The 90622-nt window shown below is 59.5% G+C and carries 84 protein-coding genes and 1 tRNA gene; 44 read left to right on the plus strand and 41 right to left on the minus strand.

Annotated elements, in window-relative coordinates; genetic code table 11:
• Window positions 1-260 precede the first annotated feature (260 nt).
• Window positions 261-1907, plus strand: coding sequence for a malate dehydrogenase (quinone) (gene mqo / locus GNF76_RS23670; protein ID WP_155585504.1), 1647 nt, complete (start codon window positions 261-263; stop codon window positions 1905-1907).
• Between the two features lie 84 nt (window positions 1908-1991).
• Here the strand turns inward: mqo and GNF76_RS23675 are convergent, their stop codons facing one another.
• On the minus strand, window positions 1992-2654 hold the full coding sequence (locus tag GNF76_RS23675) for an NADPH-dependent F420 reductase (protein WP_155585505.1): 663 nt from the start codon (window positions 2652-2654) through the stop codon (window positions 1992-1994).
• A gap of 100 nt (window positions 2655-2754) precedes the next feature.
• On the opposite strand from GNF76_RS23675, the gene GNF76_RS23680 reads away from it, so the two are divergent.
• Complete coding sequence (locus GNF76_RS23680) at window positions 2755-3651, plus strand: LysR family transcriptional regulator (protein ID WP_155585506.1); 897 nt, start codon at window positions 2755-2757, stop codon at window positions 3649-3651.
• Here the strand turns inward: GNF76_RS23680 and GNF76_RS23685 are convergent.
• Window positions 3648-4496, minus strand: coding sequence for a LysR family transcriptional regulator (locus GNF76_RS23685; RefSeq protein WP_155585507.1), 849 nt, complete (start codon window positions 4494-4496; stop codon window positions 3648-3650). The genes GNF76_RS23680 and GNF76_RS23685 overlap by 4 nt on opposite strands.
• 124 nt (window positions 4497-4620) lie before the next feature.
• Here GNF76_RS23685 and GNF76_RS23690 point away from each other — a divergent pair, with 124 nt between their 5' ends.
• The 4 genes from GNF76_RS23690 to GNF76_RS23705 all read left to right on the plus strand — a co-directional run bounded on the left by GNF76_RS23690 (window position 4621) and on the right by GNF76_RS23705 (window position 8016).
• A complete protein-coding gene (locus GNF76_RS23690) occupies window positions 4621-5616 on the plus strand; it encodes a hypothetical protein (RefSeq protein ID WP_155585508.1) in 996 nt (331 codons plus the stop codon).
• A gap of 6 nt (window positions 5617-5622) precedes the next feature.
• On the plus strand, window positions 5623-6612 hold the full coding sequence (locus tag GNF76_RS23695) for a 2OG-Fe(II) oxygenase (protein ID WP_246211972.1): 990 nt from the start codon (window positions 5623-5625) through the stop codon (window positions 6610-6612).
• Window positions 6599-7516, plus strand: a complete 918-nt coding sequence (locus tag GNF76_RS23700; protein ID WP_155585509.1) for a DMT family transporter — start codon at window positions 6599-6601, stop codon at window positions 7514-7516. Before GNF76_RS23695 ends, GNF76_RS23700 begins: the two co-directional genes overlap by 14 nt.
• 170 nt (window positions 7517-7686) lie before the next feature.
• Entirely contained in the window at window positions 7687-8016 is a 330-nt protein-coding gene (locus GNF76_RS23705; protein ID WP_155585510.1) for a YXWGXW repeat-containing protein, read from the plus strand.
• A gap of 5 nt (window positions 8017-8021) precedes the next feature.
• On the opposite strand, the gene GNF76_RS23710 is transcribed toward GNF76_RS23705, so the two are convergent.
• Together GNF76_RS23710 and GNF76_RS23715 are read right to left on the minus strand one after the other, a co-directional pair.
• Window positions 8022-8417: a type II toxin-antitoxin system VapC family toxin gene (locus tag GNF76_RS23710; RefSeq protein WP_155585511.1), complete on the minus strand. Its 396-nt coding sequence runs from the start codon at window positions 8415-8417 to the stop codon at window positions 8022-8024.
• Entirely contained in the window at window positions 8414-8671 is a 258-nt protein-coding gene (locus GNF76_RS23715) for an AbrB/MazE/SpoVT family DNA-binding domain-containing protein (protein ID WP_155585583.1), read from the minus strand. Before GNF76_RS23715 ends, GNF76_RS23710 begins: the two co-directional genes overlap by 4 nt.
• Window positions 8672-8827: 156 nt before the next feature.
• Here GNF76_RS23715 and GNF76_RS23720 point away from each other — a divergent pair, with 156 nt between their 5' ends.
• Window positions 8828-9220, plus strand: coding sequence for a RidA family protein (locus GNF76_RS23720; RefSeq protein ID WP_155585512.1), 393 nt, complete (start codon window positions 8828-8830; stop codon window positions 9218-9220).
• 1 nt (window position 9221) lies between these two features.
• Here GNF76_RS23720 and GNF76_RS23725 read toward each other — a convergent pair whose 3' ends face one another.
• The 4 genes from GNF76_RS23725 to GNF76_RS23740 form a co-directional block, all read right to left on the minus strand.
• Complete coding sequence (locus tag GNF76_RS23725; RefSeq protein ID WP_155585513.1) at window positions 9222-10634, minus strand: pyridoxal phosphate-dependent decarboxylase family protein; 1413 nt, start codon at window positions 10632-10634, stop codon at window positions 9222-9224.
• Window positions 10635-10738: 104 nt separating this feature from the next.
• Window positions 10739-11668 (minus strand): LysR family transcriptional regulator, encoded by a 930-nt coding sequence (locus GNF76_RS23730; protein ID WP_155585514.1) that lies wholly within the window; start codon window positions 11666-11668, stop codon window positions 10739-10741.
• A gap of 11 nt (window positions 11669-11679) precedes the next feature.
• Complete coding sequence (gene ppnN, locus GNF76_RS23735) at window positions 11680-13053, minus strand: nucleotide 5'-monophosphate nucleosidase PpnN (protein WP_155585515.1); 1374 nt, start codon at window positions 13051-13053, stop codon at window positions 11680-11682.
• A gap of 186 nt (window positions 13054-13239) precedes the next feature.
• Window positions 13240-14061 (minus strand): aspartyl/asparaginyl beta-hydroxylase domain-containing protein, encoded by an 822-nt coding sequence (locus tag GNF76_RS23740; RefSeq protein WP_155585516.1) that lies wholly within the window; start codon window positions 14059-14061, stop codon window positions 13240-13242.
• Between the two features lie 330 nt (window positions 14062-14391).
• Between GNF76_RS23740 and fabV the strand changes: the two genes are divergently transcribed.
• On the plus strand, window positions 14392-15585 hold the full coding sequence (fabV, locus tag GNF76_RS23745) for an enoyl-ACP reductase FabV (RefSeq protein WP_155585517.1): 1194 nt from the start codon (window positions 14392-14394) through the stop codon (window positions 15583-15585).
• 356 nt (window positions 15586-15941) lie between these two features.
• Window positions 15942-16565 carry an HAD family hydrolase gene (locus tag GNF76_RS23750; protein ID WP_155585518.1) on the plus strand — a complete coding sequence of 208 codons (624 nt, stop codon included), beginning with the start codon at window positions 15942-15944 and terminating at the stop codon, window positions 16563-16565.
• Here GNF76_RS23750 and GNF76_RS23755 read toward each other — a convergent pair.
• Complete coding sequence (locus GNF76_RS23755; protein ID WP_155585519.1) at window positions 16562-17467, minus strand: LysR family transcriptional regulator; 906 nt, start codon at window positions 17465-17467, stop codon at window positions 16562-16564. The genes GNF76_RS23750 and GNF76_RS23755 overlap by 4 nt on opposite strands.
• A 102-nt stretch (window positions 17468-17569) precedes the next feature.
• On the opposite strand from GNF76_RS23755, the gene GNF76_RS23760 reads away from it, so the two are divergent.
• The gene (locus tag GNF76_RS23760) at window positions 17570-18736 is read left to right on the plus strand and encodes an aspartate aminotransferase family protein (RefSeq protein ID WP_155585520.1); all 1167 of its coding nucleotides are present in this window, start codon (window positions 17570-17572) and stop codon (window positions 18734-18736) included.
• A gap of 92 nt (window positions 18737-18828) precedes the next feature.
• Here the strand turns inward: GNF76_RS23760 and punR are convergent, their stop codons facing one another.
• On the minus strand, window positions 18829-19737 hold the full coding sequence (gene punR / locus GNF76_RS23765) for a DNA-binding transcriptional activator PunR (protein ID WP_155585521.1): 909 nt from the start codon (window positions 19735-19737) through the stop codon (window positions 18829-18831).
• 121 nt (window positions 19738-19858) lie between these two features.
• Between punR and punC the strand changes: the two genes are divergently transcribed.
• Both punC and GNF76_RS23775 read left to right on the plus strand, forming a co-directional pair.
• Window positions 19859-21043, plus strand: coding sequence for a purine nucleoside transporter PunC (punC, locus tag GNF76_RS23770; RefSeq protein WP_155585522.1), 1185 nt, complete (start codon window positions 19859-19861; stop codon window positions 21041-21043).
• A gap of 325 nt (window positions 21044-21368) precedes the next feature.
• Complete coding sequence (locus tag GNF76_RS23775; RefSeq protein ID WP_155585523.1) at window positions 21369-22880, plus strand: nucleobase:cation symporter-2 family protein; 1512 nt, start codon at window positions 21369-21371, stop codon at window positions 22878-22880.
• Window positions 22881-22952: 72 nt separating this feature from the next.
• On the opposite strand, the gene GNF76_RS23780 is transcribed toward GNF76_RS23775, so the two are convergent.
• From GNF76_RS23780 to GNF76_RS23795, 4 genes are all read right to left on the minus strand, one after another.
• Window positions 22953-23690: an alpha/beta fold hydrolase gene (locus tag GNF76_RS23780; protein WP_155585584.1), complete on the minus strand. Its 738-nt coding sequence runs from the start codon at window positions 23688-23690 to the stop codon at window positions 22953-22955.
• A 139-nt stretch (window positions 23691-23829) separates the two neighbouring features.
• Entirely contained in the window at window positions 23830-25104 is a 1275-nt protein-coding gene (locus GNF76_RS23785; RefSeq protein WP_155585524.1) for an MFS transporter, read from the minus strand.
• Window positions 25105-25288: 184 nt separating this feature from the next.
• Window positions 25289-26443, minus strand: coding sequence for an acyl-CoA dehydrogenase family protein (locus GNF76_RS23790; RefSeq protein ID WP_155585525.1), 1155 nt, complete (start codon window positions 26441-26443; stop codon window positions 25289-25291).
• Window positions 26444-26512: 69 nt separating this feature from the next.
• Window positions 26513-27370: an IclR family transcriptional regulator gene (locus GNF76_RS23795; RefSeq protein ID WP_155585526.1), complete on the minus strand. Its 858-nt coding sequence runs from the start codon at window positions 27368-27370 to the stop codon at window positions 26513-26515.
• Between the two features lie 262 nt (window positions 27371-27632).
• Here GNF76_RS23795 and GNF76_RS23800 point away from each other — a divergent pair, with 262 nt between their 5' ends.
• Genes GNF76_RS23800 through GNF76_RS23810 form a run of 3 tightly spaced genes read left to right on the plus strand, consistent with a single transcriptional unit; the run spans window position 27633 to window position 31210 of the window.
• Window positions 27633-28418, plus strand: coding sequence for an enoyl-CoA hydratase (locus GNF76_RS23800; protein ID WP_178123527.1), 786 nt, complete (start codon window positions 27633-27635; stop codon window positions 28416-28418).
• A gap of 2 nt (window positions 28419-28420) precedes the next feature.
• Window positions 28421-29950 carry a 3-hydroxyacyl-CoA dehydrogenase gene (locus GNF76_RS23805; protein ID WP_155585527.1) on the plus strand — a complete coding sequence of 510 codons (1530 nt, stop codon included), beginning with the start codon at window positions 28421-28423 and terminating at the stop codon, window positions 29948-29950.
• A 27-nt stretch (window positions 29951-29977) separates the two neighbouring features.
• Window positions 29978-31210 (plus strand): CaiB/BaiF CoA transferase family protein, encoded by a 1233-nt coding sequence (locus GNF76_RS23810; protein ID WP_155585528.1) that lies wholly within the window; start codon window positions 29978-29980, stop codon window positions 31208-31210.
• Here the strand turns inward: GNF76_RS23810 and GNF76_RS23815 are convergent, their stop codons facing one another.
• From GNF76_RS23815 to GNF76_RS23830, 4 genes are read right to left on the minus strand one after another with little or no spacing between them, the layout of a single operon-like run.
• Window positions 31211-32713, minus strand: coding sequence for an MFS transporter (locus tag GNF76_RS23815; protein WP_155585529.1), 1503 nt, complete (start codon window positions 32711-32713; stop codon window positions 31211-31213).
• 20 nt (window positions 32714-32733) lie between these two features.
• Window positions 32734-33360, minus strand: coding sequence for a DJ-1/PfpI family protein (locus GNF76_RS23820; RefSeq protein ID WP_155585530.1), 627 nt, complete (start codon window positions 33358-33360; stop codon window positions 32734-32736).
• 42 nt (window positions 33361-33402) lie between these two features.
• Window positions 33403-34023 (minus strand): FMN-dependent NADH-azoreductase, encoded by a 621-nt coding sequence (locus GNF76_RS23825; RefSeq protein WP_155585531.1) that lies wholly within the window; start codon window positions 34021-34023, stop codon window positions 33403-33405.
• The gene (locus GNF76_RS23830) at window positions 34020-34466 is read right to left on the minus strand and encodes a GNAT family N-acetyltransferase (protein ID WP_155585532.1); all 447 of its coding nucleotides are present in this window, start codon (window positions 34464-34466) and stop codon (window positions 34020-34022) included. The genes GNF76_RS23825 and GNF76_RS23830 overlap by 4 nt, the downstream gene beginning before the upstream one ends.
• Before the next feature lie 87 nt (window positions 34467-34553).
• Here GNF76_RS23830 and pdxR point away from each other — a divergent pair, with 87 nt between their 5' ends.
• Entirely contained in the window at window positions 34554-35954 is a 1401-nt protein-coding gene (gene pdxR / locus GNF76_RS23835) for a MocR-like pyridoxine biosynthesis transcription factor PdxR (protein WP_155585533.1), read from the plus strand.
• Between the two features lie 97 nt (window positions 35955-36051).
• Window positions 36052-36127, plus strand: a tRNA-Asn gene (locus tag GNF76_RS23840).
• Window positions 36128-36215: 88 nt separating this feature from the next.
• On the opposite strand, the gene GNF76_RS23845 is transcribed toward GNF76_RS23840, so the two are convergent.
• From GNF76_RS23845 to GNF76_RS23885, 9 genes are all read right to left on the minus strand, one after another.
• Window positions 36216-36542 (minus strand): hypothetical protein, encoded by a 327-nt coding sequence (locus GNF76_RS23845; protein WP_155585534.1) that lies wholly within the window; start codon window positions 36540-36542, stop codon window positions 36216-36218.
• A gap of 121 nt (window positions 36543-36663) precedes the next feature.
• The gene (locus tag GNF76_RS23850) at window positions 36664-36933 is read right to left on the minus strand and encodes a hypothetical protein (protein ID WP_155585535.1); all 270 of its coding nucleotides are present in this window, start codon (window positions 36931-36933) and stop codon (window positions 36664-36666) included.
• Window positions 36930-37277 (minus strand): hypothetical protein, encoded by a 348-nt coding sequence (locus GNF76_RS23855; RefSeq protein WP_155585536.1) that lies wholly within the window; start codon window positions 37275-37277, stop codon window positions 36930-36932. Before GNF76_RS23855 ends, GNF76_RS23850 begins: the two co-directional genes overlap by 4 nt.
• Window positions 37274-37588 (minus strand): DUF3077 domain-containing protein, encoded by a 315-nt coding sequence (locus GNF76_RS23860; protein WP_155585537.1) that lies wholly within the window; start codon window positions 37586-37588, stop codon window positions 37274-37276. Before GNF76_RS23860 ends, GNF76_RS23855 begins: the two co-directional genes overlap by 4 nt.
• Before the next feature lie 533 nt (window positions 37589-38121).
• A complete protein-coding gene (locus tag GNF76_RS23865; RefSeq protein WP_155585538.1) occupies window positions 38122-40323 on the minus strand; it encodes an OsmC domain/YcaO domain-containing protein in 2202 nt (733 codons plus the stop codon).
• Window positions 40324-40509: 186 nt separating this feature from the next.
• Window positions 40510-40833, minus strand: a complete 324-nt coding sequence (locus GNF76_RS23870) for an isochorismate lyase (RefSeq protein ID WP_155585539.1) — start codon at window positions 40831-40833, stop codon at window positions 40510-40512.
• Window positions 40834-40846: 13 nt separating this feature from the next.
• Complete coding sequence (locus tag GNF76_RS23875) at window positions 40847-42061, minus strand: histidine decarboxylase (RefSeq protein ID WP_155585540.1); 1215 nt, start codon at window positions 42059-42061, stop codon at window positions 40847-40849.
• 39 nt (window positions 42062-42100) lie between these two features.
• The gene (locus tag GNF76_RS23880) at window positions 42101-43936 is read right to left on the minus strand and encodes a (2,3-dihydroxybenzoyl)adenylate synthase (RefSeq protein WP_155585541.1); all 1836 of its coding nucleotides are present in this window, start codon (window positions 43934-43936) and stop codon (window positions 42101-42103) included.
• Window positions 43937-43962: 26 nt separating this feature from the next.
• A complete protein-coding gene (locus GNF76_RS23885) occupies window positions 43963-45138 on the minus strand; it encodes an isochorismate synthase (RefSeq protein WP_178123529.1) in 1176 nt (391 codons plus the stop codon).
• Window positions 45139-45271: 133 nt separating this feature from the next.
• On the opposite strand from GNF76_RS23885, the gene GNF76_RS23890 reads away from it, so the two are divergent.
• Window positions 45272-49609, plus strand: a complete 4338-nt coding sequence (locus GNF76_RS23890; RefSeq protein WP_246211974.1) for an amino acid adenylation domain-containing protein — start codon at window positions 45272-45274, stop codon at window positions 49607-49609.
• Window positions 49610-49702: 93 nt separating this feature from the next.
• On the plus strand, window positions 49703-51019 hold the full coding sequence (gene basC, locus GNF76_RS23895) for a putative histamine N-monooxygenase (RefSeq protein ID WP_281354940.1): 1317 nt from the start codon (window positions 49703-49705) through the stop codon (window positions 51017-51019).
• A gap of 49 nt (window positions 51020-51068) precedes the next feature.
• Here basC and GNF76_RS23900 read toward each other — a convergent pair whose 3' ends face one another.
• Entirely contained in the window at window positions 51069-53234 is a 2166-nt protein-coding gene (locus GNF76_RS23900; protein WP_155585545.1) for a condensation domain-containing protein, read from the minus strand.
• Window positions 53235-53463: 229 nt separating this feature from the next.
• Here GNF76_RS23900 and GNF76_RS23905 point away from each other — a divergent pair, with 229 nt between their 5' ends.
• The 11 genes from GNF76_RS23905 to GNF76_RS23955 all read left to right on the plus strand — a co-directional run bounded on the left by GNF76_RS23905 (window position 53464) and on the right by GNF76_RS23955 (window position 68919).
• The gene (locus tag GNF76_RS23905) at window positions 53464-53982 is read left to right on the plus strand and encodes a sigma-70 family RNA polymerase sigma factor (protein WP_169355516.1); all 519 of its coding nucleotides are present in this window, start codon (window positions 53464-53466) and stop codon (window positions 53980-53982) included.
• Window positions 53983-54126: 144 nt separating this feature from the next.
• Entirely contained in the window at window positions 54127-55920 is a 1794-nt protein-coding gene (locus tag GNF76_RS23910) for an ABC transporter ATP-binding protein (RefSeq protein WP_155585546.1), read from the plus strand.
• On the plus strand, window positions 55914-57683 hold the full coding sequence (locus GNF76_RS23915) for an ABC transporter ATP-binding protein (RefSeq protein ID WP_155585547.1): 1770 nt from the start codon (window positions 55914-55916) through the stop codon (window positions 57681-57683). Before GNF76_RS23910 ends, GNF76_RS23915 begins: the two co-directional genes overlap by 7 nt.
• On the plus strand, window positions 57680-58624 hold the full coding sequence (locus tag GNF76_RS23920) for an ABC transporter permease (protein ID WP_155585548.1): 945 nt from the start codon (window positions 57680-57682) through the stop codon (window positions 58622-58624). Before GNF76_RS23915 ends, GNF76_RS23920 begins: the two co-directional genes overlap by 4 nt.
• Window positions 58621-59571: an iron chelate uptake ABC transporter family permease subunit gene (locus GNF76_RS23925; protein ID WP_155585549.1), complete on the plus strand. Its 951-nt coding sequence runs from the start codon at window positions 58621-58623 to the stop codon at window positions 59569-59571. Before GNF76_RS23920 ends, GNF76_RS23925 begins: the two co-directional genes overlap by 4 nt.
• Complete coding sequence (locus tag GNF76_RS23930; RefSeq protein ID WP_155585550.1) at window positions 59568-60350, plus strand: iron ABC transporter ATP-binding protein; 783 nt, start codon at window positions 59568-59570, stop codon at window positions 60348-60350. The genes GNF76_RS23925 and GNF76_RS23930 overlap by 4 nt, the downstream gene beginning before the upstream one ends.
• Complete coding sequence (locus tag GNF76_RS23935) at window positions 60347-61330, plus strand: siderophore ABC transporter substrate-binding protein (RefSeq protein WP_155585551.1); 984 nt, start codon at window positions 60347-60349, stop codon at window positions 61328-61330. Before GNF76_RS23930 ends, GNF76_RS23935 begins: the two co-directional genes overlap by 4 nt.
• 164 nt (window positions 61331-61494) lie before the next feature.
• Window positions 61495-63747 (plus strand): TonB-dependent receptor, encoded by a 2253-nt coding sequence (locus tag GNF76_RS23940; RefSeq protein ID WP_155585552.1) that lies wholly within the window; start codon window positions 61495-61497, stop codon window positions 63745-63747.
• A gap of 429 nt (window positions 63748-64176) precedes the next feature.
• A complete protein-coding gene (locus tag GNF76_RS23945) occupies window positions 64177-65169 on the plus strand; it encodes a DUF2157 domain-containing protein (protein ID WP_155585553.1) in 993 nt (330 codons plus the stop codon).
• Window positions 65166-66194 (plus strand): DUF2157 domain-containing protein, encoded by a 1029-nt coding sequence (locus GNF76_RS23950; RefSeq protein WP_155585554.1) that lies wholly within the window; start codon window positions 65166-65168, stop codon window positions 66192-66194. The genes GNF76_RS23945 and GNF76_RS23950 overlap by 4 nt, the downstream gene beginning before the upstream one ends.
• A 169-nt stretch (window positions 66195-66363) precedes the next feature.
• Window positions 66364-68919, plus strand: a complete 2556-nt coding sequence (locus GNF76_RS23955; RefSeq protein WP_155585555.1) for a bifunctional diguanylate cyclase/phosphodiesterase — start codon at window positions 66364-66366, stop codon at window positions 68917-68919.
• On the opposite strand, the gene mug is transcribed toward GNF76_RS23955, so the two are convergent.
• Complete coding sequence (mug, locus tag GNF76_RS23960) at window positions 68916-69425, minus strand: G/U mismatch-specific DNA glycosylase (protein ID WP_155585556.1); 510 nt, start codon at window positions 69423-69425, stop codon at window positions 68916-68918. The genes GNF76_RS23955 and mug overlap by 4 nt on opposite strands.
• A gap of 19 nt (window positions 69426-69444) precedes the next feature.
• Window positions 69445-70302, minus strand: coding sequence for a LysR substrate-binding domain-containing protein (locus GNF76_RS23965; RefSeq protein WP_155585557.1), 858 nt, complete (start codon window positions 70300-70302; stop codon window positions 69445-69447).
• A 134-nt stretch (window positions 70303-70436) separates the two neighbouring features.
• On the opposite strand from GNF76_RS23965, the gene GNF76_RS23970 reads away from it, so the two are divergent.
• Genes GNF76_RS23970 through yghU form a run of 5 tightly spaced genes read left to right on the plus strand, consistent with a single transcriptional unit; the run spans window position 70437 to window position 75537 of the window.
• On the plus strand, window positions 70437-71489 hold the full coding sequence (locus tag GNF76_RS23970) for an agmatine deiminase family protein (RefSeq protein WP_155585558.1): 1053 nt from the start codon (window positions 70437-70439) through the stop codon (window positions 71487-71489).
• Between the two features lie 4 nt (window positions 71490-71493).
• Window positions 71494-72402: an N-carbamoylputrescine amidase gene (gene aguB / locus GNF76_RS23975; protein ID WP_155585559.1), complete on the plus strand. Its 909-nt coding sequence runs from the start codon at window positions 71494-71496 to the stop codon at window positions 72400-72402.
• A gap of 1 nt (window position 72403) precedes the next feature.
• Window positions 72404-73495, plus strand: coding sequence for an extracellular solute-binding protein (locus GNF76_RS23980; protein ID WP_155585560.1), 1092 nt, complete (start codon window positions 72404-72406; stop codon window positions 73493-73495).
• A 26-nt stretch (window positions 73496-73521) separates the two neighbouring features.
• The gene (locus GNF76_RS23985; protein WP_155585561.1) at window positions 73522-74640 is read left to right on the plus strand and encodes an agmatine deiminase family protein; all 1119 of its coding nucleotides are present in this window, start codon (window positions 73522-73524) and stop codon (window positions 74638-74640) included.
• A 45-nt stretch (window positions 74641-74685) separates the two neighbouring features.
• Window positions 74686-75537 carry a glutathione-dependent disulfide-bond oxidoreductase gene (yghU, locus tag GNF76_RS23990; RefSeq protein ID WP_155585562.1) on the plus strand — a complete coding sequence of 284 codons (852 nt, stop codon included), beginning with the start codon at window positions 74686-74688 and terminating at the stop codon, window positions 75535-75537.
• Window positions 75538-75559: 22 nt separating this feature from the next.
• Here the strand turns inward: yghU and GNF76_RS23995 are convergent, their stop codons facing one another.
• Together GNF76_RS23995 and GNF76_RS24000 are read right to left on the minus strand one after the other, a co-directional pair.
• Window positions 75560-75997 (minus strand): N-acetyltransferase, encoded by a 438-nt coding sequence (locus tag GNF76_RS23995; RefSeq protein WP_155585563.1) that lies wholly within the window; start codon window positions 75995-75997, stop codon window positions 75560-75562.
• A 24-nt stretch (window positions 75998-76021) separates the two neighbouring features.
• Entirely contained in the window at window positions 76022-76684 is a 663-nt protein-coding gene (locus tag GNF76_RS24000) for an ArsR/SmtB family transcription factor (protein ID WP_155585564.1), read from the minus strand.
• Between the two features lie 114 nt (window positions 76685-76798).
• Here GNF76_RS24000 and GNF76_RS24005 point away from each other — a divergent pair, with 114 nt between their 5' ends.
• Both GNF76_RS24005 and GNF76_RS24010 read left to right on the plus strand, forming a co-directional pair.
• A complete protein-coding gene (locus GNF76_RS24005; RefSeq protein ID WP_155585565.1) occupies window positions 76799-77290 on the plus strand; it encodes a DUF2938 domain-containing protein in 492 nt (163 codons plus the stop codon).
• Between the two features lie 61 nt (window positions 77291-77351).
• Window positions 77352-78275 (plus strand): LysR family transcriptional regulator, encoded by a 924-nt coding sequence (locus GNF76_RS24010; protein WP_155585566.1) that lies wholly within the window; start codon window positions 77352-77354, stop codon window positions 78273-78275.
• On the opposite strand, the gene GNF76_RS24015 is transcribed toward GNF76_RS24010, so the two are convergent.
• The gene (locus GNF76_RS24015; RefSeq protein WP_155585567.1) at window positions 78178-78876 is read right to left on the minus strand and encodes a TetR/AcrR family transcriptional regulator; all 699 of its coding nucleotides are present in this window, start codon (window positions 78874-78876) and stop codon (window positions 78178-78180) included. The genes GNF76_RS24010 and GNF76_RS24015 overlap by 98 nt on opposite strands.
• Window positions 78877-79014: 138 nt before the next feature.
• Here GNF76_RS24015 and GNF76_RS24020 point away from each other — a divergent pair, with 138 nt between their 5' ends.
• Window positions 79015-80235, plus strand: a complete 1221-nt coding sequence (locus GNF76_RS24020) for an MFS transporter (protein WP_178123531.1) — start codon at window positions 79015-79017, stop codon at window positions 80233-80235.
• 304 nt (window positions 80236-80539) lie between these two features.
• Window positions 80540-81241, plus strand: a complete 702-nt coding sequence (locus tag GNF76_RS24025) for a tRNA (adenine(22)-N(1))-methyltransferase (RefSeq protein ID WP_281354941.1) — start codon at window positions 80540-80542, stop codon at window positions 81239-81241.
• A gap of 68 nt (window positions 81242-81309) precedes the next feature.
• Here GNF76_RS24025 and GNF76_RS24030 read toward each other — a convergent pair whose 3' ends face one another.
• A complete protein-coding gene (locus GNF76_RS24030; RefSeq protein ID WP_178123532.1) occupies window positions 81310-81489 on the minus strand; it encodes a DUF1289 domain-containing protein in 180 nt (59 codons plus the stop codon).
• A gap of 4 nt (window positions 81490-81493) precedes the next feature.
• A complete protein-coding gene (locus GNF76_RS24035) occupies window positions 81494-81865 on the minus strand; it encodes a hypothetical protein (protein ID WP_155585570.1) in 372 nt (123 codons plus the stop codon).
• A gap of 132 nt (window positions 81866-81997) precedes the next feature.
• On the opposite strand from GNF76_RS24035, the gene GNF76_RS24040 reads away from it, so the two are divergent.
• A complete protein-coding gene (locus GNF76_RS24040) occupies window positions 81998-82444 on the plus strand; it encodes a hypothetical protein (protein WP_155585571.1) in 447 nt (148 codons plus the stop codon).
• A 71-nt stretch (window positions 82445-82515) separates the two neighbouring features.
• Here the strand turns inward: GNF76_RS24040 and GNF76_RS24045 are convergent, their stop codons facing one another.
• From GNF76_RS24045 to GNF76_RS24065, 4 genes are all read right to left on the minus strand, one after another.
• Complete coding sequence (locus GNF76_RS24045) at window positions 82516-83724, minus strand: MFS transporter (protein ID WP_155585572.1); 1209 nt, start codon at window positions 83722-83724, stop codon at window positions 82516-82518.
• Between the two features lie 5 nt (window positions 83725-83729).
• On the minus strand, window positions 83730-84059 hold the full coding sequence (locus GNF76_RS24050; RefSeq protein WP_155585573.1) for a hypothetical protein: 330 nt from the start codon (window positions 84057-84059) through the stop codon (window positions 83730-83732).
• Window positions 84060-84122: 63 nt separating this feature from the next.
• Window positions 84123-84656, minus strand: coding sequence for a GNAT family N-acetyltransferase (locus GNF76_RS24055; protein WP_155585574.1), 534 nt, complete (start codon window positions 84654-84656; stop codon window positions 84123-84125).
• A 159-nt stretch (window positions 84657-84815) separates the two neighbouring features.
• Entirely contained in the window at window positions 84816-85268 is a 453-nt protein-coding gene (locus GNF76_RS24065) for a MarR family winged helix-turn-helix transcriptional regulator (RefSeq protein ID WP_155585575.1), read from the minus strand.
• Window positions 85269-85646: 378 nt separating this feature from the next.
• Here GNF76_RS24065 and GNF76_RS24070 point away from each other — a divergent pair, with 378 nt between their 5' ends.
• Window positions 85647-86399, plus strand: a complete 753-nt coding sequence (locus GNF76_RS24070; RefSeq protein WP_155585576.1) for an SEL1-like repeat protein — start codon at window positions 85647-85649, stop codon at window positions 86397-86399.
• A gap of 133 nt (window positions 86400-86532) precedes the next feature.
• On the opposite strand, the gene GNF76_RS24075 is transcribed toward GNF76_RS24070, so the two are convergent.
• Window positions 86533-86985, minus strand: a complete 453-nt coding sequence (locus GNF76_RS24075) for a thiol-disulfide oxidoreductase DCC family protein (protein ID WP_155585577.1) — start codon at window positions 86983-86985, stop codon at window positions 86533-86535.
• 34 nt (window positions 86986-87019) lie between these two features.
• Window positions 87020-88366, minus strand: coding sequence for an MFS transporter (locus GNF76_RS24080; RefSeq protein ID WP_155585578.1), 1347 nt, complete (start codon window positions 88364-88366; stop codon window positions 87020-87022).
• Window positions 88367-88900: 534 nt separating this feature from the next.
• On the opposite strand from GNF76_RS24080, the gene GNF76_RS24085 reads away from it, so the two are divergent.
• From GNF76_RS24085 to GNF76_RS24095, 3 genes are all read left to right on the plus strand, one after another.
• Window positions 88901-89089 carry a hypothetical protein gene (locus GNF76_RS24085; protein WP_155585579.1) on the plus strand — a complete coding sequence of 63 codons (189 nt, stop codon included), beginning with the start codon at window positions 88901-88903 and terminating at the stop codon, window positions 89087-89089.
• Complete coding sequence (locus tag GNF76_RS24090; RefSeq protein WP_155585580.1) at window positions 89089-90003, plus strand: hypothetical protein; 915 nt, start codon at window positions 89089-89091, stop codon at window positions 90001-90003. Before GNF76_RS24085 ends, GNF76_RS24090 begins: the two co-directional genes overlap by 1 nt.
• A gap of 81 nt (window positions 90004-90084) precedes the next feature.
• The gene (locus tag GNF76_RS24095; protein WP_155585581.1) at window positions 90085-90495 is read left to right on the plus strand and encodes an ASCH domain-containing protein; all 411 of its coding nucleotides are present in this window, start codon (window positions 90085-90087) and stop codon (window positions 90493-90495) included.
• Window positions 90496-90622: the final 127 nt, after the last annotated feature.

Genomic DNA, 90622 nt, shown 5'->3' on the forward strand with positions numbered 1-90622 from the left:
GCCATCTTGGTCTAACCTTTCTCTCGTGCGTGCATTCGAACACGCGCGGCCGGATGATGTCGCCGAGGTAGCTGAAACCAATAATGATAAGAAGTCAGCGCAGAAAGACATAAAACTGAGGTCGATGCATCGGCCTTGTGTGCCCGTTCCGGGGTTCTTGTGAGTGTGGAAAACCGTGTGGCGCTGCCTGGCGTAACGGAGGGTTTCCGCATGAAGAGAGGGCCGTGGGGCGGATGGCGTTTTATCATAGGTGCTACTTGATGTTTAAAAAAATGAACACGGCCCTGCTGGGGCTGGCTTTGTCGATGGGGATCACGTCCGTTCAGGCGGAAGAGGCAAAGAAAGTCGATGTGCTGCTGATTGGCGGCGGCATCATGAGTGCGACCCTGGGTGTTTGGCTTAATGAGCTGCAACCGGATTGGTCGATGGAGATGGTCGAGCGCCTTGATGGCGTGGCCGAAGAAAGCTCCAACGGCTGGAACAACGCCGGTACCGGTCACTCGGCCCTGGCTGAGCTGAACTACACCCCGGAAGACAAGAACGGCAACGTTGAGATCCCCAAAGCGGTCGAGATCAACGAAGCGTTCCAGATCTCCCGTCAGTTCTGGTCCTGGCAGGTTCAGCAGGGCGTTCTGAAGAACCCGCGTTCGTTCATCAACTCCACGCCGCACATGAGCTTTGTGTGGGGCGATGACAACATCAAGTTCCTGAAGAAGCGTTATGAAGCACTGCAGGCGAGCCCGCTGTTCGCCGGCATGCAGTACTCCGAAGACCCGGCGCAGATCGCGAAGTGGGTTCCGCTGATGATGGAAGGGCGTGACCCGAACCAGAAAATCGCGGCCACCTGGACCCCGATTGGCACTGACGTGAACTTCGGCGAAATCACCCGCCAGTTCGTTGCTCACCTGCAAACCACGCCGAAGTTTGATCTGAAACTGTCGAGCGAAGTGCAGGACATCACCAAGAACGCCGACGGTTCGTGGCGTGTCAGCTACAAGAACCTGAAAGACGGCACCACCACCGATACCGACGCCAAGTTCGTGTTCATCGGCGCAGGCGGCGGTGCACTGCACCTGCTGCAGAAGTCGGGTATTCCGGAAGCGCGTGAATACGCCGGTTTCCCTGTTGGCGGTTCGTTCCTCGTCACCGAGAACCCAACCGTGGCCGAGCAGCATCTGGCCAAGGCTTACGGTAAAGCTTCCGTTGGCGCTCCACCGATGTCGGTTCCGCACCTGGACACCCGTGTGCTGGATGGCAAGCGCGTGATCCTGTTTGGCCCATTCGCGACCTTCTCCACCAAGTTCCTGAAAGAAGGCTCGTACCTGGACCTGCTGACCAGCACCACCACCCACAACATCTGGCCTATGACCAAAGTCGGTATCCGCGAATACCCACTGGTCGAGTACCTCGCCGGCCAACTGATGCAGTCCGATGACGACCGCTTCAAGGCGCTGCAAGAGTACTTCCCGAACGCCAAGAAAGAAGACTGGCGCCTGTGGCAAGCCGGTCAGCGCGTGCAGATCATCAAGCGTGACGAAGAGCAGGGCGGCGTCCTGAAACTCGGTACCGAAGTGGTCACTTCCGCTGACAACACCATCGCCGGCCTGTTGGGTGCATCGCCAGGCGCGTCCACTGCTGCGCCGATCATGCTGACCGTGCTGCAGAAAGTGTTCAAGGATCAGGTTGCAACCCCTGCCTGGCAGGAAAAGTTGCATCAAATTGTGCCGAGCTACGGCACCAAGCTGAACGACAGTCCTGAGGCTGTTGCTAAAGAATGGGCCTACACCGCCAACGTTCTGCAGCTGACGCCTCCGCCAGCCATTCCGCAACTGACTGCTCCGAAAGCCACCGAGGCTGCCAAGCCTGCGGCTGAGCCGAGCAAGCCAGCGGCTGATATTGCGCTGTAAGCTGTGGGTGAGGTCCTGAGTCAGGACCACGCCAACATGAAAAGCCCGCTGAACCGGTAACGGTCAGCGGGCTTTTTCATGGCTTCAGTTATGTCGCCACTCCTCGAATACTTCCACTTGGCGTTCAGCCTGGGCCAGCGCGGCCTTCAAGCCGGCTTTATCCAGTGGGATGCAGTAAGCCGGCTTGGCCCGCTCGAATCGCCAACTCTCGTCCAGCCCTCCAGCATCCACGGCATCGAAGCCGATTTCGTCCAGCAATCTGATCACCTGCGCTTTCGCGGCGTGATCATCTGCCGCTACAGGCAGCGCACGACGGTCCGGTGAGCCTTGGGCGCGGGCGTCTTTTGTCAGGTCTGGAGCGAGGATCGCGTTGAACACCTTTACCACGTTTGCGCCAGGCAGATGCTCGGCCAGCAGGCGGCTGGTGGTGGTTTCAAAGCGATCCAGCTCGGGAATGTGTCCATCCCGGTCCGGGTAGTAGTTGTTGGCGTCCATCACCGTTTTACCCTCCAGCCACTGCGCGGGCACGCTGCGGTAATGCGCCAATGGGATTGCTACCAGCACCAGCTCGCCAAATTTCGCGGCATCCTCAGCGGTGCCCACTTTGACGCCACGGATGCCACTCGACACGCTGAACAGGGTGTGTGGGCCACGTGAGTTGCTCAACATCACTTCATGTCCGGCCGCGAGGGCCAATTGCGCCACGGCGCGCCCGATAAAGCCTGCTCCAAGAATGCCAATCCGCATGTCCCAACTCCTCTGTTGGATGGTGTGGGGTTATGATGATTGGCAACCAATAGGCGATAAACAGTGGTTTTTCGTTGGCTGTTGTTACTGGGAGTAGCGAATGATGGACCGCCTTTCGAGCATGAATGCCTTTGTAATGGCTGCCGAGTTGGGCTCCTACGCACGGGCGGCTGAACGTTTGAATATGTCGGCGCAGATGGTCGCCAAACATGTGGCCGCCCTAGAGCATCGTTTGGGGGCACGGTTGCTCAATCGCACCACCCGCCGGCAAAGCCTGACGGAGCTGGGCAGCGCGTACTACGAGCGCTGCAAACATATCCTGACGGAAGCCGAGGCAGCGGACTCACTCGCGCAGATCATGAACGACACGCCTCGCGGCAAATTGAAAGTCACTGCCCCGGTGACTTTTGGTTCCTACAGCCTGATGCCTCTGGTGACGGCGTTTCTGCGAGACAACCCGGACGTGGAAATCGACCTGCACCTGACCGACCGTTTTGTCGACATGGTGGAGGAGGGTTATGAGGTGGCGTTTCGCATTGGTCCTCTGGCAACCACCAGCCTGACTGCCAGGCCGCTGGCGCCTTACCGTCTGGTGGTCTGCGCCTCACCGGCCTATCTGGCGGAGCGCGGCACACCCCGCACTCCGGCAGACCTGGAACACCACGAATGCCTGGGGTACGCCTACTGGTCGCGTCCGGCGGATCGCGAATGGTCGTTCTACCAAGGCTCAACCTTGCATAAGGTGCAGGTTGCCAGCCGTTTGCAGGTCAACGAAAGCAAAGCCTTGATGTCCGCCGCACTGGATGGGTTTGGCATTGTGCTGGGCCCGGAAGACTTTCTTCGGCCAGTATTGAAAAACGGTGAGTTGGTGCAATTACTGCCGGACTTTGAGGCACCGAGCCGACAGATGCATCTGCTCTACACCGCGAATCGCCAGCGCACTGCCAAGCTGCGGCGGTTTGTCGAGGCGGTGATTGGGCGGTTTGGTGCGACTTAAACACTGAAGCCTTTTTTGACTTGCTCATGCAGATGCAGCGCCAAATGATTGCCGCTATCAGAGAGCAAGTAGATTTGGTGCAGAGGCAGCTCGGGCAATTGCGCACCTGGAATGTGCTGGGTCAATCCGGTTGTTATCCGACTCTCCTCAATCATGCCTACCGCCAACCCGCACATGATGGCCGCCTCCACAGCAGTCGAGCTGGCGCTCTCAAGCAGGATTCGATAGTAAACCCCGTGTTCTTTCAGCGTCTGAATGGCTGATGCTCGATACGGGCACCCCGTCAGTTGTACGGCGATTGGCAGCGGCGCCTGCTCGGGGGCCTTGAAGCGCTCTGAGGCTATCCACACGGGCTGTATTGAGCCCAGACGTTCGCCTTGTTCCAGCGGGTGTGCGCTGACGATCATTGCCAGGTCGATCTGCTCTCGGCTGAACATTGTGAACAGTTCGCCACTCGACCGGGCTTCAACTTCCAGTTCAAGCAGCGGATTGTCGGCAATCAGCATTGGCAGGAAATCGCGCATAAAGGCCGGGGCATAGGAGTCGGGAAGGCCGAGGCGAATTTTTCCCTGCATGCGTTGCGGGGTGAGAGAGGCAAGCAGGCGATCGTGGCTTTTGAGAAAGTCTGTGGTTTCGCTCAGCAATTTCTTGCCGTACATCGTCAGTTCCACACCTTGGTTGTTACGACTGAACAAGCGCTGGCCTACCAGGCTTTCCAGCTTGTGGATCTGTGTGGTCACGGTCGAAGCACTGCGATGCACATGGTTCGCCGCCTCGTTGAAGCGTCGAAAGCGGGCGACGGCATGAAAGGTTCGCAACAGGTCGATATTCAGTTGTTTGCTCATAGTTCCTCTTTTGAGGATTAGTGGTGCAGATTATTCAAATATACAAAATCATGCTCTCGACATAGCCTCTGGGTCAAACAGGAGCGCGCACCTGCACATCGAATAATAAAAAGTTGGAGCGTATATGGAGATTAATGATCTGGTTGTGGCGTCCTTGAAAAATGACCACGGCCTTGTCGGTCGTATCTGGACGATTGAAAACGCGGAAAAGTATTCAACATTGTCTGAGCACCTATCAGATATCAACCAACACGTCAGTGAAGAAATATTTGCCCTGATGACGTCGTTAAACACGGAAGGGGTGACCAATGTTGACCTGTGCGCCTCATCGTGTGGCAGAGGCTCTTTGGGGGAACTGCTGTGGTCTGTTGCCAGCGACCTGGCCGACCTCTTGGGGCAGGACAGTTTGCATTACGTCGAGTTGGGCCCCGAGCCGGTAAAAACGTCTGTTCTCATGGGTTACCTGCTTGAGAGTGGCGTAGAACAGCGGTATTACACGGCGGTTGATATCAATCGTGCGTCTCATACGGTCATGCGCAATGCAGTCGAGCCACTGCTGGAGACGCCTCAGGGATTTTGTTATCTCGCCACTGATTTCCGAGACCTGCGCAGGCACCATCTCGAGCGCGGGCAGGATGCGACCCTGATCACGATGCTGGGGTTTCAGGAAGGCAATGAGTTGCCCGACACCATTGGGGAGATTATTCGCCAGGTGGGTGGCACACGAACGTATGTCTTATCGGAAATGCAATTGTCCACGGGAGACGGTGATGGCCACATTCATCGTTTCTATGGCCACGATTGCATGAGCCGGTTTTCCGACTTGATTGGTTTGAAACTGGGGTTGAAGAAGACAGACAGTCACCAGGTGTTCGTATCCGAGATTGAGCACAACGACGATCGATTCCGTGTTGCGGCTACGTTGTTGCCCGTCAGCGATGGTCATGACGAAGGGTATCTGTTGACCAATGTCTGCCTGAAGTACACCCGTGAGCAATTTGTTCGTGTGCGACAGGAGTACGGCGGATACCGGGTTATTGGTGAATATTGCAGTGGTGATGGCAGCGTTATGTACCAGTTGTCGGAGTACTGCCTGGATCACAGTAGCGCTAACGGATAGAGGGTGATGGCTATGCGTCGAGAACGAGAGCTTCCGGTATTTGCCCAAGGCGTCGCACGGCTGAAACTGGCATTGCAGGCATCACTTTCTCCAGCGTCTACTCGGTGGAAGCATCCAGGGGCGCTGCTGGATACCTTGCAGCATTGGAGCGACGGCTATTTGCAGGACGGTCCGTCTGCATCCGGTTACCGCCGAAGCCTGTCCGAGTTCGGCTACACAGCCTCACCGTTAGAGGTTGCGACATCCGAGCAATTGACGGCTTTGGCGCAGGTGTCGGGGTTGTTTAGCGATCAGGGTGTCATGCAATTGCGCCGGGCCTGTTATCAGTTGGAGGCGGGTTCTACGGGGAGTGACTGGATTATTTCCAATCGCACCCGGAGTGCCACCGAGTCCTCGACGCTGATTCGAGAGATGATGGGCAGTCGCGCTTTTCTATTGGCAGTGTCCAGAATTGCTGGCGTTCCTCTGGTGCCCCATCCTTTTACGCGAGCGCGTTCGCAGGTCAATTATTTCTATCCGCCTCAGACACTCGATGCCAAGGCTCAACTCGGTATGTGGCATACCGATGGAACAAGTTTTGTATTGAATATTTTGCTCTCTGATCCCAGTGAGTACGAGGGCGGGGAGTTCGTCTACTTTGATGGACCGATCGATAGATTTGATGTTGGTGATTTGAGGGCGCGCGCGCGTACCAGCTCGGTCAGCGCCTGTGGCGATGCGGTCTACATCTACGGCAGCAGAGTGTTTCATGGTGTTCGGCCTCTCACCGCTGGACGTCGAATGTCACTGGTGCTGTCGTTCCACTGCCCGTATAGCACGGTGGATGTGAATAAGTTCTGGCATCTCGCTTCCGATGACGGTGTGTTGACCACTATAAGGCCGTGGTTCCAATTTAAGCGCGATTTGACAGTGCCTGCCCAGGAGCAGTATCGCCGACTGGGGATTGAGCCCATTACTTTTGCTGAACTGGCGAGTGGTCACAATGACAGTCCTTAAAGTCTCGACGGTGGGGATGTTGAAGTTATTACTGTTGCAGGTAGTCTTTGTCCTGTCCTGGAGTTCCGGTTTTATCGGCGCCAAACTGGGGGCTCAGAGCGCCGGGGCATTCAACTTGTTGTTCTGGCGGTTTTTACTGGTGTCGTTATGTTTGGCGCTGTTTTTGAACGTCAGACTGCTGAGGATTTCCTGGAGGCAAATTCGCCATCACGCCGTGATCGGTTTTCTGTCGCAATTTCTGTATCTGAGTTGTGTCTATGTGGCGATACAGAACGGTTTGCCACCGGGGATTGCCGCGATCATTGCGGCATTGCAGCCATTGATGACCGCAGCGTTGTCATCGAGCCGTGTGGCTGAGCGCAGTGGAGGTTGGCAGTGGCTGGGGTTGATGATCGGGTTTTGCGGGGTGTCGATTGTGATCTCGGGGCAGTACAGCAATAGCGGTGCCGAAGTCGGGTTGGTCATGTATTTATTGCCTCTTGTTTCTGCACTAGGACTGACACTGGCGACGTTGTATGAGCGCCGGTCAGCCCAGGCGCAGCGCGGTGACCTGAGTCAGTCACTGTTTATCCAGTCGTTGTTTACCTTGGTCGGCTTTACCGTGGCGGTGCTGTACACCGATACATTGAGCGTTCCCCGCGAACCTGAGGTATTGATTTCCATCGTTTGGCTAACGATATTTTCCACCTTTATTGCTTACCTGAGCCTATGGATGTTGCTGCGGGTGATGACGGCGACTCACGTGGCGGCGTTGGTGTATCTGGAGCCTCCTGTGACGCTGGTATGGGCGGCCCTCATGTTCGGTGATGTGATTTATGCGTCGACGTATGTGGGGATTGCGGTGGTGGTCGCGGGGTTGCTGCTGGTGCGCTTGAAACGGCCGGTCGTTGTGTGTTCATCCTGAAAAAGACTGGTTTGGTCAGTTTTTCTTTACACACAGCCTGCAGGCAGATTCAGCAAGCAGACAGATTGCACCTGTTAAAAAGTCCCTATGGCCAAGCAGGAGCGCGGCTGGAACAAGGGGGGCATTTTTTACCGGTGTAAACGTTGGGCGGTGACGCCCGAGGGTTCTGTATGTTGCTACGTTATGCAGCGTTGGCGGCCATTGTGGTCGCGGCTTCCGGGTGCGTCGAGGAGCGGGTCGTGCATGACCGGCGTCCGGTGCAGCGTGAGTATTTCGAAGTGGTAGCACCACAACCGCCACCGGCGCAGGTGGTGGAGATCGAGCCTGAAGCTCGACCGGGTTATTTGTGGTCGCGAGGTTACTGGCGTTGGGAAGGCGGGCGTTATGTCCCGGTGCACGGCCACTGGGAACAGGTCAGGGCTGGTTATCGTTATGTGCACCCGCATTGGGAGCCGCGTAACGACGGGTATCACTGGCAGGTGGGTGGTTGGGTTCGCTGACCGTTTCAGGCTAACTGCCGCATACCGGCGGCCTTGGCGGCGTTGACGTCAAAGGTCGCCGTGTATTCACATCCCGCCGCATGGGCGCAGCGTTCAATCAGGCAGTCGGCGAAGTCGGCCTTGGTGGCCGTGAATCGTCGCAGTGCTTGCCAGATGACTTCGGCATGCTCGATGGTCAGCTCCCGGGTACGCAGCAGCGTCTCCAGTACGGTTACCACTTCACCCTTGGCCGACTGGTAGCAGGTTTGTAAAACCCAAACCAGTTCCACGACTGAGACCAGGCTGACAAAGCCAGGAGAGGCGGCTGTCAGAGACTCGATCAATTTTGACGCTTTTGCCGACTGCACGGGATCATCCTGGGTGACATAACGCACCAGCACGTTCGTATCCAGGCCGATCATCCGGCTTTTGCTCCCTGTGTGGCGATGGCCTGATTCATGTCTTCGATGCTGACCACTTTGGCGGGCTTACGGATCAATCCCTTCAGATCCTGAACGCTGTGGCTCGCGGCAATGATGGCAAATTTGCCATCTTCCATTTCGACAAACTCGACCCGGTCCCCAGTGTCCAGCCCAAGGGCGGCCCTGACCTGAACAGGGATAGTGATCTGGCCTTTTGATGTCAGTGTGGCGGTCGCCATATTTATAATCTCCATCGTGATATTCCTTACCTTAGGGTAAGGATTAATGGAGGACAAGATCCATTGGTCCATAGGTTGCTCGGCTGGTGTCGGTTGATCGGAACTGATAAAAACATAGTCCGAACTCGCCCTGTCGACACGCCCGAAACGGGCTTCAAAGAGATACAACATATGACCGACCGCGAACTGATCATCCCTGATCCCATGCAGCTTATCGTTGAACGCGCCGGGTACGTTCCGGCGGTCAAAGTCGGCAAAACCCTGTACTGCGCAGGACAAGTCGGCCGCACGGCGACGCTTGAGGTGATCGAGGATCCCGAGGAACAATTCATCGCCGCCTGGGAAGACCTGCGGCGTGTACTGAAGGAGGGCGGTTGTACCTTCGAGGACGTCGTGGACATGACCACCTATCACGTGAACATGAGCCAGCACATGGCGGTTTTCCGTGAAGTGAAAAACCGCCTGTTCCCTCGTGGGATCTCTGCCTGGACTGCCATTGGTGTCGCGGAATTGGCCATTCCAGGTTTGCTGGCAGAGATCAAATGCGTGGCGGTTCAGCGCTGAATCAGGCCGCGACGACCTGCTGCAAATGCGCCCACAGCGCGGCCACATGCTCGCGCTCAGTGGTCAGCGCACCGATGGACACCCGCACCATCCAGCGACCCTGCAACGTCGCTGGCGTGACATAGACCACCCCTGACTGATTGAGCCGATTGACCCAGGCCTGGGTGTAGGCATCCAGTTCTTCGCCCGCCAAACCCGCCGGTTCGTGCCGAATGCACAAGGTTTGCAGATTGACCGGCGCGAGGACTTTCCAGTCGCCCGCTTGCTCGATCTGTTCCTTGAGCCATTGGGCATTCGCCAGGTCGCGGCGCAGGCGTTGTTGCAAGCCTTCCACGCCTTCGCTGCGCAGCAAGAACCACAGTTTCAAGGCGCGGAACCGACGACCGAGGGGAATGCCCCAGTCCCGCAGGTTTTTCACCTCGGAATCGACGCTGGTCTGCAAGTAGCTGGGGTTGGTGCTCATCACCCGGATCAGGTGCTGCGAATCCTTGACGAAATACAGCGAGCAATCAAAGGCCACCCCCAGCCATTTGTGGGCGTTGACCACGATGGAGTCGGCCTGCTCGATGCCGGCCCACATCCAGCGGCACTCCGGCAGGATCATCGCCGAGCCGGCCATGGCGGAGTCGACGTGCAGCCACAGGTTGAACCGGCGAGCGATCGCACCAACGGGCGTCAGTGGGTCCACGGCGGTGGTTGTGGTGGTGCCGACTGTCGCGGCGATGGCGCAGGGCACCAAGCCTGCGGCGAGGTCCTGTTCGATGGCGGCCTGAAGGGCGATGGGGTCCATGGCCAGGCTGTCGTCGCAGGTGATGTGACGGATATTGTCCTTACCGAATCCTGCCAGTAGCGCGGCTTTATCGACGGAACTGTGGGCGTATTCCGACACGTAGATCACCAGTGGCTTGCCTTGGGCTTGCAGGCCACCGCTCGCCAGGCCGTACTCGGTGGTACGTTCGCGAGCGCAGATCAACGCGACGAGCGTGCTGGTGGACGCAGTGTCCTGGATCACGCCGCTCCAGTTATCAGAGAGACCGACCATTTTTCGTACCCAGTCGACGGTCTTTTCTTCCAGCTCGCTGAGGGCCGGGCTCGATTGCCAGGACAGGCCGAGTACGCCGAGGCCGGTGCTGAGGAAGTCGCCGAGGATCGAGGGCAGCGAGGCGTTGCTCGGAAAGTAGCCGTAGAAATTGGGGTGCTGCCAGTGGGAAAGTCCCGGCATGATCAGTCGGTCGACGTCGCCCAGCACGTCGGCAAAGGCTTCGCCGGTCTGGGGCGCCTGATCGGGCAGGGCCTTGAGCAGGTCGCCGGGCTGCACACGTGCCATCACCGGTTGTTGGGCCACGTTGGCGTGGTAGTCGGCAATGCGGTCGATCAGTTGGTGGCCGTGACGGCGGAATTCTTCGGGACTCATGGGCGGCCTCGTTCAGGTAGATGAGGCCGTATGGTAGGCGCGAGTGCCGCAGGTCTTATAGCCGCGAAACCGCATAGCTACCATGCAGGTTGCGCATGCCTGACTCAGGCATCGGCAGGGATGCCGTAGCTCGACAGCTTCCAGATCTCGTGCACGGTATCGCGGAACCACTTGTGCTCGGCGGCGTTGTGGGTACGCTCATGCCAGATTGTCCAGTAGTGGTGACGATGGTTGATGAAGTCCAGCGGTTGCCAGGTCATCGGGTAAAAACGCGACAGGTTCACGGCAATATGTTCGGGGATGGTCAGCAACGCCGGACGACGGCTGGCAACTTCCATGGCTGCGGAAAAGAACGGCACGTTCAGCAGGATATTTCGCTGTAGGCCGAGGGCTTTCAGTTCGCGTTCGACGAAGCCGTCCTTGTCGCCTCCGCCGGTGATGCGGATATGGTCGGCGGCGGCGTAGGCCTGTGCGGTAAGCGGCATACCGGCCAGCGGATGATTGTTGGCCATCATGCACACGGGGCGATCATTACCGAGGGTGCGGCCATGTACTTCGGCGGGTTCTACATCGAGCATGGTGGTCACCAGGTCGATTTCGCCGTTGGCCAATTGCTTGTAGTCGTTAGGTTTCCAGGCCAGATAGTCCACCGCTACGTGAGGCGCAACGCTAGCCAGATGCTCCATCAGCGCCGGAAGCATGTACTCCGCGACGTAGTCCGATGACGCGATGCGAAAGCGCTGACGGCACTCCACCGGGTCGAAACGCGTGGGCGTGATCAAGGCGTCGAGGTCCGCGATCAGCTTATTCAACGGCTCGATCAGGTTTTGCGCCCGCGGGGTGTAGACGTATTCACGGCCATTGCGCACCAGCAGCGGGTCGCCAAAGGCATCCCGCAATTGGCGCAACTGACGGCTGATCAATGATTGGCTGGCATTGAGCTTGACAGCCGCGTGGCTGATGTTGCGGGTTTGCAGCACGGTGTGCAGAACCCGCAACAGGTGGATGCTCAGTGAAGAAAATGAAGACGACATGCGGCTACAAGTCACTGGACAACGCGATAACACGGCACATACGCCGCACCACCGGGCAACTTCATCCGGTGCTGCTCCACAAACGCCTTCAACAGCTCATCCAGTGGTTTCATGATCGTCGGGTCGCCGTGAATCTCGTACGGCCCATTCTGCTCGATCAGTCGAATGCCCTTGTCCTTGACGTTACCCGCCACGATCCCGGAGAACGCCCGGCGCAGGTTGGCCGCCAGTTCATGGGGCGGCAGGTTGTGGTTCAGTTGCAGGCTGGCCATGTTCTCGTGGGTCGGGTCGAACGGGCGCTGGAAGCCTTCGTCGATTTTCAGCAGCCAGTTGAAGTGGAACGCGTCGTTGCGTTCGCGGCGGAACTGCTTGACCGCCTTCAGGCCAACAGTCATTTGCCGTGCCACTTCCGCCGGATCATCAATGATGATCTGGTAATGGGCCTGGGCCGCGTCGCCCAGGGTCGCACCCACAAAAGCGTGCAGTTGTTGCAGGTAAGCCGCTGCTTGTTTCGGCCCGGTGAGGATCACCGGGAACGGCACATCGCGGTTGTCCGGGTGCATCAGGATACCCAGCAGGTACAGGAACTCTTCGGCCGTGCCGGCACCGCCGGGGAAGATGATGATGCCGTGGCCGACGCGGACGAAGGCTTCCAGGCGTTTTTCGATGTCCGGCAGGATCACCAGTTCATTGACGATCGGGTTCGGCGCTTCAGCGGCGATGATGCCTGGTTCGGTCAGGCCCAGGTAGCGGCCGCCGGTGATGCGTTGCTTGGCGTGGGAAATGGTCGCGCCCTTCATCGGGCCTTTCATCACGCCGGGGCCGCAGCCGGTGCACACGTCCAGGCTACGCAGGCCCAGCTCATGCCCGACTTTCTTGGTGTATTTGTATTCTTCGGTATTGATCGAGTGCCCGCCCCAGCACACCACAATCTTCGGCTCGACACCGGGGCGCAGGGTGCGGGCGTTACGCAGCAGGTGGAACACGTAGTCGGTGATGCCCTGAGAAGTGCTCAGGTCGATGCGCTGGCTGTCCAGCTCGTTCTCGGTGTAGACGATGTCGCGCAGGGCACTGAAGAGCATTTCCCGGGTGCTGGCGATCATTTCGCCATCGACGAAGGCATCGGCTGGGGCATTCAGCAGTTCCAGGCGTACGCCGCGATCCTGCTGGTGGATGCGCACCTCGAAGTCTTTGTAGGCGTCGAGGATGGTCTTGGCGTTGTCGATATGAGCGCCGGTGTTGAGGATGGCCAGGGCGCACTGGCGGAACAGGGTGTAGGTGCTGCCGGAACCGGCTTCACTCAGCTGCTGGACTTCACGTTGGGACAGCGTTTCAAGGCTGCCTTTGGGGCTGACGGACGCATTGATGACGGGTCTTTGGGGCATTCTGATTCCCTGAAAGCGCAGCCAGCAGGGCCGTTTACGGCCACTGGCATGAGGATAATGAGCGCCGAGCTCGGTTGCGTGTGACAGGCATTATCGAAGGCGTTGGGGCCTGAGGCAAACTCTGTCTGGCAATCCGCGATGCCCGGCGCCTTCATCATGCCGCATAAAGGTGCGCCGTAAAGCCTTTTACTGAATCAGCTTCCAGTTCTTGTAGAAGACCCGACGCAGGGTATAGACCACTGCGGCAAAGCCCGCGATCAGGCCGTTGAGGGCAAACGGTATCGGCGACGGGCGGACGATATCGATGAACAGGCAATAGCGCTTGGCGTCATTCTTGTTGAAGGAGGCGTGCATCAGCGTGTCATCGAAAATGAACAACGGGTCATCGTGCCAGTAGTGCTTGTGCTTGCCCACCTGAATGTAGACGCCCTCGTGATGCGGGGCCGGTGCCATGTTGTAGAGCACGCGGAACATCAGGCGCAGGGGGCCGAAGTGAAACGAGGTGGAACGGTTTTCATTGAATACCGAGACGCCAATGGTTTTGACGTAGGGCAGTTTTTCCTTGAGCTGCGGGATGTTCAGTGTGGTTTCGATAGGGCGCCCGTACCACTGGAAAAACAGCATGCCGCGCTTCTTCTCGGCCATGCGCGTGTCCAGGTACTGGATGATCTCATCCTTGTGGGCCATGGCATCGTCGATCACCTTTTGCAGGTCCTCACGCCAGGCGGGCGGCAGGTCGTGCATTTTGTAGAGGTGGCGATTGCGGCTGCTCAGCAGGTCGAAAAACGTGTTGAACGGTGCCAGTATCCAGGTGTTGCGCCCGTTACCCACGAAGTATTTCTTGATGGTTTTGCCGTCATACAGGCCGTTACGCAAGAAATCGTAGAGACCACAGGTCACCACCAGCGCCAAAAACACCAAGGTGGTTTTCGGGAAGCAATAAATAATCAGCAACACGGCAAGCACCCAGGCTGCCGAGATTATTTTTTTGCGGAAACTTGCACTCATGAAACTCAGCTCCAACGGGACGGATTTCTACAGTGCCGACGGAGGGGAGACAGTCGTGCAACATGTTGAAATAATCCGTACATCATAAGACGTTATTTCACTGATGGCCTTTTAAAATATTGCGAAATTGTGAAGCCCCTGCACAGTTCTTTACGCCTGGCCCTTTATTTCGTGGGTTACAGGGTTTTTTGGCCCTGGCGGATTGGATTTTGTGAACAGAAGAATTGCGACTATCGTGACGCATCGGTTTTCCGGACGTCTATGAACCGTACGATTGACGCTGTAATGGCCACCATTGGCCTTCGGCACCTTGGAAGAGGCAGAAATTTTATGATCATCAAACCGCGAGTTCGTGGGTTTATCTGTGTAACGGCCCATCCTGTTGGCTGTGAAGCGAACGTCAAGCAGCAGATTGACTACGTGACTAAGCACGGTGCCATCGAAGGCGGCCCGAAAAAGGTGCTGGTACTGGGCGCCTCCACCGGTTACGGCCTGGCCGCGCGGATCAGTGCCGCGTTTGGCTGTGGCGCCGACACCCTGGGCGTGTTTTTTGAGAAAGAAGGCGAAGAAGGCAAGCTCAGTTCTGCCGGCTGGTACAACAGCGCCGCTTTCGAGAAATTTGCCGTAGAGAAAGGCCTGTACGCCAAGAGCATCAATGGCGACGCGTTCTCTGACGAGATCAAGCGCCTGACCATCGAAACCATCAAGAAAGACCTGGGCAAGATCGACCTGGTGGTCTACAGCCTGGCCGCGCCGCGCCGTACCGACCCGCAAGGCGTGGTGCATAACTCCACCCTGAAGCCGATCGGCAAGTCCGTGACCCTGCGCGGCATCAACACCGATAAAGGCGTTGTGGTCGACACCACCCTGGAACCTGCGACCCAGGAAGAAATCGACGGCACCGTGAAAGTCATGGGCGGCGAAGACTGGCAGCTGTGGATCGACGCCCTGCGTGAAGCCGATGTATTGGCCGAAGGTGCCAAGACCACCGCGTTCACCTACCTGGGTGAAAAGCTGACCCAGGACATCTACTGGAACGGCTCCATTGGCGAGGCCAAGAAGGACCTGGACAAGAAAGTCCTGACCTTGCGCGAGAACCTGGCGGCACTCAAGGGCGATGCCCGGGTTTCGGTGCTCAAGGCGGTGGTGACCCAGGCCAGCTCGGCGATCCCGATCATGCCGCTGTACCTGTCGCTGCTGTTCAAAGTCATGAAAGAGCAGGGCACCCACGAAGGTTGCATCGAGCAGGTCTACGGCCTGTTCAAGGACAGCCTGTACGGCAGCGAGCCGAAGCTCGACGCTGATGGCCGCCTGCGTGCCGATCTCAAGGAGCTGGAGCCGAAGGTCCAGGACGCTGTGGCAGCACTGTGGAATCAGGTCGATGACCTCAACGTCAACGAGATCAGCGACTTTGCCGGCTACAAGGCTGAGTTCCTGCGTCTGTTCGGGTTTGAAATCGAAGGCGTGGACTACGACGCTGACGTCAACCCAACCGTGAAGATCAAAGGCCTGGTTCAGGCTTAAGGATTGCGGATAAGAAAGCGGCCTTCAGGGGTAATGCCAGTCAGTTAAGCGAACGCGGTGCTCAAGCCAGAGAAGAACGAATGTGGGAGCTGGCTTGCCTGCGATTGGATCAACTCGATATACCTGAAGTATCAAGGTGTCTGCATCGCAGGCAAGCCAGCTCCCACACTGAATCTGCTTCGGTTGCTGGATCTCCACTCCTTAACTGATCGGCATTACCTTCAGGGGCCGTTTTTTTTGCCTGGTATAAACACAATCAACGTTTCAGAGGCGTCCTACACATCCTTGCTTTCGCCCTTGCTCAAGGGGTATGTCAGACTGCGACAGTTATCAACTTACGCTAACGGAGGATCTTCATGACGATTCGTGCAGTAGTTTTTGATTTTGGCGGGGTCTTGTTTGACTGGAGCCCGCACCATTTGTACCGTCAACTGATTGCCGATGACCACGAGCGGCAGTGGTTTCTGGACAATGTCTGTACCCAGGCCTGGAACACGGAACAAGACGCCGGGCGCACCCTGGCTGAAGCGACCCGCACGCTGATTGCTGAACATCCGCAACATGAGTCCCTGATCCAGGCGTACTACGACCGCTGGCACGAGATGTTACGTGGCTCGCTGCCCGAAGGCGTGGCAATACTGGAAGCCCTGCATGAGGCGAAAATGCCGCTGTTCGGGCTGACCAACTGGTCGGCCGAAACCTTTCCCTATGCCCGCAAGCACTATCCCTTCCTGCAGTATTTTCGCGACATTGTGGTGTCCGGCGAGGTGAAACTGATCAAACCAGATGCAGCGATCTACTGCGCCAGTCTTGAGCAGGTCCGTGCCCATCTGCCCGACATCCAGCCCTCTGAAGTGGTGTTTATCGATGATGTGGCCGGTAATGCGGACGCAGCCATTGCCCTTGGTTGGCAGGGCATTCACCACGTGTCCGCTGAGCGAACCCGCGAGCGCCTGGGCGAATTGGGCGTGAGCTTCTAGAGCGCCCATTGTTCCATCGCGAAGTCGACAAAGGCCCGCAGCTTGGGCAGGCGATAGCGGTCCTGGGCATACAACAGGTGCATCGGCCGATAGGGAGGCTGGTAGCCCGGCAGCAACGCCACCAGTTTTCCTGCGCGCAGGTCAGACTCGACCAAGGCATCGGGCAGCATAACGATGCCCATTCCCTCTGCGGCCGCACGGTGCAAGGCCTGGGAGCTGTTGACGGTCATCGGGCCGGACACGGTGACTTCGACTTCTCCCTCGGCCCCCCGCAGGCGCCAGTGCTTGCCGGCGTTGCGCCAGTCGTCGTTGGAGGGGTAGGCGAATGCCAGGCAGTCATGTTGTTGCAGGTCTGTCGGTACTTGCGGCGTGCCGCGCCGCGCCAGGTAGTCCGGTGAGGCACACAGGGTCACGGTGTAGTTTTGCAACGGTCGGGCGATCAGGCTCGATGGGTGCAATTCACCCAGCCGGATCGCCACATCGAAGCCGCTGTCGATCAGGTCCATCGACTGATTGCTCAACACCACATACAGCTGGATCTGCGGATAGCGTCGGGAAAATGTACTCAGCGCCGGTGCCAGGCGCTCGGCACCAAACGCGGGCGGAGCGGTGATCCGCAACAGGCCCTTGGGGGCTTCGCTGTGGACTTGCTCGGCCAGCTGCTCGGAACCGGCCACCAGCCCCAGTACTTCCAGGCAACGCTGGTAATAAATGCCGCCAAACTCGGTCAGGCTCTGTTTGCGGGTGGTGCGCTTGAGCAGGCTGACGCCCAGCCGCTGCTCCAGGGCGCGCAGGTGATTGCCGACCATGGTGGTAGACATCCCGCAAGACTGCGCCGCTGCCGTCATGCTGCCGGATTCCACGACTTTTACGTACACGGTCATTGCCTGGAACAGATCCATTATCAAGCCCTGATTTAAAGTCATTGCAGTTTTGCGCAGTTTATCCAGCTTGAGTGGCTAACGATACTGCAGGCTCACGAACATGCTCCGGAGCCTGACGCCATGACCGCCGCCTGCCTGATGACCACTTATCAACCCTCACCCTTGAGCTTCGTCCGTGGCTTGGGCACACGCTTGTGGGATCAGCAGGGCCGCGAATACCTCGATGCCGTGGCTGGGGTGGCGGTGACCAATGTTGGTCACTCCCATCCGCGACTGGTAACGGCGATCAGCGAGCAGGCAGGATTGCTGCTACACACCTCCAACCTCTACAGCATCGACTGGCAGCAACGGCTGGCGCAGCGACTGGTGCAGTTATCGGGCCTGGATCAGGTGTTTTTCAACAACTCCGGCGCCGAAGCCAATGAGACGGCACTGAAACTGGCGCGCTTGCATGGCTGGAAAAAGGGCATCGAAGAGCCGCTGGTGGTGGTGATGGAAAACGCCTTTCACGGTCGCACCCTGGGCACGATGTCTGCCAGTGATGGGCCGTCGGTGCGGCTGGGTTTCCAGCGGTTGCCGGGGGACTTCATCAAGGTCGGCTTTGGTGACCTGAAGGCGTTGGAGGCGGTGACCCAGGCGTTCGGCGCGCGGATTGTCGCGGTGTTGCTGGAGCCGATCCAGGGTGAAAGCGGCGTACAACCCGCACCACCAGGTTACCTGAAGGCCTTGCGCGAGCATTGCAGCCGGCAAGGCTGGCTGCTGATGCTCGATGAGATCCAGACCGGAATTGGCCGCACCGGCCGCTGGTTTGCCTTCCAGCATGAAGGGATCGTGCCGGACGTCATGACCCTGGCCAAAGGCCTGGGCAACGGCATCCCGATTGGCGCATGCCTGGCCCGAGCCTCGGTGGCCAAGCTGTTTACACCGGGAAGTCACGGCAGCACCTTTGGCGGTAACCCGCTGGCTTGTCGGGTGGGTTGCACGGTGCTGGACATTATTGAGGAGCAAGGGTTGTTGGAGAATGCGGCGCAACAAGGCGAGTGCTTGCTGGCGCGTTTGCGGGTGGAGTTGAGCGAGCATCCCCAAGTACTGGCGATAAGGGGGCAAGGCTTGATGATCGGGATCGAGTTGGCCACGCCTTACCGGGATCTGGCGCAGCGTGCGGCGCAGGAACATGGGCTGCTGATCAACGTCACGCGGGGCAAGATCATTCGTTTGCTGCCGCCATTGACGATTGATGCCAAGGAGGTGGAAATGATCGTTCGGGCCATCTCCCGGTTGCTGTAGCCGCTGCCGAGGAACGAGGTTGCGATGGGGTGCGAAGCGCCCCCGAGAGCGGTCTTGCGGACACGCATCGCAGCCTCATGCCTCGGCAGCGGCTACACCCCATTCAGCCACTCCTGATTCATCGTCTCGGTGTCCCCCAGGTAGTCCAGCAACCACGTCATGGCCGGGGACAGTTTGTTCTGCGCCCAGGCCACGCACGACGGGCTGGCGGGGAAGGGCCGGGACAGTTGCAGGGCGACCAGTTCACCGCGCTCAATCCATGGCAATACCAGATGCGCCGGCGCCATGCCGACGCACAGGCCGTCCCGCAGGCAATCGATGGCGGACGCCCAATGCGGCACGACCAGACGGCGCTGGTTGTCCAGGGTCCAGGTGTCGCGCTTGGGCAGGTTGCGCGAGGTGTCGGTCATGCACAGGGACGCGAAGGGCCGCAGTTGATCGTCGCTGAGCAAACCTTGTTGTGCGGCCAGTGGATGGCGGGCGCTGACCACGCACAGCCAACTCAGCAACCCCATGTCGCGGAAGGTGAAGTGGCTGGCCACAGGCACCGCGCTGGTAGCGCCGATCACGATGTCGGTGCGGTCGTCCGCCAGGGCATCCCACACACCGTTGTACACCTCGTACTCCAGCAGTAGTTCCACTTCTGGAAACTGGCGATAGAAATCCAGCACCAGTTGCCGGCAACGCTGCTGTTTGACGATGGAGTCCACCGCCACCTTCAACTGGCCGCTCCAGCCATTGGCCACCTGTTGGCACAAGCGACGGGTGCCGAGCATTTTTTTCATCACGGCCCGGGTTTCTTCGACAAACAGCTTGCCGGCCGGCGTCAGTTCCACATCCCGATGGCGGCGGACAAACAGCGGCACCGCCAGCCATTCCTCAATCTGCCGCACGGTGTAGCTGATGGCCGATGGTACGCGATGCAACTCCTGGGCGGCAGCGCTGAAGCTGCCGTGGCGGGCTACGGCGTCGACCACGTCCAGGGAGTATTCAGACCACATATTGTCTGCCTTCAAAAATATTGATGTGAGTGTCCAATTATTATCGCTTCACAGGAAGAATGTCAGCTTCATACTAGGTGCCAGTCAGCAAATAGTTTGATGGCAGGTTTAGTGGGTTTCAATGAAAAATTCTTTTGGTTTCACCTGGTACCTGGCGGGGCTGAGCATGCTCGGTTATCTGGCCATGGACATGTATTTGCCGGCGTTTGGCGCCATGGGCCAGCAGTTGCAGATTTCGGCCGGTGCCGTGGGCATCAGCTTGAGTATTTTCCTCGCCGGTTTTGCCGTGGGGCAGTTGTTATGGGGGCCACTGTCCGACCGCCTGGGTCGCAAGCCGGTGTTGCTTACGGGCTTGAGCCTGTTCGTGCTCGGTTGTCTGGGGATGTTCTGGGTCGAGACCGCGTCACAGCTGTGGGCGCTGCGCTTTATCCAGGCGATTGGCGTGTGTTCCGCTGCCGTCAGTTGGCAAGCGCTGGTGATCGACCGTTATCCGGCGGACAAAGCCCATCGCGTGTTTGCCAGCATCATGCCGCTGATGTCCCTGTCACCGGCGCTGGCGCCGCTGTTGGGTGCGGTGGTGTTGAATCACTGGGGTTGGCAGGCGATTTTCGCCGTATTGTTGGGGGTTTCGCTGTTATTGCTGCTGCCGACGTTGTTTCTTAAATCTGTGCCGAAACGCCTGACAGCCAATGGCGAACAATCCCGTCTCGGCTATGGGCAGTTGCTCAAGTCGCGGGTATTCACCGGCAACGTGATGATCTTTGCTGCGTGCTCGGCCAGTTTCTTCGCCTGGTTGACTGCTTCGCCCTTCATCCTCGGCGATATGGGTTACAGCCCCAATGACATTGGCCTGAGCTACGTACTGCCGACCTTGGCCTTTCTAGTGGGCGGCTACAGTTGCCGCAGTGCCTTGCAGCGCTTCCAAGGCAAGAGCCTGTTGCCGTGGTTGCTGGTGGCGTACTGCATCAGCATGGTGGCGTTGTACCTCGTCGCCACCTTGACCGTGCCGACCCTCACTACCTTGCTGATCCCGTTCTGCTTGATGGCGCTGGTCAATGGCGCCAGCTACCCGATCGTGGTGGCGAATGCGCTGATGCCCTTTGCGGAAAACTCCGGCAAGGCCGCAGCGCTGCAAAACACCCTGCAATTGGGGTTGTGCTTTCTCAGCAGTCTTTTGGTGTCTTCGATGATCGAGCAACCGCTGCCGATTACCGTGAGCGTGATGTTGGCGACTGCGCCGTTGGCCGTGCTGGGTTACTGGCTGGCGCGGCCGAAGGCTGACCGTTCGGCGTTGGTACGCGTCTGAAGTGACAATGAGTTCAAGGTGGGAGCCGGGCTTGCCCGCGATGCAGGCGACTCGGTGCATCTGGTAGACCGAGTCGCCTGCATCGCGGGCAAGCCCGGCTCCCACCTTTGATTGGGTTTCTTCATTAGGTGGGGGGGATGCGCCGGAACATCATTTCCAGGTTTGCAGTCGAGGTCCGTTGGCGTCTTAGCTCATGAAGGCCAGGTCTTTAGTTTTGTAACGCCGATGGAGGGAATCTTGTTCGATAGATTGTATACAACTCTATGGACATCTAGTCTTCGTATTGCATACAGTGGGCGCACAACAAAAACAGAGACCCCTCACCATGACTATCCCGAAGGCGTCACCGCAACGGCCAGAAGACGAGAACCTTGGCGTCACAGCCAATATGGCTTACGGCCTGCAGCATGTGCTCACCATGTACGGCGGCATCGTTGCCGTGCCGCTGATCATTGGCCAGGCGGCCGGGTTGTCGCCGGCGGACATTGGTCTGCTGATCGCCGCGTCGCTGTTTGCCGGTGGCTTGGCAACCCTGTTGCAAACCCTCGGCCTGCCATTCTTTGGCTGCCAATTGCCGTTGGTGCAAGGGGTGTCTTTTTCAGGTGTGGCGACCATGGTGGCGATTGTCGGTAGCGAGGGTGCGGGCGGTATGCCGGCGATCCTCGGGGCGGTGATGGCGGCGTCCTTGATCGGCTTGTTGATCACGCCGGTATTCTCGCGGGTCACCAAGTACTTTCCGCCGATGGTCACCGGCATCGTCATTACCACCATCGGCCTGACCCTGATGCCCGTCGCGGCCCGCTGGGCCATGGGCGGCAACAGCCACGCTGCGGATTTTGGCAGCACGGCCAATATCGGCCTGGCGGCGCTGACCCTGGTGCTGGTGTTGTTGCTGAGCAAGATTGGCAGTGCAACCATCTCGCGGCTGTCGATCCTGCTGGCCATGGTGATCGGTACAGTGATTGCGGTATTCCTCGGCATGGCCGACTTTTCCAGCGTGACCCAAGGACCGATGTTCGGTTTTCCTACGCCGTTCCATTTCGGCATGCCGACCTTTCATGTGGCGGCGATCATCTCCATGTGTATCGTGATCATGGTGACCCTGGTGGAAACCTCGGCGGACATCCTGGCGGTGGGCGAGATCATCGACACCAAGGTTGACTCCAAGCGTCTGGGTAACGGCTTGCGGGCAGACATGCTGTCGAGCCTGTTTGCGCCGATCTTCGGTTCGTTCACCCAAAGTGCCTTCGCCCAGAACGTCGGCCTGGTGGCGGTGACTGGGGTCAAGAGCCGCTTTGTGGTGGCGACGGGCGGCGTGTTTCTGGTGATTCTTGGCCTGTTGCCATTTATGGGGCGGGTGATCGCGGCGGTGCCTACGTCGGTATTGGGCGGTGCCGGGATTGTGCTGTTTGGCACCGTGGCGGCCAGCGGGATTCGCACGCTGTCCAAGGTTGATTACCGCAACAACATGAACCTGATCATCGTTGCCACCTCCATCGGCTTCGGCATGATTCCCATTGCGGCGCCAAACTTCTACGACCACTTCCCCACCTGGTTCGCGACCATTTTCCATTCGGGGATCAGCTCGTCGGCGATCATGGCGATTTTGCTGAACCTGGCGTTCAACCACTTCACGGCCGGCAACTCTGACCAGCAGTCGGTATTTGTGGCGGGTACTGAGCGCAGCCTGTGCTTCCAGGATGTGGCGGCGTTACGCGATGGGGATTACTTCAGCGGCGGCAAGTTGTTCGATGCCGAGGGCAAGGAGATTCCATTGTTGGCGGAGGTGCCGAAGAAGGCCACGGTGGCGGGGCGGGCTGAAACCAGCCACGTGTAATCAAGAGTAGGCAAAAGAACGCCGTCTTCGGCAGCACTTGCAAGTCGCTGCGGGAGGCGGCGTTCTTTTAATTCAGTAGCACGTCTCATCCAGAAACTTCACCACCGTGCCCATGCACGCCTGGCGCTCCTCGATGTGCGGCATGTGGGTGGAATCCTCAAACAGCGCCCAGCGAACATCGGGAATCTCCTCCAGGAACGGCTTGACCACCTGGGCAGTCGCCGGGTCATGGCGTCCGGAGATCACCAGGGTCGGCACCTCGATTTTCGACAGTCGGCCGGCGATGTTCCACTCTTTCAAACGAATGGTTTGCTCCTGCTTGAGCAGGGTTTTCTGCACACCGGGTGGCAACAGTGTGCGCAGGTGCTGATTTTCGTTGATCCAGGTGCGCATGCAGCTTGGGGAGTTGGCGACAATCAGCGAGCGCAGGCCCGCAGGATGCAACAGCGCGTGTTCGCAGCCGAGCACGCTGCCCCGGGATTGTCCGAGAACGGCGTAGTGGTTGCTGATTTGCAGGTGGTCCAGCAGGTTGTCCAGTTCTTCCAGGAACAGGTTGATGGTCCAGAAGGCAGGATCCTTTTCGGGCAGGAGCGTCGAGTGGCCGTTGTCCAGTTGGTCATAGTGAATCACGGCATGGCCGCTCGCGGCCACGTCCTTGAAGGCGTCGAGGTAGTCATGGGCACCGCCCGGTCCGCCGTGGAGGATGACCAGTGGTGCCAGGCCGCTGTCGAGGTTGCCGGTCACCCGGTACCACGTGCGGTAGGCACCAAAGAAGGCAAAGCCTTCGCGGGTTGTTTCGATGAACTCCATTTCGTGCCCTGCCATGAAAAATGATCGGGTACACGATAGTCGCCACGGGAAAATTGCGTAACTAGCAAAACAGCTAGGTTTTGCCCTTTGGTCAACGCCGTGGGAGCGAGTCCGCTCCCACATTTTTATGGGCAATAACTCACTGTTTCTGTGGGTCGAACTGCTTGTCGCGGATAAACAGCGCCGGGATGACCCCACAGATAAAGTACGCGCCGCCCATCACCATGAAGCCCACGCCGATCGAGCCATGAGAGGCCAGGAAACCGATCGCCGCTGGCGCCACCGCCGCGCCAATCCGGCCGATGTTGTAGGCACCGCCCACCGCCGAGCCGCGAAATTTCGCCTCGAAGCTTTCGGTCATGTAGGTCGCGTTAACGCCGTAGGGAATGCCGTACAGGAAGCCGAACACAATCAGCAGCCAGAGGATGTTGTCCGGACTCTGGAACAGCACAATCACCGGCAGGAAGATCGCCGTGCCCAGCGCGCCGACTGCAAATACGGTGCGTCGCCCCAAGCGGTCCGCTGCCCAGCCGGCGAGGATCTTGCCGAAAATCATCGCCGCATAAGTGCCGACCATGTAGCTGGTCATCGACTTGAAGTTCATCCCCAACTCGCCTTCCAGGTAGGACGGCATCCAGTTGTTGACCCCGTAGTAACCGAATTGCAGGAAGCCGGCGGTCAGCGCCCAGAGGATGAACATGCGGCTGGCTTTCGGGTCGCTGAAGATCAGCTTGAACATGCCGTCGGGTTTTTTCGTCGCGACCTGCTTGATGCCTTCGGCCTTTTCCCGGGCGCGTTCGGCCTGGGCCTTGATCCAGGCTTGTGGTTCCGGCACCAGGCGTTGCATCAGCACGGCGAGAATCACCGGGATAATCGCCACGTAGAACAGCCAGCGCCAGCCGTGGTTGGGCAGGATCCAGCCAGCCAGCAGGGTGGCGACGATGTAACCCACCGACCAGCCCGCTTGCAGGGTGCCGAGCACGGTGGTGCGGTAGCGGGTCGGCACGTATTCGGCCATCAGGGTATTGCAGGCCACATACAGCGCGCCCAATCCCAGCGAGGCGAAAAAACGCGTGCTCGCGAACTGCCAATAACTGTGGGTCATGCCCAGGATCGCGGTGCCGACGGAGAACAGCACGATGCTCCAGACCACGGTTTTCACCCGACCGAATCGGTCACAGGCCCAGCCGCCGTAGATCCCGCCAATGGCCATCCCGGCCAGGGTGAAACTGCCCAGGCTGCCGGCCTCGACACTGGTCAGGCCGAACTCGGTTTTCAGGCTGCCGAGGCTGTAGGACAACAGCATCAAGTCCGCGCCATCGATCAGCAGACCGAGGAAGCAGAAGATAAAGACGATGATCCACAGTTTGTTTTTCGCGGGCGACAACGCACCCGCCTGAGCGGCGACTTCCATAGCGATACCTTGTTGTAGTTGTTAGGGCACTGGGTATGGGTGTTGCGGTAAAGCGGCTGAAACACGGTTCAATGTGGGAGTCGGGCTTGCCCGCGATGCAGGCACCTTGGTGTGTCAGTCACACCGCAGTGATGCTATCGCCGGCAAGCCAGCTCCCACATTTGATCGGCTGTGTGCTTGATAGTCAGTGCTGCGCCTCGCGAATCATGTTGCGGGCGATCACCAGTTGCTGGATCTGCGTCGTGCCCTCATACAACCGGAACAACCGCACATCGCGATAAAAACGCTCGATGGCGTACTCGCTGACATACCCGGCGCCGCCATGAATCTGCACGCAACGGTCCGCCACCCGGCCGCACATTTCAGTGGCGAACATCTTCGAGCACGAAGCTTCGGTGCCAATGTTCTGGCCTTCATCACGTTTGCGCGCGGCGTCCAGCACCATGCAGCGGGCGGCATAGATTTCGGCTTTGCTGTCGGCGAGCATGGCCTGGATCAGCTGGAACTCGGCAATTGGCTGGCCGAACTGTTTACGCTCGATGGCGTAGTTCAAGGCATCGTTGAGCATGCGTTCAGCGGCCGCGACGCTGACCGCTGCAATGTGCAGGCGGCCTTTGTCGAGGACCTTCATTGCGGTCTTGAAACCTACGCCTTCGACGCCACCGATCAACTGGTCTGCCGGTACCCGCACGTTGTCGAAAATCACGTCGCTGGTGTGGGCACCTTTCTGGCCCATCTTGTGATCGCGCTTGCCCAGGGACAGCCCCGGTGTGTTGCGCTCGACGATAAACGCACTGATGCCGCCCGAGCCCTTGATGTCCGGGTTGGTGCGGGCCATGACCGTGAAAATCCCGGCGTGGGGCGCGTTGGTGATAAAGCGTTTGGTGCCGTTGATCACGTAGTGATCGCCGTCGCGTATCGCCGAAGTTTTCAGCGAGGCGGCGTCGGAACCGGAGTCCGGCTCGGTCAGGCAGAACGAGCTGAGCAGCTCCCCGCTGGCCAGTTTGGGCAAGTAGTGTTGCTTCTGCGCTTCGGTGCCATCGAGCAGGATGCCAATGGAGCCGATGCCATTGTTGGTGCCGAAATAGGAGCGGAAGGCCGGAGAGGTGCGCCCCAGTTCGAAGGCGACATTGACCTCTTCTTCCATGGTCAGCCCCAGGCCGCCGTAGGCTTCGGGAAGGGTCAGGCCGAACAGGCCCATTTCCTGGAACTGGGTGACAATATCCGCCGGGACGTCATCGGTCTCGGCAAGCTCGTTTTCCCGTGGGATCAGCGCTTCGTTGACGAACTGCCGAAGGGTGTCCAGCAGAAGGTGAAGCGTTTGGGGATCTCGGATCATGTGCATTCCTCGGCGGCCCGTTCGGCGGGCCTGTTGTAGTCAATCTGCCGAGGCCGTGCACCGGTCTGTCTAGCGGGCGGCGGCCTCGATGTTGTTCACCATGTGCTTGAGGCGCGGCCCGATGTCGTCTTCGAGTTTCTCCCGGGAAAGGTGAAAGCTCGGCCCGCCACAGTTGAACGTCAACAGCCCATGTTGTGCATGAAACAGCGGTACGGCGATGGCGTTGACATCGCGGTGCCACTCACCGATCGACATGCAATAGCCGAAGTCGGTGTAGTCCCGGAAGGCGCGTTCCAGCCCCTTGCGGATCCCCGGCCAGTCCTCCAGATGACGCTGGCGGATATGGTCGAGCATGAATTCCCGCTCGTTTTCCGGCATTGCTGCCAGGCAGGCGCGGCCTGCTGAACTCAAGTGCAACGGCAAGCGCGTACCGACCTGGCGGCGCATGGTCATGTTGGCCTCGCCCTGGACCACGTCCAGATAGACCATGTCCAGGCGATCCCGGGTGGCCATCGCCACGGCGGCCTGGGCGTACTTGGCCATCGTTTCCATCAGCGGATGAGCCACGGCCCGTACCGACAGGTTGGAAAGCATTGCGTAACCAAACGCCATCACCCCCACATCCAACTGATACCGGCCCGACTGCGGCAGGTGCTTGAGGTACCCCAAGCGGGTCAGGGTGTGCGTCATCCGGGTGATGGTCGGCTTCGGCAGCCCGGTCTTGCGCGCCAGTTCCTGGTTGCCCAGTACGCTTTCGCTTGGCGTGAAGCAGCGCAGCAATTCCAGGCCACGGGCCAGGGCGGTGACGAACTGGCGGTCCTTGTCTTCCTCCTCATCGGTGTTCATCGGATCGATCAGCAGGTGCTCGAAGGCGTTGTTGCCTGCGGGTGCATCCGGGGTGTTCGGGTCCAGGTTTCGACGGCGCATGTTAGTCCCCATTTTTTTATAAAATCAACAAAACAAAATTGTATTCCGCACAGCGAAACTAAGCAACTTGTGGCGCTGTGAGATTTGTCCTTAATAAAGTGCTTATAAACAAAGGCTTAATTGCTATTTCACTTGAGTGATGGGTTTTTACGTTTACACCCGGCAGGGCGGTACTTATGCTAATCGTTAAATACGGAATGTTATTTCGCACAGCGAAACAAGCGTTAACCGCACTAACAAGAACATTGCAGCAGGAGTGAATGTGGCCAGTTCCGACCAACCCGTGGTGTACCTCGACGTCCAGGACAATGGCGTTGCCGTGGTGCGTATCCACCGCCCTGAAGTGAAAAACGCTCTGAACGCCCAGGTTCGCGAAGAACTGGCGCTGCACTTCCGGGCCCTGGCCCAGCGCAAGGATGTGCGCGCTATCGTACTGACCGGTGGTGAGCAATTCTTCGTCGCTGGTGCCGATATCAAGGAGTTCGCCAGCGCCACTCCTATCGAAATGTACCGTCGGCACACCGAGTATTTGTGGGAAGCCATCAGCCGTTGCCCGAAGCCGGTGATTGCGGCGGTGAACGGTTTTGCCCTGGGTGGCGGCTGCGAACTGGCGATGCATTGCGACCTGATCGTCGCCGGTGAATCCGCGCGTTTCGCCCAACCGGAGGTCAAGCTCGGCTTGATGCCGGGGGCGGGCGGCACCCAGCGCCTGGTGCGGGCGGTAGGTAAGTTCCAGGCCATGCGCATTGCACTGACCGGCTGCATCGTCAAGGCGCCGGAAGCCCTGGCCATGGGCATGCTCAGCGAAGTGGTGGCCGACGACCAGACCTTGCCTCGCGCCCTGGAACTGGCGGCGCAGATCGCCGCGTTGCCACCGCTGGCGGTGGAGCAGATCAAGGAAGTCATGCTCGCCGGCGCCGACCTGCCGCTGGAAAGCGCCCTGGTGCTGGAGCGCAAAGCCTTCCAGTTGTTGTTCGACTCTGCGGATCAGAAGGAGGGCGCTGCGGCGTTCTTCGAGAAACGCACACCCAACTACCTCGGAGAATGACCATGGGCGACTCGATCAAGATCATGGGGTTGGTAGGCACCGGTGTCATGGGGGCTGGCATCGCGCAGATTGCCGCCCAGGCGGGTGTGCTTGTGCGGTTGTTCGATGCCCGCGCCGGCGCGGCGCAAACAGCTCGCGACAACCTCGGCGTGACCCTGGCCAAGTTGGTGAGCAAGGGCAAGATCACCCAGCCGGCGATGGACGCTGCGCTGGAAAACCTGCAGGTGACGGCCGCCATTGATGAACTGCGCAATTGCGATCTGGTGGTAGAAGCCATTGTCGAAAACCTGGAGGCCAAGCGCGGTCTGTTGCAGCAGTTGGAGGGTATCGTTACTGAGGACTGCATCCTCGCGACCAACACCTCATCGCTGTCGGTGACGGCGATTGCCACCGGTTGCCAGCATCCTGAGCGAGTGGCGGGACTGCACTTCTTCAACCCGGTGCCTTTGATGCGGGTGGTGGAAGTCATCGATGGCCTGGCGACGGCGCCGCAGGTAGGCGACCGCTTGCTGGCCTTCGTCGCGCGTATTGGCCATCGCGGCGTGCGGGCCAAAGATACGCCGGGCTTTATCGTCAATCATGCCGGGCGTGCCTACGGCACCGAAGCCTTGAAGATGCTCGATGAAGGCATCGCCCAGTGCGGTGACATCGACCGCATCCTGCGTGAAGGCGCTGGCTTTCGCATGGGCCCGTTGGAGTTGCTGGACCTTACCGGGCTCGACGTTTCCCATCCGGTGATGGAGTCGATCTACAACCAGTTCTATCAGGAACCGCGCTACAAACCCTCGCCGCTGACCCGCCAGATGTTGGTGGGCGGGCGTTTGGGGCGCAAGACCGGGCAGGGCTTTTATCGGTATGAAAACGGCCAGGTCATCGACGGCCCACAACCGCAGCCGGTGCCCACGATCCCTTCATTACCTCCGGTGTGGATTGCCACCGAAAACACTGAAGACTATGAGCGTCTGAGTGCACTGCTGATCACGTTGGGCGCGCACCTTGAGAGTGCTGCGCAGCCCTCGGCCGAGGCCTTGTGTTTGCTGGCGCCCTACGGTCGCGATGCCACCTCGGCGTGCGAGCGCTTCGACACGGATCCGACACGCACGGTCTGCATCGATCTGCTGACGGACCTGTCGCGCCATCGCACCTTGATGCAAAACCCGTTGACCGCGCCCGGCATGCGCGATGCGGCCCATGCCTTGCTCGCCAGCGATGGCGTGGGTGTGACGGTGATTGGCGACAGCGTTGGTTTTGTTGCCCAGCGTACCTTGGCCATGGTGGTCAACCTGGCCTGCGACATTGCCCAGCAACGGATCGCCAGCGTCGAGGATATCGACCAGGCGGTGCAACTGGGCCTGGGTTATCCCAACGGTCCGCTGGCCTGGGGCGATGCCCTCGGCCCTCGGCGGATCCTGAGCATTTTGCAACGCATGAGCGAACTCACCCACGACCCGCGTTATCGCCCCAGCCCCTGGTTGCGGCGGCGTGCGGTGCTGGGGATTTCCTTGCGCCATAAAGAGCCGAGCGTCGGCTGATTTCGATTTATCGACAGGATAAGAACAATGGGTGCGTTGACAGGTTTGCGGGTGCTGGATTTGAGCCGGGTATTGGCCGGCCCCTGGTGTGGCCAGGTATTGGCCGACCTGGGGGCGGAAGTGATCAAGATCGAACGCCCGAAAAGCGGCGACGACACCCGTGGCTGGGGCCCGCCGTGGATGAAGACCGACAGCGGCGAGTCATCGGGGCAGGCGTCTTATTACCAGTCCACCAACCGCGGCAAATTGTCGGTGGCCATCGACCTGGCCAGTACCGAGGGCCAGGAACTGGTACGGGCCCTGGCAGCCAGTTCCGACGTGTTGATCGAGAACTACAAGGCCGGTTCCCTGGCCCGCTACGGCCTGGATTACGCGACCCTGTCCGAGACCAATCCACGGCTGGTCTACTGTTCCATCACCGGCTTCGGCCAGACCGGCCCGCGTGCCGAAGAGCCCGGTTACGATTTCATCATCCAGGGCATCGGCGGCTTGATGAGCATCACCGGCGAGCGCGACGACCTACCCGGCGGCGGCCCGCAGAAAGTCGGCGTGGCGTTCTCCGACTTGATGACCGGCCTGTATTCCACCGTCGCGATCCAGGCCGCGTTGCTCAGCCGCGAACGCACCGGCGTCGGCCAACACATCGACATGGCGTTGCTGGATGTCCAAGTGGCAACCCTGGCCAACCAGAGCATGAACTACCTGGCCTCGGGTAAAGTCCCGCAGCGCTATGGCAACGCCCACGCCAACATCGTGCCGTACCAAGTGTTTCGCGCCTCGGACCGCGACTTCATCATCGCCTGTGGCAACGACAGCCAGTTTGTCGCTTTGTGCCAGAGCATCGGCCTGCCACACCTGCCGGACGACCCACGCTTTCGCCGCAATGCCGACCGCGTTGCCCATCGTGCCGAGATCGTCGAATTGTTGTCGGCGCACTTCCTCGGGCGCACGGCGGATGAATGGGTGGCGAGTATCCATGCATCCAAAGTGCCGGTGGGCGCGATCAACAATATCGCTCAATCCCTGGAAGAGCCGCAGGTGATTGCCCGTGAACTGATGGTGAAGATTCCTCATCCGCAGAACCCGGACTTCGCCATGGTGGGCAGCCCGATCAAGATGTCGGGGACCCCGGTGGAATATGTGCGACCGGCGCCGATGTTGGGGCAGCACACGGATGAGGTGTTGGGTGAGCGGTTGGGGTTGTCGGCTGAGCAGTTGGCGCAGCTCAAGACGGGTGGGGTGATTGAGCAGTTGGGATAATCACGCGGGCCTGGTGGCGGGCCCGGTTTTCGAGTGACGCCGGATCACGCGCAGGGCGGTGAAAATGGCAAAGATCGGCGCGAACGCGAATATTCCAAACAACCAGCCCGCAGCGCTCGCCATGCCGGCGATACCTCCGGGATCAGTGAGGCCGGCAACGTTCGCCACCATTCCCGCGAGAGCTGCGCCCAGCGCGGTGGCGAACAACTGCACGGTTGTAATCGACGCCGCCGCCAGGTCCTGCTCGCCAGCCGATGCAACCTGAAATACACGGGTCAGCAGATGCGGCCAAGCCAGCCCCACGCCAAGCCCGATGGCGACGAGCGCAAGGCAGATCGGCGTGACGGTCAGCCAGCCACCGGCACTTTCGGTTCGAATCAAAACAGCAAGCGCCACCATGCCGGTCAATCCAAGGATCGGGCCGGCGAGGATCGCGCGCCTGATGCCTTTGCCGCTCGCCCCGGAACTTGTGATAGACCCAAGCGTCCACCCGGCAGCCATGAGTGCGGCGAGATAGCCGGCGATGAGCGGGGATTGATGGTGGAGGACCTGGAGGAAAAGCGGCACGAATATCTCGCCACTGGTCACGGCGACTGCAAGCAACGACATCGTTGCATACAGCGCTCCCAGTGCTGATGTGATGCTGAATGCACTTGCTGGCAGCAGCCTATGGCGGGCGCGGCTTTCCGTGCCTATCAACAGGGCCGTCAAGATAGCTGCGGCGCCAAGGCCTGCGAAGTTCCAGGCGAGGGTTGGCGAGACGCTGCCGGCCGAAACGGCGAGCACTGCCGACGTCAGGAACACGAGTTGGGCAAGGGGAAGCGGCGAGCGTTCTGATCGTTCAGCGCTGCGTTTGGGCAGCACGACCGCAGCCAGCAGGGCGAACAACACTGCCACGGGAATGAGCGACCAAAAAGCCGCCCGCCATACACCGAGTTCAGCGAAGATGCCGCCGACCGCAGGACCGATCAGCGTTGCCACCCCCCACATGCCGGAGACCAACGCCATCGCACGTGGCCACAAGGCTTCATTGAACACCAGCCGGATCATGGCGTAGGAGAGGGCGAACAGAAAACCGCCACCTAGCCCCTGCACAAGGCGGCCAGCCAGCATGATGGGCATTGACGGGGCAAACGCACAGATAAGTGCACCGCTCGCAAACACCAGCGTGGCGATGATGTATGCGCCACGCGGCCCAGCGCTGCTCAGTAACCTGGCCGAGAGTGCCGAACCAAGGATGGAGGCCGCGACGAACAGCGTGGTATTCCAGGCGTAATAGTCGATGCCGCCGATGTCCCTGACCACTGACGGTAAAATCGTGGTGGCAATGTAGACGTTGATCGCATGGAGCACCACGCCCCCTGCCAGCGCGAGCGAGCGCACGCCATTCGAACCGGACAGCAGGGCGGTCCAACCTGCCTCTGAAGAGCGATCATCCAGAGGCGCACCCACCTCTGGTGCCGATTGCGAATATTCATCAGATGAGTCGTGATGCTTGTTCATGTCGGCTCCACTTCGAGGTTTTACGCACAGTTGAGGGTGGATGCGCCAACTTCTCCTTGGCGGATACTGAGCCCGATCAAGGTGTCATAGAGTTCTTGCTGCCCGGCTGGCAGAACGGGGAGCAGCGTCGCGCGGCGCTTGTCGATATCGAACCAGGACTCCACCAGCCATCCCACCAGATAGAGCGCCGCCAGGCATCCGCCCGCGGTTGCAACGTTCCCCTGGCATACCAGCGGCTGGTCCACGGGCTCCAGCCCCAGGGCCTGCAATCTTGGTCGTGCGTCGGGGTGGGTAGTTGCTCGGCGGCTGGGCAGCAGCCCAAGCCGGTCGAGAATGAAGGCTCCGGCGCAGATGGAGCCGATTCGCTGGCGTCTGGAGTCAAGTTCAAACGAGGGCAGGAAATCTGGAGCGGCAAGTGCGGCGGGTATTCCCTCTCTGCCGCTGACGAACAACACCGCGTCGGCGTTGTTAGCCTCGCAAAGCGGACCGTGCACCGGAACAGGCAGTCCGTGCGCCGAATGCACGATAGAGCTGGAGCCCAGTATTCGGACGTGCCAATCCTCGGTATTGCGGCCCAAAATATCCCACATCAGGAACAGGTCGATGTCAGTGAATTGGTCGAAAGCGACCAGGGCGATTGTCTTCAAGGCGAACTCCATGAGATGCAAAAGGGGGCGAGGTCCGACGGATCAGGTGCAAACGAGGTGTTTGAACAGCGGCTCCAGTGACAGTCGGGCGCGGGTATCCTGGACCGAGGCTCGGACAGCCTCTTCACCGAACACCAAGCCCTGAAGGTAGCTGAAGTGCGGGTTGAACAATCCGAGGGTGTTCAGTACCTGGCGCAGGTAAGACGTTAGAAAATCCGGTTGTCGTGCCCGCTCGCCCTGGTGAAAACCGCCGGAGCCGACCAGCACGTACACTGGGCGGTTGCTCAGCAGGCCGGTCTTGCCCTCGGGGCCTGAACTGAATGTCCGGTGAATGCGCAGGACGTAGTCGATCCAGAGCTTGAGTGCGGCAGGGAGGGTAAAGTTGTGCATCGGGGTGGCAATGAGCAGGATATCGCAGCGCTCCAACTCGCTGATCAGCGCTTCGGAGACTTCGAACGCCGGTGAGTCGAACGGCGTGGTTGTCGCCAGGCCGCGAGCGTAGTCCAGGCCGAGCGGTGGCAGTGGATGCGCGCCCAAGTCACGTTCGACCAGTTCGAGCCTCGGATACCGGTGCCGCAGGGATGCCACTAACTCCAGTGCCAACTGGTTCGCATGGGAAACCTGGCCATTCGGGCTGGCATTGATCAACAGCACATTATTCATGCCTGATTCTCTGTCTGAAGGTTTTGCGTGAAGTGCATGCCGTGGGCCAGCAGCCCCTGGCGAAAATAGAACCGTTGGGCCAACGGCATATGCAGTCCGGTGTCCAGCACGAAATGAGCGCAACCACGCCCCACGGCTTCCTCGCGAACGGCGCTCAAGAGCCGTGCCCCCAGGCTGCTGCGCTGCAGGTCAGGGCGTACCACCAGATCATCGACGTAAATGAAACGCCCATAGAGCAGGTTTTCCAGCTCGCGGTAACCGGCCAGGCCGACCGCCTGCTCACCGTCCCACGCGGCCAATAAACGGTAGCCTTGCTCTGTCTGCCGAACCAGTTGCTCCACATAGGTGACCGGGTTGGCGACATGCGGGCGCAAGACGCGCATCAGGTCGAAGCAGGCCTCAAACGCTTCCTTGTCTTCGAGGTGTTGAAGTGTGTAGGCCATGTCCGTCATCCGCTGTAGAGAGATAGCAGACCTTAGGGCCGCAATGACTTAATCTACAGGGCCGAAAAATGCATAAATGACTAGGCCATGATTCCTCCCTTCAAACTGGACCGCAACCAGTCAGCGCCGATCTATCGCCAGCTTTATCAGCGATTTCGTGAATCGATTGTCGACGGTCGCTTGCGGCCAGGAGATCGAGTACCTGCCGTTCGTGCTTTGGCGGCAGAGTTGAACCTGGCGCGCGGCACTGTGGAAGCGGCGTACCAGTTACTGATGGGGGAGGGCTACTTGATCGCTCGCGGAGCCGCCGGGACGATTGTTACACCGCACCTGGCACCCGCTTCCTTGCCCATACTCCGCGCCCCAGTTGCTCCGATGGCGTACCAGCCCACCCATTCCGGGACGCTGCCGCTGGCACTGCAGATGGGGCTGCCCGCGCTGGATGCCTTTCCCCGCAAGCTCTGGACAAGGTTGGCGGGCCGTCAGCTACGGCAGGCTGGCCTTGAGGGGCTCGTCTACCCGGACCCGCGAGGCCATGCACCTTTACGCGCAGCCATTGCCGCCTACCTGGGCATTTCGCGGGGTATTTCCTGCCACCCGGAGCAGGTGTTCGTGTGCGCGGGCTATCGCGCGTGCCTGGACCTGATCAGCCACACGCTGATGCACCCAGGTGATACGTGCTGGATGGAAGAGCCCGGCTACTTCATGGCCAGGAACGCGCTACTGGAAGCCGGCGCCCAGTTGGTACCGGTTCCAGTGGATGACCAGGGGCTTGATGTTGCGCAAGGCATCGCCCGTTGCCCGGATGCCCGTTTTGCAGTGGTCACGCCGACCCACCAGAGCCCGCTGGGTGTGTCGCTGTCACTGCCGCGTCGGTTGGCGCTACTGGACTGGGCCAACCGTCGAGGCAGTTGGATCATCGAGGATGATTACGACAGTGAATACCGCTATCAGGGTAAACCCTTGCCGGCCCTCAAGAGCCTCGATCAGCAGGGCCGCGTGCTCTACACCGGTACCTTCAGCAAGGTACTGTTTCCAGGCCTGCGCCTGGCCTATCTGGTGGTGCCGGCCGAGCAGAGCGACGCGTTCGCCCGTCAGGCGGATCGTCTGCATAACTACTGCCCGCACATCCTTCAGGCAACCGTCAGTGCTTTCCTCTACGAGGGCCACTTCGCGCGGCACTTGAAAAAAATGCGCAGCCTCTACGCGCGCCGCCGCCAATGGCTGGTCGATGCGCTGCAGCAACAATTTGGCGAGCGTCTACTGATCAACCCTCAAGCGGGGGGCATGCACCTGGTCGCAGGCCTTCGCGAAGGTGATGATGTCGAGTTCACCCAGCGTGCGCGGGCGGTTGGCATAGCCGTCGAACCGCTCTCACAGTGGTACCTGGAGGCCGAGCCGAGGCACGGCTTGATACTGGGCTTCACGAACATCGCCAGTGCCGAACAGGCCTCGACGGTGGCGCTTCGATTGGCTCAAATTATCTAGGGGCATCTGGTACACAGCGCGCGATACACTCAACACGGGTGATTAAAATCCACTTAAGGCTTGACTTCTCCTTTTCAATCAGTAACATACGGCGCATTCCGCGATAGCTCAGTTGGTAGAGCAAATGACTGTTAATCATTGGGTCCCTGGTTCGAGTCCAGGTCGTGGAGCCAGATAGAGAAAAGCCTGCAGAGATGCAGGCTTTTTTTTGCGTTGGATTTGACCTCGGCCATCCACTCACACAGCGGGGCTCCTCTCTGTTTATTGGTCGGTTTTCGCCATTCGTAGGTAGTGGATTGCCTCATGCTCAATGTGTCGTGCGCTACCAGAAATCTCCCCAAGCATTTCAAGGAGCCAGCCGAGATTGCGCAGGTGCATCTCGTCTAGCTCGCCGACGCAAGCCCCGATGGCAGCGCCGACTGCACTAATTCCCAATTCAGCGGCAAGCGCAGAGTTCGCAGCACCCATTTTGAGGGTTGTAAGCCTGACGATCTGTTCTTCGGTAGGTACCGCCTTTGGGTTAACTGCGAGCCCTGAGAACTCTTGCAGCATGCTAGGAAGAAGGGCATTGATTGATAGACTTTTCATGAGGCTCCCTCCAAGGTATTCAGCAAATCACAGAGGTCGTTGTGAGCCATTTCGCTGAGGAATGTGATTGCCGAATATATGGCATCCTCACCCAGGCGCTCCGGAAGCCTTGCTGCTCGGCTCATGAATGAACGCCTCCATTTTGGCCTGCGCAAAGTATCTCTACGAACTGCCGATCATAATCCTCGTGCATGCAGTCAATGCCCCCAGCCTGGTCCATGCAGAACAGTTCGCCCATCCGGGCCATATGAAAAGCGTCTGAATGCTCGTCAACAGACGCAGTCAGCGCTTTAAACGCGGATTCGGCAGATTTGAGTGCCTGATGTGCATGCACCAGAGCGCTTAGAGACTCTTCGGTAATTGAGATGATTTTGTTGAGTGGGCTATTCATTGGCCAGGCTCCTGAACCGTTCGCCTGGTGACCGGTTCATGCCCCCAAGTGAGGACCGAGACGGTGCCGGACATCCCTGAAGCTTCTTCCCTGGCCCGCTTTTGGTCCGCTTCGCATATATAGGTTGGGTTGTCGGCGTTCTCCCAGGCATCTGTGACGGCGTCCTCCAGCTCAAGACCGAGGCACTGCATGGCGCGTAGATAACCCTCCATGTATTCGGTACGGATAGCGCCGGGCGCCTGTGAGCTGTCTTCGAGGATCAAGTCGCTGATCAGCACCTCAGTGAGCGCGTTCAAGCCTTGGGCGACATACATAAGTCGTTCGGCTTTGGGCATGCGGATCATTGGGCACCGCCTGGGCGATTGCCAAACTCAACACTTGTTGTAGCCGAGTCGATTAAAGCTTTCGTTGTTTCGACCATGAATAGGACCGCGTAAATTTCGTTGGCGTCGGTATCGCCATCGATCAGACGGGCAAGAAAGCTGGTCACTGAAGCCAAAAGACAACTGGATGAGTTCAGCGCTTCGATTGCTGGATTGCCGGGAAGTACCTGCAAGAGATATTTTTTTTCGGGACGGTACTCGAAATGGTGGAAAGAGCGAGCAGTAGTCAGCAACTGTTCACGAGCTTCTCGGGTTGTAGCTGGACAGTTCATTTCACACCTCCGTCAGTTTTCAGGTCTGCGAGCGATGTAGAAGTGATGCGTCTTGGTGGCAGCCGCCTATCGACTATTGCTCGCGTCCAAAGCATAGAAAGACACGTGCAAAAACTCACTAGAGAAACCGCTGGACAGTTCCTAAAGCAGTGGCAGATATCGCTTACTGAAAGCGCAGAAAAGTCTTGGCTGTATGGAGGTGCTTACTGGCATCTTTTTCTGGAGAAAACAGTCCAAACCAAACGTGACTTTTTAAACGATATGAGGAGGTTTCGGTTTCAGCAGATCACCAAAACGATTGGATAGACGCCAAAAAAACACCTGGGGTAATGCCGTTCAGTTAAGCGGGCGCAGTGCTCAAGGCCGCGAAGATCAACTGTGGGAGCTGTCGAGCCCCGGCGAGGCTGCGATAGCGGTGGTTCAGGCAACACAATGGTGGCTGCACTGACGCCATCGCAGCCTCGCCGGGGCTCGACAGCTCCCACACTGGAGCTGCTTCGCTTGTTGGATCTCCATTCCTTAGCTGATCGGCATTACCCAAAGTGCTTTGGATTAGCCCGCATCATATGCAGCTTTTTATAGCTATCAATCAGTCGCAGATGCCGGTCGAGCCCTTCCAGCTTCATGCTCGTCGGCGTCAAACCGTAGAAGCGCACGTTGCCATCCACTGAGCCTATCGCGGCGTCCATTCGCTCGTTGCCGAACATCCGGCGGAAGTTGACCTCGTAGTCGGCCAGTTCCAGGTCTTCGTCCAGTTGCATTTCCAGTACCACGTTCACGGCCTGGTAGAACAACCCGCGCTCTACCGTGTTGTCGTTGTACTGCAGGAACATTTCCACCCGTTCTTTCGCCTCTTCGACGTTCTTCAAGGCGAGGTAGATCAGCAGCTTCAGTTCCAGGATCGTCAGCTGGCCCCAGGCGGTGTTGTCGTCGAATTCAATGCCGATCAAGGTGGTGATATCGGTGTAGTCGTCCAGCTCACTGTCTTCCAGGCGCTTGACCAGTGCTTTCAGCTCGGCGTTGTTCAGGCTGTGCAGGTTCAAGATGTCTTCACGGAAAAACAGCGCCTTGTTGGTGTTGTCCCAGATCAGATCGTCCAGCGGATAGATTTCCGAGTAGTCCGGCACGAGGATGCGGCAGGCGGGTGCACCCAGGTGTTCATACACCGCCATGTAGGCTTCTTTGCCCATGTTTTCGAGAATGCCGAACAAGGTCGCGGCTTCCTCGGCATTGGAGTTTTCACCTTGGCCTGAGAAGTCCCACTCGACAAATTCGTAATCGGATTTGGCACTGAAGAAGCGCCACGACACCACACCGCTGGAGTCGATGAAGTGCTCGACAAAGTTATTCGGCTCCGTCACCGCGTGGCCTTCAAAGGTCGGCTGCGGCAAGTCGTTCAGGCCTTCAAAACTGCGGCCTTGCAGCAGTTCCGTCAGGCTGCGCTCCACGGCAACCTCAAGGCTCGGATGCGCCCCGAACGAGGCAAATACGCCGCCGGTGCGGGGGTTCATCAAGGTGACGCACATCACCGGGAACTCGCCGCCCAGGGATGCATCCTTCACCAGCACCGGGAAGCCCTGTTCTTCCAAGGCCTGAATGCCCGCCAGGATACCGGGGTATTTCGCCAGCACGTCCTGCGGCACATCCGGCAGGGCCATTTCACCTTCGAGGATTTCGCGTTTTACCGCGCGCTCGAAGATTTCCGACAGGCATTGCACCTGGGCTTCGGCCAGGGTGTTGCCGGCGCTCATGCCATTGCTGAGGAACAGGTTTTCGATCAGGTTGGAAGGGAAATACACGTCCGCGCCATCCGACTGGCGCACATACGGCAGCGAACAGATGCCGCGCTCGATATTGCCGGAGTTGGTGTCGTACAGATGGGAGCCGCGCAGCTCGCCATCGCGGTTGTAAATATGCAGGCAGTATTCGTCGAGAATTTCCGGCGGCAGCTCGTCTTTAGGGCCCGGCTGGAACCAGCGCTCGTTGGGGTAATGCACAAACGCCGCGTTGGCGATCTCTTCGCCCCAGAACTGATCGTTGTAGAAGAAATTACAGTTCAGGCGCTCGATGAACTCGCCCAGCGCCGACGCCAGCGCGCCTTCCTTGGTCGCGCCCTTGCCATTGGTGAAGCACATGGGCGAGTGCGCATCGCGGATATGCAGCGACCACACGTTGGGCACGATATTGCGCCACGAAGCGATCTCAATCTTCATGCCCAGGCCCGCCAGAATGGCTGACATGTTGGCGATGGTTTGCTCCAGCGGCAGGTCCTTGCCCGAAATGTAGGTGCCCGCATCTGAAGCCAGGTTTGGCATCAGCAACGCCTGGGCATCGGCATCCAGGTTTTCCACTTCCTCGATCACAAACTCGGGCCCGGTCTGCACGACTTTTTTCACCGTGCAGCGGTCGATGGAGCGCAAAATACCCTGGCGGTCCTTGGCGCAAATATCGGCCGGCAATTCGACCTGAATCTTGAAAATCTGGTTGTAGCGGTTTTCCGGATCAACAATGTTGTTCTGCGACAGGCGGATGTTTTCGGTGGGGATATTGCGAGTGTCGCAGTACAACTTCACAAAGTAAGCCGCGCACAGGGCCGATGACGCCAGAAAGTAATCGAACGGGCCCGGTGCCGAGCCATCGCCCTTGTAGCGGATAGGCTGATCGGCCACCACCGTGAAGTCATCGAACTTGGCTTCAAGTCGAAGATTGTCGAGAAAGTTGACCTTGATTTCCATGCGCGATTACCAGAATAACGAGCTAAACGATTTGGCCGCCATTATCCGGCTTTTCGGCTGGAAGTCTTGCGCTTTCAGTGGTAGCCGCTGACTGGTCCCGTTCCCAGGTCGTTGCGCCCGACAATAAAAAAGCCTGCATCAATGCAGGCTTTCTGTTGCCCTTATCGGGTCAGTCGAGCGGAGAATTTATGCCCGGGGTTGCTCCGAATGGGTGGCCCGCCAATGCAGAATCTGCTGCTGAATGTTCCAGTGAATGATCTGCTCGTAGAGCTTCTCGACGAAGGCCACGTCAAACCCGGCCTCTACCGCCCATTCACGCCGCTCCTCAAGCATGGCCGCGACCCGTTCTGGCGCCGGAATCTCCTGTTCGTTGGCTTTGAACTGCGCCGCTGCTTTCACATAGCGCAGGCGTTTTTGCAGTGAGTCGAGGATCTGGCGATCGAAAAAGTCGATGCCCACCCGAATGTCGTTGAGGTTCTCGCAGGCTTCAGGCGCTTTCAGTGGCGGCATGTGTGTGTCTCTTTCAATAGTGAGTGCGCAAGTTGAATGACGCCGCCGGCAGTCGCTCGCCGGCCGCTTGTTTGGCGGGTGCTCGCTTGGATCGCCAGGCCTCCAGCTGAGCTTCGGCAGCCACTTCGTCGATCAAGGCGTCGATCATGCTGTTGTCGTGATGATGAGGCGTGGTGATCAGGTGTGCGGTATGGCCGGAGGTGGCCAGGCAGTATTTCGTCGCGATCCGCTCTGACGGGCAGGGGAACACCACGGTGATCGAGTTTTCGTTGCGCCAGGCATCAATGCCCGAGGCCTGGAACCGGTCGACGGCGTACTGCGCGGTGTCCAGGCTGTGCTTGATCCGATGGCGCCAATCAGCCAGCGAGTGGCTGCGCAGCGCTGCCCACATCATCAGCGGGGTATGACCGTTGCGGGAGCCACTGATGGTCTTGTCATGGGCCCGGATATAGTCCACTTCCACTGAGATGCGCGCGACGTTCTTGCGTTTGGCCACGACGATTCCGCAAGGAATGGGCGAACCGATCATCTTGTGGCCGGAGACGCAGATCGAGTCGATGCCGTCGGCAAACGAGAAGGGCTGCGGGTGATCGACGAAGGGCAGGATCATCCCACTCAGCGCCGCATCGGCGTGCAGGTAATAGTCGTGACGGGCAATGCCTGCTTGTTGCAGGCGTTGTTGGATGGTCGCGATATTGTCGACGGCCCCGCACATCGTGGTGCCGATGTTGGCGAAAATGATGGGGTGACGTTCCTGGTCGGCGGCTATTTTCGCCATCAGGTCGTCGTAGTCGATTTCGCCATTGGGCAATGACTCGACCGCACGGCATTTGATCCGCAGTAATTTGACGATCTTTGCCACGGAGTAATGGGTGTCTTTCGAATAATACAGGGTGCCGTCCGGGAACAGTTCGCGCCCCAGGTAGCAACCAAACATGTTGCCTTCCGTGCCCCCATTGGTGACGTAGCCCCAGCTGTCTTCGAGCGCAATGCTGAACAGCTCGGCGAAGTACGTCATGACGTCTTTTTCAAAGTCGAACGAGTTCAGCAGGTAGTTGCTGTATTCGTTCCAGTCCCCGCAATTGTTGATCGAAAACTGCAAGAAGCGATGCAGTTGGGAATAATCAAAATCTGCTGACTCGGGGTATCCAATGTTGAAGTACTGATTCGTCACGCAGTGCTGCCAGAAGCGCTCAAGCCTGCTTTGGTCGGCAGTGGATAAAGTCATTTCTAACTCCTTTTAAATCGACTTGGCGGAGCCGCCCGGTCAGGCGGCTTTCTGCCTCGTGTCTACCAGCGACCACCAACTGGCGAGCGTGGGCGAATCCGCCAGTTCTTCGAAGCTGACGGCGATACCGCGCTCCTTGAGTTCCGCGGCGAGCTTCATCACTTGCAAGGAGTCGAGACCGTAGAAAATCAGGTTTTCCTCCGGGTCCAGGTCTTCGCAGTCCTCGACGAGTTGCAGCACGCGAGTTTGCAACCAGGCGCGGGTGGTTTCCGCCGCCAGGAGCTGACGCAGATGCTTTTTGTCGATCTTGCCCACGGCCGTCAGCGGCATGCTCTCGATGAGCCGGATGCGATCGGGCAGTTTGTATTCGGCGATGCCGAGTTCCATCAAGTGGCGTCTCAGCGCAGGCGGTTTCAGGTTGGGATTGCGCGAGACGACGAAGGCACAGCTCTTTTCTCCGAGCCTGTCGTCGGGCATGGCCACCAGGCCGGCGTGGGTCACATCCGGGTGGAGGACGATGAGGTTTTCGATTTCCTCCGAGGCGACTTTTTCACCGCCACGGTTGATCTGGTCCTTGACCCTGCCGACCACCCGCAAGTCGCCGGTTGGCATGCGTTGGACGAGGTCGCCGGAGTAGTAGTAACCCTCATCATCGAACGCCTGGGCATTTTGCTCGGGGCTTCGGTAGTAGCCGCAAAAGGTGTAGGGGCCGCGCGTGGCGAGCATGCCAGACTCGCCGTCCGGGACGGGGATGCCTTGTTCGTCGACAATTTTGATTTCGTCGTCGGGGCTGATCGGACGGCCCTGGGTGGTAAAAATCTGCTCGTCGGAGTCGTTCGCCCGGGTGTAGTTGATCAGGCCTTCGGCCATGCCGAATACCTGTTGCAGCTTGCAGCCGAGCACACCGGGAACCTGGCGCGCCAGCGAGTCGGCAAAACAGGCACCGCCGACCTGCAGGAACTCCAGCGATTGCAGTTGTTCTTTATGCTCCGGCGCTGCCTGCAACCACAAGGCGACTGCACTTGGCACCAAGGCTACGGTATTGATCTCTTGGCGCTGGATGATCGAAAAACAGGTCAAGGGTTCCGGGCTGGGGGCCATGACGATGCAACCGCCGGCATACAGAACGCCGAGGGCTCCGGGGGAGCTGAGCAGGAAGTTATGGGCGGCGGGCAGGGCGCACAGGAAGCGCGTCCGTGATGTGAGCTCGCAAATTTCGGCGCTCGCCCGGGCGTTGTAGTGATAGTCGTTATGGGTGCGCGGGATGAGTTTGGGGGTGCCCGTGCTGCCGCCCGACAGTTGGAACAACGCCACTTCGCCTGCTGCGGTGGGGGAGAAGTCCGCGCGGCTCTCGCTTGGCGTTTTGATCCAGTCAGCGAGGTTGTTTTCGTGACGTTGTTCGCCCAGCAGCAAGATGATTTCGGGATTTGAACCGACCTCCTTGAAGTCGTCGATATAGCTGTCGCTACGGAAGACTTCATGCTCGCGGGAGGCAATCAGTAGCCTTGGCTCGATTTGCTTGGCGTAACTTTTGAGCTCGAGTTTTCGATGGCTGTAAAGCGCGTTGAGGGGCGCGACTCCCGCTTTGAGCAGGGCGAAGAGGACAATGTAAAACTCCGCGATGTTGGGCAACTGCACCAAGGCCGTATCGCCCTTGCCAAGCCCGCTGGCTGCGAGTCGCGAGGCCAGGTTGGAGGACAGTTGGTCCAGTTCGGCATAGCTGAAGCAGCGATCACCGCAAATAATTGCGGGTGCGTGGGGTTGTGACTGGCTGCGGACCTGAAGGATCTGTGTGAGCGGTTTGTCGATCCAATAGCCTTTGTCCCGATAGCGTTGTGCTCTGTCCAGGGGCCAGTGGTTAAATTCAATAGTCATAGTGTTCACGCGTGAGAAAATTCGAGTTAGTGGGCCAATCCGCATGCGCGCAGCATGGTGCCGAGTTTGGTCTGGACTTCCGTCCATTCGGAGTCGGGGCTTGAGGCTTCAACGATGCCTGCGCCGGCGAACAGGCGGACACGGTTGCGCTTGACGGTGCCGCAGCGAATCGTCACGACCCATTCGCCATTGCCCTGGGCATCGCACCAACCCACCATGCCGGTGAACAGTCCGCGCTCGAAGGGTTCGACGAAACGAATCAGGCGTCGGGCGCGCTCAGTGGGGAAGCCGCAGACGGCCGGCGTGGGATGCAGGCGGCAGGCAAGCTGCAAGGCCGAGACGGTCGGATCTGCCAGCGTGCCTTCGATGCGGGTGGAGAGGTGCCAGAGTGCGGGCGTACTGATGAGGGAAGGGCGTTGCGGCACATTCAACTGCGTGCACAGCTCCCCGAGTTGACTGACGATGTCTTGCGTCACGAAACCGTGTTCGTAGTGATCTTTTTCCGACGCTGACAGCCAGTCTGCATTGCGCCGGTCGGCTTCCGGGTCGGCCATGCGTTTGGCCGAGCCTGCCAAAGGGTTAGACAGAAAGCTCAGGCCTTCCTTGCGAACCAGCAACTCGGGGCTGACACCGATCAGCGTGGTGCCATCGGGCATTGGCACACGGAAGTGGTAGCCGCTCGGGTTCTGGGCCCGCAGGTTGTTCTGCATGGCGCTCACATCTACATCCTGGGCAAACACCAATTCTCGCTGCACCGAGAGCACGGCCTTGCGCACGTCGCTGTGGCGGAAGTTGACGATGGCGTGTTCCACCGCTCGCTTGAAGGCTTGCTCGTCCGGGATGTTTTTCTGCTCGATCAGCTCAGGCAGTGTTGTTGCGCCGATCTGCGCGCGGGTGTTTCGTGCTCGCCACTGCGCGTGTTCAGGGATGTAGAGGCACGAGGCTTCAGCGGGATCGAAAGGGATGGCGCCGACGATGATCGGGTTGCTCTGGCCCGCTTTGCGTGCTCGATCAAAGGCTTGCGCAACCGTTTTCTGGAACAGGCTGTTGGCGTCATCGCCGCCAATGGCAGGTGTTTCGATTCTCTGCAGCATCCCGGTGACTGCTAACTCGCGGTCGCCGGATGTGAATGAAAAACTCTGTTTTTCATCAACGACTTGCACCTCATCCATCTCGTTCGTTCTTAGGGTGCCCGTTCTCATTTTGGGGGAAGCCTCCGTGGCCTATCGATCAAAAAATTAAGTCTTGAAATATAATCATTATCGTTTCTAATAGGGGACGCTAATCATTTAGATTTGTCAATCACATGAGTGAGCCATGAGAGAGTTAACTTCAATGCAAGCCGCCTGTTGGATCGGGCGCACTGCTCATGCGTCTTTAGGGAGAGTTTCGGCTCATCTGTATGCCGAGTTCGATGGTCATGCCATTGATCTCGAGCGGCTTCGCAAGGCACTTGAACGGGTATGCCTGCTGCATCCAATGCTGCGGGTCAGGCTGAATGCAGAAGGGCTGCAATCCATTGCTGCGATGGACCAGTCACCGCCATTAGAGGTCGAAGATTTACGCTTGATGAATGAGCAGGAAGTGACGCAGCGCCTGCTCTGCAAACGTGAGGAATGGACTCATCAGCAGCTTGATCTGTGCCAGGGGCCAGGTGCACGGTTGTGCGTGAGTCTGCTGGCGGGTGATGACTTCCGCCTGCACGTCGATACGGACATGATCGCCATCGACCCTTCGAGTTTCCGCACGTTGATGGAAGACCTCGCACGCTTCTATGAGTACCCCGACGCGCCGCTGCCACATACGCCATCTTTCTTCGACTGGTATGACAAAGCGCGTACCGATACCGCGCTCAAAACGGCCCGCGATCGGGACCGTCTCTGGTGGCGTGAGCGTCTGGCTGACATCGCGCCGGCGCCGACCTTGCCTTTTCTCGAGACCCAGCCGGATCAAGCGCATAGCGACCGATTAAGCACATGGCTTGGCCCGCAGGAGCGTCAGGCGTTACAACGCCTCGCCCGTGAACGCAGAGTGACCCTGTCCACCCTGATGATGGGTTTGTTTGCAGCAGTCCTCGGTGCGCAAACAGGAGACAGGAGATTTCGTCTCAATGTCCCGACCTTCTGGCGCCCGCCGCTGGTGGGTGAGGTTGAGCGAATCGTCGGCGATTTTGCCAACGTACTGATTCTCGATGTCGAGGCGGCCCAGAGCCCGGCCAAGTTGTGCACGCAACTGGCAGGCAAGATGATCGAATTGCTCGAACATTGCGCCTATCCGGGGGTGAACCTGATGCGCGATCTGTCTCGCCATCATGGGTCGCCACAGCTGGCTCCCGTGGTCTTTACCGCCGCGTTGGATATGCCGGGCGCAGACCTTCTTTCTGAGCGCGTGCGGCGCGTATTGGGCCCAATGAACTGGGTGATTTCCCAAGGACCTCAGGTTGCGCTCGACGCGCAGATTGCCTGCGCCGACGGCGGCATCTTGATCAATTGGGATATCCGTCTGGATGCGCTGCCGCGAGCCTGGGTATCGGACTTTTTCGACCGTTTCGTGGCGCTGGTGCGTGAGGTGGCTGTCTGCTCCGCTGTCCTGGACCAGCCGCTTTCTCAACCAGCAGTTGTCGAGAAGCCACTGACCGCCCTCCAGCAGGCCTATTTGCTTGGACGCAGCGCGCAGATGCCGCTGGGTGGCGTGGCCATGCAAGAGTTTCGCGAGTACCGCGGCGCTATGGATCCGGCTCTGCTGCGAAGCCGTTTGGCCGAGATGGTACAGCGCCACGAAAGCCTGAGAACACGGATCGATGCGCAGAAGCTCGTGCAGTTTGTCAGCGATGAGGTGCAGATAAACCTGGAGGAAGTCGACCTCACGGCCCTGTCGCCAGAAGCGGCGCTCAGCTATGTTGAAGAGCGCCGCGAGGCCTATGCGCATGCCTTGTTCGAGCTGGATCGTTCGCCCTGGAATGTCACGGTCTTCCGGCTTGCGGAAGGTCAATTGAGTGTCTTTGTACGCCTTGATGCATTGATCCTCGATGGACGATCGATCGCCACCCTTATGGTCGAGTTGTTCGACGGTGCAACGGGCGAGGAACCGTTCACGCAGGTTGCATCCGAGCCAGAAGATTTCGTCAGTCAACGCAAGACCGATTCCACCTATTGGAAGGCCAAGCTCGCTGCGGTCAGCGGTGCGCCACGTCTGCCATGGATCACTCCACTGGATCAGGTGGGTGCCTCCCGCTATGAGCGACAGAGTCTGTTGGTGCCCAAAGCGGCGTTCGGTGCGTTCTGCAAGCTGGGTGCACGGCAGCGGCTGTTCAAGAACACCACGTTGATGGCGCTGGTGCTGGAAGTGCTGTCGCACTGGCTCGATGAGGGTGGTTTGTGTGTTGCGGTACCGGTTGCTCCGCAAACGAGCGGTGCCTTTGCCAATCGCTCAAGCTTTATTGCGGTCAATTGGAGCGCCGATCCAGAGGGCTTTGCCGAGCGGGCCGCCAAGCTGCAAGTGGATGTACTGGAAGGGCTGCAGCACCTGACCTTTTCGGGGGTGGACCTTGCTCGTTTGCTGTTCGAATCCCACGGCCCGGGCCCGGTGCTTCCCGTGGTGATTACCAACGGTTTTTCCTGGCCGGTCTCGGCAGCGGACAGCACCATGAGCCTGTGTGGCGGGCTGACCCAGACGCCACAGGTGGCGATGGATATTCGCTTCTCGGCCAACGCCGACGGCGCGTTGGTGTTCGATATCGACTATGCGCGCGCAGTGCTGGATCCGGCGGTGGTCAGCGATGTCTTGAGCGCAATCGAAAAGGCGATCAGCCAGGTTACGGAAAGCGGTGTTTTTGCCATTGATGCACCGGCGATCATCGAAAAGAGTCACTACCGGCTCAATAGCCAGGTCGCTGATGCGTGCCGCGAAGGCTTTCTCGGGCGGATCGCGACCCACATCTTTGACCGCACCCACACCAGGGTCGCCCTTGTCAGCGGTGATCGGCAAATCAGCTATGCCGAACTTGGCGACAGTGTGTGCCGCATCATCGCTGCATTGAAAACGCGCGGGCTGTCTCGTGGACAAGTCGTCGCCATCTGCCTGCCTCGCAGCCCGGAGCACACGATGGTGACATTGGCCTGCGCGCTGACAGGCGTGATCTGGGTCCCCATCGACGCGTCAGCGCCAGCCGAGCGGTTGCATTACCTGCTGGAAAACTGCCGGCCCGATCTGGTGGTGACTGCCCAACGTGAGTCTCTCGAACCTCCATCGGCAACGCCGGATGAACTATTGGCGGTGCAAGCCCAGGTTCCACCCGCACTGGATGACCTGTCGTTCAGCGACGCCCCGGCCTACTACCTCTACACCTCGGGCACCACCGGCAAGCCCAAATGCGTGGTCCTGAGCAACCGAGCCACTGCCAATGTCATCGGCAGCACCCTTGAACACTGGGCCGTGACCGAACGTGATGTGTTCATGTCCGTCACCCCGCTTCACCATGACATGTCGGTGTTTGACGTCTTGGGATGCCTGACGGCGGGGGCGACACTGGTGCTTCCCGGTGTGGGCGAGGAAAAGGACGCGGTGCGCTGGAACCAGTTGATTGCCCGGCATCAGGTGACGTTGTGGTGTTCGGTGCCTGCCATTCTGGAGATGCTCCTTTCTTGTCGCACCAGCCATGACCTGAAGAGCCTGCGTCTGATTGCCCAGGGCGGTGATTACATCAAGCCGGCCGTGATTGCCGAGTTGCGTGAGCTGTTGCCGTCATCTCGGTTGATTTCCCTGGGTGGGCCGACGGAAACCACCATCTGGAGCATCTGGCACGACATCGAGGCGGATGACCGTGCGCTGATTCCCTATGGAAGGCCGCTGCCGGGTAACAGCTACTTCGTCCTTGACCCACGAGGTGAGCATTGCCCGGCGGGCGTTGTTGGCCGAATTCACACGGCGGGCGTCAATCTTGCGCTGGGGTACCTCGAAAACGGTGAGCTGACACAAAGCGAATTCGTGACCGTAGGTGATGAACATGGCCAAGCCGTTCGGGCCTTCCGTACCGGCGACTGCGGGCGCTACCGTCGCGACGGTACCTTGATCTTCGACAGTCGGGTCAACGGCTACGTGAAAGTTCGCGGTGTGCGGGTATCGCTCCCGGACATCGAGATAGAACTGATCAATCACCCGTCGGTCAGGCACGTATTGGTCGTGGATTATGGCGAGCAGCGCCAGGGCGAAGTCTGCATCGGTGCGCTGTATGTCAGTCAGCAGGGTGGCGCAGAGTTGACCGCGTCCGAGCTACGCAACTACGCCCGCCAGCACCTGCCGCACTCCCATGTGCCCACGCGGTTCCTGAAGGTGGACGAATTACCGCTGTCGCAAAACGGCAAGCCTGATCGCCAGCGGGCCCGCAGCCTGCTTACGGCTCCGGCAAATGACGCAGCTGAACCTGTCGCGATGATCCAGTCGACCTCGCGCAACAAGGTGCTGGATATCTACTTGAGCGTACTGGGGCGCCCGCTGGCGGACGGCGCGAATGACGCGGTGGACTTCATCAGCCTGGGGCTGCGTCCCCAGCATTTGAAGGCGATCTCGGCACGGGTCCAGGAGGATTTTTCGGTGCTTCTTTCACCGGGGCAACTCCTGCGCTGCCGCAATGCACAAGACGTTGAACGCCTGCTCATGGCCGAGGGTTCATGAGCCTGTCATGGATTTTGATATGAACGCAGTGGCACGCCTGAGGGCGTGCTCGCTGCTAACCAAACAACAGTGCTTAGGGAGATGGATCGGATGATGGATATACCCAATGTTGATATTGCCGGCGTTGGCATAGGCCCCTTTAATCTGGGATTGGCCGCGTTACTGTCCAAGCATCCTGGCGTGACTGGTATTTTCCTGGACCGCAAGGCGGAGTTTCGCTGGCACGAAGGGCTTCTGTTGCCCGGCACCACACTCCAGGTTCCGTTTCTGGCGGACCTGGTGACGATGGCGGACCCCACGCATCAACTGAGTTATCTGAACTACCTGCATCAGCACGATCGCCTGTACCCGTTCTATTACTACGAGAACTTTCAGGTGCCTCGCCGCGAGTACGACCATTACTGTCGCTGGGCGTCGCAGCAGCTGCCAGCCTGCCATTTCGGCGAGGACATCTGTGATGTGACGTATGACGCCAGCGCTGACCGATTCCTGATTGAAAGCCAGTCAGTGTCAGGCTTCAAACGTCATTATTACAGTCGAGACCTGGCGATTGGCGTCGGCACTGTGCCGCTGCTGCCTCAGTGGGCGCAGGTCAAGAGCACCGCGCCGGTCATGCATTCGGCGGAGTTTGGCAAGCGCCAGGAACAGTTGTCGAAATGCCAACGGGTCACGGTTATTGGTTCCGGCCAAAGTGCGGCGGAATGCGTGTTGGCATTGTTCAACGAGCTGACACCCGAGCGGATCGCGGCGGGGGCTTCGATTCGCTGGATCACACGCTCGCCGGGTTTCCATCCCATGGAGTATTCGAAACTGGGACAGGAGTGTTTTACACCGTCCTACATGGAGTACTTCCACAGTATTCCGAGGGAGCGCCGACGCGACATCGTTGCGGGGCAGGGGTTGTTGTACAAGGGCATCAGTTTTTCGACCATCGCTGACATCTACGACCTGATCTACGAACGCTCGATTGGCGGCGCGGATCCAGGCCTGACGTTGCTTTCCAATTGCGAGGTCGAGACCGTGGAGGATATCAACGGCACGCTGCGAATCGCCTACCGGCACCGTGAACTGGACCAGACCAGCACCCTCGAAGCCGATGCCATTGTCGCAGCCACCGGTTATGGGCATGCCTGGCCGCAGTGGTTTGAAAGGCTCAAGGGCGTCGTACTCGAAACCGATGAATACGGTGACTGTATCGTCCAGGAGGATTTCACGGCGCGCCGCTGTGATGCCGGCACGGGCCGTATCTTTGTGCAGAACGCGGAGATCTTCCAGCATGGCGTTGGTTCGCCGGACCTGGGGATTGCGGCCATTCGCAATGCGACGATTGCCAACCAGTTACTCGGCCGACCGCACTACCGCTTGCCCAAGCGCTCATCGTTCCAGCGCTACGGGATGCATGAGGCGTAGAGTCGATGTGCAGGGTCTTGGTAGCGTTACCAAGACCCTGATCGGAGGGTTATGTGCGGATATGGTCCAGGACGATGCTGGCTGCATCGGGCGTCGTGAACAACGCGAACACCTGATCAATCGTCGCACTGAGGCGCGCCATCTGTTCTGCGCTGTAGCGGTCCGAACGGTAAGTGATGACCAGGCGCAGTGAGCGCTTGCCGTCGATCATGTTCTCCATGATCTCGAACTGAATGCCGAACATCGACTGGTTCTTGTCCGGGTCAATCTGCCGATAGCGGATCGTCCCGGCATCGGGCGTGCTCAAGGCGCCATTCAAGGCGTTGTTGGCGTGAATCTGGATGTACACGTCGAACAGCAGGCCGTCTGCCGCCGTCATGCCCAGGGCTTGTTGGATCTGCTCCATCGGTACATCGGCGTAAGCCATGGAGTCATTGATCAAGCGGGTGACGTTTTCAATCAGTGCGCCAACGGCCTGCCGGGGATCGAACTGCACGCGGTGCGCCACCATCGTGGTGAAGTAACCCACTGTCTCGTAAAACCCGGGGTCGGTTCGGCCGGAGGCGGACGTGCCGATCACCAGGTCCTTCAAGTCACCGAGCTTATGCAGGGACAGCGCAATGGCCGTATAGACCACGCCGAACAACGACGAGTTATTCCGTCTGGCGAAGGCGTACAGGCTATCGGTAAGGTCCTGGTCAGGTTTGATTTCGAACCACTGCGCTTTCGTCGACACCTCTTTGGCTGGCACGCTGGCGTGATGGTCAGGGGAGGGCAGTGTCAGGCCGCGGGTGGCATCGCGCAGCATGCTCGTCCAGTAGTCGAGATGCTGCTGATTGATGCCGGTGGCCTGTTCACGCAAGGCGAACTCATGGAATGACGGTGCAGGCGTTTCCCAGGTGGGCGCTTTGTCGGCGGCACGGGCAAGGTAGGCCTGAGCCAATTCTTCCATCATGACGTTGAGCGACCATTCATCAATCGCCATGTGATGCACCAGCAATGACAGGGTTTGGCGCTGGCGTTGCGCGTCGTAAATGAAGCGCACCCTGAGGGGCAGTTCGCGGGTCAGGTCGAACTGATAAGTGGCTTCGCTTTTCAGCGTCGCACCCTGGCTTTCATGGCTTGGCCAGAACCACTTGTAGTCGGACAGTTGCGTGATCGGCACGATCTGCTGGTACGCGTCATTGTTCTCGAAGTGGAAGGTTGAGCGCAGGCTGGCGTGGCGTTTCAGCAGGTCGCAGAAGGCCTGCTCGAACAGCGCTTCATCCACCTTGTCGAGGAAGTCCAGGGCAAAGGGCAGGTTGAAAATCGTGCCGAACTCAAAGGCCACGTAAGCCCGTCCGAGAGAGGCCTGGGCCAGGGCGAAAGGTGCTTTTTGCACGTCTTGCGCCAGGCCCGTAGCAGAAGCGGTCTTGTCTTGAGCAATGACGTGGGCGCGCGATGCCAGGGCGGCTGCCGACGGCGCGCTGAAAAAGTCATTGAACTGGACTTCAATGCCATGGCTGCTCAACAGCTTGCCAATGATGCGGGTGGCCAGCAGCGAATGACCGCCAAAATCAAAGAAGTCATCGGTGAGTTGCATCTCGGGTTCTGCCAGGGCACCGCGGAACTCGCCAAGAATAATCGTCGCGACTTCGCTGTTGTTGGCCGCAGGCAGGGTGCTGGGCGCACTGGCCGGTGGCGATAGAACTTCGCCATCCGCCTGGCGGCGCAACCAGGGCGTGTCGCTGGCCGAGTGGCCTACATAGGCGCTCAAGACCCGGCAATACAGGTTGTCTTCCCGGCAGGTCTGGTCGAGGATCTGGTGGAGTACGAAGCCGAGGATAACGTCGTGCCCGGTTTGAATAATCAGTGCCTTGAACGGCGGCTGGCTTTGCGCATCCCATGGTGCCGTTTGCTGCGAGAGCAACTGCTCGGTGGCTTCAACGTCGGAGTGTGAGCGCATGATTTCAACGCAAGACTGCCAGTCATTGGCGTGCACTTTGTGCACTTCGCCGTCGTCGTTGAACTGATAGCGTGCATTCAGATCGGGCAGTGTTTCGATGACAGTCTTGATCGCCCGCTCGAGCCTTGAAAGGTCGATGTCGGCGTCGAACCGCCAGGCGCTGAAATGTTTGAGCGTACGTTCGGGGTATTGCTGCTGCAAGAGCCAGAAATGCTCTTCGTCACCTGAGACAGACAGTTTCGGTAACGAATCTGGATTGAGTTCCATCATGGAAATTTCCCGCCTTATCAAACTGAACAGTAAGAAGTAGAGATGGCACGAAGTGCCGACAGACCGATCCTCGGTCTGCTGTAACGCCCAGGAGTCCGGGCGTCAGAGAAGGTGCAAGCAGGTCGCATTGCAGGGGCTCTATGAACGCCGTATGATATTAAATAATAATCATACCTATTCGCATTAGTCAAAAATTGATCGCGGATGTCATCGTCTCAGGAGAGGTGTTGTGGACAACGGAGCGTTCGCGTCCAGGCAGCAATTTGAAAAGCTGTATGTCGACCACCACAGTTGGCTGTGCAGCCTGTTGCGCCGCAAGCTGGGCAACTCGGTCGATGCCGCCGATCTGGCCCACGATGTCTATCTCAATCTGATCAAGAAGGGCCGGGTGCCCTCCACCGAGGATTCTCGCTGCCACCTGACCCAAATCGCCAAAGGCATGGTGATCGACCTGTATCGCCGCCGCCGTCTTGAGGCCTGCCATCTGGAGGCGCTCAAGTTGCAGGCCGAACCTCTCGCGCCTTCAGAAGAGCGACGCGCCCTGGTGACTGAAACGCTGACGCAGATCGATGACGCATTGCACAGCAAACCGGCCAAGACTCGCCAGGCGCTGCTGCTGTGCAAGTTGCATGGCATGGGCCACCGTGACATTGCCACCGAGTTGAAGGTGTCGGTGTCTTCCGTCGAGAAGTACATCGCTTCAGGCCTGCGAGCCTGCTACCCGTTCGTGCCCGGGCTCGGGCCTTGAACGGCCTCGCAAATTAATGAACATCTCGATTGAGGATTTTGCGTTGCCGTTCGGAATACAAGGTACGCAGCGCGCAAACCCCTCGAGTGCAAAGGAAGTCAGGCATGCCTTCAGGCTGCCTGCAGTGGTTATTCAGGAGAGCTCATGAGTGTTAAAGATGAACCCGCCACGACTGGCTCGGTATCCCAGGTACTCAGGCCCATACGTGGGCGACTGATTATTGCGGCGGTGTTGGCCGCTATCGGCACCATGCTGACACTGGTGCCCCTGGCCGGTATCGCCCATGTCGCTCAGCTTGCAATGGGTCAGGCCGACGTTGCTACCGCCTGGGGCCAGATGCAGGATCAGGTCTGGCGGGTGGTCATCATCAGTCTGGTCTGCCTGTTCCTGGGGATGACGCTGATCTCGATGGGCGAAATGGTCGCGCACCTGGCCGACAATCACATCACCGGCCATTTGCGCCGGGCGATTACCCGGCGGCTGGCCAAGGTGCCACTGGGCTGGTTTACCAGCCGGGCCTCGGGCGAGGTCAAGCAAGCGATGCAGGATGACATCGGCACGCTGCACAGCCTGACCGCGCATTTCTTTACCACGCTGGGCCGCACTATCGGCGCGATTGTTATCTCGATCCTCTACCTGTTCGCCATGGACTGGCGCATGGCGATTGTCTCGCTGCTGCCGTTCCCGCTGTTTTTCCTGTTCTTCTCCAGGGCCACCAAGGCCAGCGGGGCGAACATGCAGTCATTTGGCGCTGGCATGGCGCGCATCAACAACGCAGTGGTTGAGTTCGTCAACGGCATTCCCGTGGTCAAGGCTTTCGGTGTCGAAGGCAAGGCCCATGGCAGCTACCGCGAGGCGGTCGATGGCTTCGCTGACGCGTTTAACGACTTCACTCGGCCGCTGGTCAGTGCGATGGCCAACGCCCACGCGATGATCGCCCCGGTGGCGGTACTTGGCGTGGTGCTGGCGTTTGGCACGTTGTGGGTGAGCCTGGGCTGGATCACGCCGGTCGAGGTGTTGCCCTTCGCTCTGGTGGCGCCGGGCATCTGCGCACCCCTGCTGCTGCTGAGCTACGTCACCCACGACTTGAACAATGCCACCGGCGCTGCCCAGCGCGTGCATACGCTGCTGCAAACACCGGTGTTGGAAACCTTGGCGGGCGCCGCGCCGACGCTGGCGGACAATGCCGAAATTCGTGTCGAGCAACTCGGCTATAGCTACGACGGCCAAACCCCGGTGCTCAAGGATGTCAGCTTCACCCTCAAGCCTGGCACGGTGACGGCGATTGTCGGTGCTTCCGGCTCGGGCAAGTCGACCTTGGCCCGCCTGTTGCTGCGTTTCTTCGATCCGAGTGAAGGGCGCATCACCCTGGGCGGCGTCGACCTCAGGCAGATCGAGAGCGCGCAGTTGTACCGGCGCATCGGCTTTGTGCTGCAGGAAGTGCGCCTTATCCATGCCAGCCTGCGCGACAACATCGCCTTGGGCCGCCCCTCGGCCAGCCAGCAGGAAATCGAAGAGGCCGCCCGCACCGCCAACATTCACGAGCGCATCCTCGCCTTGCCACGGGGTTACGACTCGGTGATCGGTGAGGATGTGCAGCTTTCCGGCGGCGAGTTGCAGCGTGTGAGTATCGCCCGCGCCGTACTGCTTGATCCGCCGGTGCTGGTGCTCGATGAAGCCACGGCGGCCGCCGATGCCGAGAATGAAGTGAAGCTCCAGCAAGCGCTGTCGCGATTCGCCCAGGGCCGCACCTTGATGGTGATCGCGCACCGGCTCGATACGGTGATGCACGCCGACCAGATCATCCTGATCGACAACGGCACGATCTGCGAGCAGGGACGTCACCACGAACTGCTCGCCCGCAAAGGCCGCTACGCCCGACTGTGGGCGCTGGGCGGCTACGAACAGGCCAAGGAACAGGCGGTATCGTCATGCTGAAAACCTTTATTCAACTGCTGGGTGAAGAGGCCCCGGTACTGCGCCGGTACCTCTGGATGACGCTGGTCTACGGCCTGCTCTGCGGGCTGACGATTGTCACCCTGGTGCCGGTGCTCACCCATCTGTTGGGCAGTGATGTGCGCTCGGCAGGGCAATGGCTGATCGCGCTGGTGATCGGTGTGGTGGTGTGCTGGGCGCTACGACGCACCGTGGAAAAAGCCGGTATCCGTGTCGGCATCGCCGTTCTCCAGCGTGGCCGTCATCGGCTCGGCGACCATGTGGCGCGTCTGCCGGTGGGCTGGTTCAACGCACAAAACACCGCACGGCTGAGCCATGTGACCTCCCAGGGCATGATGGAAATGGCCCAGCTACCCGCTCACGTTTTTACGCCGCTGATCACGGGTGTGGTTACACCGGTAGTGATCCTTGTTGCGTTGTTCGCGTTGCATTGGCAAATGGGGTTGATCGCACTGGTGACACTGCCGATCCTGTTTGGTGTCTTTGCGCTGACCGCTCACTTGGGCCAGCGTGCCGACCAAAGCTTCCAGCACAACGCCGCGCATGCCAGCCAGCGCATGGTTGAGTTTGCCCAGGCGCAATCGGTGCTACGCGCCTTCAATGGCGAGGACGGCGGTACCCAGTTTCTCGAGCAGGCCATCGGGCGCCAGCAGCAGTCTGCAAAGCGGCTGATTCACGTCTCGGCGATGTCGGTGGTGTTCAACGCCTGGGCGGTACAGGCCGGCTTCGCCGTGTTGCTGGTGGCCGCCACGCTATGGCTCGGTGACCAGTTGGGCGCAAGCCTGGAACCGGGTTCGGTCATCGCCGTGATCGTGTCGTTGCTGCTGGTCAGTCGCTTCATCGACCCGTTGCTGGAAGTGGCCGGTTATAGCGAGGTGCTGCGTGGCGCGCGCGGTCAGCTGGATGCGGTGCGCGGGATCTTTGCGGTCAAGCCCCTGCCTGAGCCGCAGGCCCCGCAAGCGCCGGTCGATGGATCTGTTGAGTTGCGCAACGTGAGCTTTCGCTATGCCGAGGATCAGGCTGATGTACTGCGCGATGTCAGCCTGCGTATCGAGCCCGGCAGCATGACCGCGCTGGTCGGTGCTTCCGGCTCGGGCAAGACCACCCTGGTGCGGCTGATTGCGCGCTTCTTCGACGTGACGCAGGGCAGCGTGATCGTGGGCGGTGTGGATGTCCGACAGATGTCCAGTGAACAATTGGCCGGTCAGATCAGCCAGATCTTTCAGGACGCTTACCTGTTCCAGGGCAGCATCGCCGACAACATCCGCATCGGTAAACCCGATGCCAGCGATACCCAGGTGATGGAAGCGGCACAACAAGCCGGGGTCGTGGAGATCATCGAGCGCCTGCCCCAAGGCCTGGATACACCGGTGGGCGAGGGCGGTGCACGACTGTCCGGCGGTGAGCGCCAGCGGATTTCCATCGCCCGTGCGCTGATCAAGGACGCGCCGATTCTGTTGGTCGACGAAGCCACTGCCGCTCTCGACGCCGAGAACCAGGCCGCCATTGCCGAAGCACTCGCCCGCTTGCGCGGCACCCGCACGCTGATCGTCATTGCGCATCAGCTGTCGACGGTGGCCATGGCCGACCAGATTGTGGTGCTTGATCACGGCCAGATCAGCGAGCAGGGTTCCCATGCGCAATTGAGTGCCACGCCAGGGCTCTACGCGCACTTTCTCGCGCAACGCCGAGCCGCGAAAGGCTGGCGGATTGCCGGGACGTCTGACAGTGAGGGCGGTTCTTGAGTCGTGCAGCCTTACTGATCCTGTTTGCCGTGCTCTGTTGCCTTTCGTTGATGGTGGGGGTCAAACAGGTTTCCTGGACCGAACTGTTCACGTTTTCCGATGACGCCTGGCTGACCCTGACTGCCAGCCGCCTTCCACGCCTCGCTGCCCTGATCCTGACTGGAGTGGGGCTGGCCGTGTGTGGTGTGATCCTGCAGCAGATCGTGCGTAACCGCTTCGTAGAACCGGCGACTTCCGGCGGCCTGGATGCAGCAAAGCTGGGCATCCTGATTTCACTGACGGTGGCGCCCGCCGCCGGTGCGGCCGGCCGGATGCTGTTTGCCCTGGCGTTCTGCTTTGCGGCGAGCCTGCTCTATGTCGCGATCATCCGCCGTATCAAGTTCAAGAACACCGTGATGGTTCCGGTCATTGGCCTGATGTACGGCAGCGTATTGAGCGCCATCGCCGAGTTCTACGCCTACCGTCACAACATCTTGCAGAGCATGCAGGGCTGGATGCTCGGTGACTTCTCGAAGATCGTCCAGGGCAACTACGAGATCATCTACCTGATCTTGCCGATCGTGGTGCTCACTTATCTATTCGCGCACCGCTTTACCGTGCTCGGTATGGGCGAGGGCATGGCCAGCAGCCTGGGCCTGAACTACGCGGCTAACGCGGCACTGGGGCTGATGCTGGTGGCGGTCACTGTCTCTGCCACGGTGATTACCGTGGGGGCGATTCCCTTTGTCGGGTTGGTGATTCCCAATCTGGTGGCGCTGCACTACGGCGAGAACCTGGAGCGAACATTGCCCATCGTCGCCCTGTGCGGCGCGTCGCTGTTGTTGGCGTGCGACATCCTCGGCCGTTTGCTGATCTACCCCTTCGAAGTGCCCATCGGCCTGACGGCGGGCAGTGTGGGCGGTGTGTTGTTCCTCGTGCTGCTGATCAGGAAGTACACATGAGAGGCGTGGCTACCCGCTATGGCCTCTGGGGGCTGGTGCTGATCCTGGCGATAGCGTTCCTGTTGCTGGGCTCAGGCTTTGACTTCGAGTACGTCATTCCCAAGCGGCTGACCCGTTTGGCCGCGATGGGCATTGCCGGGGTCTGCATTGCCTATTCTTCGGTGATTTTCCAGACCATTGCCGGCAACCGGATACTGACGCCGGCGATCATGGGGTACGAGGCAATCTACCTGCTGTTCCAGGCTCTGCTGATCCTGGTGCTGGGCACCCAGAGCCTGGTGCTGCTGGGGCGTAACGGCAATGTGTTGCTGTCGATCCTGCTGATGCTCGCCTATTCGTGGCTCATTCACCGCTGGCTGTTCCGTGACGGACGCAACAACGTGTACCTGCTGCTCCTGCTGGGGCTGGTACTGAGCATGGTGATGGGGACCTTTACCCAGTTTATCCAGCTGAAGATCAGCCCCGGCGAGTTCTCGATTTTCCAGGGCTTCAACTACGCCTCCTTCAACAAGGCGCAACCCGGGCAAGTGATCTATTCGGGCCTGCTGGTGGCGGTGGTGTGCTGCATCGCGCAAAGAACCTTGCCGGTGCTCGATGTGCTGTCGCTGGGGCGTGACCAGGCGATTTCCCTGGGGGTCGATTATCAGCGCAGCGTGCGTCTGCAACTTGCGCTGATCGCGATGCTGGTGGCGGTCTCCACCAGCCTCGTCGGGCCGACGGCCTTCATGGGCGTGTTCGTGGCGAACATCACCTATGCGCTTGCCCGCACCGCCCGGCACAGGGTGACGCTGCCCATGAGTTGCGCCATCGCCATCGGCATTTTCATCATCGCCCAGTACCTGGTCGAGCAGATGTTCAACTACAACACCTCCGTCAGCATTCTCATCAACCTGGTGTGTGGCGTGTATTTCCTCGCGCTGATGGTTCGAACCCGAGGCGCCCCATGATTTCCCTCAGTCACGTCTATAAGGCGTATGGCAACAAGCACGTCCTGAGCGACGTCAGCGTTCAGTTCCCGCCAGGGCAGGTGACCTCGCTGATTGGCCCCAACGGGGCAGGCAAGACCACGTTGCTGATGTTGATCGCGCGCCTGTTGGCACCAACCCGGGGCGACCTGCTGATTGGCGGGCGCAGCATTGCGGATGTGCCGATCCGCGACTATGCCAAGCGCGTCGCCACCTTGCGTCAATCCCCCGACTTCAACCTGCGGTTGACCGTTGAAGAACTGGTGGCCTTCGGGCGCTTTCCCTACAGCCGTGGGGCGCTCACCGCTCACGATCGCCAGGCCATCGACGAGGCCATCGAGTTTCTGTCGCTGCAACCGCTGCGTCTTTCTTACATCGATGAACTCAGCGGCGGGCAGCGGCAGATGGCGTTCCTGGCGATGACCATTGCCCAGCAAACCGATTACTTGCTGCTGGACGAGCCACTCAACAACCTCGACATGAAGCATGCCGTACAGATCATGCGCGCGCTGCGCCGCTTGTGCGACGAACAGGGGCGCACGGTAATTCTGGTGGTGCATGACATCAACTTCGCCGCCAACTATTCCGACCATATCGTGGCCATGAAAAACGGCGCGGTGCATTGCCGTGGCCCGGTGGCGGAGGTCGTCACCGAGGCGCGCTTGCGCGATCTGTTTGATCTGGATTTCGAGATCCTGCAGAGCGAGCAGGGGTTCGTCTGCAACTACTTCAACCCATCACCGTCAAGGGAGCTGATATGAGCACCGGTAACGCAAAAAGAATCTGTGGGGCACTGCTGGCAGTCGCTGTGGCGGCCGGTCTGCAAGGATGTGACAAGCCGTCGGCAGAGGCGCCTGCGCCCGCCACCGCGCAGGCGCACTACGAGCCGATCAAGATCGAGCATCCGTTGGGGACGACGGTGATCACCAAGCTTCCGGAGCGCGTGGTGGCCTTCGACATGAGTGAGCTCGATACACTCGACCAACTGGGTGCGCCGGTGGTGGGCATCGCCAAGGACTATGTCGCCAACTTCCTCGTCAAGTACCGTGACGACCCGAACATCATGGATGTGGGGTCGACCATCCAGCCCAACCTTGAGCGGTTGCATGCCCTCAAGCCCGACCTGATCCTGATCTCGCCGCTCCAGGCGCAGAGCTACGCGGAGTTGAGCCAGATCGCGCCGACGGTCTATGACGATGTGGACCTGACCAACAAGCAGGGCAATCTGATCACCACGGCCAAGAACCATTTGACCACCCTGGGGCAGATCTTCGGCAAGGAAGAACTGGCCCGCCAGAAAGTCGCGGAAATGGACGCCAAGGTGGAGCAGACCCGACGCGTGACCGAAGGGCGCCCCGAGAAAGCGCTGATCGTGCTGCATAACAATGGAGCCTTTACCTCCTATGGCGTGAAGTCGCGCTACGGCTTCATCTTCGACACCCTGGGCGTGAAACCGGCCAGTACCGACATCGAGGCCGGCTTGCATGGCCAGCCGATTTCCAATGAATTTATCCAGCAGGCCGATCCCGACATTCTCTACGTGATCGACCGCACGGCGGTGATGGAGCGGCGGCCGGCGCTGGATATGAAGAGCCTGGACAACCCGCTGCTGCGCAAGACCAAGGCCTGGAACAACGGGCATGTGATCTTCGTCGATGCCCAGACCTGGTACCTGTGCACCGCCAGTGTGACGTGCCTCAATCGCATGGCTGACGAGGTGGTTCAGGGCTACAAGGGCTGATCCGCCAAGCGTATTGGCAGCACAAAGGGCGGGTGCCATTTCGGTACCTGCCCTTTTTTTGTAAAAAATATATAAATGCTAATGATTGCTATTGAGGGTTTCGCGTTCTGGTTCGGAAAACCTAGTGAATACATTCCAACTCTCCGAATCGAAAGGAACCCAGCATGTCGGAACGCTGTCGCCAACATCGCGCTACCCCTGATTCACCGCAGGGTGCGCAACGCTTTACCTTGAATCGTACGTTCACTGCCGTGCAGATGGCGCTGTTGCTGGGGCTGACCGGGAGTTCCATGGCCGTGGCCGCCGAGACCCAGGAAGGTACAGGCAAAGCCAGCCTGGAGCTGTCTGAAACGCTGGTGGAGGGTGCCATGAACGCCGCCACGGACCTGCCGCCGGCTTATGCGGGAGGGCAGGTTGCCTCCGGCAGCCGCGTCGGGCTGTTGGGCAACAAGGACTTCATGGAGACGCCGTTCAACACCATCAGCTATACCGATGAGTACATTCAGAACCGCCAGGCGCAGGACATCGGTTCGGTGATCGGCGCTACCGACCCTTCGGTGTATGTGCCCACCAAGCGCAGCAACTTTGAAACCTTTTTCATTCGCGGCTTTAACAGTACTGCCGATGACATCACCTTCAACGGGTTGGTGGGCATGGCACCAAACATGCGCGGTTCTACCGAACTGGCCGAGCGCGTGGAAGTGCTCAAAGGTCCTTCCGCGCTGCTCAACGGCATGCCACCCAGCGGTACGGTGGGTGGCAGCATCAACCTGGTGCCTAAGCGCGCTGGTGATGAGCCGCTGGCACGCCTGACCACCACGTATGAATCCCGAGGTCTGGGCGGTGTGCACGCGGACCTGGGGCAGCGCTTCGGTGACCGGAAGCAGTTTGGCGTGCGCTTCAATGGGGTTTACCGTGACGGTGATACGGCAGTGGATAATCAACAGCATAAAATGGCGCTGTCCTCCCTCGGGCTGGACTGGCGCGGCGAGCGGGCTCGTTTGTCGGCCGACTTCTATAAGCAGCGTGAGCGTATCGACGGCCTCAACTACTTCGGGATCAACACGATTGGCCCCAACGTCACCCACCTGCCCAGCCCCAAGAAGGGCGATTACGCGCTGGCGCCAGATTGGGCCTACACCATCAACAACACCACCACCACGATGGTGCGGGGCGAGTATGACCTGACGGATTCGCTCACCGCCTACGCGGCGTGGGGGCAGCGTGATGGTGGTTACAACGCGCTGATCAACTCAAGCACCCTGGTGAACAACGTGGGTGACATCAGCTCTTCGGCGATTCGCTCGATCCGCAGTGGCACCCAGCAATCCGGTGAGGCTGGCTTGAAGGGCAATTTCCAGACAGGTCCCGTGGACCACGCCTGGACCATCGCCGCGACGCGCTACACCTCCGATAACAGCTTCAAGGACGCCAGGGCCGGGATTCCCGGTACCACTAACTACGACAACCTGGATTTCGGCAACGCACCGACCTTCCCGGGTTACGGCGTAACCACGTCGCAAATCAAGGCCGAACTGGGCAGCTATGCAATCGCCGATACCTTGTCCTTCGCAGATGGCCGTGTGCAGTGGACCGTCGGCGCCCGACGCCAGCGCGTGCAAAACACCAACGCCGCGTACAGCCCAACCGGCGCCACCACGAAAACCAGTTATGACGAAAGCCGGGTTTCGCCGGCCACCGCGCTTCTGGTCAAGGTGACAGACAAGGTGTCGCTCTATGCCAACTACATCGAAGGCCTGAGCCAGGGCGGTACGGCACCAGTGTCGGCAGTGAACGTCGGTGAGGTGATGCAGCCCTATCGGACCAAGCAATACGAGGTCGGCGCCAAGGTCGATCTGGGGACCTTCGCCCATACCGTCGCCCTGTTCCAGATCGAGAAGCCCAGCGCCTCCACCGATCCGGTGACCCTGATCTACAGCGTCGATGGCGAGCAGCGCAACCGTGGCGTGGAATGGTCGTTCTTCGGCGAGTTGCAACCGAGATTGCGCCTGATGGGCGGGGCGACCTACACCCAGGCGGAAATGACCAAAGTGGTCACCGGCGGCGTCAAAGACAAGCAAGTCACTGGTGTACCCAAGGTGATTGCCAAGCTGGGCACTGAATATGACCTCCTTGACGTCCCTGGGCTGACCCTGACCGGAAACATCAACCATACGGGCAAGCAATACGCGACCAATGATCATCGGGTCTCGCTGGACTCGTACACCACCTACGATGTGGGTGCCCGCTATGCCTTCAAGGTTGAAACCAAACCAGTGACCTTGCGCGCCACTGTGCAGAACGTCACCAACAAGGCGTACTGGCTCGGCTCCTGGAACGGCGGCGACGGCAGCGGCCTCTCCGGTGGCTTGGGTGCACCACGCACGGTGCTGCTCTCGGGTACCGTGGATTTCTAACGGTTTATAAACCAGGAAACCCGGCGGTCAAATCCGGGGCCTGGTGCCAGATGTACGAAGAAGCCTGCAGAAATGCAGGCTTTTTGGCTAATGCCAGTCAGTTAAGGAGTGGAGATCCAGCAACCGAAGCAAATCCAGTGTGGGAGATGTCGAGCCCCAGCGAGGCTGCGATGGCGTCGGCACCGTCAACATTGATGTTGCCTGACCCACCGCCATCGCAGCCTCGCTGGGGCTCGACAACTCCCACCTTTGATCTTCTCTATCTTGAGGGCCTGTGTTTGCTTAGCTGATCGGCATCAGGCTTTTTTACTTTGGATTTCGCTGTTTCGTTTGAAAAGCATGGTGCCCCTGCGCTGTTGTTCACTATGCTTTCGTTGCACACACAAGCCCCTCCCATTATTCGAACAATTAACACAGCGCCTGACCTCCATGAGAAAAACCACGCAGCAGCTAATGGTCCACGAAATTGCCGACTGGCAGCACCGGGGGTTGATCGATCCGCAAACCCAGGAGCGGCTGAGCGCGCCCTATCGGCGTCCCGGCCAACTGCTGTCGACGGTGTTGCAATGGCTGGGCATCGGCGCGGTGCTGCTGATTGGCATGGCCATCCTGGGTGGCGTGAGTTACCTCAGTGAGTCGGTCACCCTCGGTGTGGTGCTGTTTTTTGTCGCCGGCGTGCTGTTGTGGTGGGTCGGGGTACGCCTGGCGCGTGATCCGGCGGGGCGTATGCCGGTGACCGGTGTGGCCATTTTGACCATCGGCCTGATGCTGATCGGTGGCAGCCTGTTACTCGGCGGCATTGGCGACGAGGCGGGCGGGCTGGACCGTATCCCTCTGGCGTTGCTGGTCACTGCCTTGCTGAGTGCGGCCACGGCCTATCGTTATCGCCTGCGCTGGCCATTGTTTCTGGGACTGCTGTGTGCCTTTCACGGCCTGGGTTCCTGGGAGCGGTATGCCGGCGGTGGGTCATACCTGTTCGACATCCAGGACCCGCGCGCCATGGCGGTGATTGCCGGGCTGGCAGCGCTCCTGGGGCTTTGGCACCAGCAGGCGGAAGAAGGGCCGCTACGGCACTTCAGTGGTTTCGGGCGCTTGTATGTGATTTTCGGCTTGCTCTACTTCAACTGTTCACTGTGGTTTCTCAGCCTGGACAATTACAGCTCGTCCCAATCGGGGCTCTGGATACTGTTGTTCACCGTTGGGGCCATCAGCCAGTTGGTGATCGGCGCGCGCTTCAAGCACCCCAGCTTCACCGGGTTTGGTGTGGTGTTTCTGGGTATCGACCTGTACACGCGTTTCTACGAATACGCCTGGGACCGCCTGAGTGTCGCGGCGTTCTTCGCGGCGGCCGGGGCAGTGGGTGTGTTGCTGGGATGGGTGTTTGAACGTGCGGCGCTACGTGCCAGGGAGAATCGGTCATGAGCCCGGATCGCCGCAATCGACAAGTCCACGACGCCCTTGATCAATGGCTGCGCGAGGGTCAGATCGATCCCGCCGCCCACAGCCGTATCGGTGAACTGTATCCCTTGACCCGATGGGACTGGCGCTCACTCGGGCGTTGGTTTCTGACCTTCGGCGCCATTAGCCTCGCGGCCGGTCTGCTGTTGCTGCTGCGTGAGCACCTGACGTTCACCCTGCCCAAACTGGCGATCAGCTTGTCCGTGTTGACCCTGGGTCTGTTCGCCGTCGGGCGCTGGTTGCCCGGCAAAGGCTTGAGGATGCTGGGCAGCACCGCCGAACTGCTGGGTGGCTTTGCGTTGATCGGTGTGAGCTTTGTGGTGGGCATGATCTATTCGGACGGCTCCGGCAACTGGCCGGCGCTGCTGTTGATCGATCTGCTGGTGCTGCTGGTGCTCAGCTATGCCTTGGGCAATGTGTTGCTGCTGACGTTGTGCAGCGTGTTGTTTTTTGTCTGGTTTGGTGGCCGCACTGGGTATGTGTCCGGCTGGGGCGCCTACTGGTTCGGCATGAACTATCCGCTGCGGTTTCTCGGCGCTGCAGCGGTGCTGGTGGCTGCGGGGGCCGTGCACCTACGGTGTGAGGCCGGGTTGCTGGCCCGCTACAGCGGGTTTGCCAAGGTGTGGATTTCCTGCGGTTTGTTTGTCGGCGAGATGGCCTTGTGGCTGTTGTCGCTGTTTGGCAGCTACGACTTGATCGACGGGCCGTGGCATTTTGCCGAGGACGGTGAACTGCTGATGTTCAACCTGCTGTGGGCCGCCGTCAGCCTCGGTGTGTTGGCGTTGGGCCTGCGCCTGCGGTTCGGCATGCTGGTGGGGTATGGCGTGACGTTTTTGATCATCCAGTTGTACACCCTGTTCTTCACCCAACTGGCCGAAACCCTGGGTTGGCTGCTCAGCTTGCTGATCGCCGGCGGTGGTTTGTTGGTGCTGGTGATTTGGCTGGAGTCGCAGCGCCAGAAGCGTCGGGCGGCGACTTCAGACACCTGAGCTTGAGCGCCCGAAGGCGTTGGGGCCGACGAGCCATTGGCTTTTTTCCAGGAAACCTGAGACCTCCTGAAAAAGTGTCTATCTTCTATGAGCAAGCAGTCGCGCACGTCAGCGTGCGCAGTGTGATTTTCGGTGCGGGTTCTTAGGTCGCCATGGCGCCTGGAGCACTATGGAAAAGCTCAGCGTTGATCCCAAATCTTCGCCGGGGGGTAAAACCTCCAATCTCGCGGCTGCACGGGCCTCCTTGCTGGCCTGTTCGGCGCTTTTGCTGGCGATGTTTTTGTTGGTGGGGGTGTTGCTGATCTCCATTGCGCATCACCTGAACCACGATGCCGGTGAGCACAATCGGCTGGATATCGAAAATGCCCTGCTGTCGGTTGAAAGGACGGCGGGCTCCACGGTCAAGGACTATGCGTTCTGGGGTGACGCCTACCAGAACCTGCATCAGAAAGTCGATGTGGAATGGGCTTTTGTCCGGCAAAACGTCGGCTCTACATTATCGACCGACCTGGGGTTTCAGGGGGTCTTTGTCGTCGATCCGACCGATCGTACGGTGTATTCGGTGATTGACGGGCAGTTGCAGTCCGTTGCGGTTCAAGACTGGTTGCACACACCGATTGATACGCTATTGGCCCAGGCTCGCGAAGGCGCCGCCAACAGCCAGTCTGTCAGCCGGCTGGTCAACGCCGACGGCACACCTGCGGTACTGGCGGCCGCTGCGCTCACCCCGGGAACCGATCCCAATGTGAAGGCTGACGCGGGTCCCGCGTCGGTGCTGATATTCGTTGCCAGGCTGGGACCTGAACGCCTGGAAGCGCTGGGCCGGGATTTTGGTGTAGAGGGCTTACGGGTGGCGCCGGCCTCGGCCAGTACATCGACCCTGGCCCTCAGAGACAACGCCGGCGTTGTGCAATGGACATCAGAAGATCCTGGGCATCAGTTGCTGGTCCTGGTAGTGCCGCTGATCGCTGTGGCCGGCCTGATATTCGGCCTGATGGCCTGGTACATTCAGCGCCGGACCACCGCCGCGGCGCGAGTCATGGACAGTAATTACACCACCCTGCAAGCCAGTCGCGCGGCCCTGGCCATCAGCGAGGAGCGCTTTCGCGATGTGGCTGAAGCGGCCTCCGACTGGATCTGGGAGGTGGACGTCCATCTGCGGTTCACCTACCTGTCGGAGCGTTTTGAAGTGATCACCGGCCTTGCCCGGGCCGAGTGCCTGGGGCATGCGGTAGATGATCTGCTGACGTCCGATCAGGGCCCGCTGTCCAGCTGGTTCAAGGACCACGCCCGGCGCGTCAATGCGATCGTGCAGTGCAACTACCTGTCTGGCGACGGCAAAGTGCACATCTGCCGGCTATCGGTGCGTGAGATACCCGGGCAAGGGTATCGCGGTACCGCCAGCGACATTACCGAAGAAGTCGAAGCCCGGCGGCGCATTGAGTATTTGTCGCAGCACGACGCCTTGACGGGGTTGGCCAACCGCACACGGATGCAGGAGTTTCTGGAGGGCAAGCTCAAGGCCTCACCGACACTGGAAAGGCCGTTGGTAATGCTCAGCGTCGACCTGGACCGCTTCAAACCGGTCAATGATCTGCTGGGGCACGCGGCAGGTGACGAGGTGCTCAACCAGGTGTCCCGTCGTTTGCAGGGCTGCCTGCGGGGCGATGACCTGGTGGCGCGCATTGGCGGCGACGAGTTTGTGCTGGTGGTGGCGAACATGAGTTCGCCGCTGGAGGTTGAGACTTTGTGCAAACGCCTGATCGACGGCATCGAGCTGCCGTTTTATATCACTGAGCACGAAGTGTTTATCAGTGCCAGCATCGGTATTGCCATGGCGCCGGCGGATGCCATCCTGGCCGAAGAGCTTTTGCGCTACGCCGACATCGCGCTCTACGAAGCCAAGGACGGTGGCCGCAATACCTGGCGTTTTTATGCGGGTGACATGAACGCCCGAATCATTGAGCGTCGCCAGCTTGAAAGCGACTTGCGCCACGCGATCAAGAACGAGGAACTGCGCCTGGACTTTCAGCCGCGCTACCGCATTGAAGGCAAGCGCCTGGCCGGTGCCGAGGCCCTGGTGCGTTGGGAGCACCCACAACGCGGGCTGCTGGGGCCGGATGTCTTTATCCCGATTGCCGAGGAAACCGGGCTGATCCTGCCGCTGAGCAATTGGGTGCTGCACGCGGCCTGCAAGGCTGCCGCGCTGTGGCCTGACGACGTGATGATCTCGGTCAACCTGTCCTCCACCGAATTCCAGCGTGGGCACTTGGTAGCACGGGTCAAGTCGGTGCTGGCCGACACCGGCTTGAACCCGGCACGGCTGGAACTGGAGCTGACCGAAAGCGTGATGCTCAACGACGAAAAGATCGCCTTAAGCATCATGCAGGGCCTCAAGGCATTGGGCGTTCGCTTGCTGATGGATGACTTTGGCACGGGGTATTCGTCGCTGAGTTACCTGCGCTCATTTCCGTTCGACGGACTGAAAATCGACCGCAGTTTTGTCGGCGGCCTGACCGCCAGCGGCGGCGATCAGTCGATCATCCAGGCCATCGTCGGCCTGGGCCGGGCGCTCTCGCTGACAGTGACCGCCGAAGGCGTGGAAACCGACGACCAGCTCAAGGCCCTGAAGGATGTGCACTGCGATGAAGCGCAGGGGTTCTACCTGAGCCAGCCGATGGATGCGCAGGCGATCAGTGACCTGATTGGGGACCGCACCGATTAGCGCTCTGCGGCCAATCGCAACTGGCGGTACGCGCTCACCAATTGCTCCAGGGAAAACCCGCGATTGAGTCCGCTGGGATTGGGTAAAACCCACACCGACGCGCCTCCAAACTTTTGTGACTGTAGCCCCCAGGCAATCTCCCGTTGGCCCGACAGCGCGCTGTACGCCGCCTTACCGAGAAACGCCACGAAACCTGGCGAGTAACGCGCGACCTTCTGTTCAAAACCCGCCGCAGCCGCCTTGAACTCATGCAAAGACAGTTGATCCGCACGGGCGGTAGGCCGTTCGACAACGGTGGTTAACCCGCATCGAAACTGCAAGATGCTTCGATCGTTTTCCGGGCGTATTTCTTCCGGGGTAAAGCCAGCCAAATGCAGCGTGCGCCAGAAACGGTTGCTGCGGCCCGCAAAGTGGTGCCCTTGAGCGGCGGCGGCCATGCCGGGGTTGATGCCGCAAAACATCACCGCCAGATGCTCGGCCAGAATATCTTCAAGTCCTTCGCCCATCTCGAACCTCACCCATCGCTTATGCCGCCAGGTTGCCAATTAACCATTCACTGAAGCTCTGCGCCAGTGGATTGTTCTCACTGTCACGGTGAGTCAGCAACGCCCAGTTCGGCCCGCGAATGGTCGACTCGATCAAGGGTTGCAGCAGCCCATCGGCGCGGGCTTGCTGGCTCAGCAGTTGGCTGACCAGCGCAATGCCGAGCCCGGCACAGGCCGCGTCCAGCAGCAGGCCGGGGTCGGAGAAGTTCAGGCCCTGATCCTTCTGGCCGACATCGATACCGGCTTCCACCGCCCAATGGCTCCAATCCATTTCCCGCTCGCCGTGGAGGGTGGTGCGTTGCTCCTGGGGCGTGGCCAATAAGCGTGGATGGCACGCCGGGTACAGGCGGTCGGCATGCAGCACTTTGAAGCTGCACTCGGCCTGGGAACTGATGTCGTCGCGCACCGCCAGGTCGATGGTCTGGCTCGCCATGTCCGGGACTTCATCGGTGCTGAAGATCCACAAGTCCACCTGCGGATGCTGGCGGCGGAAATCTTCCAGGCGTGGCAGCAGCCAGTGGCGGGCGAAGGTTGGGGTGGTGTTGAGCACCAGTTGGTTGGGTTTGCGGTACTGCCCCAGGCGGCGCACGCCGACGGCCAGTTGCTGCAGCAGTGACTGGGTGGTGCTCAGGAAGTCGTGCCCCGCATCGGTCAGGCTGACGCTGCGGCCACTGCGGAAAAACAACGGCTGCTCCAGGTACGCTTCCAGGCTGCGAATCTGCTGGCTGATCGCCGATTGAGTGAGGTGCAGCTCTTCGGCAGCCTTGTGGAAACTGCCCAGTCGGGCGGCGGCTTCAAAGCCGCGCAGGGTGCCGAGTGGCGGCCAGTGCTTGAGCATATTGATAAGCTCCTCTAATCATTTATCTGCAAAATCCATCGTTTGTTTGCCCGTTTTGCCCGCCGTAGCATGCACGCCAAGACCACACAGGTAGTTTTCATTGAACACAATGACTTAACTCAAAGGTACTTGTCATGCAGCAGGATGAAATTCAAAACAACGGTTGGTGGATGCCTGCGGAATGGTCCCGGCACGCCGCGACCTGGATGGTGTGGCCCCATAACCAGGCTCTGTGGGAGTCGGGTTGGGGCGTCACCTTGCCTCAGGTGCAAGTTGATTTTGCCCGTGTGGCCAACGCCATTGCCCGTTTTGAACCGGTGAAGATGGTCGTCGACCCTGCTGCTGTCGCCAGTGCCCAAGCGTTGTGCGGGCCCAACATCGAACTGATTGCGCTGCCCGTGAATGACAGTTGGTGCCGGGACTCCGGCCCCAGCTTCGTCTGCCACCGACAACAAGGGTTGGCCGGGGTGAGCTGGCGCTTCAACGCCTGGGGTGGCAAGTCGGCCCATGATTTGGATGAAGGCCTGGCGCGTCGTGTGCTCAATCACTTGGGCCTGCCGTGCTTCGGCACGCCGTTGAGTAATGAAGGCGGCGCGATTCATGTGGATGGCGAAGGCACGCTGATCACCACCGAGTCGGTGTTGCTCAACCCCAATCGTAATCCCGGGATGAACAAGGCCGAGATGGAGGACATTTTTGCGCGCCTGCTGGGTGTGAAGAAAACCATCTGGTTGCCGGGAGATCCGGATTACGTGACCGGCGACATGACCGACGGCCATGTCGATGGCGTGTGCGCTTTCGCTCGTCCTGGCGTGTTGCTGGTAGACGCCACGCACGACAAGCATTCGGTATACGCCGAGGTGGTACGAGAAAACCGTCGCGCCCTGGCGCTGGCAACCGATGCCCAAGGCCGTAAATTCGAGCTGATCGAACTGTACGAAGCCACCGACGCCGTGGACACAGACGCTGAAGTGTTCTGCGCCTCCTACACCAATTTCTACATCGCCAACGGCGCGATCATCATGCCGGCCTATGGCATTGATGCGGACAACGTGGCGGCGCAGGTGTTGGCTCAAGCCTTCCCCGGCCGCGTGGTGGTGCCGGTGCAGATCAATCACCTGGCCCATGGCGGCGGCGGTGTGCATTGCATCACTCAGCAACAGCCGGCCTGGCCATTGAAGGGTTGATGCCATGAGCCTTTTGACGATTGCGACCACTCAGATGTCCTGCACCTGGGATCTGCCACACAACCTTGATCAGGCCGAGCAACAGGTGCGTGAGGCGGCGGCCAAGGGCGCGCAGGTCATCCTGCTGCAAGAGTTGTTTGCCACCCCGTATTTCTGCATCGAGCAACACCACAAGCATTTGGCGTTGGCCGAAGAATACCGGCACAGCGCGGTGCTCAAGCGCTTCGCCGCGTTGGCCAAGGAGTTGGGCGTGGTATTGCCGCTGAGTTGGTTCGAGAAGGCGGGCAACGCCTACTTCAACTCGCTGAGCGTGGCCGATGCCGACGGGCAGTTGCTGGGTGTCTACCGCAAGACCCATATCCCCAATGCCGTCGGCTATCAGGAGAAAGAATACTTCAGCCCCGGCGATACCGGTTTTCGGGTCTGGGACACGGCGTTCGGGCGCCTCGGCCTGGGTATCTGCTGGGATCAGTGGTTCCCCGAGACCGCCCGTTGCCTGGCGCTGATGGGCGCCGAAGTGTTGCTGTTTCCCACGGCCATTGGGTCTGAACCTGGCTGCGCCACCCTGGATTCCCGTGACCATTGGCAGATGACCATGCGTGGCCATGCCGCCGCCAACATCCTGCCGGTGGTGGCGGCCAACCGTATCGGCCGGGAAGTGGCGACCACCGACCCGGACTTGCAGATGAACTTCTACGGTTCGTCCTTCATCTGCAACCACAAGGGCAAGCTGCTCGCCGAAGCGGATCGCGACAGCGCCGGCGTGCTGGTCCACAGCCTGGACCTGGCTGCGATGGCGCAAGAGCGCCTGACCTGGGGCATCTACCGCGACCGCAGGCCGGAAATGTATGGCGGGCTGTTAAGCCTGGATGGTCGTCATCTCCATGCCCGTTGGCAGACTCAAGAGGTTTGATATGAACAGGATCCACTGCTGTCTGGGATTAGCCCTGAGCGTTGCATTGTCTACGGCCCAGGCTGAGGACAAGACCCTGAAGCTCTACAACTGGGCCGACTATTTCGCCGAGGACACCTTGGTTCGCTTCACCGCCGAAACCGGGATCAAGGTGATCTACGATGTGATGGACGGCAGCGAAACCCTGGAGGCCAAGCTCATGGCGGGCGGCAGTGGCTATGACCTGATCTTCCCGGGCGACACCGTGGGCGAGCGGCTGATGCGCGCCGGCAGCCTGCAGCCGCTGGATCAATCCAAACTCACCGCGCTGGATGACATCGAACCGGGCCTGAAAAAGTTGCGCACCCACTATGTCTATTCGAACAAGGCCACTGTGCCTTATACCTGGGGCACCATCGGCGTGACCTACAACGCCGAGCAGATCAAGCAGCGTCTGCCGGATGCGCCGGTCAACAGCCTGGACCTGCTGTTCAAGCCGGAACTGGCTGCCAAGTTCGCGGACTGCGGGATTTCCCTGATCGATTCGCCGGATGAAGTGCTCGCCGTGGCGCTCAATTACCTGGGCCGTGATCCACGCAGCGGTAAGCCGCAGGATTTGGCGGCGGCCAGTGAGCTGTTGCTCAAGCTGCGACCGTACATCCGCAAGTTCCAGTCGCAACCCGTGACCGACCTGGTCAACGGCAACCTGTGCCTGTCCCTGGGTTACAGCGGGGATATGACCCAGGCGCAACGCGCGGCCGATGCCGCTGGCAAGAAGGTCACGTTCCAGTACCACATCCCCCGGGAAGGCACCACGGTATGGATGGACACCATGGCGATCCCGGTGGACGCGCAACATCCGGAATACGCCTACGCCTTCATCAACTTCGTGATGCGCCCGCAGAACATGGCGGCCATCAGCAATTTCACCGGCTATCCCACCGCGAATGCCAAGGCTCGGCCAAGCGTTGACCCGGCGATGCGCAACAACCCGGATATCTATCCCGATGACGCCACGTTCGAACGGCTGATCCCGGGCAAGGACATACCCCAGGCCGACATGCGTGCGCGGATGCGGGTCTGGACTAAATTCAAGACAACTGCCGTCAAGTGACGGCCACCCGACTTTCAGAGGTACACATGTCAACACGTCGCGATTTCATCAAGCAGGTATCGGTGGTGACCGGCCTGGGCGTCGCCGCCTCCCTGGGCCTGAGCCCGGCACGAGTGCAGGCTGCCCTCCAGGGCCGCTGGTACATGCCGGACGAGGGCGAAAAACACCGGCAGGCCTTTATCGCATTCGGTGCGCAGGAAGCCATTCACGAAGACTTCACGCCTGGCGTGCAAGAAGCCCTGGGCCGGATCGCCCGGGCCATTGCTCGTTATGAGCCGGTCACGGTGTTCTGTCGTGAAGACGAGCGGGACCTGGCAGAGGAACTGTGCGGGAGCAGCAACACCACCTTCGTGATCACCGAGCTGGACGATATCTGGATGCGCGATACCGGTGCCAACTTTGTCGTCGATGACAAGGGTGGACTCGGCGCGGTGAATTTCAACTTCAACGGCTGGGGCAATAAACAGCAGCATGCCGACGATGCCTTGCTGGCGACCCTGGTCACCGAGGAAACGGGCGCCCAGGCGATCCGCAGTGAACTGGTGGGCGAGGGCGGGGCGATCGAAGTGGATGGCCACGGCACCGGGATCATGACCGAAAGCAGCTGGATCAATACCAATCGCAACCCCGACTGGAGCAAGGCTGACGTCGAGGCAGAGCTGAAGGAGCGGCTTGGTTTACGCAAAATCATCTGGCTGCCGGGCATCAAGGGCAAGGACATCACCGACGCCCATGTCGACTTCTATGCACGCTTTGTCAAACCCGGCGTGGTGATTGCCAACCTCGACACTGACCCTGAGTCCTACGATCACAAGGTCACGTTGGCGCACCTGGAGATTCTGAAGAAGGCCACCGATGCCGACGGCCGCGCGCTGCAAATACACATCGTGTCGCCACCGCTCAACCCACGCAAGAGCCCGTTCAGCCGAAACAACCCGGACTTCGCACCGGGCTACATCAACTACTTTGTGATCAACGGCGCGGTGATTGCGCCCGAGTTTGGTGACGCGCCGGCCGACAAGAAAGCCTTCGACCTGCTATCGCAGCTTTACCCCGACCGTAAGGTGGTACAGCTCAATATCGATGCCATCGCAGCCGGTGGCGGCGGCATCCATTGTGTGACCAGTCACCAGCCTTTGGTTTAGTCTGGATCAATGCATTGATCCGCTAGCACCTCAGGAGTACTGAACATGACCGATTCACCTGACTACCTGCCGCCCAAAGTCTGGACCTGGGACACCGAGAACGGCGGCACCTTCGCCAACATCAACCGGCCCACCGCCGGTGCGACCCACGATCAGGAACTCCCGGTGGGGCGTCACCCACTCCAGCTGTATTCCCTGGCGACGCCGAATGGGCAGAAGGTCACCATCTTGCTGGAAGAGCTGTTGGCCCTCGGTCATCAGGGTGCGGAGTACGATGCATGGTTGATCCGGATCGGCGAGGGCGACCAGTTTGGTAGCGGTTTTGTGTCGGTGAACCCGAACTCGAAAATTCCCGCCTTGATGGACCGCAGTGGTGCAAAGCCGATTCGGGTCTTCGAGTCGGGAGCGATCTTGCAGTACCTGGCGGAGAAATTCGGCGCGTTCCTGCCCACCGAACCGGCTGCGCGGGCTGAATGCCTGTCGTGGCTGTTCTGGCAGATGGGCAGCGCGCCGTACCTGGGCGGTGGGTTTGGTCATTTCTACGCCTACGCGCCGACCAAGATCCAATACGCCATCGACCGCTTCGCGATGGAAACCAAGCGCCAACTCGACGTGTTGGACAAACGACTGGCGGTGAGCGAATACATCGCCGGCGATGAGTACACCATCGCCGACATCGCGATCTGGCCGTGGTACGGCGGCCTGGTAAAAGGCCGGTTGTATGGGGCTGCCGAATTCCTCTCGGTGCAGGACTACACGCACGTCGTGCGTTGGGCCGATGCCATCGACGCACGTCCGGCGGTGCAGCGTGGGCGCCGGGTCAACCGCGTCTCCGGGGAGCCCGCCGAGCAGTTGCGCGAGCGGCATGATGCGGCGGATTTCGACAGCCAGAGTTGAAGCGCCATGGGGTGATGACGGATTACTGAGGATCAGTGTCGACGGTACTCATCAGGTATTCCGGTTGCCCGGTCTGTTCGTCGGTCTGCTCGTGGGTCACCACAAACCCTTGTGAAAGATAGAACTGGCAGCTGGGTTGGTTGTTTTTGTAAACCGCCAGGGTCAGTTCGGCGCGTTGTGTTTTGGCATGGGCAATCAATTGTTTGCCCAGGCCTTGGCCCTGGCAGTCGGGGGCGACAAACAGTGCGGCCAACTGGCTGTCGAGCAATGAATAAAAGCCTACCACCCGTGTTTCGCGCTCAATGACGCAGGTCTCTGAGGCGGGGAGATACAGGTTGCGCATGTTCTCGACCTGGGACCGCCAGAAGGCGGGATCGATAAAGTCATGGGCTTTGAGCGAGGCATCCAGCCAGATATCCAGGACGGTATCCAGGTCAGGTGGTTCAAGGTTTCTGATCATTTCGTTTCCGATGGTTTTGACAAATCATTCCACGCTCAGGCCAGCTGCTTTCCAGTCGCCAAACCCGGCACGCAGTCTGCGGGCGGGCAGGCCATAGGCGTGCAGTGTATTGACGGCATCGGTGGACAGTACGCAATAAGGCCCGCGGCAGTAGGCGACTACCTGTTTGCCTGGGGGCAGTTCTGCCAGCCGCTGTTGCAACTCCTGCGCGGGGATATTGAGCGCGCCGGGCAAATGCCCGGAGGCGAACTCATCTTCCGGCCGCACATCCAGCAGCACCACGCTCTCGCTTTGCATCTGCGCCAGTAATTCTTCGATGGAGATGCCTTCCAGGCGTTCACGCCGGGAGAGGCTGTCCAGGGCGACCTCGCGTATCTCGGCATGCTGGAACGCCAGATAGTTGCGCAGCGCTTCCAGCAGCGGCGCCACCGGACCAGCGCCCAGGCTATACAACACGCGCTTGCCGTCCCGGCGTGTCTGTACGATGCCCGCCCGCTTGAGCTGCTGCAAATGCTGAGAGGCATTGGCGACGGACACACCGGACAGCTCGGCCAGATGTTCGACAGAACGCTCCTCTTGAGCGATGTACTCAAGCAGGGCGAGGCGATGGGCATGGCCCAACGTTCGGGCAATTTCTGCCAGCGCGGTGAAGTGTTCGGGAGGGAGTGGGGGGCTTGACGGTTTCATGGGAAAGATCCTAGCATCGCCCAAACATTCAATCAATTAATTGAATGTTTGGTTTGGTGAGAACATAAGCGGATCGGCTGCTCTCACTTTCAACGATCAGAAAGGAGCAGCAGCATGGCTGAATATTGTGTGTACGCGGTGGTTATCGGTGTTGGCGCAACCCTCGTCATGGACCTTTGGGCGTTGTTGCTCAAGCGCTGTTTTGGCGTGCCCTCTCTGGATTTTTCCATGGTGGGTCGGTGGGTTGGTCATCTCCCGCGTGGACGCTGGATGCACGCCAGTATCGCGAAATCATCGCCCATTGCCGGGGAAAGTTCGCTGGGGTGGGGGATTCATTACGCCATCGGGGTGATTTTCGCGGCGTTGCTACTGTTGATCGTGGGGCTCGAGTGGGCACGCCAGCCCTCGTTCCTGCCCGCGCTCACCTTTGGCGTGGTCTCGGTCGTGGCGCCGTTCTTCGTGTTGCAACCGGCGATGGGGGCGGGTGTTGCAGCATCCCGGACACCCAAGCCCAATATTGCCCGGTTGCGCAGCCTCGCGGGCCATGCCGTTTTCGGGGTGGGGATGTACCTGACGGCGTGGGTGATGGTGCTTGTTGGGCGTTGAGGGCTGTATTTATGTGTCAGAGAGATTCAGGTCCTTGGGTTGATAGGCGGTGTAATGACTTATGAAGCGCCATTTTGAAGACGTGCAGTTGGGTAGCATCGAACTGTTTTGCCTGGCTGCCGAGGCCAAAAACTTTACCGCCGCCGCGAAGGTGGCGGGCATCGCACCGGCAGCGATCAGCCGTAGTATTTCTCGTATTGAGAAGCGCTTGGGGTCGCGGTTGTTTGTTCGTACTACCCGCAGTATTCGCCTGACAGACGCTGGCCAAACCTTTTTCGAGCAATGCCGGCAAGCGTTGACGCAATTGGTGGAGGCGCAGCAGGTAGTAATGGGCGCGCAGTCGGTACCGTCGGGGCTGTTGCGCATCAGCATCCCGACCACCTACGGCCACCACCGGATCTTGCCGTTGCTGCCGAAGTTTCGTGCGCTTTACCCGCAGGTCACGGTGGATGTGCATATCAGCAACCGCAACATCGACTTCGTCGCCGAAGGCTATGACCTGGCGATCCGCGTGAGCGCCCAGCCGGACTCAGGCCTGATTGCCCGTTTGCTGGAGGACGCCCGGCTGGTGGTGATCGCGGCGCCGTCCTATCTGCAACGTGCCGGCACGCCCCGGACCCTGGAGGATCTGCCCGCCCACGAATGCATCCAGTACGAGTTGCCGAGCAATGGGCGACGCATCGCCTGGCTGTTCCAGGTCAACGGCAAGGAGCAGGAGTTTTCCGGTGAGGTCGGTTACAGCTGTTCGGACGATGTGCTGGGTGGCGTAACCCTGGCCAAACATGGCGCAGGGTTGTTCCAGACCTGCCGGTTCATTGTCGAAGAGGAACTGGCCAACGGCAGCCTGGTGGAGGTTTTGCAACCGTACAGCGGTCGCTCGCGGCCCTTTACCGTGTTGTATCCCCATGGTCGTTACGTGCCGCAGCGGGTTCGGGCGTTCGTGGACTTTCTGCTGCAGTACCGCGATGAGTGGGCGGCGCGGTAGCGGCTGACAGGTCCCAGGTCAGCATGAGGTGGGAGATGGCGGCGTCAATCACATCATGGTCCGCGCTATCCCGGGCAAGGATGGAAATCCCCTGGAGGAAGCTGTCGAACACCGTGGCCAAGGCATGGGCGTTGACGGGTAATTGCCCGGTGGCGATGCCGCGCTCGACACAGGCCACAATCCCGGCGCGAGTGCGCAGCCGGGAGCGAGTCAGCGCTGCGGTGACATGAGCATTCTCCGGGGAGGGCGCGCTCATCACGCCCATCGCGACCATGCAGCCTTTCGGGTGACTGTCTTCACACTGCATGCGCGCCGACTGGCGCAGCGCCGTTTCGATGGCCTGTCGGGGCAGCAGGCTTTCATCCCACAGGCATTCGGTGACCTGGGCAAATGTCGCCAGGTAGCGTTGCACGCATTCCTGGAACAGCGCGTCCTTGGAGCCGAAGGCGGCGTAAAAACTCGGTGCGGAAATGCCGCCACCCAGGCCAGCTTTCAATTGGCTCAAGGACGTGGCGTCGTAGCCATGCTCCCAGAACAGGTGCAAGGCCTGCTCAATGGCTTGATCGCGGTCGAAGCTGCGGGGGCGTCCCATCTGCGCCATGACTGAATCCTCAGAGTGATGAGTTAAATACTAGTCGATACATAAGTCGTTGACAACGGCAGTTCGCCGCTTCAACATTTGTATCGATCAGTATTTAAGTGGCTCGTCGAGCCTCTCTCAGCCCAGGAGCCTCTCCCCGTGACCCCTTCACTCTCCCTCTCAGCCGCCGTACCTGAACGCCTGCCCATCGGCGCCTTATTGGCGTTGGCGATGACAGGCTTCATCTGCATCGTGACCGAAACCTTGCCGGCAGGCTTGCTGCCGCAAATCAGCGACGGCCTGGCGATTTCCCAATCCCTGGCCGGCCAGATGGTCACGGCCTATGCCTTGGGTTCAGTGCTGGCGGTGATCCCGCTGACCATCGCTACTCGCGGTTGGCGTCGACGAAATGTGCTGTTGCTGACGATCGTCGGTTTTTTGCTGTTCAACTCGATCACTGCGCTGTCGTCCCACTATGGGATAACGCTGGTGGCACGCTTCTTCGCCGGGATGGCGGCGGGCCTGGCGTGGAGCCTGCTGGCCGGTTACGCCCGGCGCATGGTCGCGCCTGATCAACAGGGCAGGGCGCTGGCGCTGGCCATGGTCGGCACACCGATTGCCCTGTCACTCGGCGTGCCCCTTGGCACCTGGCTGGGCAGCGTGGTGGGCTGGCGCACCGCATTCGGCATCATCTCGGCCATGACCCTGGTATTGATTGTCTGGGTGTTGGTGAAGGTCCCGGACTATCCCGGGCAAGCCGCTCACCAGCGCCTGCCGCTGCGCAAAGTGCTGACCACCCCCGGTGTACGGCCGGTATTGGCCGTGGTGATTGCCTGGATGCTGGCCCACAACATTCTCTACACCTACATCGCACCGTTCGTGGCCCCCGCCGGGCTGCTCGAACGCGTGGACCTGGTGCTGCTGGTCTTCGGCGTGGCAGCGTTGGTGGGCATCTGGATCACTGCCAAATTGGTCGAGCCGCTATTGCGCAGAACGGTGCTGGTCAGCCTGGCGACCTTTGCCGCGACGTGCCTGGCATTTGGTTTCCTGGCCGAGGTACCCGAGGTGATCTATGTCGGTGTGGCGATCTGGGGCCTGAGTTTTGGCGGCGCCGCGACCTTGCTGCAAACCGCCCTGGCGGATGCAGCGGGGGATGGGGCGGATGTGGCGCTATCGCTGAACGTGGTGGCCTGGAACAGTGCCATTGCCGGCAGTGGTGTGGTCGGTGGCGTCCTGCTGGATACCTGGGGTGTGGCCTCGTTCCCGTGGGCGATGCTGGTGCTGCTGGCGGTGGGCTTTGCGATTGCCTGGACGGCCCGGTCCCATGGCTTCAAGCCTGGCCGACGAGCGCACGGCAAGGCGGCGGTTGCGGCACACTAAGAGGCCTGCCGCTCAAGGTCTTTGAACAGCCAGTCGCCTCTGGCTGAAGGTGAAGATCTAACCGGCGATGTAAACCCTTGTGGGAGTTGTCGAGCTTTAGCGAGGCTGCGATAGCGGTGGGTCAGGCACCCTCAATGTTGGCTGTGCCGACGTCATCGCAGCCTCGCTAAAGCTCGACAACTCCCACAGTTGATCTTCACGGCCTACCCGTATCGGCCCTTTACCCAGCAGCCCTCACCCAGCATCATGGCCGCCCGCGCCCATGCCAAAGGTGCCGGACATTCGTGGTGAAAAGGAACAGCAGTTGAACGAACAGACATTGTCCATGCGCCTGGAGCGCGTGGCAGCCCATGTGCCAGCGGGGGCGCGCCTGGCCGATATCGGTTCCGATCACGGCTACCTGCCGGTGGCGTTGATGCGCCGTGGAACCATCGCGGCGGCGGTGGCCGGCGAAGTGGCCCTGACGCCGTTCCGTTCGGCCGAACGCACCGTGCGCGAGAACGGCCTGGACTCGCAGATCACCGTGCGCCTGGGCAATGGCCTGGCGGCGATCGAGCCACAAGACCGAATCACCGCGATCAGCATCTGCGGCATGGGCGGCGAGACCATCCGCGACATCCTCGACAGCGGCAAGGCACACCTGAGCGGCCAGGAACGCCTGATCCTGCAACCCAACGGCGGCGAGCAACCCCTGCGCCAATGGCTGATGGAAAATAACTACTGCATCCTCTGCGAGGAACTGCTGCGGGAAAACCGCTTCGACTACGAAATCATCGTCGCCGAACGCGCCGGGCCGGTGATCTACAGCGACGAAGAGTTGTACTTCGGCCCGCTGCAGATGCAGGCGCGCAGCCCGGCGTTCCTGGGTAAGTGGCGGCGTATCCTGCGGCACAAACAACAGACGCTGAGCCAGTTCGCCCGAGCGCGGCAGGAGGTGCCGGAGGAGAAGAGGCAGGAGATTGCTCGGCAGGTGCGGTGGATCAGTGAGTTGTTGGCGTGTGAATGATGACGGGTGCTACAAGGACCTACACTGGTTGCGCAGGCCATTGTCTTTGATGTTGTCGCAGCCCGCCGTCACTTGCCTTTTTTCAACGCCTTCAACCGCAAAGACGCTCTCTGCACGGCGGCCATCTTCTCGGGGCGCTTCATCCGCTTCCACTTGCGAATATCTTCCTTGCTCCGCCCACAGCTGACGCATAGATCGCCACTTAGCTGACAGATTGAGACACACGGATTCTCGATATCTTTAGCCACGGCCTTACCCCTTTACCGCATGCAGCTTGGCCAGGCGCAGACGCCAATCTCCGCCGTGCTGGAGACGGCATTCTTCCTCGGAATCGAACCGTAAGCAGCGGTCCAATGAGGGCAGATCCACACCGGCATCCCTCAACGCGGCGCCCGTCAGTTCACGTATGCGTTGGTCTTCTCCCTTTGCCAGGGCTTGCTCCTTGTTTGATCGGGTATCAAATACCCAGATCACTCGCAGGCTTTGGGGGAAGGCTGCGTAGTCGACTTCGTGCGTCAGCCAGTCAAAGCCGATGATTTCAGCTTTGGCGGTTTCACAGGCTTCGGTCAGGGTCGCGACCAGGCGACGTTCGATACGTGCGCTGTCGCGTTGGGTTGAGGGCATTTCGGACTCCGGAGGTTGCAGTTTTGTCGTCGGCACTGAGGGGGTTTATCGTGGCTTGCCCCCTTTTCCTTGCGGCGGGCCCTGGCGGGCCAGACAATACCGGGCTATTTCCCGGCAAATCAAGGAAGAAAGATGAGAGTTTTTATTGGCTTGCTGTTGATGCTCAGCGGTTATGCCTTCGCCGGCTGCAACACCATCGACAATGCCGACCAACGCTATTACTGCAATGCCAAGGCCGGTGGTGGCAGCGGCAGTTGCAACGCGATCTCCAACAACGATTTGCGCGCGACTTGCAATGCTGAAACCGGCGGAGGCAGCGGTAAATGCAACACCATCGATAACGCCGACCTACGCTATTACTGCAACGCCAAGACAGGCGGAGGCAGCAGCTGCAACGCGATCTCCAACAGCGACTTACGCGCAACCTGCAACGCCGAAACCGGCGGCGGCAGCGGCAGTTGCAACACTATCGACAATGCAGACCAGCGCTATCTCTGTAACGCCAAGAACGGCCAGGGTAGCTGCGGTTCTATTTCTAACAGCGACCTAAGGGCTCAATGTGATGCGCTCAAGCGTTGACTGAGTGGCGGGGGCAGAGGGTGGATTGGGTTGAACTTGAATACATCAATCTGGCCCCTGTTAAATCCGTTCTACTTAGGCCGATGCAACTGCCGCCTCATGGTGTAGATCGCCACGCCGGCAGCCAGAATGCCCGATGCCGCGCCGACTGCGAGTGCCCAGCGTGGGCCCAGATGATCAGCCACCCAACCCACGATGGGCGCGCCAATCGGCGTGCCGCCGAGGGCGATGCCAACACGCAGGGCGATCACCCGTCCGCGCATGGCAGGCTCGGTGGTGAGTTGCATCAGGCTGTTGGTGGTGTTGCTGAAGGTCAAGGCGCCCACGCCGATGATCACCAGTGCTCCAGCGAACAACCAGTAGTTCGGCGCCAGGGCCGCCAGCGCGCAGCCGATCCCGAACACCGCCGCGCCGATCAGCAGGGACTTGAACTGTGGTCGTTCACGCCCGGCAGCGAGCAGTGCCCCGGCGACGGTGCCGATGGCCAGGATCGACGACAGCAGGCCGTAGCCACGGGCGTCGGTGTGGAAAACGCTGACGGCCATGGTCGAGATGAAAATCGGGAAGTTCAGCCCGAAGGTGCCGATCAGAAACAGCATGACCAGGATCGCCTTCAAGTCCGGCCGAGACCACACGTAACGCAACCCCTCGGTCAGGCTGCCTTTGGTCCGCAGTGCCCGCAGGTTCGCATGCAAACCGGAGACTCGCAGCAGAAACAGCGAGGCCAGCACCGCAAAAAAGCTCGCGCCATTGATCAGGAATGCCCAGCCGGTGCCCACCGACGCGATAGTCACGCCGGCCACCGCCGGGCCGATCATGCGCGCCATGTTGAATGAGGTCGAGTTGAGCGCGATGGCGTTCGACAGGTCCTTTTCTCCCACCAACTCTGCGACGAATATCTGCCGCACGGGCGCATCGAACGCCGAGGCACAGCCGGACAAAAAAGCGAACACATAGACGTGCCAGAGCTGGACGATGCCGGTGAGGGTGAACAGCCCCAGCACCAAAGCCAGCACGCCCATCACGCCCTGGGTGACCATCAACAGCTTTCGCTGGTTGTAGTGATCGGCTGCGAAGCCGGTCCATGGCAGCAACAGAAGCTGGGGCCCGAACTGCAACGCCATGACGATGCCGACCGCCGACGCGTTGTGCGCGGTGAGCTGGGTCAACACCAGCCAATCCTGGGCCGTGCGTTGCATCCACGTGCCGATATTCGACACCAGGGCGCCGGCGGCCCAGATGCGGTAGTTGACGCTGCGCAGCGAACGGAAAGTGCCCATGAGGCTCATGACGGCTGCGACGTATTGCCACCGTGGAAGCGGCCGAAGTGGCGCGCCACATACAGGCTCAGTGCCAGGGCCCCGAGCCCGAGTGCGACGGCATCAGCCGTGCTCTTGAGCTCGAAATCACCCACGCGACAGACGAGTACGTAGCCGATAACCAGATTGATAAAGCCCCAGAGCACGTTCACCGTCGACGAGGACAGTCCCTGTCCCGGTGGGTTTGCAAATGGCGTTTGGAACGCCTTTCCCATCACCCCGCTGACGCAATGCGGCACTGCGTTCGCCAGAAAGGCCCCGCCGAAGCAGTAAGCAACCAGATCGAGCCATTGCATGTTCAGGCACCTCTTGTTTCAAGCAAATCGATGATGGCTTGAGCCGTGCTCGTCTTATCTACTTTAGTTCGAAGGCTCAGCCATCTGATGCCGGTAGACAAGGTCATCAAACATCCGTCCGTTGAGCAGGTAGGCGTTGGTATTGCGTTGTTGAAACTGGAAGCCGCATTTTTCAAGGAGGTGGCAAGAGGACGTATTTCCATCGGTCACCACGGCCGTGAGTACAGTGAGCCCAAGCGTGTCGCGGGCATAGGCCATCACCCGCTGCAGCGATTCAAAACCGTAGCCTTTTCCGTGATGCTCTGCGCAGAGCAGATAGCCGACTTCTGCTGTTGCGTTTTCATCGGGTACCCGCTTCAAACCGGTGACCCCGATGGGAATCCCGCTGTGCCTATTGACGATGACAAGACACAACCAATGGCTGGAGCCTGGCAGCCACTGAGGCAACCGGGCTTCAAATTTTTCTCGGGTTTCGGTCTCGGATGGGATGTCGCAGACGTACTGAACGACCAATGGGTCAGCGTGAAGGTCCCGGAAAAATCCCCAGTCGCCGACGTTCAACTGCCGCAGGTAAAGCCGGTCGGTGTATAGCTCCATGGTATGAATCTCCCGGATTATCTCAGCTCAAGCGGTTAAACAAATCAGCAAAAAAGGGGTAACCGGCAATGCCTTGTTGCAGGTCAACAACGATCAAGGCGGTGTTTGGATCAAGCGCGGTGACGGCCATGCTATTGCCTCAAACAGGTTGGAAATCACTCAAACATCGGCGAGACGCTCCAGCAGCTTGACCGCCGCAGCGAGTTCGCCTTGTTCTTCAGGGGACAGTTGCTCTTGCAGGGCACGTAACAGCCAGTCGTCTTTAGCCGCCCGACTGGCGTTGAGGTGTTTACGAAAAACCGGTGTCAGGTCAATCAGGGTTTGCCGCCCATCGGTGGGGTCCGGTTGACCACTGACCGCCTTCATCGTTTCCAGCCCGGCAACGGTAATGCGCATGGACTGCGGGCGAACACTTTCCGCACGGGCAAGGGCGGATACGGTAGTAGGGCCGTCACGGTCCAGGCGCAGCAGCACCGACTTCTGGGCGCAAGTGAAATCATTCGGATGGGTTTGCTCGCGTAGCCGGCGGATCAGCTTGCTCAGGGAGATGCGCAGCTCTGCGGCCAGGGTGGCGGTTGATTGGGTGTTGGGGGTGATTGAGGATTTGCTCATGACTGGAGATTAGCACTGGAACAGAAAAACTGTACAGTTTGACTGTATTGATTTTTGCGGGAAATTGGAGGCGAACAAGGTTTGCATTGGATGAGGCGAAAGCAGTTTTTTGAAAATGGTGGTCTGCCTCCGATTTCTACACCCATCACGCAGAGCCTCAGTGTTCCGAATGTTGCGGCAAAATGATGGCATAATAGTGTCATTTTCAGGCGTCGCGAGCACAAGGAGAAGCGCGTTTTGCAGTTTCCATTCACACACAGAGTTGCTGTTTTACTGACATTCACAGCGTTTTTTGCAGGATGCCAAAACACTGGCTCTGGTAGTCAGGACGATTTTTCCTCGAGCTTCAATTGCTGGACCTATAGGGTGGAAGGCCCTATGACCCAGGAGCGAGTCGAAGAAATTCGCGAGCGCAGCAATAAGGGTAACCGTGTATGCAGCACCGTGCTCGCCGCCATGTATGAACGCGGCGTGGGTGTGCCGCAAGACATACCTAAGGCCAAAGCCCTCTACCAATCCGCAGCCGATGGGGACGGGCGGGTCTATTACCAACTCGGCCGTATGGCAGAAGACGGTGTCGGCGAATCTCCCGACTATGTGAAGGCCCGGCAGTATTATCGGCGCGCCGCCAACGCTCCCGAGGACGTCAGCGGTAAGGCGGGCCTGGCCAAGTTGATGGAGGACGGCAAAGGTGGCCCTCAGGATCTCGAGGGTGCGCTGGCGCTTTACCTGAGCGCGATGGAATCCATCGACGATGATTCATGGAAGGGCGTTGAAAGGTTGCGTGCCGAGGGGCTGACCCTGACGATCCCCCAGAAAAATCGCTATAACCAAGTCTGGGCCCATACCGTATCGAACCGGATTAACAGAAAGAACATGAGTGCTGGGTTGGCCTTGTTGAAAACCTTCAAACCACGCTCGGTTAGCAAACCAGTCAAAGTCCAGTTTGAATACACCCTGGGCTCCCTGGTACCGCAGCTATCAGTGTTCGAAAGTTCGGGTGACAACGCGTTCGATAAAGCGGCGGTAGAGGCCTTGAGTGACTTCCGGTTTCCGCAGGTGCAGCCGATGATGCCCGAGGGACAAAAGAGTTTGCAGTTTATTGGCAGTGTCAAGTTGAGAGGGTTCTGACGGAGGGGAGAGCCCCGTCACGCTCGAGTTCTGGTGCTCCAGGCCACTGCGCGCAGGGCAAGCCCGGCCACGTTTGGCGAAACATGAACACCAGGGCCCCTTCGGGCGATCCAGTTGATGCGCGCCAAGGCATTCATAGGGGCCCCTTCAAAAAGCGTTGTTCATGATCGGGGTTCGGTAACAGACAGGTGTCGTACTTCCCGAAGAGCCGGTAGCGATTGCGCGCAATGCGATCGTAGGCCCAATCCCGAAGCACCCGAGGAACGCCACGCAACAGCAGCAATGGACGCCACGCGGAGGGCAGTTGCGCAATGATTTCGAAAACCGCACCCGAACGCACCCAGTAGCGCTGGTCGCGAATCACCGCCAGGGTCTCGAACTGATCCAACGGCAACCCTGCCCAGGCCAACAGCGCCTGGCCTTCCGGCGACTGTACCGCTGCCAACCGCACGCGCCGTGGGTGATCATGCCGAATCAGGAACCGCGCCCAGCCATTGCACAGCTTGCACACACCGTCGAAGAGCACCACGGTCTCGCCGGGCTTGAGGAATGGTGCGGGTGAGGGGCGCGTTTGGGAAACGGGCATAAACATGGGTCCAATCAGGCTGGGTTATTCCGGATCATACCCGCGTGCCAGCGTTCAGGTCTGCGACGACTTTGTCTTCCGCCCCCACCTCATGCAGGGAAATCCTCGAAGTCTCCGGCAACGCCAACCCACCCGCCAACGCCAGCAACGCCACCGCGATCAGATAAAACGCCGGCGACAAGTTGCTGCCGGTGGTGCTGATCAACCACGTGGCCACCAGCGGCGCGGTACCACCGAACAGCGTGTAGGCCATGTTGTAAGTAATCGCCGACGCGGTGTACCGCGTACGGGTCGGAAAGGTCTCCGACAGCAGCGCCGCCGTAACCACCCCACACAACACCGCGCCAACGGCCAGCAACATCACCCCGACGATAGACGCCGCGAACGACCCCGAACTCGCCATCAGGAACGACGGATACACCACCACCATCAACAACACACACGCCGTCATCACCGTGACCCGACGCCCCACCCGATCCGAATACAACCCCGCCAACGGACAAATCGCCGCCGCGAAAATCAACGCAATCAACGACACCAGCAACGCCGCCGCCCGACTCAGGCCGCCCGCGACTTGCAGGTACGTCGCAAAGTAAGTGGTGAACATATAAAACGACAGCGCCGTAAGTGACACAAAAGCGCCCAGGCAGCAGATCGCCGCACCATGGTTGCGCAAGGTTTCCTTGAGGGGCGAATGAGCGACGGCATGCTCCTGCTTCACCGCCTGGAAGGCCGGCGTCTCATCCAGCTTCCAGCGCAGATAAAGCCCCACCAGCCCCAACGGCGCGGCAATCAGAAACGGCAGACGCCAGCCCCAACTGCCCATCGCCTCGGCGGATAACGACGCCTCAAGCGCATAAGCCACCACGGCTGCGGCAGCGAAGGCAGAAAACGTCGACACCGGGACGAAGCTGCCGTACCAGGCGCGTTTGTCACTGGGCGCGTGCTCCATCAGGTAGGCACAGGCCCCGGCGTATTCACCCCCGGCGGAAAAGCCCTGGGCGCAACGGATCAGCGACAACAGAATCGGCGCTGCGACACCGATGGCGGCGTAAGTGGGGAGTAGACCGATCAAGGTGGTTGCACCCGCCATCAGCAGAATCGTCATCGCCAGGGTGCGCTTACGGCCGATTCGGTCGCCCAGCATGCCGAAGAAAATCCCTCCCAGAGGGCGGAACGCAAAGGCGACAGCGAACACGGCGAAGGTTTTGAGCAGCGCCACACTGGCGTCGCCGCTGGGGAAGAATTGTTGGGCGATGGTGGTGGCGAGGAAGCCGTAGACGGCGAAGTCGAACCACTCGACAAAGTTGCCGATGCCGGCGGCGATGATCACCTTTCGCAGGGTTTTGGGGCTTACCTGTTCGGTGGATGCGCTCGTCATGGTGGGCCTCGGCGTTTATGTCAGTAATCATTCGATTATCGGAGGAGTGACTGAAGCGGCAGGGTTCAAAAGTGTCGTCCGCATAGTCAGTACCGACTGGGTGGCGTTGATATAGGCAGGATCTGGGCCAGGTTGGGCGCAGGTGGTTGCGGGGTGGGGTGTTCTGACTAGCGAAAAATCGTGCCCTGCCTCCGGTTTCCCTAAGGAATGGCTTTAAGGTAATCGAAGGTTGGAATGGAACATCTCGACTTAAGGGCCGCCCTTTCAGGGTCTTTGAAAAACCAGTCGCATCAGGCTGGGGATGAAGATCTAGCCGGCGACGTGAAACCCCAGTGGGAGCTGTCGAGCTTTAGCGAGGCTGCGATAGCGTCGGTACTGCCAGCATTGATGTTGGCGGACCCACCGCTATCGCAGCCTCGCTAAAGCTCGACAACTCCCACAGTTGATCTTCACTGCCCGAAGCTGGGTATTCCAACCGTATTTGGCTGTGTTCTCAAAGACCTTGAAAGGGCTGGACTCAAGGACGCGACATTTATGGACGTCAGCTTTTCTCAAATCAGCGAGCCTGTGAACAATCGCGCCTGCATCAATACGCACACGATGAAGGGCGCAATAAATGAGGTGCTTATCTTCGCCCTCGTTCACTATGCACACGCAGGTTGCCCCCTCGTCGGTGCAGCCGGCAATGACCGCGCGACGGCGCAGATGATCGGAGCCTTCTGATGCAATTCAAACGTCTTTCCTGCGCCATGCTGGCGCTGACCAGCGTGCTCTCGGCCTGCGGGATCCATCCCCCCATCCCGTCGCCCACTCGGCAAACGCCGGAAATTCGCGAATTCTCGGGCGCACTGGCTTTATATGCGCCGCCGCAAAAGGCCTGGCAGTGGACTGCGCAAACGTGGTTTACGGCCGAATTGAACGCTAGCTGCAAAGGTATCGTTCGCTACGTCGACCCGGCCCAGGGTATTGATTCCTATGTGGGCGAAGGCAGTGTTCCAGACATATATTTTTCCAGCGACGACCCGGATGTGATTTTCGCGATGACGGCGGGTGCAACACAGAAGCTCATCTTCTCCACCGACGCAGGCCGCACCTTCGTGCGTGAAGTGCGCGAGCTCCCGGACAGGGTCTGGATTAAGTTCGTTGTACTGCGCAAGGGCCAGGTGTATGTCGGCGTGCAGCAACTCGGTTACGAAGCGGACGGGTATTTCCCCTGGACGGGCCCAGGTGTTAACGAGAAGACCAGGACTCATGACGGGCCGGCTGAGGACGTCAAGTTAACCCTGCTTGTCGCACCGCTGGACAAGCAAAACGCCCGTATCGGTTGGTATCAGGTACTGGCACCCACGAACTATCCATTCCGCCACGGCGCGGCCGAGGCGGACGGCGCTTCCCTGAAACGGCTGGACTCGCTCGATGGACTTGGTTTGCCGCACGGGGTGCAGACGAGTCCGCTGACCGAGTGCATGAAGACAGCAAGTTTGCCGCCCACATGGGACCAGATGAAAAATGCGGCTATTACACGGCCGCAGGAATGGTATGACGCAGCTAGAGCAGCTCATCCGGGGTGGAGCAGGCCGGAGAATGATGCATTTATTGAACGTATGCGTAGCGTGAAAGCCGGTACTTTCAAATAGCGGTGGCGCTGTTAGAGGGCAAAAGAGGATGGATCTATTTTTAACCCTGTAGCCAACAACATGATTTAAAGGGATTTAGTTATGAACATGATTGATGATTTAAAGGTTAAGTATCCCGGAGCTATTGCATGGCCGTTTGGGGATACTCCAGAAATGGCAGATGAGTTGGCTGGGCTTGTTATTAAAGGGGTAAAAACAGCCGCATGTTGCTCGCTCTCGTCATTCAAATATGAGAATGAATCACCCACTATTGGCGGTTACAGTATCATTCTCAATAGTAAGGGCGAGCCTGTATGTGTAGTTAGAGTTATTTCGATGCGTATAATTCGTTACTGTGACGTAGATCAAGATCTTGCGAGGAAGGAAGGTGAAGGGGATCTCAGTCTCAGGTACTGGATGCAGGGTCATAAAGATTTTTTCCAAAGAGAGGGCTCGTTCGACGAGGCTATGGAACTTGTGGCAGAAGAATTTGAGTTGGTGGAAGTATTGTAAAAGATAAGGCTCTCTAGCCAACTATTTTTAGCATATACATGCTTGGGATGGTTGATTTTTTATCTGAGGAGAAGGGTGAAGAAAAGAAGGGCGGATTTATTTTTTGTCCTGGAAATAAATCCGCCCC

Origin of the sequence: Pseudomonas spelaei (genome assembly GCF_009724245.1) — a bacterium.
GTDB lineage: Bacteria > Pseudomonadota > Gammaproteobacteria > Pseudomonadales > Pseudomonadaceae > Aquipseudomonas > Aquipseudomonas spelaei.

What these genes read in the sequence shown, in the direction of transcription:
- GNF76_RS23880 (WP_155585541.1), bottom strand. Translation starts at nt 43,936, where the DNA reads ATGACTATTGAATTTAACCACTGGCCCCTGGACAGAGCACAACGCTAT.
- GNF76_RS23970 (WP_155585558.1), top strand. Translation starts at nt 70,437, where the DNA reads ATGCAGCAGGATGAAATTCAAAACAACGGTTGGTGGATGCCTGCGGAA.
- GNF76_RS23795 (WP_155585526.1), bottom strand. Translation starts at nt 27,370, where the DNA reads ATGCGCCGTCGAAACCTGGACCCGAACACCCCGGATGCACCCGCAGGC.
- GNF76_RS24050 (WP_155585573.1), bottom strand. Translation starts at nt 84,059, where the DNA reads ATGCAATGGCTCGATCTGGTTGCTTACTGCTTCGGCGGGGCCTTTCTG.
- GNF76_RS23725 (WP_155585513.1), bottom strand. Translation starts at nt 10,634, where the DNA reads ATGAGTCCCGAAGAATTCCGCCGTCACGGCCACCAACTGATCGACCGC.
- GNF76_RS23780 (WP_155585584.1), bottom strand. Translation starts at nt 23,690, where the DNA reads ATGGAGTTCATCGAAACAACCCGCGAAGGCTTTGCCTTCTTTGGTGCC.
- GNF76_RS23805 (WP_155585527.1), top strand. Translation starts at nt 28,421, where the DNA reads ATGGGCGACTCGATCAAGATCATGGGGTTGGTAGGCACCGGTGTCATG.
- GNF76_RS23875 (WP_155585540.1), bottom strand. Translation starts at nt 42,061, where the DNA reads ATGACTTTATCCACTGCCGACCAAAGCAGGCTTGAGCGCTTCTGGCAG.
- GNF76_RS24090 (WP_155585580.1), top strand. Translation starts at nt 89,089, where the DNA reads ATGCAATTCAAACGTCTTTCCTGCGCCATGCTGGCGCTGACCAGCGTG.
- GNF76_RS23810 (WP_155585528.1), top strand. Translation starts at nt 29,978, where the DNA reads ATGGGTGCGTTGACAGGTTTGCGGGTGCTGGATTTGAGCCGGGTATTG.
- GNF76_RS23790 (WP_155585525.1), bottom strand. Translation starts at nt 26,443, where the DNA reads ATGATCCGAGATCCCCAAACGCTTCACCTTCTGCTGGACACCCTTCGG.
- GNF76_RS23750 (WP_155585518.1), top strand. Translation starts at nt 15,942, where the DNA reads ATGACGATTCGTGCAGTAGTTTTTGATTTTGGCGGGGTCTTGTTTGAC.
- GNF76_RS23925 (WP_155585549.1), top strand. Translation starts at nt 58,621, where the DNA reads ATGAGAGGCGTGGCTACCCGCTATGGCCTCTGGGGGCTGGTGCTGATC.
- GNF76_RS24045 (WP_155585572.1), bottom strand. Translation starts at nt 83,724, where the DNA reads ATGGGCACTTTCCGTTCGCTGCGCAGCGTCAACTACCGCATCTGGGCC.
- GNF76_RS23860 (WP_155585537.1), bottom strand. Translation starts at nt 37,588, where the DNA reads ATGAACTGTCCAGCTACAACCCGAGAAGCTCGTGAACAGTTGCTGACT.
- GNF76_RS24095 (WP_155585581.1), top strand. Translation starts at nt 90,085, where the DNA reads ATGAACATGATTGATGATTTAAAGGTTAAGTATCCCGGAGCTATTGCA.
- GNF76_RS23985 (WP_155585561.1), top strand. Translation starts at nt 73,522, where the DNA reads ATGTCAACACGTCGCGATTTCATCAAGCAGGTATCGGTGGTGACCGGC.
- GNF76_RS24055 (WP_155585574.1), bottom strand. Translation starts at nt 84,656, where the DNA reads ATGGAGCTATACACCGACCGGCTTTACCTGCGGCAGTTGAACGTCGGC.
- GNF76_RS23995 (WP_155585563.1), bottom strand. Translation starts at nt 75,997, where the DNA reads ATGATCAGAAACCTTGAACCACCTGACCTGGATACCGTCCTGGATATC.
- GNF76_RS23885 (WP_178123529.1), bottom strand. Translation starts at nt 45,138, where the DNA reads ATGAGAACGGGCACCCTAAGAACGAACGAGATGGATGAGGTGCAAGTC.
- GNF76_RS24085 (WP_155585579.1), top strand. Translation starts at nt 88,901, where the DNA reads ATGGACGTCAGCTTTTCTCAAATCAGCGAGCCTGTGAACAATCGCGCC.
- GNF76_RS23940 (WP_155585552.1), top strand. Translation starts at nt 61,495, where the DNA reads ATGTCGGAACGCTGTCGCCAACATCGCGCTACCCCTGATTCACCGCAG.
- GNF76_RS23760 (WP_155585520.1), top strand. Translation starts at nt 17,570, where the DNA reads ATGACCGCCGCCTGCCTGATGACCACTTATCAACCCTCACCCTTGAGC.
- GNF76_RS23845 (WP_155585534.1), bottom strand. Translation starts at nt 36,542, where the DNA reads ATGAAAAGTCTATCAATCAATGCCCTTCTTCCTAGCATGCTGCAAGAG.
- GNF76_RS24065 (WP_155585575.1), bottom strand. Translation starts at nt 85,268, where the DNA reads ATGAGCAAATCCTCAATCACCCCCAACACCCAATCAACCGCCACCCTG.
- GNF76_RS23695 (WP_246211972.1), top strand. Translation starts at nt 5,623, where the DNA reads ATGGCTATGCGTCGAGAACGAGAGCTTCCGGTATTTGCCCAAGGCGTC.
- GNF76_RS23720 (WP_155585512.1), top strand. Translation starts at nt 8,828, where the DNA reads ATGACCGACCGCGAACTGATCATCCCTGATCCCATGCAGCTTATCGTT.
- GNF76_RS24015 (WP_155585567.1), bottom strand. Translation starts at nt 78,876, where the DNA reads ATGGCGCAGATGGGACGCCCCCGCAGCTTCGACCGCGATCAAGCCATT.
- punC (WP_155585522.1), top strand. Translation starts at nt 19,859, where the DNA reads ATGAAAAATTCTTTTGGTTTCACCTGGTACCTGGCGGGGCTGAGCATG.
- GNF76_RS24080 (WP_155585578.1), bottom strand. Translation starts at nt 88,366, where the DNA reads ATGACGAGCGCATCCACCGAACAGGTAAGCCCCAAAACCCTGCGAAAG.
- GNF76_RS23945 (WP_155585553.1), top strand. Translation starts at nt 64,177, where the DNA reads ATGAGAAAAACCACGCAGCAGCTAATGGTCCACGAAATTGCCGACTGG.
- GNF76_RS23705 (WP_155585510.1), top strand. Translation starts at nt 7,687, where the DNA reads ATGTTGCTACGTTATGCAGCGTTGGCGGCCATTGTGGTCGCGGCTTCC.
- GNF76_RS23900 (WP_155585545.1), bottom strand. Translation starts at nt 53,234, where the DNA reads ATGATGGAACTCAATCCAGATTCGTTACCGAAACTGTCTGTCTCAGGT.
- GNF76_RS24000 (WP_155585564.1), bottom strand. Translation starts at nt 76,684, where the DNA reads ATGAAACCGTCAAGCCCCCCACTCCCTCCCGAACACTTCACCGCGCTG.
- GNF76_RS24005 (WP_155585565.1), top strand. Translation starts at nt 76,799, where the DNA reads ATGGCTGAATATTGTGTGTACGCGGTGGTTATCGGTGTTGGCGCAACC.
- GNF76_RS23890 (WP_246211974.1), top strand. Translation starts at nt 45,272, where the DNA reads ATGCAAGCCGCCTGTTGGATCGGGCGCACTGCTCATGCGTCTTTAGGG.
- GNF76_RS23955 (WP_155585555.1), top strand. Translation starts at nt 66,364, where the DNA reads ATGGAAAAGCTCAGCGTTGATCCCAAATCTTCGCCGGGGGGTAAAACC.
- GNF76_RS23950 (WP_155585554.1), top strand. Translation starts at nt 65,166, where the DNA reads ATGAGCCCGGATCGCCGCAATCGACAAGTCCACGACGCCCTTGATCAA.
- mqo (WP_155585504.1), top strand. Translation starts at nt 261, where the DNA reads ATGTTTAAAAAAATGAACACGGCCCTGCTGGGGCTGGCTTTGTCGATG.
- GNF76_RS23915 (WP_155585547.1), top strand. Translation starts at nt 55,914, where the DNA reads ATGCTGAAAACCTTTATTCAACTGCTGGGTGAAGAGGCCCCGGTACTG.
- GNF76_RS23690 (WP_155585508.1), top strand. Translation starts at nt 4,621, where the DNA reads ATGGAGATTAATGATCTGGTTGTGGCGTCCTTGAAAAATGACCACGGC.
- fabV (WP_155585517.1), top strand. Translation starts at nt 14,392, where the DNA reads ATGATCATCAAACCGCGAGTTCGTGGGTTTATCTGTGTAACGGCCCAT.
- GNF76_RS23740 (WP_155585516.1), bottom strand. Translation starts at nt 14,061, where the DNA reads ATGAGTGCAAGTTTCCGCAAAAAAATAATCTCGGCAGCCTGGGTGCTT.
- GNF76_RS23785 (WP_155585524.1), bottom strand. Translation starts at nt 25,104, where the DNA reads ATGGAAGTCGCCGCTCAGGCGGGTGCGTTGTCGCCCGCGAAAAACAAA.
- GNF76_RS23755 (WP_155585519.1), bottom strand. Translation starts at nt 17,467, where the DNA reads ATGGATCTGTTCCAGGCAATGACCGTGTACGTAAAAGTCGTGGAATCC.
- GNF76_RS24035 (WP_155585570.1), bottom strand. Translation starts at nt 81,865, where the DNA reads ATGCCCTCAACCCAACGCGACAGCGCACGTATCGAACGTCGCCTGGTC.
- GNF76_RS23775 (WP_155585523.1), top strand. Translation starts at nt 21,369, where the DNA reads ATGACTATCCCGAAGGCGTCACCGCAACGGCCAGAAGACGAGAACCTT.
- GNF76_RS23855 (WP_155585536.1), bottom strand. Translation starts at nt 37,277, where the DNA reads ATGATCCGCATGCCCAAAGCCGAACGACTTATGTATGTCGCCCAAGGC.
- GNF76_RS23980 (WP_155585560.1), top strand. Translation starts at nt 72,404, where the DNA reads ATGAACAGGATCCACTGCTGTCTGGGATTAGCCCTGAGCGTTGCATTG.
- GNF76_RS23815 (WP_155585529.1), bottom strand. Translation starts at nt 32,713, where the DNA reads ATGAACAAGCATCACGACTCATCTGATGAATATTCGCAATCGGCACCA.
- GNF76_RS24010 (WP_155585566.1), top strand. Translation starts at nt 77,352, where the DNA reads ATGAAGCGCCATTTTGAAGACGTGCAGTTGGGTAGCATCGAACTGTTT.
- GNF76_RS23710 (WP_155585511.1), bottom strand. Translation starts at nt 8,417, where the DNA reads ATGATCGGCCTGGATACGAACGTGCTGGTGCGTTATGTCACCCAGGAT.
- GNF76_RS23675 (WP_155585505.1), bottom strand. Translation starts at nt 2,654, where the DNA reads ATGCGGATTGGCATTCTTGGAGCAGGCTTTATCGGGCGCGCCGTGGCG.
- GNF76_RS23865 (WP_155585538.1), bottom strand. Translation starts at nt 40,323, where the DNA reads ATGGAAATCAAGGTCAACTTTCTCGACAATCTTCGACTTGAAGCCAAG.
- GNF76_RS24070 (WP_155585576.1), top strand. Translation starts at nt 85,647, where the DNA reads ATGACCCAGGAGCGAGTCGAAGAAATTCGCGAGCGCAGCAATAAGGGT.
- mug (WP_155585556.1), bottom strand. Translation starts at nt 69,425, where the DNA reads ATGGGCGAAGGACTTGAAGATATTCTGGCCGAGCATCTGGCGGTGATG.
- pdxR (WP_155585533.1), top strand. Translation starts at nt 34,554, where the DNA reads ATGATTCCTCCCTTCAAACTGGACCGCAACCAGTCAGCGCCGATCTAT.
- GNF76_RS23700 (WP_155585509.1), top strand. Translation starts at nt 6,599, where the DNA reads ATGACAGTCCTTAAAGTCTCGACGGTGGGGATGTTGAAGTTATTACTG.
- GNF76_RS23830 (WP_155585532.1), bottom strand. Translation starts at nt 34,466, where the DNA reads ATGGCCTACACACTTCAACACCTCGAAGACAAGGAAGCGTTTGAGGCC.
- GNF76_RS23730 (WP_155585514.1), bottom strand. Translation starts at nt 11,668, where the DNA reads ATGTCGTCTTCATTTTCTTCACTGAGCATCCACCTGTTGCGGGTTCTG.
- GNF76_RS23965 (WP_155585557.1), bottom strand. Translation starts at nt 70,302, where the DNA reads ATGCTCAAGCACTGGCCGCCACTCGGCACCCTGCGCGGCTTTGAAGCC.
- yghU (WP_155585562.1), top strand. Translation starts at nt 74,686, where the DNA reads ATGACCGATTCACCTGACTACCTGCCGCCCAAAGTCTGGACCTGGGAC.
- GNF76_RS23930 (WP_155585550.1), top strand. Translation starts at nt 59,568, where the DNA reads ATGATTTCCCTCAGTCACGTCTATAAGGCGTATGGCAACAAGCACGTC.
- basC (WP_281354940.1), top strand. Translation starts at nt 49,703, where the DNA reads ATGGATATACCCAATGTTGATATTGCCGGCGTTGGCATAGGCCCCTTT.
- GNF76_RS23910 (WP_155585546.1), top strand. Translation starts at nt 54,127, where the DNA reads ATGAGTGTTAAAGATGAACCCGCCACGACTGGCTCGGTATCCCAGGTA.
- GNF76_RS23850 (WP_155585535.1), bottom strand. Translation starts at nt 36,933, where the DNA reads ATGAATAGCCCACTCAACAAAATCATCTCAATTACCGAAGAGTCTCTA.
- GNF76_RS23870 (WP_155585539.1), bottom strand. Translation starts at nt 40,833, where the DNA reads ATGCCGCCACTGAAAGCGCCTGAAGCCTGCGAGAACCTCAACGACATT.
- GNF76_RS23715 (WP_155585583.1), bottom strand. Translation starts at nt 8,671, where the DNA reads ATGGAGATTATAAATATGGCGACCGCCACACTGACATCAAAAGGCCAG.
- GNF76_RS23825 (WP_155585531.1), bottom strand. Translation starts at nt 34,023, where the DNA reads ATGAATAATGTGCTGTTGATCAATGCCAGCCCGAATGGCCAGGTTTCC.
- aguB (WP_155585559.1), top strand. Translation starts at nt 71,494, where the DNA reads ATGAGCCTTTTGACGATTGCGACCACTCAGATGTCCTGCACCTGGGAT.
- GNF76_RS24075 (WP_155585577.1), bottom strand. Translation starts at nt 86,985, where the DNA reads ATGCCCGTTTCCCAAACGCGCCCCTCACCCGCACCATTCCTCAAGCCC.
- GNF76_RS23680 (WP_155585506.1), top strand. Translation starts at nt 2,755, where the DNA reads ATGATGGACCGCCTTTCGAGCATGAATGCCTTTGTAATGGCTGCCGAG.
- GNF76_RS24040 (WP_155585571.1), top strand. Translation starts at nt 81,998, where the DNA reads ATGAGAGTTTTTATTGGCTTGCTGTTGATGCTCAGCGGTTATGCCTTC.
- GNF76_RS23685 (WP_155585507.1), bottom strand. Translation starts at nt 4,496, where the DNA reads ATGAGCAAACAACTGAATATCGACCTGTTGCGAACCTTTCATGCCGTC.
- GNF76_RS23935 (WP_155585551.1), top strand. Translation starts at nt 60,347, where the DNA reads ATGAGCACCGGTAACGCAAAAAGAATCTGTGGGGCACTGCTGGCAGTC.
- punR (WP_155585521.1), bottom strand. Translation starts at nt 19,737, where the DNA reads ATGTGGTCTGAATACTCCCTGGACGTGGTCGACGCCGTAGCCCGCCAC.
- ppnN (WP_155585515.1), bottom strand. Translation starts at nt 13,053, where the DNA reads ATGCCCCAAAGACCCGTCATCAATGCGTCCGTCAGCCCCAAAGGCAGC.